A 110,234-nucleotide genomic window follows, 5' to 3' on the forward strand; every position below is an offset into this window, starting at 1 on the left:
GATGCGCCGCGAACAGCAGCACGGCATGACAGACCGGCTTGGGCACGGCGTCTGAGGTAGCGCCGTATCCCGCGACATATTCAATGCGCAGCGGCGATCGATGCTGGCCGGGGCGCGGCCAGGCTGCAGCCACCGCCACCCGAAACCTGCCATCGTCCTCGAACAACTCGATCGAGGCCTCGGGCACCGCTTCCCAACTTCCGGCCGAGGTGAAAACCTCGACACGGGCCACACTGGACACGGGCGCTAGAAACAGCTCGACCGACTGCCCCCGCGCAGGCACTGCTTGAAAGGTCTCGCGCCAGGTCTGGCTGACCAGCGCCCGCCCAAGTTCGCCATCAGCACCGTCGAACTGCGCGATCGCCGTATCGAGGCAATGCTGCAGAAACTCATCATCGTCGCCCGGCTCCACGCGCAAATGCGCCTGCAACTTGGCGAGATCCACCGGCGCAACCGCAGGCGGGCTGATAAGGGTCAGGGCCATGGGGCGATCCTCCGGAGGTCTGCACCGCAGCAGCGCTCAGCTGCCGCGGCTTGGTTCAAGCTTTCGATTTGCGTGCAGGCTTGGCTGCGGCCCTGGTGGCCTCGGTGGCCCTGGTGGCCTCGGTGGCCTCGGTGGCCTCGGTGGCCTCGGTGGCCTCGGTGGCCTCGGTGGCCTCGGTGGCCTCGGTGGCCTCGGTGGCCTCGGTGGCCTCGGTGGCCTCGGTGGCCTCGGTGGCCTCGGTGGCCTCGGTGGCCTCGGTGGCCTCGGTGGCCTCGGTGGCCTCGGTGGCCTCGGTGGCCTCGGAACGAGGTGCGGGCGGCTGCGCCTCTGCGTCAACCAGTTCCGCATACTGCGCGCGGAGCAGGTCGCGTCCCAGCTCGTCGGCGACGGTGGGCGTCTGGCCCACGGTGAAACTGCCGAAGGGACCGGCGCAATTGGTCGTGATCTTGATCTTCATGGGAAGTCCTCGGGAAAGAGAAACACAAAGGCGGCCCCCGAGGGGACCGCCGCAACCGGGCTGGATCAGGCCGCAGCCATCTGCAGGGTTTTGATCGCCTTGGTTTGCGCGGGGGCACCGTCGATCCGGTGGACACCCATGATGCCGAGGTTGGGGAAGAACTTTTCGCGCGCCACGCCAATGAGCGGGCTTCCCACCTTGCGGACGTAGTATTCCGAGAAGTCCCCGAAGGCGATCGGCTTGGCCCCGGCCGAGATCTGCGCCATCGCCTGGTTGAAGGAGACCGGCTTGTTGTTCAGCGTGGCCGGCACACCCTTGGTCACGTCGCCATCCGACCAGATGTAGCGCCCGTTCGTGTCCTTCAGCTTGCGAAGCGCCTTCACGGTCTGGTCATGCATCTGGAAGCGCACTTTCGGGCCGCCACGGTAGGCAGGATCCACCGAATGCTCCAGGTCCATAATCTCATCAAAGGTCAGAGCAGTGGCCGCCGCAGCGGTGTGCCCAACCGGCGCGCCGGTGACAAAGCCCAGCGGTTCATTGGTGCCGGTGCCGACCGTCAGCCACTTGTTCCCCTTGCGACCAAGGCGCTCGCCGATCAGCTTGGCCAGCAGAGCTTCGAAGCCGAAAGAGGAATCCTGCGCCAGCTCAAAGGACCATTTGATCCAGGGCGTCACCAGCCCATAGGCCAGCAGAGACGTCTTGGCGAGGACGATATCGCCGGAATTGTCATCCACGCCTTCGTCGCCCTCGGTATGGGGGTTCGCTTCCTCGTCCGTGTCATCGACCTTGGGCAGATCAAAGGGGGCGCCGTTGGACAGGTTGATCTCAGTCGCGATATTACCATCCATCATCGGGCCATGCGCCGCGGCGGCAATGTTGATCGCATTGGCCAAGGTGGTCGGCACGAGGAAACCACCCGTCGCCCCCGAGCCGGTCGATTGGGCCCGCTCTTCGCGATACCCCGCACGCAGGGCATCGCGCGCCTCCTTGCTCAGCTCGGACAGGTCGGCACCAGAGGCAAGGTACTGGCGGAAAGCTTCCCGGTATTCGTCGCTGACGTTCTCGCCGGGGGAATGGCTGCGATCTTCCTGCCCGGGGCGGCGCTCTTCACGCTCTTCGCGCTCACGCTGTTCGCGACGCTGTTCCTCTTCCTGCTTGGCCTTCCAGGCGCGTTCTCCGCGATCGGCCTCTTTCACCAGGTCATCGTACTGGTCCATCATCGCATCGAACTTCTCGTTCGCTGCACGCGCCTCATCCTTCGGCGTCTTTTCAGTGATGCCATCCCGGATGCCGGTGGCCTCGGTCAGCAGCTTCTGCGCCTTCTCGCGCAGCTCCTTGATCTTCGACATATCAAACCCTTTCGGTTGTCTGGAAACTGCGCTTGCCCAAGGCGCGAATTTGCTGGGCGGGCCGGTCAGGCCAGGCCGGACAGACGCGCGCGCATCTGCATCTGGCGGCGATAGAAATCACTGTCGCCGCCCAAGGCCGCGGTTTTTGACCGCAGCCCGATTTCGGTGCCGTCATAGGCAGGGTCCGTCACGATCGAGACATCGAACAGCTGAACCGAATGGATCGTGCGCAGGGCAAAATCCCCGGTCTCGTCCCAGGTCTCTTTGTCGGCAATGAAGGCAAAGCTCATCTTGGACATGTCGCCCCGCTTCATCTTCGGCAGGATCCGCTGCACGTCCGGATCAGACGGGTCCAGCGCAGTATCCACCCGCAGGCCGCGCTGATCCTCCGCCAGCTTCAGCGTGCCGGACGAGGTGCGCGCCAGCGGCAATCCTTCATGGTCGACCAGAAAGGTGACGTCATCACCGCGGGACAGCGCCTCGGCAAAGGCACCACGCTCGATCACCTCCGCCCAGCCCCAGCGGTCCAGCGGACCGATCTCCGCCCGCTCTCCGAAGACCGCCGCATAGCCGGTGACATTGATCAAATCGCTCCCTGTGTCAGCGTCGCGCAGCTCAATGGGCGCGACGGCGCAGAAACGCACCTCGCGTTGCGGGTCGCTCATGGCGGCCTCCTCTCAGTCTGTGTCGGTTTCCTGTCCCGCCGCGCCCTCATCGGGATCGGCATCATTTTCAGGTGCGGCACCCGCCGCGCCTTTGGCAAAGGCCTTGCCAGCCAGTTCGATCGGGACCGTCGCACCCTGCACCAGCAGCGTATCGCCGCCCGGCAGCGGCGCCCGGTTCTCCAGCGCGCGGCCTTCGTTCGGGGTCATCAGGCCGTTCTGGATCGCCTTCACGATCGCCTCGATGCGGGTCTTGAAGTCGCCGCGCATGATCCCGTCGAGGTTCAGCTTGACGTAACGCTTCGAGCCACGCCCGAAGATCTTCAGCGTGAGCTCCTGCTCGAACTTCTTCACCCAGCGCCGCAACGTGTGCTTCACCAGGTGCAAATCTTGATGCTCGATGTTGTTGTAATTGCCCTTGCTCAGCTCCTGCAGAAACACCGGAGGCAACTGGTAGATCCGGGCCATCTGCCCAACCGCGAAGATCTGAACCGGCGTCAGCTGCATTTTCTCCGGATCATCGCCGAGACGCACAAGATCGTGACCGGAGGGCAGCGGCAGAACCGGCTTGCCTTCCTCTGCCGACCGGCGGGTGACCTTCATCAGGTCCGCCGCCGCCCGCATCATTTCCTTGGCCGCCGTGAACGGGCCTTTCAGCACGTAGGGGGGAACACCGTTCTTGCCGAACACGGTCAGCGCGTAGCGGTTGGCGTTCAACCCCTGCCGGATCGCGCTGGCGCAGGTCATCACCGGGTTGTGGTGCCCCACGTGATCCGGCTTCAGCAAAAACGCGATATCGATCACGTCCTTGCCCTCATAGGTCTTCACCTTCCCCGAAGGCTCCCGGTAGTCGTAAAACAGCCGCCCCTTCACCTTCCGCACGGTGGTGCGGTCGTATTCCATCGGAAACAGGTTCACCGCCTTACCCCCGCGCCGCTCGACATAGGTGTAGGCCCGCCCGGGCCCGAACACTTCCGCAAAGAAGGTCTCCCGCCAGGCAAAGCTGGTTGTGCTGTCATTGACCGCCGCGCCCAGCACATCGGCCACGCCACCGCTCACCTTCTTGTCGCCGCCCGGCTCGCCGGTCTTCTCGAACACCTCGACCGGCAATCCCGCCATGGCCGCCGACAGGAAGTTGATCGCAGCCCAGACGCCGGGCAGCGACAGCGCCTCTTTCATGGTGACACCTTCGGTCACCTCTCCGCTCAGCACTTCCGCGATCGTGGCCTCGCCGCTGTCCACGACCACCTGCGCCCGGTCTTCCACGGGTGCCGCTGCCTGCGCCGCCGTGCCGCGCCGGAAAATTCCCGTCAGTCCCAAAGTGTGTCCTCCAGCGAGTAATCATCATCCGCCCAGGGTGATTGTTCCGGCTGCCCGCGTTCCCGGCACAGCGCCATCCCGACGGACATACCGAGCGACACCATGCCGTCGATCCGCCCGTGCGCCTTTTCCTTGTCGAACATCCGGTGCCCCGTCCGGTTCTCGGCGTAGGTCACGGAGGCCGCCATACTGTCCAGAAGCGCGTTCTTCGCGACGGTCAGTCGGCCGTCATAGATCGCGTTTTCCAGCTTGTTGATCGAGTCGGGCATCCACAGGTAGATCTCGACCTCCTGCCCCGGGTTGGTCGGATCCGGCACCTTTTCAAGCACCCGTTTCTGAAACCCCTGCGGATGAACCTCGGTCGGCAGCACCAGCCCCTTTTCCGTCAGGCTGTCCTTCAGACGCTCCAGCCCGTACTGGTCGCAGGCAATCACCTCAGGCTGGTAGCGCGAGTTCAGATCCGCTAGCGCATCCGCCAGCCATGGATACTTCAACCGCTCACCCGGTACCGCCTCGATGAACTTCCTGTCGACCCACAGCTCATAGGGCGCCTGATCCCGAGCCGAGCGATCCAGCAGCGTATCCTTCGGCGTCCAGAACCATGTTTTCGAAACCAGCTTTTCCGCGTCCTTGGTGGCGTCCAGCACCCAGGTCAGCGTCAGCGCGGTAAAGTCCCGTACTTGACTAAGGTCGAGACCGCCAAAGCAGGGATAGCCCGCCTTGGTCAGCGCCTCCGGGTCCACATCACCGTGACAGGCGGTCCAGGCGTCGCGCTTGATCGCCGCCTTGACCGATTGCGTCCACTGGCAAAAGTGAAGCCGCGCGATGCCATTGCGCTTGCCCGGCATCATCTTCGCCTGTTTCACCACCTCGCGCAGGTAGTCTTCCTCGATGGTCTCCCCCAGAAGCGGGTTCACCTTTGGCCAGCAACTCGGGTCATTCTCCCAATCGTCGCCCTCATCCAGCGAGCAGATGAAGGCAAAGGTGCTGTCATCCTCCTGCACGCCGGTCACCACGTTTACGCCGTGCTGATGCTCTTCCCAGCAAATCGACTTCTTGTCGGTGCCGGAGTTCGTCGCCATGCACAAAAGCGGCTGCTTGCGGAACTTGAAACCCCGTTCCAGCATATCGATCACGTCCCGGTTCGGATGCTCATGCACCTCGTCCGTCAGCGCACAATGTGGCCGCGGGCCAGACTGCGCTTTTTCGGCCGACAGCGGTTTAAACTTCCGCTTGTCCCCACCGCGCCCGACATAGGTCATCTGCCAGACCGGGTTTTCGCCTTGCTGTGACACCCGACGCTTCAGGACCGGCGACTGATCGACCATCGCCACCGCGTCCTGAAACAGGATGCCCGCCTGGTCCTTCTTGGCCGCAGCCGCATAGACCTCCGCTCGCGGCTCCCCATCCGCCACCAGCATATAAAGGCCGATGCCGCCGAGCATCGGCGACTTGCCGTTGCCCTTGCCCTCTTCGTCATAGAAGCGCTTGAACCGGCGCAGCCAGGCACGGTGCGTGTCGCTGTACTTTTTCCACCCGAACAGCGAGCCGATGCGAAACGCCTGGCTCGGGTGCAGGTGAAACGGCTTGCCCTCGAACTGCCCCCCGTTCAGCCGCAGCACTTCGGGAAAGAAGTTGATCGCCCGCTTCGCGGCCGCCAGATCCCATTTCATGCCGCGATTCGGTCCCTCGACCAGATCGCGCAGATGCCGCGCCGCCGCCGCCCGGACATATGGCCCCGCCACGATCTTCCCGGCCACCACGTCCTGCGCCCAGGCTGTCACCGGATCATCCTCGTAGGAGACCGGTTCAACCGCGTCGGTCACGTCAGATAGCTCTCCGGCCCGTTCGAGTCTGGGAAGTTGAACCCCATCTGCCCACCGCCCGACAGCCCCCGCTCCGCCGCAGGCGTCATACCGAAGTCATTGGCCAGCGCCCGGATCTGCCGGAAGGTCTCATTGAGTTGGGCAACCTCCGGGCGCGCCTTCAGCTGCTTGCCGTTGCGGGTCTCGCTCTCGTAGGTCTCGCCGGTTTCTTCCAGCTCGAGGGTCAACCGCTCATGCCGAACCACCGCGGCACAGAGTTGGCGAAACATGAACACATTGTGCGGCTTCAGCCGATCAACGGTTGGGTGGCACAGCGGCAGCGCCAGTCGATCGAAGGTCCAGCGCAGCTCACCCGTCAGCCCTTCTGGCCGCAGCTCCTCCAATCGGAGCCGGGCGCGCTCATCAAGGTTGTGCAGCTGCCCCCCGTCTTCGGTTAGCGGCACAACCTTTTCATCTGCTGGTTTCCGCCCCCGCATGACCCTACCTAACTCCTTCTCCAGTGTGGCTTTTTCTATCCAATTTCCACTTTGCGCACAGAAAGGTTCCCCCTCCGGTTTCCACCCGAAGCGGATTTTCTTGCGCCCCTCCCCCTCCCGTTCGGAACGGGTCGGCAACCCTACTCATTGGCCGGATGCATCGGATCCAGTGGCCAGCCGTCGTCGCCACGCTCTTCCGAATAACCCCGCGCCTCCAGCCGCTGCTTGTTCTGATCGTGGTCATCCGGGCAGAGCGTCTGCAGATTGCCCGGATCCAGAAACAGCGCCTTGTCCCCGCGATGCGGCACCAGGTGATCCACCACCAGGAAGTGCCGTCTCGGATTGGGCTGTTCCGCACCCGCCGAGGTCAGCGTGCCGTCATTCACGATACCGCGCCGCAGACATGCCCGGCACAGCGGTTCCTTCTCAAGGTGCTGAGGCCGCAAACGCCGCCGCCAGGCCGAGAGGTTGTAGAGGTGGTGGTATTCACTACGGGCCGTCATACGCGAACCCCCAAAGCAAAAGCGCCCAGCAGTTTCCTGCGGGCGCAATTTGTGATGATGCATATTCATTGGCACGCAGTCGGACTAAGCGTCAAGCCCCTTTTATATTCTCCACAGGCAACGCGATCCCCTGTTCGGAAATCTTGGCCAAGCAAACTACCGATTGCAAAGAGACGAAAGTAAGGATGAAGAACAGGATAGGCGGGAGCACCTCCAGAAGCCACACCAACAAATAGTCGCCCTTTGCCAAAGCCTTCGCTCTCTTGGAGTAATACAAAGCCTCCCTTCTATACTCTTTTTGAACCCGGCTTATTTCCTCATCTCCTTGCACGTAAGTTTTTGTTATTCTGTGATCTCTTGACTGCAGCGCCAACAGTGTCGCTTCATACTGTTCATCTCGTTGCTTTTCGAAAAAATAGTAGGTGTCTTTCCCAATGTTTGGCATGGCTTTAACTAAAAAGATAACCAGAAAAAGCCAGCTCAAAGCACCAAACATCCATTGCAGCTCATCCTTTGAGACTTTTACCTTTATTCCCAAAACTAATGCATCACTAAAGTTCACAGAACATTGATCCAGCAAGATGTAAGAAACGGACACAAAAATGAGGGCGCGACCGGAAGATTTGTGGTCAGAATGATCGAGAATTTGCAAGATTTTGGCCCTTTCACCCGCCATGGCTGAGTACAATGCTTCCAGTCTATAGCTACCAGCTCGCGTTCAGTCCAATCATCCGGTCCAACGCAGCCCCAAGCGCCAGCCCCAACGCCTTGATGTGCTTGCCAGATGCCCGCTGCCCCTCGCCCACCCAGCCGCAGGCCTCGAGCACCTCGGACAGCGTCCGGTCTTCGATGCAAACCATATCGACCAGCTGAAGGTCGCTGATCAGTCGACGGCGGTTCCGATCGGAGGGGCGCACCCGTCGCACCTGCATTGCATAACCCGAGCCGACACGGCGGCGCAGGCGTTCAATCTCTTCCCGGTCGCGCAAAACCGCATCCATGAATGCACCGCCCTGCCCGCTGCCTCCCGACCGCACCGCTTCGATCGAGGAGCATTGCAGACCTGCGCAAGCATGTCGTTCAACAAGATCGCGGTAGTGACGGCCCATAGCCACCTGCCCCGGTGTGAATGGCGCAGGCCGCTTGCGACGGGCAGCGCTAGCCGCCATCACGTCAAACGTGTCAGCGCAACGCATGGCTGACCTGCCGCGATACCCCGATGGCGCCGCTTGGAACTCATCTTCCCCTGTCGGATAGAGGCTGACCGGCTGGAACACTTGAAACGGGCCGCGGGCCGGAGCCTCAGGGATTTCATCCCCGCAAACGCTCGGCACTTGGCCGCGCGCTTTCACCGCCTCAATACGTGCTGCCTCTTCCTCGGCCCGCGCTGCACGCGCGGCAAGGTACGCCGCCACTGGTTTCAGATCCGCGCCTCCGTCCGGCGCGACGATTACCACATGTTCAGTCATGCGCAGCCACCGCCTCAACGATCCGTTTACAGCGATCAAGCGCCGCGTTTCGCCTTGCCCGAAACTCCCTCTCAGTGTCCGCAACGATAGAGCCGCGGGCCGCCTGTTCGTCTTGCTTCAGCAGCCGTTGCCGCGCCTCGGCCGCCCGCTCGCGAATTCCGCGCAGGTCAAATTCCTTCGGCCAGCAGCGGTTCTTGCGCAAAAAGGACAGCAGCTCCGGCGCCCAGTCTTCCGCCATTGCTGCCCGCCCGATCGCACTGGCAAACACGGCCCGCATCAACGGTGACGCGCTGTCTGCGGGCGGCTGGATCTCCGCCGCCCAGGTCAAGAGTTTCGCTGCGATCGGAAAGCGGTTGCCATCACGACCGCCCGGGCGAGCGGCCGCCTGTTCGGCCAGCGCATCCAGGTTCATCTCGCTCATGTAGGAAAGCCGCCCACACAGATCGTCAATCATTGCTTCAAACTGCGCCGCAGTGACGCCAGTGGGCCGCGCCAGACCCAACCGCTGCAGCGGCTCGACCAGGCGTTGCCTGACCCGGCGCTCCGCCTCGGCCTGCTCTCTACTGCTCATCGCCCATTTCCCCTCTTTCTCAGCAACTACACGTTTTCCTCAAACACTCACCTCGCGGCGGCCCCAGTAAGGTGTTCTGTATTCTTCTGTTTTTTATTGTCCTGTCCTGTAGGGCAATTTCACCGAAAGACCTGAAATCGTACTGAAATCAGGTGAAATCATTTCACTTCATTTCAGATGGATTTCACTTCCGCGCAGCACTGATCGGCGTCACGTCCCCGGTGTAGCCAAGCACCTCGACCATCGCCGCCCGCACGTTGTCCGGCGTGATGTACAACTCCGAGTGCTCGAAGTGCTCCGCCAGCGCCGTGATCGCGCGATCATCCTTGATGATGTGATCGGGCACGCCCATCTCCGCCATCTTCTTGCGGATCTTGTGCTTCTTGAGCGCCAGCCGCCCCGCCTCGCGCGCGGCATCCCGCCCCCGCTTGCGCTTGTACATGTCCTGGACGATCTCCTCGATCAGACCGGGATGCCCGAGGCGCTCCTCCGCCTCACCCGAGCGCGGGTCCTCGACGAGGACCGTCACCCAGCCATGCAACACAGTCTCGCGGACCTCCTGCCATTCGCTGACAGACCGGAACCGGGCCATGTCGGCCAGTTCCAGGTCATCCGTCGGCAGCGTGCCCGCCGGATCCTGCCGGATCGCCTCCGACCACAGGATCAACGCGGTGCCGATATCCGCCCGCCTGCCGGTCATGACGCATTTGCTCAGGAACCGCGACGACAGGAACTTGTGCCCGTAAAAGGGAAACCAGTCGTGCGAGGACAAGGTTTCCCCGCGCTGCAATGGCCAGGTATCAGGCGTCCGCCCGTCCAGACCGTCAACCATGTCTTTCACAGCCCTACCTCCAGATCATTCGGCCCGCCTCCGTCCAGAACGAAAACCGGCTTGTTCATTTCCAATGCCAAGAAGGCCGACTGCCAGACCCCCGCGGATCGCTGCCAGCCCGGTAGAGTCGGCACGACGACCAGGTCCGCATGGCGCACCGGTCCGGTCGGATCCTCAACGGCAAGACCGGCCTCCGAGGCCATGAAAGCCGGAGACAGCGGCAGGATACCGACCTGCGCCAGCATCCCCATCCAGGTAACGGCGAGGTCTGCGGCCAACACCGGCCCGCCGTCGAACCCCGCAAAAGGCGAGGCGAGGCAGGCAAGCTTGCCCGCAGCGCGGGAAGCCACATCAGCCAGCAAAGCCCCCTCGTGCAGCAAGGCAGCGCCTTCAGCGCGTTCGCGCAAACGCTGCCAGTTGTGCGGGCCCGAGAAATCAAGCATGCACCACCTCCGCCAAAAAAGGGGCGCGCGGCAGCGAGGCCACCGCGCGCCCAAGGTCCACAGGGAGGTGATTGGGGGCCACTAGCAGGCGCGCCTGCCCCCGGTCGGCGCTCAGGCAAAGGGACATGGCGGCCCCGCCTGCAGTGTTGGGAATGATTGCCCACGAAACGCTCATGCCGCCCGCTCCAGCGCTTTGCCGAAAAACGCGGGAGCGCCGGGATCCGTCAGCATCACCAGCAGCGCGATATGGCTTGCAGGCGAGGTCACTGCGCCCCACCAGTTCAATGCCGTCTGGAAACTCACGTCACAGAACAGCGCCACCTCGCGCGGACTGCGGAAACGTGCGCGGAAGTAGGCCGACCAAAGATCTGGCGCGGTGGCCTTTAGCGCGTATGGGTCAAACTTATTTGACCAAGACTCTGCGACCGCGTCAGCTGCATGCTGCGGACATGAGACATCATTGTTTACGATCAGAGTCAGGCGAGGACGGCTCATGCGGCAACCTCGCCATTCTCTGGCGGAGGATTGGAGGCAATATAACGGCGGATCTTGTCGACGGTATGGAGCGTCGGACTAGAATGCCCTTCGCTCCAAGCCTGCCACTGGCTCCAATTCGCGCCGATAGCTTGGCGCAGCACATGCTGCGGGCTCCGCCCGACAGCCTCGGCATAAGCCGCCATCTCTTCCAGAAATTGTTCCACGCCCCCTTCTGGGGTTTTTTTACCCCAAAGGTCAAGGGTATTTTTACTCCATGCACTATCACCTCAACTGGGGTAATTTACCCCTCATGCAACAAACGTTCAGAGACGCATTCATTGCGGCAATACAAACAACAGGCAAATCAATGCGTCAGGTCGCTCGCGACGCAGGTGTGTCCTATGAACAGCTGAAAAACCTCGCCCAAGGCAAGGCCAAGTCGACCAACGTTGATGACGCTGTACGCATAGCCGCCTCTTTCGGAACGACCCTTGAAGGTTTTTTGCAGGGCCAAACGGAGGCTCCGCCAGTTCCAACCATAGCAATAGCGGGGAAGGTCGGCGCGGGCGCACAGGTTCCGGTATTCGACGCTTATGAAAAAGGCGGGGGACCTCAGGTGAAATGTCCACCTGGTCTGTCGCCGCACGGCATCGTCGCCGTCGAAGTAGAAGGCGACAGTATGGAGCCCGTCTATTCAGCCGGAGATCTTCTATTCTACACTCGCAATGGGCACGATGCAGTTGCTTCTGAGGACGTCGGCCACCGCTGCGTGTGCGAGGATGAGGACGGTATGGGTTGGGTGAAGCAAGTGAAGGCCGGAGACGAACCCGGCCTGTTTCACTTGATCAGTTTAAATCCTGGAGCAAATAACATTTGGAACGTTCGCCTAAAATGGGCTGCACGTGTGAGACTGCATTGGCCCGCTGACCTAGCACAAAAGATCTAGCAAAAGCACCACGTAGGGCTTCTCACTCAATCTTCACGGATAGAAAAATCCGCCTTCGACGCTAACGGATAAAGCCCACTCATTACACGCGGGCGGCGCGCATGTATAGAAAGGGCTAGCGTCATTTCATACTCATAATACCGACCTGCCAATAGTAGAGAACCTGAACGAGACAAACACACTTGAATTAGGAGACCTCGACCAACCGCAAAATTGTATGCCCCCGCAGCACCCATTATCTTGCCATGCGGGCAGCCTATCTTAACGAGAAAGTATTTTACTTATTGCCGCGCCAATGGATGGATCTACTCCCCCCTCATCTTTGACCATGCCATCTGTACTTGGCCTAAAGAGCGACGCATATACGATGGCTCTCTGAGAATGAATTTCGTCGCTCGCTTCACCCGTTGCTACTAGACTAATATACGCTTCTGCAAACGCTCTCCTCTCGCGAGCGTCAAGCTCTAAATGGCGCTCTGATAAAAACTCCTTCATTTGCAGTCGAATATACCAAAGGGCGAGAGTAACCAATGTCAAAACAACAAGGATTGGGAGGAATTCGAAGACTCCTCCCATACTGCACTCCACAGCTAAGCTCTTGGCATCGCAGCCGGGTTTGCTATAGAAGGCAAGCAACAAGTCTTTTCGATATATAATAAAAGCGCAAATTGCCACCAAGCTCACACCTAAAATTACAAGAGACGATACAAACCGGGAGAAGGCGGCACTCTTCCTTCTGCTATGCTCTGCTTCTTTTTCCTCCCAAAGCTTGACAGGCTCTTTGAACACAGCTTGTTGCTCTAGTGCTTCTGTAGCAGCATGAACTCTAGATTCAAAACGAGTTTCAATTTCCTCCATCCAGCCCCCAATTTGAGCCCGGATATGGGAGGCACTCTCCATCAACTCATCAAGGGATCTTTTTTGCTCTCCAATAGTTTTACGCTGCTCTGAAATGGCCACATCCAATAGCCGCAACTCCCTTCTTGCATCATTCAAATCCCCCGCACCAAGCCCATTTCCAATTTTCCCATCACCTAAACCTTCTCCAAAAGACTCAACACCTTCAGATGCAAGAAAGTTTATAGATGGAAACTTATAGAGCGAAAATCCTGCTATATGGTGCGGCGATTGTCTCCAGTGCTCCGCATCAGTGCAGGCAATTTCAAAAAGCCACGACCGAGGAAAATAGTTCCCCTTCAGCTCGGCATCGTACCAGTTTACAAAAACCTTCCATTCAGATTCAGAAAAGATAGCCTTCACATGCGACCAAATGTACTCAAATGGATTATCACCATCCGACCAAAGAGGATCGCGCATAACATCCTCACCTGAATCAAGTCGGTTAAAATCCCGCTTAACCTCCGCCCAAATGTCAGCCGCGTTTTTCTCGACAGCAGCCACAGCAGCTCTGACCGCAGATGCTGCCGCAGCCGCGGCGGCGGAGGCATCTATCGCGTTGGCGATCCTCTCGAGGTCGACCCCAGCGGCGGCGGCGGCCGCGCAACTTGCTGCTCTTGCAGCGGCATTAACAGGGCCTTTGGTGTCTACAGCCAAAGTCGCAATATCATTGTCTGCTTCGGCGGAAGCGTCGGAGAGGGTAGCTAGCATGTCAACTGGTGGCCGGTTGGCAACTGCCGACGATAGAATCAATGCACGTATAACGGGCAATGCAGTCAAACCACGCTGCTTTGCAATCGCGCTCTCGTGCGTCCACTCCCACCAAACAGGCAAAACGCGCATGGCAGCGCGCGAAGCGATCGCCGCACTCCAATAACGCGGCTTATCCCTAAGAAACATTTCAAGAACATCAGTATTTTCAAATATTTTGGGAGAGTTCATCAAGCTATCCTGGCTTCTGCGTCAACGGCATTCAAACCCTCCACACGCCGAAGTCAACTTTAGAAGAGCTACAACCCGAGCGGTCGCATAGCCAGAGCTTACCCCCCTGCAGCAGTGCACCTCAACAACCGCTTCGAAACCTTGGCTTACAACGCACCGTCGATGCAGAAATTTTTCGCTGACACAAAATCCAAACGACATCTTCGAACTGGGTTCGATCGCTTTCGCCGACCGCTAACTCGGCTGCGCACTGCTATGTGAAACTTGACAGAATGGGGTATATTTACTCTTTTTCGGTTGACGGGGTATTTTTACCCATGTACTAATTTATCCGTCAACCGATGGAGGATTGAATGCAAGACATCACCAACGCTGCGCGCCAGATCGTCGGATCGCCCGAAGACTATCTGGACGATACGAGCTTGTTCACCCAAGCCTGGGCCACCATGAAGGCCGCCCGCGGCCAGGGGTTCGACCCTGCTCGCCTGCGCGCAGCGCACTTGATCGACCGGCCCGAACCCGCCCCGGAACCGACCGACCAGACCCTTACCCGTGTCGGCGCAAAGGTGCGCGCACTCATCGCGGAGAAAAACATTCCGGTGCCGCAGCGCAATGCAGCCTGACCGGATACCGGCCCACACCTGTCCAACCACCTGCGCAAATGCATGTAGCAGCGTCCGGACCCACCTGCGGGCCCCACCCCAACTGAAATAGCCGAGAAGCGGCGCGTGATGGAGGATTGACGCGCCGCTTTTCTTTGAGGTTTCGCGCCCGTCTTGCGGCGCGGATCAACGCGGGCGGCGCAATCCTCCAATCCATCCGCCGCCCGCGACCACCCAAGGACAGGACACCGATGCCGTCGACACCCCAGCAAATCTACTCCGCCGCCCGCGCCCTGAGCGCCCGCTGCCGGTTTGGCCAAGCAATGCTGCTGCAAAAGTTGGGCGGAAAGCTTACGCCGGAAAGCACCGATCCGAGCGACCGGTTCGACTTCTCGGCGACACGCTGGCACCTCTCCTTGCTCGGCCTCTCGGCCTCAGGGAACGACATGCCATCAGCGCTGGATGCCTGGCTTCGCGCCGCCCGTATTCACTACACCCTCGACGGCACTCGGCGCGCAACCGATGGCCGACCAGACTGCCCATACAACGGCGCAGCCACTGCCCCTACCTTGCCGCGGCGACTTGAAAACGAGGCTGAGGCGACGAGGTCGATATGAACATGCGGGCTCGGCCACCCGCACCGCCGGGGCGCGGCATGAAGGCCACCACTCACACAACTGCGCCGCGCCCCAGACAAGAACTGCCCCCCGCTCATCTCCTCGACCAAGGGGCATCGACGGAAACCAAGAGCATCATCACAATGAAGCCTCTCCGCGTTCTCATTGGCTGCGAAACCTCCGGCACCGTGCGTCGCGCGTTCCTCGATCGTGGCTACGACGCATGGTCTTGTGACCTGCTGCCCTCCGACGACCGTAGCAACCGTCACATGCAGTGCGACATCCGTGACGTGCTTGGCATGGGCTGGGATTTGCTGGCCGTCATGCACCCACCCTGCACCCGACTTTGCAACAGCGGCGTACGCTGGCTCAGCAAGGCACCCAAAGGCCGACGCCTAGCCGACATGTGGGCAGAGTTGGATGAAGGCACCGCGCTGTTCTCTGCCTGCTGGAATGCCCCCATCCCGCGGGTTGCCGTTGAAAACCCGGTAATGCACCGACACGCGAAGGAGCGGATCCAGAACTACCGCCCCGCGGCGCAACATGTGCAGCCATGGTGGTTTGGCGACCCTGCCTTCAAATCCACCGGCTTATACCTCCGCGGCCTCCCCCCTCTGAAGCCCACGAACCGCCTCACGCCGCCCGCTAAAGGATCCCAAGAGCACAAGAAATGGTCCGCCATCCACCGCGCCAGCCCCGGTCCTGACCGGTGGAAGATGCGCAGCAAGACCTTTCCAGGAATTGCCGCAGCGATGGCCAAACAATGGGGCGCGTATGCCACCGAACAGGAGCGAGCAGCATGAACACCTTTTGGCTCCTCACCGCCAAATATGAAGGAAACCCGCTTGTCCCAGTCGATGCACTCCGCAACGACTACTTTAATGGAATGAGCCGTGAAGTATTCCTACGCAAGATCGAAAGCGGCGAGATCCCCCTGCCTCTCACGCGCCTGGGCGAAGGTCAGAAAGCACCCCGCTGCGTTCACATCTCGGACTTGGCCAAGTATTTTGACGACTGCGCAGAACAGGCGAGGGAAGAACTGAAGCGGAAGTTTTGAGGGCAAGGAATACCCAGGGTTATTCCCCAAAGTATGCCTCATCAAAATCCGTCAGCAAAAATTACTTATTTACAGCAACTTACCGTGCAGTAAATCCAATAACAAATCGCCACGAAAGATGGCCCGCATGTACGCCCGCAGGCGCAACCAGTCAAGCTGTAGCAGCTGCGCCGTGCGTCATACGACCGTTACCGGATCGTCACCTGCCGGTCACGCCCCGGGGTTAGGGTCCGGCAAAATTCAGGAGCCGGGAGCCGAAAATGGCCTTGATCCGCATTAATGCCCGCGGGCAGACAGCCGAGCTGCACGGCTCTCCCGCACCGCTCGAGAGCCTGCTGCAGCGCGCTACAACGGGTGACGGGCCGGTGATCGTGATGATTCACGGCTACAACTATCGCCCCGGCGGCCGCAGCAACTGCCCCCACCGCCACCTGCTCTCGCTCGAGCCTGCGCATCTGCCTTGGCGCGCGCCCTCCTGGCCGCGCCAGCTGGGCTTCGGGCTCGGACATGCCGACGAAGGCCTTGGCATTGCCTTTGGCTGGAACGCCTGCGGCACCCTGCGACAGGCCCAGGCCAGCGCGGCCCGCGCCGGGCAGGCCCTGGCGCAGGTCTGCGCCCTGCTGCACCGGCAGGATCCGCGGCGGCCGGTGCATGTGATCGGGCATTCGCTGGGGATCGAGGTCGCCCTGGAAATGCTGCACCATCTGCCGCAGGGCGCCATCGGCCGCATCATCTCTCTGTTCGGGGCCAGTTTTCAAAGCCGCACCGCAACCGCCCTGGACACGCCCGCCGGGCGCTCGGCCGAGTTCATCAACATCACCAGCCGCGAGAACGACCCGTTCGATTTTCTGTTCGAACGGCTGACCCGGCTGCCGACGCGCGGCGACCACGCCATCGGCCATGGTCTCAACGCGGCCAATGCCGTCACGCTGCCGCTGGACGACGCGGACACGCTGAACCATCTGCGCACGCTGGGCTATGCCATCGCCCAGCCACAACATCGGATCTGCCACTGGTCGTCCTTCACGCGCCCCGGCACGCTGCGGTTTTACCGCCACCTGCTGCGCCAACCGCAGGAGACGCCCCTGCAACGCCTGCGCCCGGCCTGCCCGCCGCGCTCGGCACGCCGCTGGTCACGCCTGTTTGCCCTGCGCCCCTTCGCCGCCCCCTTGCCCGCCTGGCATCAGCTGTGATCCTCTGGGCGCACGGCAACGAGCAGGAGCGCCCAGATGCAGTCAGCCATTCAACTCTATTACTGGCCCACCCCCAACGGCTGGAAGATCTCCGTCGCGCTGGAGGAAATGGGCCTGCCCTATGACACCACGCTGATCGATATCACCAAGGGCGACCAGTTCGCACCCGCGTTCCTGGCGCTGTCGCCCAACAACAAGATGCCCGCGATCACCGACCCGGACGGCCCCGACGGCCGCCCGGTGTCACTGTTCGAAAGCGGCGCGATCCTGATGTATCTCGCCCGCAAGACCGGGCGTTTCTACGGCAGCGACGACCGTACGCGGCTGGCGGTGGAGCAATGGCTGATGTGGCAGATGGGCGGGCTCGGGCCGATGGCGGGCCAGGCGCATCATTTCCTGAAATACGCGCCCGAGCCGCTGCCCTATGCCCAGGACCGCTACCGAGACGAGGTGGCGCGGCTGTACGGCGTGCTGGACCGGCAGCTGGCGGACAATGAATATGTCGCCGGGCCGGACATCACCATTGCCGACATGGCAATTTGGCCCTGGGCCTCTTTGTGGGAGGGCCAGCAGCAGACCCTCGACGACAAGCCGAACATGGCGCGCTGGCTGGAGCAGATGTGGTCCCGCCCCGGTGTCATCGCCGGGCGGGCGCTGCATGCCGATCTGCGCGGTGATCGCTCCGACACCAGGGCGCAGCAGGTGCTGTTCGGCAAGTGACGGATTTGGGGCATCGCCCCCGCCTGCGGCACGCGCTGGCGCAGCCCGCCGCAGGCGGGCTGCCATGCCCAAGGCCTGTGGCCTCATCCCCGATGAGGCCAGGGCGCGGGAGCGCTCCCCTTTTGCGGGTTACTCCGCCGGACCGGTGTTTTCCTCGTCCTCGTCCGGCCCGTATTTCTGAAACAGCGGCCCCTGGAACATGAAGAAGCCGAACATCGCAATCGGCAGGCCGAAAGTCTTGAAATAGACCCAGGCCTCTTCGCTCTGGAAGCGCCAGATCAGCTCATTCGCCACCGCCAGCGCAAAGAAGAAGGCGCAGAGGCGGCGGGTCAGGATCATCCAGCCTTCCTGCTCCAGCGGCATCACCTCTTCCATCACCACCTTCAGCCAGCTTTGGCCGCGCAACAGCCCGATGCCCAGAAGGCCGCCGAACAACAGATACAGCATCGTCGGCTTCATCTTGATGAAACGGTCGTCGTTGAACCAAACCGACATGCCGCCGAACAGGACCACCAGCACCAGCGTCGCAAACTGCATCCGCGACAGATGCCCGGTCAGCTTCCACAGCGCCAGCGTTGAGGCCACCATCAGCGGGATGAAAGCGGCGGTGATGACGATGAAGCCCTTGTACTCCTCGCCGCCGATCAAAAAGATCTCGTCCTTGAGCTTCAGGTAGCCAACGAAGAACAGCACAACCGGACCGAATTCCAGTATCATCTTCAGCGTCGGGTTGATCTTCTTTTCAGCCATCTGGCGTCCTGTCCTGTGTCTGTTGCGGCGGCGGCGCTCAGCCGCCCATTTCCACTATCACGGCGCCCAGCGCGATCAAAGCCATCAGCGCAATCCGGCGCGGCCCGACGGTCTCCTTCAGCACCAGCCAGCCGATCAGGGCGGCAAACACGGTGGAGGTCTCGCGCAGCACCGCCGCCTCGCCCACCTTGTCCAGCCGCGTCGCCAGCATCACCGAGCCGAAAGAGGCAAAGGCCACCAGCCCGCCGAAGAAGCCCTTGACCAGAAGCGGCCCCGGCACCGGCGGCGCAGCCATGCCCCGCCAGCGGACCAGCGCGATGACGGGAAACACCAGCCCGTCGATCATGAAGAACCAGGCAAGGAAGGTGAAAGGATCGGCCGTGGCGCGGATGCCATAGGCGTCATAGGTGGTGTAAAGCGCCACGAACAGCCCGGTGATCACCGCCAGCACCAGCGCAATCCCCAACGTGTCGCGCGCCGCGGTCAGGAAGATGAAGTTGTAGACCGCCAGCCCGAAGATCCCCGCCAGAAGCACGCCGACGCCCAGCCACTGGGTACCGGTAAAGGTCTCGCCGAACAGCCAGTAGGCACCGATCACCGTGAACAGCGGCCCGGTGCCGCGCACCACGGGATACACCACCGTATAGGCGCCCTTGGTATAGGCTAGCGCCTGGAACAGCTTGTACAGCAGATGGATCACAAAGGCGCCGAGGAAGATCACCCACATATGCGGTTCCGGCCAGGGCACCACGAACAGCGCAAATGGGGCTGCCATCAGGCAATAGAAGAAATCGATCGCCCCGCGCGACAGCCATGGATCGTGCCGCCCCTTCTGCAGCGCGCCGAAGACCGCATGTAGGAAGGCCGCCGACAGCGCCAGGATCAGGGCCATCTGATGCCCGGCCTCGGTGCCCTCGAGGGAGATCAGCCAATCGCTCAAATCAAATACCTTTGTTCACGCCGCATCAGCCGGGTGTTTTCCTTTCCGGTTGTCCGGAGGAATTGTCCGGCAAGAAGTGAGCCGGGTCAGGACTTCTCCAACCCGGTCAGGGCGGCGGCAAATTCCTCGGGGTCGAAGGGTGCCAGATCGTCAATCTGCTCGCCCACGCCGATGGCGTGGATCGGCAGGCCGAATTTATCCGCCAGCGCCACCAGCACGCCGCCCTTGGCGGTGCCGTCCAGCTTGGTCATCACCAGCCCCGAGACATCGGCCAGCTGGCGGAAGGTACCGACCTGGCTCAGCGCGTTCTGGCCGGTGGTGGCGTCCAGCACCAACAGGGTGTTGTGCGGCGCGGTCTCGTCCTTCTTGCGGATCACGCGGACGATCTTGGCCAGCTCCTCCATCAGGTCGGTGCGGTTCTGCAGACGGCCTGCGGTGTCGATCATCAGCAGATCCGCGCCCTCTTCCTGCGCCTTGGTCATGGCATCGAATGCCAACGAGGCCGGATCGGACCCTTCCGGCGCGGTCAGCACCGGCACACCCGCGCGCTCGCCCCAGACCTGCAATTGTTCCACCGCGGCGGCGCGGAAGGTGTCGCCCGCGGCGATCACCACCTTCTTGCCCGCGCCCTTGAACTGGCTGGCCAGCTTGCCGATGGTCGTGGTCTTGCCCGAGCCATTAACCCCCACCACCAGCACCACCTGCGGGCGCTTGGCGTAGATCGGCAGCGGCTTGGCGACGGGTTCCATGATGCGGGCGACTTCCTGCGCCAGCAGTTCCTTGATCTCGCGGCTGGACACCCGTTTGCCCATGCGCCCCTCGGCCAGGTTGGCGGTGACGCGCAGCGCCGTGTCCACCCCCATGTCGGCGGCGATCAGCAACTCTTCCAGCTGCTCCAGCATGTCGTCATCCAGCGCCCGGCGCGGCTCATCCGCCGTGCCGCGCCCCATCAGGCGGCCCAGCAGGCCCGGCGACTTCTTCTCCGGCTCCGGTGCAGGCGCGGGTTTTGCAGCAGGCGCCGGTGCCGGGGCAGGCGCAGGTTTCGTCTCCGGCTCGGGCTGCGGTTCGGGCGCGAGATCCGGCACCGGTGCCGGGGCGGGTTGTTCCGGGCTGACCGCAGGCGATTGCGCCAGCGTTTCGGCCACCTGATCCGCGGCGCTGTCCGCGCCTTCCTCGACGATGGCGTCCAGCCCCTGCTCCAGCTTGGACGAGGATTTGAACAGCCGGTCTTTCAGCTTTGAGAAAAACGCCATCGGTGTCTGCGCTCCGGGATTGCTACGGGGTCTGACATCCACCTAATGCGGATTTCCGCCGAGTGCAAAGCGCAAGGCGGGCCGGGATCGCGAAAATGCCACCGACACGGCCGCCGCGCGCCGCTTTGGCGACATTGCCCTTGGTCCCGCGCCCTGCCCTCTGGCACAGTGGGCCCATGCGTTTTCCTTCGCTGATTCCCCTGCTTGCCGCGCTGGTGCTGCCCGCGTCCCCTGCCCCCGCGGCCGAACCACTGGGCGCCGAGGCTTTTGATCGCTACACTCAGGGGCGCACGCTCTATTACGGCTTTGGCGGCGATCTCTACGGGGTCGAACGCTACCTGCCGGGGCGGCGGGTGATCTGGTCCTTCCTCGACGGCCGCTGTCAGGAAGGCCGCTGGTACGAGGAGGCAGGCCAGATCTGTTTCATCTATGAAAACCGCCCCGACCCGCAATGCTGGCGGTTTGAGCTGGGCCCACGCGGGCTGACCGCGCAGTTTGAAAACGACCCTGCCGCGACCGAGCTGTACGAGGCCGAGGACATAGGCGAGGACATGCTGTGCCTTGGCCCCGACGTCGGCGTCTGAGGCAGACACCGGCGCCGTGAGTATTTCAGACCAGTAAGAAGTCGGCCCTGGGCCGTGTCAGAACAGCGAGCCCTGATCGCCGCGGTCGCCGCCCGACGGTTTGTCCGACGCAGTGGCCGCGCCCGGTTGCGCCGCGTCCCTCGTCACGTCCAGCGTGCCATCGGCAAACTCGACCTGCAGCGGGCCTGCCGCAGCGGCCGCCGCCGCCCGGGTCGTCACCACGTCGCCGCCCGCGCGCACCACCGCATAGCCGCGCCCAAGCGTTGCCTTGTAGCTGAGGATCTCAAGCTGCCGCCCACTGGCCGCAAGGCTCTGGCGCTGACGGTCGATGCGCGCGGCCTGCGCCGCATCCAGCCGCTGCGCCAGCCGCGCCAGCGCGTCCTTCTGCGCCGCCATCTCGCGCTGGATCGGGCGCAGGTTGAGGCGCGAAGACAGGTTCTGCAGCCGGTTGCGCCGCCCCTCGACCAGCTGGCGCAGGGTGGCGGGGCGCAGGGACGCCGCGGTTTCGCTCAGATGCACCCGGCGGCGCTGCACGCCGGAGATCAGCGCGCCGGGCAGCCGGTCGGAAATCCGGTCCAGCCGCTGACGCGGGGTTTCCAGCAAGGTATCGGGCTTGGGCAGTGCACGCGCCAAGTCGTTCAGCCGCTGGCGGCGCAACTGCACTGCCTGCCCCGCCGCCCGCGTCAGCCGCGCGCCCTGGTTTTCCGCCCAGGCCATCAGCTCCAGCCGCACCGGCACCGCCAGCTCGGCCGCCGCCGTCGGCGTCGGCGCCCGGCGATCCGAGACAAAGTCGATCAGAGTCGTGTCCGTCTCATGCCCCACCGCCGAGATCAGCGGGATCTGGCTGGCCGCCGCGGCGCGGGCGACGATCTCCTCGTTGAAGCCCCACAGATCCTCGATCGAGCCGCCGCCGCGGGCCACGATGATCAGATCGGGCCGCGGCAGCGCACCACCCGGTGTCAGCCGGTTGAAGCCCTCGATGGCGCGGGCCACCTCGGGCGCGCAGGTCTTCCCCTGCACCGCCACCGGCCAGACCAGCACCTTGCGCGGAAAACGATCGCGCAGGCGGTGCAGGATATCGCGGATCACCGCGCCGGAGGGCGAGGTCACCACGCCGATGATATGCGGCAGGTAAGGCAGCGGTTTCTTGCGCTCCGGCGCAAACAGCCCCTCGGCCTCCAGCTGCTTCTTGCGTTTCTCCAGGAGCGCCATCAGCGCGCCTTGGCCAGCAACCGCGACCTCATCGACGTTCATGTTGTATTTCGACTGCGCGCCAAAGGCCGTCAGCCGACCGGTGACAACCACCTCCAGCCCCTCTTCCGGCACCACCGAGAGGCCGCTGATCTGCCCCTTCCAGGTGGTGCAAGCCAGCACCGAGCGGTCGTCCTTGATGTCGTAGTAAAGATGCCCGGAGCGCGCCTTGAACACGCGGCCCACCTCGCCGCGCACGCGAATGCGGCCAAAGGTGCCCTCCAGCGTGCGCTTCACCTCGCCCGAGATCTCGGAAACGGTGAACTCCGGGGCGTTCTGGCCTGGGATCGGGTCGTCAAACAGGTCGGACATCGGGGGGCTGCTCTCCTGCGGCCTTTGGCCGGTCTTGTTTTGAAGTCGCGCGCAGCATAGAACGCGCGGCAAGCAAGGCAAGCCCCGGGTGGCACCGCGGGGCACAGGGCTCAGGCAGATCGGAGAATGCGCCAATGAACATCCTTATCCTCGGCAGCGGCGGGCGTGAACATGCACTGGCCTGGGCGGTGATGCAGAACCCCAAATGCGACAAGCTGATCGTGGCCCCGGGCAACGCAGGCATCGCGCAGATCGCCGACTGCGCCGCGCTGGACATCGAGAACGGCACCGCGGTGGTGAGCTTTGCCGAGGAAAACGCCATCGATTTCGTCATCATCGGCCCCGAGGCGCCGCTGGCTGCAGGTGTGGCTGACCGGCTGCGCGCCGCGGGCCTTCTGGTGTTCGGCCCGTCCGAGGCCGCCGCCAGGCTGGAAGCCTCCAAAAGCTTCACCAAGGAAGTCTGCGACGCGGCCGGTGCCCCCACCGCCGCCTATGGCCATTTCACCGATGCCGAAGCCGCCAAGGCGCATGTGCGCCAGCATGGCGCGCCCACCGTGGTCAAGGCCGACGGTCTGGCAGCCGGCAAGGGCGTCATCATCGCGATGACCGAAGAGGAAGCCATCGCCGCCATCGACGACATGTTCGGCGGTGCCTTCGGCGGCGCTGGTGCCGAGGTGGTGATCGAGGAATTCATGGAAGGCGAGGAAGCGTCCCTGTTCGTGCTGGTCGACGGCGAGGACGTGCTGGCGATCGGCTCGGCCCAAGACCACAAGCGCGTCGGCGAAGGCGACACCGGCCCCAACACCGGCGGCATGGGCGCCTATTCCCCCGCGCCGGTGCTGAGCGCCGAGATCGAGGCGAAAGCGATGGAAGAGATCGTGAAGCCGACCATGCGGGTGATGGCCGAGCGCGGCATGCCCTATCAGGGCGTGCTCTATGCCGGTCTGATGATCAAGGACGGCCAGCCGCGGCTGGTGGAATACAACGTCCGCTTTGGCGACCCGGAATGTCAGGTGCTGATGATGCGACTGGGCGCGCAGGCGCTGGACCTGATGCACGCCGCTGCCGAAGGCCGCCTGGCGGACGCGCAGGTGAACTGGGCCGACGATCACGCGATCACCGTGGTTCTGGCCGCCCAGGGCTATCCGGGCGGTTACGAGAAAGGCACCGAGATCAAGGGGCTGGACGCGCTGCCCGAGGACAGCAGCAACATGGTGTTCCACGCGGGCACCAAATCCGAGGACGGCAAGATCCTGGCCGTCGGCGGCCGCGTTCTGAACGTCACCGCCCGCGGCGACACCCTGCAGGAGGCCCGCGATCGCGCCTATGCGATGATCGACGAAATCGACTGGCCGCAGGGGTTCCACCGTCGCGACATCGGCTGGCGCGCCCTGTAACCGCGCGCACAACGCGCCCTCCCGCTCCCCTGTAGCTGCCTCGGCACGGGGCCACAGACACAGGTGCGGGAGGCACGCAATCCACGGCACATCCCCGTCATGGCGACCGGGAACCGGTCAGGTCAGGGCCTGGCCGTGCCGCCCGTCAAGCGCGGGCGCGCCCCGGTCATTTTGGTTTCCATGGGTGTTGCCGTTGATCGGCATCCTGCCCGGCCGGATCAGAACAGGTTCAGTTCACTCATCATCAGGAAGCGGCGACGGAACTGGTCCATCAGGTCCGGCTCCAGATAATCCGCCGGATGGCTGGTGCCAAAGGCCGAATAGGAGCGTTCCTTCAGTTCGCTCAGCTGCCGTTCGATATCCAGCTGGGCAAAGCTGGAGGGCAACGCCAGCGCCGTCTCGAAGACCGTGCGCAGCGGCGGCGATCCCATGATGTTGTACCAATGGGCGTCTTCGCTGCCGCCGGCATCCACGACGCCCTGCATCTCACGCTCGAACGCCAGCGCCAGCCGCATGTTGGAATCCGATTCGCCAATCTGGATTTCGAACTGCCGATCCTGGTAAAGTTCCACCAGTTCCGCCGCAAAGCCCTCGGGATAGGTCAGCCCGGTCTCGCCTTTGTTGAAGGCAAAAGCCTCGGCCATCGCCCGCAGCCCCTTGTCGTAATGCAGGTTGACGAAGGAGATCTCGTCCGACAGGTCGGAATCCAACGCCTTGATCACCGTATTGAAATCGTCTTCGCGGCGGCTTTGTCCGAACAGGTCCAGCGTCGCGGCAAAAAGATCCAGGTCAAAGACCACGTCGCGGGCCTGACTCAGGTCCGCCGCCTTGTCGCCGATCTCCTGCACGAAGATGTCCATCTTGTTCACGTATTCCGGCCAGCCGTTCTGGAAAGCGTCGGCGAAATCGCGATAGGCCACGTTATCGGGCTGGTTGACGAAGGAATTCGGGTCGTCCAGATCGGACTCCAGCACCTGCCGCAGGTAATCCTCTCCGCGATCACTCAGGTAGAACAGGTCCAGCGAGTGGGCCAGCAGGTCCGGGTTGTGCAGCAGCTGGTCCGGGCTGGTGAAGGTGTTGATGTCCGGCCAGCCAAAGCCGAAGGCCGCCGAGGCCGTGCGATAGCGCGTGTCCTCCAGCTGGTTCACGAAGGAATTCGGATCGGTGGTGTCCGAATTGAACACCCGCAACAGGAAATCCGGGTGCGTCCGCTCCAGATCGAAGGTCTCGACCACCGCCGCCAGCAGTTTTTCATCCGCCAGCAGGTCCTCGGCACTGGCCAGCCCGTCGGGGTGCTTGCCATATTCCGCCAGCAGCGACTGGATGCTGTTGTCATATTCCGGCGGCGCGGCAAAATTGAACTGGGCGGCGAAATCCGCGAACTTCGGATTGCTCAGCTTGTTTGCAAAGGAGTCGGGATCACTCAGGTCCGATTCCAGAACCTTCTGCAGGAAGAACTGGTTGTTCTCCATCCCCTCCAGCCCGACGTTCGCCAGCGCCTTGCGCAGCAATGTGCCGTTGGACAGCAGGTCATCCGGCGTGTTGATCCCCACGAACTCGGCCCCGGCGCGCGCGCTTGGCAATTGCGGCCCGTCCGCGCTGCCAAAACCGAAGGTGGTCGCCAGCGCCTGGTACCGGGTGTCATTCAACCGGTTCACAAAGGACTTCGGATCGTTGACGTCGGATTCCAGCACCTGCTTAAGATAGGCACGGTTGCCGATGTCCTCGTCGAGACCAAAGGCCCCGAGGGTCACCTTCAACAGGTTGTAGTCATCCAGCAGCTGATCGGCATTCTCGATCGTGGTGATCCGCTGGGTGAAATCCTCCACCTCGCGGGTCATCACAGGGGACTTTTCGAAAACGTCCTGCTGTTGCTCTCGGGTCCGCTGCAGGAAGGTCCATCCGCTGATCCCCGTGCCCAGCACATAGGGTGTAAAGCTCACGCGCAATCTCCTGTGATTCCGGTCCCTGCCCAAAAGGCCGCCGGGGTCTGATCCGCGATCACGCTACGCGAAGGTGGTGAAGAAATCGCAAACGGCCGCCCACGCTCGGGCGGCCGCAGAGGTCACGGCGGGCTCCCGCCGCGCCGCCCCATCCAGGGATGGGCGCTGCCCGTTGGGCCCGGCGCCGCGCCACGGCGCGGCGCGGCAGCGCGTCATTGGCAGCGCAGCGCCTGCCGCAGGCCGATGTCCGGCTGCAGCGGCCCCAAGTCGCGGCGCCTGAGTTCGCCATTCCGCAGGCGCAAAGCCTTGATCCGCCGCCAGTCACCGCCAGGCACCACCAGCTCCGGCCCCAGGCCGCAGTCGCGGAGGCCCGAGGTGATCCCGGCATCGCCAATGCGGTGATTGCTGTATCCGGCACGGCTGGCCACCTCAGTCAGCGCACCGTTCCGGAACCGCCAGACGCGGAGGATCCTTGCCAGGTGCGGACGGTCGACATAGGCGATCTCCACCTCGCCGTCGCCATCCAGATCCGCCGCGCCGATCACCGCCAGCCAGCGATGCGGTCGACCGATCGGCGGGGTCTCGGCGACCACCGCTATCCTGCTGCCCCCGGGATGGTCCGGCGTGGACACCTCATCCCAGATACGCAGGGCAGCGCCTTGACCGACATAGGAAATGACCGTGATGACCTCGGCCGTGCCATCGCCGTCCAGGTCCACCAGCCGCGGGGCGGTGTCCTCATAGACGGCGCGCTCCGGCGTTGATCGGATCCGGCGCCCGTCGCGCAGCCGGATCTCCAGCCCGGCGTATTCACCGCCAGGCAGCACCCCGTGACCGTAGGCGCGCGTGGGCTCCACGTAGCGCGCCGAGGCGATCTCTGCCGCAACCTCCGCCGCAGGCGACAGCCCGGCCAGCCACAGGCACAACAGCCCCCGCGCGCGGCGGGTGAAGCGGGGCCGCAGGCACGACGCCAGACGCCGCGCCGCCGCCCCCGCGGGCATCAGATCTGCTTTTCGGGCATATGCACGACCAGCCCGTCCAGATCGTCCGTCACCTTGATCTGGCAGGTCAACCGCGAGCGCGCCGGGTCCGGCTCAAAGGCGAAATCCAGCATGTCCTCTTCCATGTCATCCTTGGCGGGCAGCTTTTCCACCCAGTCCGGCGCGATGTAGACATGGCAGGTCGAGCAGGCGCAGGCGCCGCCGCAATCGGCTTCGATGCCGGGGATGTTGTTGTCGCGCGCGCCTTCCATCACGGTCAGCCCGTTGGCCACATCCACCACATGTTCGGTGCCGTTGTGCTCGATGTAAGTGATCTTTGCCATTTCCAGCTCTCTTCCCTTTTCCGGTACTTGCAGGACTGTGTAGCCAAGCCCCCGCAGCGGTGCCAGCCCCAATTGCGCCACCAGCCGTCGCTGCTGGACCTGCGGCGCCAGATGTTCTACAAATGTTCCAGACCTTCCCGCCACAGGCCACCGCCATGCCCGCCCCCACGTCTCCCCCTGCGTCGCCCCCCATGTCCACACTCATGTCCGCCCCCGCGTCCGCACAGCCCCCCGCGCCGCCCTCTGCTGCAGGGGACCCCTGGCCGCGCCCGCCCTCAGCCCTGCCCGCCGCCCGGCTGGGCGAGCCGCCCGAGGGCGCCCGCGTCACGGTGGCGGGCCTGGTGATCCTGCGCCAGCGTCCCGGCACCGCCAAGGGGGTGATCTTCGTCACGCTTGAGGACGAAACCGGCGTCGTCAACGTGATCGTCTGGCGCAAGATCTACGAGGCGTTCCGCCGGGCGGTGATCTCGGGGCGGCTCCTGCGCGTCACCGGACGGCTGCAGCGGGCCCATTCCGTCACCCATGTGATCGCCGAAGTGGTCGAGGATATCTCGCCGATGCTGGATCTTTTGCTGGCGGAACAGGGCCGCCAGGACGATCCTGCCTTTGCGCCCCCCACGGATGTGGGCTAATCTGCCGCCAAATCAACAGCGCCCCGCGCGGGCCGAGGCATTCAGGGCATGACCGCATCCGTATTCACCAGCACCCGTCGAGGCCGGGCCGCGGCGCTGCTGGCGGCGTTGGCCTTGCTGGCCGCCTGCGTGCAGCCCCCGCGGGGCGATGACGTCGCACGCGGCGGTCGCTACGCACCACCCGGCGCGCCCGCGGACAGCTGCTGGAGCCGTTATACCACCCCCGCCGTGATCGAGACCGTCACCCGGCAGGTGCAAATCGCACCCGCGCAGCTGGACAGCAACGGCAAGGTCCTGCGTCCCGCCAGCTTTCGCACCGAGTCCAGCCAGCAGATCGTCAGCCCGCGCCGCGAGCACTGGATCGAGATCCCCTGCCCCGAGAGGATGACCCCCGCGTTCATTCGCACCCTCCAGCGCGCCCTGGGGGCACGCGGCCTTTACCGCGGCCCGATCCATGGCCGCATGGACCACGCCACCCGGCTTGCCGTGCAGCGCTACCAGGCCCCGCTGGGCGTTGACAGCGGCACCCTGACGCTGGCATCCGCGCGCAAGCTGGGCCTGGTGGCTGTGGCGGGTTGACCGCAGTCAAGACAGCGCGAAACATGTGCGGTTTTCCGCCGAGGCCTGCTCTGCTATGGTTAGCGCAAACCGCACGCCCCGCCTCCAAGGTGTGCCCGCCCCAGAGGGATGGAACCGACACATGCTGAAGACCCGCCTGCCCGACACCGGCTTTCTGTCCGGCGCGTCCGGCCCGCTCAGGCGCATGCTGGAAAGCCAGGCCAGCGAAATCCGCCTGTCCCAGGGCGAGGTGCTGTTCGAACAGGGGGACCCGGGGGATGCGCTCTATGCGATTGTCGAGGGGGCGCTGGAATTCTCGGTGCTGTCCGCCTCCGGGCGCAAGCTGTCGCTGGACATGATGCGCCCCGGTGCGGTGTTCGGAGAGATCACCCTGTTCGACCCGGGCGAGCGCACCGCAACCGCCATTGCCACCGAAGCCAGCCTCGTGCTGCGCCTGCGAAGCGGTGATGTGCTGGAACAGATCCGTCGACACCCCGACCTCGCCGCGGATCTGCTGCGACTGGCCGGTCAGCGCATGCGGTGGATGAACAACCAGCTCAATGAACAAGTGTTCCTGCCGATGCCGGTGCGCCTTGCACGCAAGCTGGCGTATCTCGCGCCCGAGGGCAGCGACGGGCGGATTTCGCTCTCACAGGCAGAGCTGGCGGAATTCGTCGGCGCCACCCGCGAAGCCGTGTCCAAAACCCTGGCGACCTGGAAACGCAACGGGCTGATCAGCGTCAGCCGCGGCGGTGTGCAGATCCTGGACCGCAACGCCCTGGCCGTTCTGGCGGAACCGGAATCGATCTGACCACCGCGCGCCTCCGATTTTTTTGTAAATTCCCAACAATTTCACCTGTTCTGTAATCCCGGTTACAGAAGCCCCCGGCCCGCGCGGCCATAACAACAGACATCGGCAGCCATTATCCGTTCCATCCCAATGGCTGCCGCCCCCAAAAGAGCCATGTGCCCGCCAGCACATGGCTCTTTCTCATTCTCGCTTGGCTCTCAGGATGCTTTGCCCGACGACCGCCAAGGGGTGCCAATGCGCCCGCAGGCCCGGGCTGCACGGGCCGCAAAACGAAAAGGCCGGGCACACCGCCCGGCCGTCTCGTGATTGTCAGTCAGGGCCAAAAGGCCGCGATCAGTCTTCCAGGTTCAGCGCCACGAAGCGCGGCTCACCGGCCCGGCGCACCAGCAGCAACAGCGACTTGCGACCGGCTTCACGCGCCTCGGCGACACGGTCTTCCAGCTCTGAAATGGCGGTCACCTTCTGCTGCCCCGCCTCGGTGATCACGTCACCGGCGCGCAGCCCTTTCTCCCAGGCTTCCGAGGCTTCGTCCACCGACAGGATCGCCAGCCCCTGCACGTCGTCGCCCACGTTCAGCTCGGCGCGCATCTGGTCATTGAGGACACCCACGGTGAGGCCCAGAAGCTCGGTTTCCGACACATCGGGCATCATATCGCGGCTGGGACGCGAGCTGCCCCGTTCAGCGTCTTCACGACGACCCAGGGTCACCCGCAGGGTCTCGGTCTTGCCTTCCCGGTAGACCACCACCCGCACGGTCTTGCCGACCTCGGCATTGCCGACCTGGCGGACCAGGGCGCGGGTATCCTGCACATCCACACCGTCAAAGCTGACGATGACATCCCCGGCCAGAACACCGGCGTCCTTGGCCGGACCTTCCGGCACATCGGTGACCAGCGCGCCGCGCGCCTTCTCAAGCCCGATCGCCTCGGCCAGGTCGCCGTCCACGTCCTGGATCTTCACACCCAGCCAGCCGCGACGGGTCTCGCCATACTCCTTCAGCTGTTCGACCACCTTGACGACCACGTTGGACGCCATCGAGAAGCCGATGCCGATCGAGCCGCCGTTGGGCGACAGAATCGCGGTGTTCACCCCGACCACGTCACCGTCCATGTTGAACAGCGGCCCGCCGGAGTTGCCCCGGTTGATCGCCGCGTCGGTCTGGATGTAGTCGTCGTAGGAGCCCGAGAGCTCACGGTTGCGGGCGGACACGATGCCCGCGGACAGCGAGAAGCCCTGCCCCAGCGGGTTGCCCATCGCAACGACCCAGTCGCCCACGCGGGCCGTGTCGCTGTCGCCGAACTTGACGAATTTCAGCGGACCGGGTGCCTCGACCTTCAGCAGCGCGATGTCGGTGTTGGGATCGGTGCCGATCACCTTGGCCGGCAGCAGCCCCTGCGGCTGGCCCTTGCCGGGGAAGAACTCGATCTCGATCTCGTCGGCCCCCTCGATCACGTGGTTGTTGGTGACGATATAGCCATCCTCGGAAATCACGAATCCCGATCCCAGCGCAGAGGAGCGCCGCGGCCGTCCGCCGTTTCCGTTACGGTCCTGAAATTCCCGGAAGAAATCCTCGAACGGAGAGCCCTCGGGGACAATCCCCTGCGGTCCGGTGCGGCCCTCCACGACGGTGGTGGTGGTGATGTTGACAACGGCCGGGCTGACCCTGTCGGCCAGCGGCGCCAGGCTCTCGGGACGGGCCAGCGCGGTCACCGCCTGCATCAGCAGAACCGCCATGCTGAGAACCGCAAGCGCAGCCAGGCGCAGTACCGCACCCCCGCCGCTTGCCTTGCCGGAAATTGCAATTGCCTGTGGCTGCACGGAATTTCTCCTTGTCATTTCTCGTTCTTCTGTCCCGCCCGCACCCGGGCCTTTCAGCCCCGGTCCCGCAGGAGTCGCGTGCGACCAATGTAAGAACTTACGCCCGACCCGCAACAAATGTTGCAGCTGATCAAGCTCCTGTGAGCAGATTTCCTGCCGCCACCCCGTCAGGACACCCGGCAGGACGCCGGGCGCAGCTGCTCAGACGCCGAGGCGAAAGGCCAGCCAGACCAGCACAAGCCCCAGCGCCAGCGCCGCCAGCCCGGCGTTGCGGCGCTGCTCCTCGCTCAAGCTGCGCAGCATCTCCAGGAGGCGCTCCACAAGCGAAGGGGCCAGTGCGTACACCAGCCCCTCTGCAATCAACACCAGCCCGAGGGCCAGGAGGATGAAGGCCATTACTCGCCTTCCGTCTGACCGTCCGACAGCCGGTTCGACGGCGCGTTGGACCGGCCAGCCGCCTTGCCATCCGAGGACTTCAGGTAGTTGAAGAACTCGTTGTTCGGCGACAGCACCAGCGACGAATTGCCCTCCTGAAGCGAGGCCGCATAGGCATTCAGCGAGCGATAGAACTCGAAGAATTCCGCGTCCCGACCATAGGCTTCCGCAAAGATCGCGTTGCGCTCGGCGTCGGCTTCACCGCGGATGATCTCGGCTTCGCGCTGCGCTTCGGATACCAGCTCGACCACGGTCCGGTCGGCCTGGGCACGCACCCGCTGCGCCGCCTCTTCACCGCGGGCGATCTCGTCCGCCGCTTCCCGCTCACGCTCGGCGCGCATCCGGGCAAAGGTGGCTTCGAGGTTGGCCTGCGGCAGGTCTGTGCGCTTCAGCCGCACGTCGATCACTTCGAGGCCCAGCGCACGGGCTTCGGCGATCGCGCCGTTGCGGATGCGCAGCATCAGCGTCGCCCGGTCCGAGGACAGGATGTCATCGGAGCTGACGGTACCGAGGATGGCGCGGGTCTGCGACCGCAGGATCGAATCCAGACGGGTTTCCGCCGTGGCGATCCCGCCGGCACCCACCGCCTTACGGAACTGCTCCACGTCCGCGATGCGGTAGCGGGCAAAGGCGTCGACCACCAGGCGGCGGTCATCTTCAGGGGTGATTTCCAGCGGCCCGACTTCGCGGCTCAGGATACGGTCGTCATAGGTGACGACGTTCTGGATCAGCGGGATCTTGAAGGCCAGACCCGGCTCTTCCTTGACCGACTTGATCTGGCCGAACTGCAGCACCAGCGCCTTTTCGCGCTCATCGACGATGAAAATCGACGACAGGCCGGCAATCACCGCAACCACGAGGATCGGCAGAATGAGAGTGGTGTTCCGCATCAGTTGCCCTCCTGAGACTTGCGCAGCTCATTCAGCGGCAGATAGGGGACGACCCCCTGGCCCTGACCGCTGCCGGTTTCATCGAGAATGATCTTGTCGACCCGGCCCAGAACCTTTTCCATGGTTTCCAGGTACAGGCGCTTGCGGGTCACTTCCGGCGCTTTCAGGTATTCTTCCAGAACCGCGGTAAAGCGGCTGGCCTCACCCTGGGCCTGGTTCACGACCTGTGCCCGGTAGGCTTCGGCTTCTTCGAGGGTCTGCGCAGCTTCACCACGCGCGCCCGCCAGCTTGCGGTTTGCATAGGCATCCGCCTGCTTCTCCAGACGGTCCCGCTCCTGGCCGGCCGACTGAACTTCGCGGAAGGCGTCTTTCACCGGCTCCGGCGGATCGGCCTGGTCGAAGTTCACACGGATGATGTTCACGCCACTGTCATAGCTGTCGAGGGTGGTCTGGATCAGCTCGCCCAGACGCTCGGCAATGATGCCGCGGTCCCGGTTCAGGATCGGCGCCAGTTCGGACTGCGCCACGATTTCCCGCATCGCCGATTCCGACACCGCCTGAATGGTCTGCTTGGGGTCACGCAGGTTGAACAGGTATTTCGCCGGATCGTTGATGTTCCAGACAACCTGGAAATCCACGTCGATGATGTTTTCATCCCCGGTCAGCATCAGCCCCGCGTCACCGCCGCGAGACCCCGCCCCGATGTGTTCGGTCTGTTCCACCTGCACCGGGATCACCTCGTAGGTGACCAGCGGCCAGGGCGCGATGTTCAGGCCCGGCTCACCCGTGGCCGAGTATTTGCCGAGGAACAGTTCAACCGACTGTTCTTCCGGCTTGACGGTGTAGAAACTGGCAAATCCCCACAGCACCACGGCTGCGGCTGCTGCCAGCCCCAGGGTGCCCTTGGTGAACAGGGGCGCACCGCCGCCTGCGCCGCCGCCGCGACCACCGCGACCGCCACCGGCACCACCGCGACCGCCCATCAGGACGCGCAGCTGCTCCTGGCCTTTCTTGACCAGTTCGTCGATCTCGGGAATCTGGGGATCATCCGGCTTGCGGCCACCGCCGCCGTTGTTCCCACCGTTGTTGCCCCGGTTGCCTCCTCCGCCACCAGAGGAGCCACCGCCCCCCCATGGGCCACCGCTATTGCCAGCCATCTGTCTCCTATCCGTTTACTGCCGCCCGCGGGCGGCATGGGTGTTCATCTGCTTGCCGAGGCGCCCTCAGGTGGTGCGCACCGGCGTTTTCAAGGTTACCAACTCTTCCGACATTGTCGGGTGCACCGCAACAGTGCGGTCGAAATCTTCCTTGGTCGCGCCCATCTTTACCGCGATTCCGGCCAGCTGGATCATCTCGCCGGCAGCGGGTGCGACGATATGGCAGCCCAGCACCTTGCGGGTTGCCTTGCTGACCACCAGCTTCATCAGCACCTTCTGGGCACGGCCCGCAAAGCTCTGCTGCATCGGCTTGAAAGAGGTCGAATAGACCTCGATCGGCTCCTGCTTGGCGGCGTCCTCTTCGCTGAGACCGATGGTGCCCATTTCCGGCTGGGTGAAGATCGCCGTCGGGATCAGCTCGTGGTCGGGGCTGGTCGGATTGCCCTTGAACACGGTCTCGACAAAGGCCATGCCTTCGCGGATCGCAACCGGCGTCAGCGCCACCCGGTCGGTCACATCGCCCACCGCATAGACCGAAGGCACCGTGGTCTGGCTGTACTGGTCGACGACGATCTCGCCGCCCTTGCCGCGCTCCACGCCCAGTTCCTCAAGGCCGAGATTGTCGGCATTGGGCGCACGGCCGGTGGCATACATCACCTGGTCGAACATATGCTCTTCGCCATTGGTGTCGGTGACGCGGATCTTGTCGCCGTCACGGCGCATCTCGGTGACATTGACGTTCACCCGCAGATCGACGCCCGCCTCGCGCATGCCGTCGGCGATCACGCCGCGGGCCTCTTCGTCAAAGCCGCGCAGGATCTGCTCGCCACGGTAGAACTGGGTGGTCTTGACGCCCAGCCCGTTCAGGATACCGGCAAATTCGCTGGCGATATAGCCGCCGCCGACGATCAGGATGCTTTCCGGCAGCTTTTCAAGGTTGAAGATCTCGTTCGAGGTGATCGCCAGTTCAGAGCCCGGGAACTCCGGCACCGTGGGCCAGCCGCCGGTGGCGATCAGGATGTGCTTGGCGGTCTTGCGGGTGCCGTCGGCCAGTTCCACCGTATGGGCGTCGGCCAGCCTGGCACGGCTGTCAAAGCTCTCGACGCCGCTGTTTGTCAGCAGGTTGCGATAGATGCCTTCCAGCCGGTCCAGCTCCGCGTGCAGCTTGCCCTTGAAGGCGTCCCAGTCAAAATCGCCCGGCTTGATGTCCCAGCCATAGGCCTGCGCGTCCTCGACCATGCCGGAATATTCCGAAGCAAACACCATCAGCTTCTTCGGCACGCAGCCGCGGATCACGCAGGTGCCGCCATAGCGGTCTTCCTCGGCCAGCGCCACCTTGACGCCTTCCTGTGCTGCGACGCGGGCCGCGCGCACCCCGCCGGAACCGCCACCGATGACAAACAGATCGTAATCAAAGCTCATGAAGTTCTGCCCTTTGCAAGTCCTGTGCAGGTGTATCCCATAACGGACCACCAAACGCCATATGCCCAAGTGGGCGTTATTGCGCCGCATTCAACCTTTTGGCGCGGATTTGCACGGGGTTGTGAGGCGAAAGCCCCCGCCGCGCCGAGAGCCGCGGCCACCCGAGTGCGAAACCGAAGTCCGCGCCCAGTTCCTGCCCTCGGGCGCGGACAGGCGCGGACAGGCACGGCCCGGCCTGCCGACCGGGCGACGCCGTCACACCAAGGCACATCCTACTCCGCCAGATCGGTGAACAGGTTGTCTTCCTCGGCGAACTCAAGCCGGTCCTTCTCCACCGTGCCCTCGTTGATGTCGCGCACCTCGACGTGGCCGTCGCCATAGCCGATCACCACGGTGTCGCAGATATCGATGAACAGCCCGTTCTCGATCACCCCGGGGATCTGGTTCAGCACCAGCGCCAGCTGGCGCGGATGGCCGATCCGCTTGAGATGCAGATCGAGGATATAGTTGCCCTCGTCGGTCACGAAGGGCGCGTCGCCGTTCATCCGCAGGGTCGTCATCCGCCCCATCACGTCCATCGACACCAGCGTCTCCTCGATCAGCGCCTGGCTGCTTTGCCAGCCGAACGGCAGCACCTCCACCGGCAAAGGGAAGGCGCCCAGCCGCTGCACCGACTTGCTGGCATCCGCGATCACCACCATCTGGTCCGAGGCGGTGGCGACGATCTTCTCTTGCAGATGCGCGCCGCCGCCGCCCTTGATCAGGTTCAGGTCGGCGTCGAACTCGTCGGCGCCGTCGATGGTGATGTCCAGCCACTTGGCCTCATCCAGCGACACCACGTCGATGCCCACGTCCCGCGCCAGCGCCGCGGTCCGGCTGGAGGTCGGCACCGCGGTGATCCGCAGCCCCTCCTCGCGCACCATCTCGCCCAGGCAGCGCACCAGCCAGGCGGCAGTGGACCCGGTCCCCAGCCCGACCCGCATGCCGTCATCGACCATCGCCGCCGCCCGCTTGGCCGCTACGAATTTCGCCTTGTCGATCGGTGACAGTTCTCCGCCCATCGGCCTTGCTCCCCGGCTGTTTTCCTCGGCCGCGTTATACCGGCTTTGCCCGCAACAGGCGAGAGCCCGCATGCGCGAGGCGGATCGTTTCCGTCCCGCCGCGCCCCTGCAGGCAGACACTGGCACTGGCCGGACAGACGATGTATCAGGAAAGGCGGGTTTCCGATCGGAAACGCCGGAAATGAACACACGCGCGCTCCTTTTGCGGCCTAATGCTGAACCAGGAGCAAGCCCAACAACCGGCCCGACACGCATGACCGCCACCTATCGCCTGCACTATGCCCCCGACAACGCCTCGCTGGTGATCCGGCTGGTGCTGGAGGAAATGGGCCAGCCCTATGACACGGTGCTGGTGGACCGCCGCGCGCGGGCACAGGACAGCGCTGCCTATCGGGCGCTGAACCCCGGCGGGCTGATTCCGGTGCTGGAAACCCCGGACGGGCCGCTGTTCGAGACCGCCGCGATCCTCTTGTGGCTGGCCGACCGCCACGGCGTCATGGCGCCCTCCGCCGCCAGCCCCGCGCGCGCTGCTTTCCTGAAATGGCTGTTCTTCGCCTCCAACACGCTGCACGCCGATCTGCGCATGCTGTTCTATCCCGACAAGTATATCGGGGCCGAGCCCGCCCACCAGGCCCAGCTGCAGGCGACGCTGCGCCAGCGCCTGCGCCAGCACCTGACCAGCCTGGAGCGCGCCGCGGCCGACCGCCCTGCCTGGCTTGGTGCGCTGCAACCCTCGGTCCTGGATTACTACCTGGCCTGCCAGCTGCGCTGGATGGCGCTCTATCCGGTTGACAGTGATCGCAGCTGGTTCGATCCTGCCGCCTATCCCATGTTGCAACGGCTTTGCTCCGGGCTGGAAAGCCGCCCTGCCGTTGTCGCCGCGCAAGAGGCCGAAGGTCTCGGGGCGCACCCGTTCACAAATCCCGTTCATGCCAATCCCCCAGAAGGATCAGCCACCTAATGTTCCTCTCCGTCTTCGACATGTTCAAGGTCGGCATCGGCCCCTCGTCCTCGCATACCATGGGCCCGATGGTGGCCGCCGCGCGCTTTCTCGACATGATGCGCGCCTCGCCGTTCGAATTCCACGGCCTGCGCGCCTCGCTGCACGGCTCGCTCGCCTTTACCGGCGTCGGCCATGCCACCGACCGCGCCACCATCCTCGGCCTCGGCGGCTTCACCCCCGAGGATTACGACGACGAGAAGGCCGAAGCCTTCCTTGCCGAGCTGGCCAAGACCCACCAGATGCAGCCCGAAGGGCTGGGGCCGCTGCGTTTCGACCCCAAGGCGGACATGATCTTTGATTACGACCAGGCTCTGCCCGGCCACGCCAACGGCATGATCCTGATGGCCACCGACGCCCAGGGCGACGTGATCCTGCGGCAGGTGTTCTATTCCATCGGCGGCGGCTTCGTGGTCACCGAGGAGGAACTGGCCGCCGGCAAGGCCACCGATGAGGGCGCCCCGGTCCCCTACCCGTTCAAGACCGCCGCCGAGATGCTGGAGATGGCCAAGGCCAGCGGCAAATCGATCGCCGAGATGAAGCGCGCCAACGAGATCGCCCGCGGCTGCCCGGAAAGCCTGTCCAAGGGCACCGCCCGCATCTGGCAGGTGATGAACGACTGCATCAACCGCGGCCTGTCGCGTGACGGCATCCTGCCCGGCGGGCTCAACGTGCGCCGCCGCGCCAAGGGCATCTACGAGGCGCTGCTGGCCGAGCGCGGCATGAACCAGCCCGCACCGCACACCATCAACGACTGGATGAGCGTCTATGCGATGGCGGTGAACGAGGAAAACGCCGCCGGCGGCCAGGTTGTCACCGCGCCGACCAATGGTGCCGCGGGCACGCTGCCGGCCGTGATCCGCTACTACCTCGATCACGTGCCGGGCGCCTCGGAAAGCCATGTCGAGGACTTCCTGCTGACCGCCGCCGCCATCGCGGGCCTCGTGAAGTACAACGCGTCGATCTCCGGCGCCGAGGCCGGTTGCCAGGCCGAGGTCGGCTCGGCCGCTGCCATGTCCGCCGCAGGTCTCTGCGCGGTGATGGGCGGCACCCCGGAACAGGTTGAAAACGCGGCTGAAATCGCGCTGGAGCATCACCTCGGTATGACCTGCGATCCGGTCAAGGGCCTGGTGCAGGTGCCCTGCATCGAGCGCAACGGCCTGGCCGCGATCAAGGCCGTCTCGGCCGCCTCCCTCGCGCTGCGCGGCGATGGCCAGCATTTCGTGCCGCTGGATTCGGTGATCGAGACCATGCGCCAGACCGGCGAGGACATGCACGAGAAATACAAGGAAACCTCGCTCGGCGGCCTCGCCGTGAACGTGCCGAACTGCTGACCCCGGGCGCACCGACTGCACGCCCCCCCCAAGGCGCGCGTCGGCCCCCCCCTGCGCGGGGCGTGCGGCTGCCCCCGTCCGCATGGGCCACGAACTTTCGGCCTGCGCCCTCAACCTTCCCTTGCATCCCCCGGCAGGCGGGCCTAGCGTCGCGCCATGACACAGGACCGCCCCCTCCTCGGCATCGCCCTGATGCTGGGTTTCTGCGTGACCATCCCGGTCTGCGACGCCATCGCCAAGCTGCTTGGCGACCATATTCCCGTGGGGCAGATCGTCTTCGCCCGCTTTGCCTTTCAGGCGGCCCTGCTGCTGCCGCTGGCACTTCTGCTGGGTAACAGCCTGCGGCTGCCACGCCATGTGCTGCCCTACCTGCTGCTGCGCACGCTGTTGCAGATGGGCGGGGTCGCGGCGATGTTCACCGCGTTTCGCTTTCTGCCGCTGGCAGACGCGGTGGCGATTGCCTTCGTGATGCCCTTCATCATGCTGCTGCTCGGCAAATTCGTGCTCGGCGAGGAGGTCGGGCTGCGGCGCCTGGGGGCCTGCGTCGTCGGCTTCACCGGCACCCTCCTGGTGATCCAGCCCAGCTTTGCCGCGGTTGGCCTGCACGCGCTGTGGCCGGTGCTGGTCGCGCTGATCTTTGCCCTGTTCATGCTGGTCACCCGCAAGATCGCCAAACACACCGAGCCGGTGTCGCTGCAGGCGGTCTCCGGCCTGCTGGCAACCGTGCTGATGCTGCCGCTCCTGTGGTATGGCGATGTCACCAGCCTTGCCGGGCTGACCCTGGACATGCCCCCGGCCCACACCTGGAACCTGCTGATCGCCACCGGGGTCATGGGCACGCTGGCGCATCTCCTGATGACCTGGAGCCTGCGCTATGCCCCCACGTCGACGCTGGCCTCGATGCAGTACCTGGAAATCCCGGTTGCGGTGTTTGTCGGCTGGTGGATCTTCGGCGACCTGCCGAACGCGCTGGCCTCCCTGGGCATCCTGCTGACCGTCGCCGCCGGGCTTTACGCGGTGATGCGCGAACACAAGGCCGCGCGCAGCCTGCGCCGGATCACCCCTGCGAGCGATCCCGTCTGATCTGCCCCAGCACATCCGCCAACAGCCGCTGCGGCAGGATCACCAGCAACCCCTCGCCCTCAGGCTCCAGCCGGATCGCCCCCAGCGCCCGGTTCGAGGTGCCGATCCGCCCCATCGGGGACATCTCCAGCCCGTCGATCGGCCACTCCAACCCCTCCGAGCGCCCCCGCACCCGCTGCATCGGAAACAGTGACACCACCTCGCCCGCCTCGGTCGGCAAGGCGACCGGATGGGTCAGGTGAAAGATGACCTCCTGCGCGCCGAGCAGAACGCAGGGCGTGGCATGCCGCTGCACCAGCGTGTTGAAGGCCGCCAGCTGGTGATCCACCCGCTTGCCGAGAAACCCCACGGCGATCACCGCCGGGGCCGAGACCGAGCGCAGCGCCTTGTCGAAATCGGTGCTCTCCTGCTCGGCCACCTCGTGCAGGCAGCCTGGCGGCAGCTGTTCCCGCAACGCTGCGGGCAGGGAATCAAGGTCGCCAATCACCGCCTCCGGCATCCGCCCCGCCGCCAGCACCGCCGCCGCGCCGCCATCCGCCGCCGCCAGTCGCGGTGCCAGAGCCAGCGCCGCCTCCAGCGCCCCCGGCATCACCTCGCCGCCCCCGACGAGGGTAACTGGTTCCGATGCGTCAACAATTCTCGCTGTCATGGGCGGTATTCCTGGCAGTTTTGGAAACAGGTCACAATGTGAACACAAAATGATACGATCTATTGCACGAATTCGAGCAAAATTGGTCCTTCCAGCCCATATGGTGAATGGAAGCAACTGTGGCGAAGACGAGCGAGCTGATGGTACAAAACAACAAAGTCCTGACCGTCTCCTATGGAACCTTTTCCTGCACATTGGAAGGGTTCGAGGATTCCTTCGGCACGATGAAGGCCATCGCCGAGTATTTCCGCGACCTGGCCTCTGAAGACCGGTACTTCGGTGCCGAGCCGCCGCAGCCGGATGCCGACATGCTCGCCCGCATTGCCCAGCGCGAGATCGCCCGCCAGGTCGAGGCGCGCACCAGCGAGGGTGGCATCCACCTGCGCGCCGCGGCGCTTTCTGCCGCCCCGGCGGAACCGCCGACGCAAACCGCCCCTCCCGCCGGCCCCCAGGCGGATACCACGGCGCAGCCCTCTCCCGCCGCCTATCTGGCCACCGAACGCCCGGCGCAGACCCTGCCGACGGCCGCGCAGGCCGAGCCGCAAGCTGAACCTGCCGCCGCGGCTGAAACCGCCCCGGAAGCCGCCGTCGTGGCCGAAGAGGTCGAGGACTGGAGCCTGACCGAAGCCGAAGCCGAAGCCGAAGCCGAAGCCGAAGCCGAAGCCGAAGCCGAAGCCGAAGCCGAAGCCGAAGCCGAAGCCGAAGCCGAAGACACGATCGCCGCTGTGCTCGCCAGTGCAAGCGCCTCCGACGCGCCGGAAGAAACCCGCCCGTCGGGCGCAACTGCCGCACAGCCCGAGCCCGAGGACACCCCGGCCCCGGACAGCATCGCCGCCAAGCTGCAGCGGATCCGCGCCGTGGTCGCTCGCGCCCCGGAACCGGAAGAGGAATTCTCCGAGGACGAACACGCCGACGACGTACTGGAAAACGCGGCCGCCGACATCTCCAGCGCGATGCAGGACGGCGACGAGTCCGACGCGCCCGATTTCGACGACGAAAGCGACGACGAGATCGCCCGCGCGCTGGACCGACTCGACATCGAAGCCGAGGCCGACAGCGCAGCGCCGTCCGAGGCAGAGGCCGACGCGGAAGAGGCCACCGAGACGGAATCGCAGCCCGCGCCCGCCGCCCAACCCCGCATCCGCGTCGCCAAGGTAAAGCGCGCCGATTTCGAGAAAGCCGTCGCCGCCGGTCAGCTGGAAGAAACAGCCGACAGCGACGACGAGCAGGCCGACCACGCCGCGCCCGAGGCCCCCGCCGAACTCTCCGAAGAGGATGAGGCCGACCTGATGCGGGAACTGGCCGAGGTCGAAGCGGAGATTCTCGCCGCCGGGCAGGAGCCCGAGGAGGAGACGGCACCGGACACCCCGGTCGAGACCGCGTTTGCCCCTGCGCCGCACGCGGAAACCCCGCCCGCCGCGCCTGCGACGGACCTGCCCGACAGCGATGTATCGCGGCTGATGGCCGCCGCGGACGAGCGGCTCGAAGAACCCGAATCAGCCTCCACGCGGGAGGCCTACAGCCATCTGCGCGCCGCCGCTGCCGCGGCCAAGAACGGCGAGACCGACGGCTCCGGCGATGACGAGGCCCAGCCCTACCGCGAGGATCTGGCCAGCGTGGTGCGCCCGCGCCGCCCGGAAACCCGTGCCAAGCCCCGCGACGCCGGTGGCGATCGCCCGCGCATCGCGGTGAGCCGCCCGGCGCCGCTGAAACTCGTGGCCGAGCAGCGCATCGACGAAACCAGCCAGCCACAGCAGCCGGTGCGCCCGCGCCGGGTGTCCGCGGCAATTCTCGAAGAGCCCTCCCCCGACGCCACCGGCAGCAGCTTTGCCGATTACGCCGAGGAGCGCGGCGCGGTGGAACTGCATGAATTGCTCGAAGCCGCCGCCGCCTATCTCAGCTTCGTCGAGGGGCGAGACCATTTCTCCCGTCCGCAGCTGATGAACAAGGTCCGCAGCAGCGGTGCCGGCGACTTCAACCGCGAGGACGGGCTGCGCAGCTTTGGCCAGCTCCTGCGCGAAGGCAAGATCGAACGGTCCGGCAACGGCAAGTTCACCGCCTCCGGCGAGATCGGCTTCCAGCCCGGCAAACGCGCCGCGGGCTGAACCTCCGAACAGGAATCAAAAAAGGCGGCCTCCGGGGCCGCCTTTTTCAATTCAGCACAACGCGCTGCCGCTTCATCTTTCCCCAAAATACTCCGGGGTGAATTGGCCCGCAGGGCCAAGAGGGGCAGCGCCCCTCTACCAGGCAAACCTGCGGGGCAGAGCCCCTCCGCTTACTCGCCGTCCGCGTCCGGGTCCGCCTGTCCGACGCCGCGGAAGACAAACTTGAACGGCAGCACCCAGACGATGCCCAGCGCCACATAGACCACCAGCTCCAGCCACAGCGGCGGCCGGTCCAGCCAGTTCATCACCGTGACCGCGGCCACGATGTAAACCGGCATGCCCACCAGCAGGATCACCAGCGCCCAGCGCCGCCGCGCCTTGTAGCTCAGGCCTTGCTTCTCTGCCATCAGTCGGCAAACGGGTCGGTCACCAGGATGGTGTCGTCCCGCTCCGGGCTGGTGGAGAGCAGCGCCACCGGGCATTCGATCAGCTCTTCCACCCGCTTCACATACTTGATCGCGTTGGCCGGCAGGTCGTTCCAGCTGCGCGCGCCTTCGGTGGATTCGCTCCAGCCCGGCATTTCCTCGTAGATCGGCTTGCAGCGGGCCTGCTGGTCGGCAGCGGTGGGCAGGTAGTCCAGCCGCTCACCATCCAGCTCATAGCCGGTGCAGATCTTCAGGGTTTCAAAGCCGTCCAGCACGTCCAGCTTGGTCAGGCAGATGCCCTTGATGCCCGAGGTCGCGCAGGTCTGGCGCACCAGCGCGGCATCGAACCAGCCGCAGCGGCGCTGGCGGCCGGTGGTGGTGCCGAACTCATGGCCACGGGTGCCCAGACGCTCGCCATCGGCATCGGGCTTGCCCTCGGCGTCCAGCAGCTCGGTCGGGAACGGACCTTCGCCGACGCGGGTGGTGTAGGCCTTGACGATGCCCAGCACGTAATCGATCGAGCCCGGCCCGATGCCCACGCCGGTCGCGGCCTGCCCCGCAATCACGTTGGACGAGGTCACGAAGGGATAGGTGCCGAAATCGATGTCCAGCAACGCGCCCTGCGCGCCTTCGAACAGGATCCGCTTGCCCGCCTTGCGCTTTTCGTTCAGCACCTTCCAGACCGGTGCCGCGTAGGGCAGGATCTTCGGTGCGATCTCTTTCAGCTGGGCAATCAGCGCATCGCGGTCGATTGCCTCGACGCCGAGGCCCTTGCGCAGCGGATCATGGTGCTGCAACGCGCGGTCAACGCGGGCGATCAGCGTCGCCTCATCGGCCAGGTCCGCGACGCGGATGGCGCGGCGGCCGACCTTGTCCTCATAGGCCGGGCCGATGCCACGGCCGGTGGTGCCGATCTTGGTGCCCTTGCTTGCCGCTTCCTCGCGCGCGCGGTCCAGCTCGCCGTGCAGCGGCAGGATCAGCGGGGTGTTTTCCGCGATCATCAGCGTCTCCGGCGTGATCTCCACGCCCTGGGCGCGCACGGTCTCGATCTCTTTCAGCAGGTGCCAGGGGTCCAGCACCACGCCGTTGCCGATGACCGACAGCTTGCCACCGCGCACCACGCCCGAGGGCAGCGCGTGCAGCTTGTAGACCTTTCCGTCAATGACCAGCGTGTGGCCGGCGTTATGGCCGCCCTGAAAGCGTGCGATCACATCCGCGCGCTCGCTCAGCCAGTCCACGATCTTGCCTTTACCTTCGTCGCCCCACTGGGCGCCGACTACGACGACATTGGCCATATCCGGTCCTTTACAGTCTTTGGTTCAAACCCACGCTCATATAGCGATGCTGCGCAGGCAGGGGAACCGGTTTTTCGCCGCAGGGGGCAGTGTTTCACCGCAACGCGTGCCGCCCCACGTCCGTAATCAAGCCGCAGGCGCCGGGCGAGCGCCTGCCCGCCCCACCGGGCTGGCGCTTTGGTACAGGTATCGCTTCACTGCGGCCTAATACGGATTTTGCTGACATAATCTGCCCGACACGACCCAATCAGCGCCACCCCGCGGTCAGGCGCTCGCCCTCATTGTACCGTCTCCAAGCGGGTGTTGCGCAACCACCGTACGCCCGCTTCACGCAATCCTCATACCGACCTGCCAGACTGCCCCTGATCGCGATCCCCCGCCATGATCCTTGCGCAAGGGTCATGATACGTGGCGCAGGCATCTGTGCGGCTGCCTGCGCATCACCCGGAGACCGGCCCCGATAAAAAGGGGGTCGTTCAGGAAGTCCTGTCCGAGCCTCCCCCGCGGGGGAGCGTCCATCCTCCACCCGGCGGCGCCGCCCCCTTTATCAGGGTATAGCGCAGAACCAGAGCAACAACGCTGAAACACCCGCCCCGGCGCCCGGCCGCGGCGGCCAGGGCTGCCGGGGTCACTCCGACAGATGCACCGGCGCGCCATGCGGCGTGGTCAGATAGGCCTCCTCCCAGCGCTTGCGCATCTGCTCGGCCTCGGCCGGGGCCACCGCGCCGTCTTCCGCCAGGTAGCTCTCCAGCGTTTCCAGCCAGGCGCGAAAGTAATCCTCGCCGCCGTCCAGATCACGGTTCAGCCCGTGCCGCTTCAAGGTGGCCGAGAACCGCTGCACCCAGTCGGCCCAGCTGAACCGCCCGGCCTCGTTCAGATGCACCGTCAGGGCAAAGACCTGCGCGTGCCAGGGTTCGGCAAAGACCGGCTCCGGCGCGGAAACCTCGGCACAGCTGCTCATAGCGGCTCCAGGTAGCTTTGCCACAGATCCAGCACCACCTCGTCATCGGGGTGTTCGGGATGCGCCCACAGCTGGCTCGCGGCAAAGCGAACGGCATAAAGCGGCTCCGGTGCCTCGCCCAGCCCGTGGGCATTGCTGTCGGGCAGCACATGGCTGCCGTGCAGCCGCAGGATCTGGCCGCAGGCCCCGGCCGCGTAGCGCGGCAGCCGGGTGTGGCCGCCCGGCTTCAGCACATTCTCGGCAGGTCGCCGCGTGCGCACCGCCTGCCCGGGGGAAAACCGCGGTGCCGGGCCGCCATCGCGGGCCGCCGGGCCGCCCCTGGCCAGTGCCGCCGCGACGTCTTGTGCCTGCAGCGCCCGCCCGGCCAGCGCGTGCAGCTCGGCCGTGCCCTTGCCCTGCAGGTCGGCCTCGCTCAGCACGCCGGTTTCCACCAGCAGGTCGGCCAGCGCGGCGATCCATTTCTCGTAATAGGAAAAACGGCTGTAGTCCCCGGGCGACAGCCGCTCGCGCGCGTGACGCGAGACGTCGATGTTCCACTGGCCCAACGCGCCGCAGGCCAGCGTCACCGCCAGCGCGCGACCGTGCCAGTCCTGCGCAAAGACCGGCGCGTCCGCGGCCTCTGGCCTTACCGGCCCGTCGCCGAATCGCCCGCCCATGTCATGCACCCGAGTCATGGCTGCGCCTGCCCCGGCACCACCGGCAGGGCGGTTCCGATCATGCTGTCACGGCTGACCAGCGCCGCCAGCGCCGCCTCGTCCAGGCCCTCGGTGCCTTTGGGCCGCATCGGCAGGACCAGATAGCGGACCTCGGCCGTCGAATCCCAGACCCGCACCGCGGTTTCCGGCGGCAAGGTGACACCGAATTCCGCCAGCACCTTGCGCGGCTCGCGCACCGCACGGGCGCGGTAGGCGTCGGATTTGTACCAGCCGGGCGGGATCCCCAGCAAAGGCCACGGGTAGCAGCTGCACAGGGTGCAGACTATCATGTTGTGGCGCTGGGGCGTGTTCTCCACCACCACCATATGCTCCCCCTGCCGCCCGTAGTAGCCAAGCTCCGCCAGCACCGGGTCGGCATCCGCCAGAAGTGCGGCCTTGAACCCGGGATCGCGCCAGGCCCGCGCCACCACCCGCGCCCCGTTCTGCGGGCCGATGCGGTTCTGGTAGGTGTCGATGATCTCCTCCAGCGCGGCGGGATCGACCAAGCCTTTTGCGGTCAGAATCGTCTCCAGCGCTTTCACCCGCAGGGCGGGGTCCGGGGGCAGATGGGCGTGCGGGTGGTCAGGCAAGTCATGCGGCATAAGGGCAGACTGCGCCGCCCCGCGCGCCCTGTCCAGCGCCCTTTGATGATAGGAGAAATCAAGATCCGTGATGCAGCTTGGCCATTGCCGGCATCGCAGGCAAACTGAGCCCTTGCCCCCCCGGCCAATCTTCCCTATTTACCGCCCGATACTCAGCCAACCGCCGCAGGGACCCATGGAAAACGTTGTTCTCATCATCCATCTTCTTCTGGCTCTCGGCCTGATTGCCATTGTCCTGCTGCAACGCTCCGAGGGCGGCGGTCTGGGCATGGGCGGCGGCGGCGGCGGGGCGATCTCCGGCCGGGCCGCGGCAACCGCGCTCAGCAAGCTGACCTGGCTGCTGGCCATTGCCTTTGTCGGCACCTCGATCACCCTGACGGTGCTGGCCGCACAGAAATCCGCGGGCTCCTCGGTCGCCGACCGGCTGACCGTTCCGCAGGCCGAAGGCCAGGCTCCGGCAGCTCCGCCTGCTCTGGGCAGCGATCTTCTGCCGCCGAGCGAAGGCGACAACGCACCGCTGGTGCCAAGCCTGGACTAAACCACTATACCTTGACGGGTTTTCGGGAACTGCAACAGCATCTTGCGGTTCCCTTGCGCATGATGCGCGAATCCTCTATATATGAAGTCCCGTGATGCTGCGGTTTTTCGGATGATTCCGATCACCGCCGGGCAGCTGAAATCTGACTTCTCACGGGGGCAGCCGAACACATATGGCGCGTTTTATCTTCATCACTGGCGGTGTTGTTTCATCACTGGGCAAAGGTCTGGCTTCGGCGGCACTGGGGGCACTTCTGCAGGCTCGCGGCTATTCCGTTCGCCTGCGCAAGCTGGACCCCTATCTGAACGTCGATCCCGGCACCATGAGCCCGTTCGAGCACGGCGAGGTTTTCGTCACCGACGACGGCGCCGAAACCGACCTCGACCTCGGCCACTACGAGCGCTTCACCGGGGTGCCTGCCCGCAAGACCGACTCGATCTCCTCGGGCCGGATCTACACCAACGTGCTGGAGAAGGAGCGCCGCGGCGACTACCTCGGCAAGACCATCCAGGTCATTCCGCACGTCACCAACGAGATCAAGGACTTCATCTCGATCGGCGAGGATGAGGTCGACTTCATGCTCTGCGAGATCGGCGGCACCGTCGGCGACATCGAGGGCCTGCCCTTCTTCGAGGCGATCCGCCAGTTCGCCCAGGACAAGCCGCGCGGGCAGTGCATCTTCATGCACCTGACCTTGCTGCCCTACATCAAGGCCAGCGGCGAGCTGAAGACCAAGCCGACCCAGCACTCGGTGAAGGAGCTGCGCTCGATCGGCCTTGCCCCCGACATCCTGGTCTGCCGCTCCGAAGGGCCGATCCCGAAGAAAGAGCGCGAGAAGCTGGCGCTGTTCTGCAACGTCCGCCCCGATTCGGTGATCGCCGCGCAGGACCTGAAATCGATCTACGAAGCGCCGCTGGCCTACCACCGCGAGGGCATGGACCAGGCCGTTCTGGACGCTTTTGGCATTGCCCCTGCCCCCAAGCCGAACCTGGCGCGCTGGGAAGATGTGGCTGACCGCATCTACAACCCCGAGGGCGAGGTGAAGGTGGCCATCGTCGGCAAGTACACCCAGCTGGAAGATGCCTATAAATCCATCGCCGAGGCGCTCACCCACGGCGGCATGTCGAACCGGGTGAAGGTCAAGATCGAATGGGTCGACGCCGAGCTGTTCGACAAGGACGACGCCGCGCCCTACCTGCAGGGCTATCACGCGATCCTGGTGCCCGGCGGCTTTGGCGAGCGCGGCACCGAGGGCAAGATCAAGGCGGCGCAATACGCGCGCGAAAACAACGTGCCCTACCTCGGCATCTGCCTTGGCATGCAGATGGCGGTGATCGAAGCCGCCCGCAACGTCGCAGGCATCGCCGAAGCCGGTTCGGAAGAATTCGATCACGAGGCCGGCAAGAAGCGGTTCGAGCCGGTGGTCTATCACCTCAAGGAATGGGTGCAGGGCAACCACAAGGTCAGCCGCACCGCCGATGACGACAAGGGCGGCACCATGCGCCTGGGCGCCTATGACGCGACGCTGAGCGAAGGCTCGCTGGTGTCGCGCGTCTATGGCAGCACCCATATCGAGGAACGCCACCGCCACCGCTACGAGGTGGACATCAAGTATCGCGAGAAACTGGAGGCCTGCGGGCTGCATTTCTCGGGCATGTCGCCTGACGGCCGCCTGCCGGAGATCGTCGAATGGAAGGACCACCCCTGGTTCATCGGCGTGCAGTTCCACCCCGAGCTGAAGTCCAAACCCTTTGCGCCGCACCCGTTGTTCGACGACTTCGTGCGCGCAGCCAAGGAAGCCTCGCGGCTGGTCTAAGCGCTGGCGGGCGGCGGCGCTCCCGCCCGTCGACGGCGCCATCCGGGATGGCGCCTTGCCAGTTGGGCCCGGCGCCGCTTCGCGGCGCTGGGAGAAACAGGAAAAAGGCGGGCCATCGGCCCGCCTTTTGCATTTTGGTTTCCCGAACCAGGTATCCGATCCACGCTCCCCACCGGCATCCGTCCCCCTCCGGCATCCGTCGCCACGTCCGTTGATGCGGGGGATAGGGCGTGTCCCTTGCGCGCGAGGCCGCCTCGGCCCGGTCTGCGACCGGGACCCAGCACGCGATAACAGGATCAGAAGCCGTGCATCCGCTTGGCCCATTGATAGGCCACCACCAGCCCCTTCATGCGCGGCAGCATCACCAGCGAGGCGACCACCGTGACCACCGACAGGATCAGCGCCAGCGTCCAGGGATCCGGTCGCAGCTGCACGTAGACAATGTGCAGAACGAAGCCCAGAATATGGCCAACCACCAGGATGGTCAGATAGGCCGGCCCATCGTCCGCGCGCTGGTGATGCAGCTCCTCGCCACATTCGCTGCAGCCGTCATTCACCTTCAGGTAGCTGTGCAGCAGCTTCCCCTGCCCGCAGGCGGGACAGCGCAACCGCAGCCCGTTCACAAGCGCAGGCTTCATCGCCCGCACGTCCTGTTCCATCAGATCGGTGCCACTCATTTGCGCGTCTCCTTGGCTTTACAGCCTGATACCGTGATTCCGTCATTGCATGCAATCAATATGCAGTCATTTATCTTGCATAGATTGTCGCAGTTTGGCATTGAACCAGTCAATTCCGAAACAAAGTGACCAGCTGACGGGAGATGAGGCAGATGGACGACTGGAGCCCGGAACGGCTGGCAGAGGCGCTGAACGGCGGCAGACCGCGCTATCTGGAGATAGCCGAGGCGATCGGTGCGGATATCGACGCGGGCGTGCTGTCACCGGGCGACCGCCTGCCGCCACAGCGGCGGGTGGCGCAGCAGCTGGGGGTGGATTTCTCGACCGTGGCGCGGGGTTACGCCGAAGCGGTGCGGCGCGGCTATATCGAGACCTTCGTCGGCCGCGGCACGTTTGTCAAAGCCCCGCAGCCGCAGCCCCTGCGCCCCGATCCGCGCCGGGCGCGGGAAGAAGACCCGATGATGAACATGCCCCCCGAGCCGGAGGATCCGGCGCTTGTTGCCCGGATGCAGGCGGGTCTGGCGCATGTCTCGGCCAACCTGCTGCCCCTGCTGCGCTACCAGTCGGTCACCGGCAGCCCGCAGGACCGCGAGGTGCTGTGCGACTGGCTGCAAGCCAACGGCCTGCCCTGCGCGCCGGAGCGGCTGGCGCTGACCCCCGGCGCCCATGCGGCGCTGTACGCAATCCTGACGGTGTTGTGCGAACCCGGCTCGGTCGTGCTGTGCGAGGATGTCACCTACCCGGGCTTGCGGGCGATCGCGGCACAGCTGGGCGTGCAACTGGTCGGCCTGCCCGGCGACGAAGACGGGATCGATCCGCAGGCGCTGGAGGCCGCGATCCGCAGCCATTGGCCCGCGGCGCTCTATCTCAATCCGACGCTGCACAATCCCACCACCCGCACCATGCCCCTCACACGCCGCCAGCAAGTGGCCGCGGTGCTGGCCGAGCATGACCTGCCGCTGGTCGAGGACGACGCCTACTGCCTGGTGGCGCCCCCGCCGCCAACGCCGATCAGCACGCTGGTGCCGGAGCTGGGCTGGCACATCGCCGGCCTGTCCAAATGCCTGGGCGCGGGGCTGCGACTGGCCTGCACCACGGTGCCGCAGCAAAGCCAGATGGGCCGGTTCAGCCAAGCCCTGCGGGCCCTGCACGTGATGGTCTCGCCGCTGACTCTGGCCCTGCTGACACGTTGGATCGAGGATGGCACCGCCGCGGAGCTGCAGACCCACTTGCGTGAGGCCGCGCGCGCGCGGCAGGCCCTGGCGGCGGAGATCCTGTCGCCGGGAGCCCCGCAAGGGGTGGCGACACGGAGCGATCCGCTGGCCTTCAACCTGTGGCTATCGCTGCCGCCGGGCACCAGCCGCGCCGAGGTGATGGGCCGGATGGCCACGCGCCAGATCGGCATTCTGCCCAGCGATGCCTTCACCGTCAGCGGCCCGCCCCCCGAGGCGCTGCGGGTCTGCCTTGGCGGGCCGATCCCGCTGCCCGCCCTGCGGGCCGACCTGCTGGCCCTGCAGGACGCGCTGAGCCGCAAAGACTGGCTGGGCTGAGCCGCGCGCAGCGGCGCGGGCCGCGCGTGCGCAACGGCGGCGACCCGTCGGCAAGCGCCCGCAAAAGCTTCACCCGTTAGCGCAATCGACCCGTTGTTTTCGCACCATTTCGCGGTATAGACAGCCCGACGACAGATATTTCCAACAAGAGTGACGCATCATGGCAAAAGACGCTTCCACCCAGCAGGCTCAATTCGACCGCATTGCCACCGGCAAAGGGTTCATCGCGGCACTGGACCAGTCCGGCGGCTCCACCCCGAAGGCGCTGAAGCTGTACGGTGTGAACGAAGACGCCTACTCGAACGATGACGAGATGTTTGCCGAGATCCACAAGATGCGCACCCGCATCATCACCTCGCCGAGCTTCACCCAGGAGCGGATCCTCGGCGCGATCCTGTTCGAAAAGACCATGGATGGCGACATCAAGGGCAAGCCGACCGCGCAATACCTGTGGGAAGACTGCGGCGTGGTGCCGTTCCTGAAGGTCGACAAGGGTCTGGCCGACGCCGAAAACGGCGTGCAGATGATGAAGCCGATGCCGGACCTCGACGCGCTGCTGGCGCGCGCCAACGACAAGGGTATCTTCGGCACCAAGATGCGCTCCGTCATCAAGGAAGCCAATGCCGAGGGCATCAAGGCGGTCGTCGCCCAGCAGTTCGAAGTGGGCAAGCAGATCGCCGCAGCCGGGCTGGTGCCGATCATCGAGCCGGAGGTGGACATCCACTCGGCCACCAAGGCCGAGGCCGAGGACATCCTGAAGGCAGAGATCGCCGCGCAGCTGGATGCCCTGCCGGCAGACACCAAGGTGGCGCTGAAGCTGACCATCCCGACCAAGCCGGGCCTGTATGACGATCTGGCCGATCACGCCAATGTGGTGCGGGTCGTGGCCCTGTCGGGCGGCTACAGCACCGACGAGGCCTGCGAGAAGCTGGCGCAGAACCCGAAGATGATCGCCTCCTTCAGCCGGGCGCTGACCGAAGGTCTGAACGTGTCGATGACCGATGCCGAATATGATGCGGCGCTGGATGCCAACATCGGCAAGATCTACGCGGCCTCGCTGTAAGCCGCAGCCACGCCAGGTTGATTTTGAGGGGGCCGCACCATCGGGTGCGGCCCTTTTTTTTTCGTGCCGATTGTTGCGCCTTAGGCCCCGCGGACCCGTCATGCGCCTTGTTGGTCGGCGGGTTGGACTGGGTCAATCTTCGGGGCGTCGCGCCAGACAGACCGCGAGGATCAGGCCCGCACCGCTGAGGAACGGCGGCCAGAAGTGACGCAGCCCGGCGGCGCTGAACCAGCTTTCGGATTGCGGCGAGGCGGTCGGGGCCAGGCTGCTGGCCACCTGCTGCCAGAACAGCACCGAGGCCAGGCATATCATCACGCCGCAGACCGCCAGCAGCCAGCGGGCGGAGCTAGGCACACCGGCCCCGCCACGCTGCCAACCTGCGCGCGGTGCAAGCGCTGCGGGGCAGCCGGATCACGCCGCCTCGGTCAGGGAGGGGCGCAGGCCGGTGCAGCTGACCCTGTTCTCATTTGCTGCCAAATATTTCTGGGCCGACTCGCGATCTCCAAAGCTCAGCGCCTCGTCGTAGAAATAGGTGATCCGGTCGCCGCTGCGCGACAGCAGCGCGCCACTTTCAAATGCAATGAACCACTTTTTCCGCACCAGATACATCAGCCTCAATCCTTCTTTTCACGCCCGATCCTGAGGTCCATGACCGCGGTCGGGTTCGCATTGCCTTGTGACCGGCTCGCCCCGACGCAAGAGGCGACGGCCTGCCCTACCGTCTTGACGCCAGACCTAGATCTGGGCGCATGCTGGCAGAGCTTGGCCAGATTTTGCGCTATTTCCTTGCCAAAAGGTTAACAAGCTCCCACCCTCCTTGCACTGCGGCAGCATTCTGCCGGCGGCGGGCGGTTTCCTGCCGGCCTCGGCGGGATGTGGAAAAATCTGGCAAGAATTTGCGTCAAATTGATGCCATACGCCTTTTCGCTTGCCAGCCCGAATTGCCGTGCCGCAGCCGCGACTCTACGGGCGGCCGTCAGCGCGGTTGACCGGGATCAGGAGAACCGTGGCGGGCGTTTTTGCAGCTGGGCAGCGACCGCTTCCATCTGGTCTGGCTGCCCGATCAGCGCCAGTTGCTCGCGGCTCTCGGCGAGCAGCACCTCGGACTGGCTGGCACCGCTTTCGGCAAGGCCGATCAGGCGTTTGGCCGCGCGGATGGCGGAGGGGCTCTGCCCCGCGACCTGTGCCGCCAGGGCCTGCGCACGCGCCAGCGGGTCGGCAGCCACTTCGGTGACCAGGCCGCAGTCCTGGGCCTCGTCGGCCGCGATCACCTCGGCCGTGTAGGTCAGGCGGCGCAGCATGTCAGAGCGCAGCAGCCGCGGCAGCAACACCATGCCGCCCATGTCCGGGATCAGCCCCCATTTCATCTCCATCACCGAGAAACGGCTGTCGGGGTGGGCAATGCGGATGTCGGCCCCGAGCGCGAGCTGCAGCCCGCCTCCGAAACAGGCGCCGTGGATCGCGGCGATCACCGGGACCGGCAGCCGCCGCCAGACCATGGCCACCTCCTGAAACCGGTTGGCGTCGTGATGGCTGCGTTGCATCACCTCCTGCGTCAGATCGCGCTGCGCGAGGGTTGCAAAACTGGCCATGTCGAGGCCGGCGCAGAAGCTCTTGCCCGCCCCCGAGAGCACCACCGCGCGGGCCTCCGTTTCCGCGAGCTGCTGCCCGGCCGCCACGATTTCGTTGATCATCGCGTCATCCAGCGCGTTGTGCTTGTCGGCACGGCTCAGGGTGACATGGGCGACGTGGTCCTTGTGGTCGATGGTGACGCGCGGCATGGGCGGGGCTCCGATGTTGCTGATGACGGCAGCCTGCCCCGGACACGCCGCACAGGCCAGCGCAACGTGGCGGCAGCCCGAGGCTTGCCCCGGCCCCGGCCTTGCGGTTATCTGCCGCCATGACTGGACCCCGTTACACCCCGCTTGTGCAATCGCTGCCCGCCACCGTGCCCTTTGTCGGCCCTGAAACCCAGGAACGCACGCGCGGCACGCCGTTTGCCGCCCGGCTGGGCGCGAATGAGAACATCTTTGGCCCCTCGCCGCGCGCGGTGGAGGCGATGGCGCAGGCCGCGGCCGAGATCTGGAAATACGGCGACGCCGAGAACCACGACCTGCGCCGCGCGCTGGCCGCCGAGCATGGCGTGGCGATGGAGAACATCGTGGTCGGCGAAGGCATCGACGGGCTGCTGGGCTACCTGGTGCGGCTTCTGGTGGCGCCGGGCGATGCGGTGGTGACGTCTGAGGGCGCCTATCCCACCTTCAACTACCATGTGGCGGGTTTTGGAGGCGTGCTGCACAAGGTGCCCTACCGCGAGGACCACGAGGACATCGCGGCGCTGCTTGCCCGCGCTGCCGAAGTGGATGCCAAGATCGTCTACCTGGCCAACCCCGACAATCCGATGGGCAGCTGGCACCGCGGTGCCGATATTGCCGCCGCGCTGGACGGGCTGCCCGAGGGCTGCCTGCTGCTGCTGGACGAGGCCTATGTGGAATGCGCGCCCGAGGGCACCGCGGCGCCGATCCGCGCGGATGACGCGCGGGTGATCCGCATGCGGACCTTCTCCAAGGCCTATGCGATGGCGGGGGCGCGGGTCGGCTATGCGCTGGGGCACCCGGACCTGATTGCCGCCTTCCACAAGGTGCGCAACCATTTCGGCATGAACCGCGCCGCGCAGGCCGGGGCGCTGGCGGCGGTGCAGGACCGCGCGTGGCTGGCGCATGTGGTCGCGCAGATCGACGGCGCACGACGGCGCCTCGGCGAGATTGCCGCCGCGAACGGGCTGACGGCGCTGCCATCCGCAACCAATTTCGTTGCCATCGACTGCGGCGCCGACGGGGCCTTTGCCAAGCGGGTGCTGGAGGCGCTGGTGGCCCGCGGGGTCTTTGTGCGGATGCCGCTGGCGGAGCCGCAAAACCGCTGCATCCGTGTCAGTTGCGGACCGGAGGCCGAGATGGCCGCCTTTGCCGAGGCGCTGCCTGCCGCGCTGGCGATCGCCCGGGGCGGCTGAAACCTGCCCAGTCGCCGGTGCTCACGCGATCTTTTACCGGACTTTCCCCGCTTCCGGGCTACCCTTGTCAGGGTATCACCGGGAGAATTGTCATGCGTGACCCTGACCTGCCGGACGGCATTCCGGACATGTTTGCTGCGACCATTACCTTTGCCGGCATCAACCTGATGTGGATCTTCTTCGTGCTGTGGGTGCTGTACGGTCTGGTGCCCGTGCTGGTGCTGGCAGTGCTGATCAACCACCTCATCACCAGGCTGGAAATCCGCCTGAACGGGCACAAGGGGCAACGGGGGCAAAAGGGGCATAACGCCTGACTGCTGCCTGACCGGGGCCTGAAACGGGCGCCCCTACCCGCCCCGCGGCGCGCGCCGTTGCGAGCCAGGTGCCTCAGCGTGAGCCTCAGCTTGCCGCGAGCACCGCGGCCGCGCGCGCCAAGGCGTTCTGGCCGTGGGGGATGTCCAGCGCCTTCAGGCCGACGTCGATGCCGCCCAGCAACCCCATGATCATATGCCCGTTGACATGGCCCATGTGGCCAAGCCGGAAGAACCCGTGCCACTCGGGGCTGTCCGGTGGCGCCATGCCGAGGCCGATGCCCAGCGTCAGCCCCAGGTTCTGCTCCAGCCAGGTGCGCAGACGGGTGCCATTTGGGGCAGCCATATGCAGCGCGGTCACCGCGTTCGAGCGCAAGCCCGGATCCGGCACGTTCATCCGCAGCGGACCATCCTCGCCCCAGGCCTCGCAGGCGGCCCAGATGGCGCGGGCCAGGTGGGCGTGGCGGGCCCAGACGTTCTCCACCCCTTCGGCATGAATCAGGTCCAGCGCGGCGCGCAAGCCGTAAAGGTGATGGGTGGGCGCGGTGCCCCCGAAGAACTGGTAGAACATCTCCGGGTTGGCGCGCGGGCTCCAGTCCCAGTAGCGGCTGATGCGCGGCAGCGCGGCACGGGCCGCGGCGGCGCGGTCATTGAAGAACACGAAGCTCATCCCCGCGGGCACCATCAGCCCCTTCTGGCAGGCCGCGACCATCACGTCGACGCCCCACTCGTCCATCTCGAACCTGTCGCACCCCAAGGAGGCGATGCAGTCGGCCATCAGCAGCGCCGGGTGGCCCGCCGCGTCCAGCAGGCGGCGCAGCGCCACCACGTCGTTGCGGATCGAGCTGGAGGTGTCCACATGCACCCCCAGAACCGCCTTGATGCGGTGCGCCCGGTCGGCCTCCAGCACCTCGGCGATGCGGGCGTGGTCCCAGGGTGCGGCGGTGCCGAAATCGAGGATCTCCACCTCCAGTCCCAGCGCCTCGGCCATTTCCGACCAGCCGATGGCAAAGCGCCCGGAGGCGGGCACCAGCACCCGGTCGCCCGGCTGCAGGGTGTTGTGCAGCGCCGCTTCCCAGGCACCGTGGCCGTTGGCAATGTAGATCGCGACATGGTGCCGGGTGCGAGCCACCCGGCGCAGGTCGGGGATCAGGGTTTCGGTCATCTCGACCAGCTCACCCGCGTAGATGTTGGGCGAGGCCCGGTGCATCGCCTGCAGGACCTGGTCCGGCACCACCGAGGGGCCGGGAATGGCCAGGTAGGATCGCCCGGCCGACAGGTTGACGGATGACTTCATGGCTGCTGCTCCCTGTGCTGCGGCGGGCGGGCAGCCGGGCCGCAGGTGATTTTGCCCGCCAGAGTAGTCATCCGGATCGCGGGGTCAATCGCCGAGGATGACGCCGCGCCATGCCCCTGCGCCGACCCGGCCTTTGATGCCAATGGCTTGCACCACGGCCCTCAGCTGCTTAAATGGCGCAACCCCCGCCGGGACGAACACCATCAGAAGAGGCCCGAGATGACCCCAACGAACCGCCGGACCTTGCCCCTGCGACGGACCCTGACGCGATGAGCCAGCCGCATAAATCCTCGCGCGAGCTGTTCGGCTGGCTGTGGCGCGGCTATCTGCGCCATTACATCGGTCTTCTGGGCATCGCGGTGGTCTTCATGTTGATCGAGGGCGCGACGATGGGCGCGCTGGGATACATGATGCAGCCGATGTTCGACCTTGTCTTCGTCGATGGCAATTCCGACGCGCTGGTCTGGGTCAGCCTGGCGTTCCTGGCGATCTTCACCCTGCGCGGGGTGTCCAGCGTCACCCAGAAGGTGCTGCTGAGCAAGGTCTCGCAGACCTCTGCGGCGCATCTGCGCAAGGACATGCTGGCGCGGCTGATCCGGCAGGATCCGGCGTTTCACCAGCAGCACCCGCCGGGGCTGCTCCTGCAGCGGGTGCAAAGCGACGTCGGCGCCATCGGGGCGGTTTGGCAGGCGGTGATCACCGGCGCGGGCCGCGATCTGGTCGCGCTGGTGGCGGTGCTCGGCGTGGCGTTCAGCATCGACTGGCGCTGGACCCTGATCCTGCTGATCGGGGTGCCGGTGCTGCTGCTGCCGATCGCCACGATCCAGCGCTACGTGCGCAAGAAGGCATCGAAAGCGCGGGATCTGGGGGCGGATCTGGCGACGCGGCTGGACGAGATCTTCCACGGCATCGTGCCGGTGAAGCTGAACCGGCTGGAAGACTACCAGGTGGGGCGTTTCACCGAACGCACCGATGAATTTGTTAAATCCGAGGTGAAGGCGGCTTTCGGCACCTCCTCGATCTCCGGGATGACCGACATCATGGCCGGCGTCGGCTTCATGGCGGTGCTGTTGTATGGCGGCAACGAGATCATCGAAGGCGAAAAGACCGTCGGCCAGTTCATGAGCTTTTTCACCTCGATCGGCCTGTCCTTCGAGCCGATGCGGCGGCTGGCGAATATCTCCGGTGTCTGGCAGAACGCGGCCGCGGCGCTGGAGCGCATCAAAGAGCTGCTCGACGCACCGATCCTGTTGCAGGAGCCCGAACACCCCAAACCGGCCCCCGAGGGGCTGCCCGACATCCGGCTGCAGGGGGTGGACCTCAGCTATGGCGACGCCCGGATCCTGCGCGACCTCTCGCTGGAGGCGGAGGCGGGCAAGACCACCGCGCTGGTCGGTGCCTCCGGGGCGGGAAAATCGACCATTTTCAACCTGCTGACGCGGATGGTGGACCCGCAGGCAGGCTCCGTCACCGTCGGCGGCGTCCAGGTGAACGAGTTGAGCACGGCCGATCTGCGCAGCCTGTTCTCGGTGGTCACGCAGGACGCGATGCTGTTCGACGAGACCCTGCGTGAAAACATCGTTCTGGGGCGCACCGACGTCAGTGACGAGGAGTTGCAGGCGGCGCTCGAAGCCTCGCATGTGGCGGACTTCCTGCCCAAGCTGGAACATGGGCTGGATACACGGGTGGGACCGCGTGGTTCGGCCCTGTCGGGCGGTCAGCGGCAGCGGGTGGTGATTGCCCGGGCCCTGTTGCGCAACACGCCGATCCTGCTGCTGGATGAGGCGACCTCGGCGCTGGACGCGCAGTCGGAGAAGGTGGTGCAGGCGGCGCTGGACAGGCTGGCGGGCGGGCGCACCACGCTGGTGATCGCGCATCGGCTGTCGACCATCCGCAACGCCGACAAGATCGTGGTGATGGACCGCGGCCGGGTGGTGGACCAGGGCAGCCACGAGGAGCTGCTGGCGCGCGGCGGCATTTATGCCGATCTCTACCGGCTGCAGTTCCAGGACGGCAAGGCCGTGGTCGACACCACCGCCATCACGGCGCAGACCGAGCATCTGACCAAAGGCCGCAGCGGCTCACGCGAGCGCTGGTTCCGCCGCTTTGCCCGCAAGCTGTTCGGCTGACGCCCGGCGGTGCATCGGGCCGGTTGCAGGCCGCGCCCTTCCCGCGGGAGGGGCGCGCGGAACGGGTTATTTGCTGTAGGACTTTGCGAGACGCTCGGGCGTGGCGCCGAGGAAATACCGCGCCAGCGTCCACAGGTTGCGCCCGCCGCGCCGCAGCCATCCGGCCCGCTGGTAGCGCACGGGACTGGTCAGCGCCGTCGAGGGCAAGGCGGTCAGCCCCTTGAGGCGGCGCGCCAGCGCCACGTCCTCCATCAGCGGCTGGTCGGGGTAGCCGCCCGCGGCCACATAGGTATCGCGGCGGATCAGCAGACCCTGATCGCCATAGGGCAGGCCGAACAGGCGCGAACGCAGGTTGGCCCAGCCCGCCACCAGCGCAGGCATCACCCCGGACGCACGGAAGCGCAGGCGGAAATAAGCGGGCAGCCCCTGCCCCGTCTCCAGATGCTGCGCCACCGCGTCGGCCCAGCCCGGCGCCAGCCGGGTGTCGGCGTGCAGCACCAACAGCCACTCGCCGCGCGCCTCGGCGCAGGCCCGGCGCAGCTGACCGCCGCGCGACGGCGCACCGCTGATCCATTCGGCCCCGGCAGCCTGGGCAATGGCGCGGGTTTCATCCTGCGAACCGCCATCGGAGATGATCAACTCGCAGATCAGCCCGGCGCTCAGCCCCTCCATCAGGTGCTCGAGGCAGGCGGGCAGCTCTGCCCCCGCGTTCAGGGTGGGGATCACGATGCTGACCGGCGCGGGCATGAACGCCTCCTGTGCGGTTTTGCGGTTTTCTTCCGCCGCACTTCCTATATCACTGTGCGGCAAAGTTAAACGCCCCGGCCAACGGACCGGTTCCAGCGGAGACACAAGCATGAGCAACCGTCGCATTCTGCGCCTGAGCGGCGCTGACACACGCAGCTTCCTGCAAGGGCTGGTCACCAGCAACGTGGACCGTCTGAAGGACGGCCTGGTCTATACCGCTTTGCTGACCCCGCAGGGCAAATACCTCGCGGATTTCTTCCTCGCCGCGGATGGCGATTCCGTCCTGCTCGACGTGGAGGCCAGCCTGGCCGAGGGGCTGATGAAACGCCTGACCATGTATCGGCTGCGCGCCGATGTGCAGGTGGAGATGACCGATCTGCAGGTGCGGCGCGGCACCGGCCCGGCACCGGAAGGCGCGCTGACCGACCCCCGCCACCCGGACATGGGCTGGCGGCTGTATGGCCCCGAAGGCGGCGATGACGGCAGCGACTGGGACGCCATCCGGGTGGCCCACTGCATCCCCGAAAGCGGCATTGAACTGGGGCCCGACACCTACATCCTGGAAGCCGGGTTCGAGCGCCTCGGCGGCGTCGATTTCCGCAAAGGGTGCTATGTCGGCCAGGAGGTCACCGCCCGCATGAAGCACAAGACCACCCTGCGCAAGGGGCTGCGGGTCGTGGAGGTCGCAGGCGCCGCCCCGGTGGGCACCGAGATCACCGCAAACGGCAAGAGCGTCGGCACGCTCTACACCCAGTCCGGCGGTCGCGGCATTGCCTATCTCCGTCTTGATCGGGCCACCGGCGACATGCAGGCCGGTGAGGCGCGCGTCACCTGGCACCCCGAGGCGGAGGCCGACGACAAGGGCTGAAGCCCGCTCTGCGCGCATGGCTGGCCGTGTTCACCGGCGGTTCATGCGCGCGCCGTAGGGTGCAGGCGAGTGCTGTACACCCAAAGGACTTCCCATGCGCCTGATCGCCGCCGTCGCGCTGACCGCGATACCCGCCTGCCCTGCCCTCGCCACCGACTGGAGCCACAAGGACTGGCGCGTTTCCGTCGCCGTGCATGAAACGACCGAGGACCGCCACCTCACCTGCCGCGCCAGTACCGGCGGCGACGGCGATCCGGTGCTGGCGCTGTCGGTCTACTCCGGCGATGTCGGCCCGCCCTACAGCTATCCCATGGCCCAGGTGATCGAACGCGCGCCGCGCGGTTACGGAACCGCGATGCAGCAGGGCCAGCCGGTCGATTTCCTGTTCGACTTCGATCGCGGCTTTGCCATCACCGCCACCGCCTCTGCCGGTTTTGACTCCGAAGGGATCGCCACCGCCGAAACCCAGCTGCGCCCGCAGGACCATCTGCCAATGCTGCAGGCAATGAAGCAGGGCCGCTGGGTGGAGATCTGGGCGGGCAACGACATGCTGTATGAGGCATCTCTCAGCGGCTTTACCGCCGCCTACGGCAAAATGATGGACGCCTGCGGGTTTGACCTCGCGCTGCCGCCAAGGTGATCGGGCAGGGTTTGCGCAAGAGCTTTCCGAGCTGATGCGCGCAGGACCGGTCTGAAGGATCCCGGCTGCCAGTCCACAGCCAAAAAGGTCCACAATCAAAAAGGCCCACCATCAAAAAAGCCGCCCCGAGGGAGGGCGGCTTTCTGTTTTCCGGGTCGTCCTGGATCAGGCGCGTTCGGAATATTCCATGGTCTCGGTGTTGACGACGATCATCTCGTCCTGCCCGACGAAGGGCGGCACCATGACCTTGACGCCGTTGTCCAGAATCGCGGGCTTGAAGGAGTTCGCGGCGGTCTGGCCTTTGACGACCGGCTCGGTCTCGACAACCTTGCAGGTCACCTTCTGCGGCAGGGTCGCGTTCAGCGCTTCGGATTCGTAGAATTCCACCACGATGGTCATGCCATCCTGCAGGAACGGGCGACGCTCGCCCAGAAGATCCGCGGGCAGCTCGATCTGCTCGTAGGTTTCGGTGTCCATGAACACCAGCATGCCGTCGGTCTCATAGAGGAACTGCTGGTCTTTCTGCTCGAGGCGCACGCGCTCGACCTTGTCGGCGGAGCGGAAGCGCTCGTTCAGCTTGGAGCCGTTGCGCAGGTTGCGCATTTCGACCTGGGCAAAGGCGCCGCCCTTGCCGGGCTTGACGTGATCGACCTTCACCGCTGCCCACAAACCGCCATTATGTTCCAGGACGTTACCAGGACGGATTTCATTGCCGTTGATCTTGGGCATGGGAAAATGCCTTTCAGATGGTTGATGATAATTTGCAAGACCCTATATCTGGCAGGCTGATCGCTGGCAAGACAAGGATATGGTGTGTAGAAAGGATGAAAAAGCTATGCGCAAATTGCATGAATGCTATGCATCTGCGCTCTATCCGAATCGTCACAATTCCGCCATAAGCAGCGCTACGCCGAAAATTGCAATAGCAAGAACAACAAGGGATACGAGATGCGAGATTTCGTAGACGGCACCGCTTACAATAACGAGCAAGGCAACCGCGCCCGCAAACTCTTTGCCGCTGTTGTCCTGGCCGCACTGGATGATGCCATCGCCGACGACAAGAAATATGGTAATGGCCCCGAACAGATCGCCCGCTGGGCGCGCTCGCGCGATGGTCGCGAAGTGCTGTCCTGCGCCGGTATCGACCCGAACGAGCGGGTTGTGGAAGGTCTGATGGACTTTGTCGGTCGTGGGGTGCGGACCTCGGTCGCGCTGTCGCGCGAGGAAAGCGAGCGTCGCAACGCCGCCCAAGCAGAAGCCGCCTGACGGCCCCTGCCTGTCTGATAGATCTATCAGATGAAAAACGCGCCCCAGAGATGGGGCGTGTTTTCTTTTGCGCGCCCCACCTCGGGCCGCGCGCCTTTGTGCCCCCCCCGTGACAATCTGACCAGACGGCAACACGTCGTGCCGGGGCCAAACCACGGCGGTTCCGGCGTACGCCCCATGGACGGCGGCGGCTAAACTGCTATCCATGGCGGCAACAACAGGCGCAACCAGGGAGCAGCGGATGGCGCGTTCAATCATGATCCAGGGCACCGGCAGCAATGTCGGGAAATCCCTGCTGGTGGCCGGGCTGGCGCGGGCCTATGTGCGGCGTGGTTTGCGGGTGGCACCGTTCAAGCCGCAGAACATGTCCAACAACGCCGCCGTGACGCCCGAGGGCGGCGAGATCGGTCGCGCCCAGGCGCTGCAGGCGCGGGCGGCCAGACGCGCGCCGCATACCGACATGAACCCGGTGTTGCTGAAACCGGAGACCGACACCGGCGCGCAGGTGATCGTGCAGGGCAAGCGCCGCGGCACCCAGGGCGCCGGATCGTTCCTGCGTGACAAGTCCGGCCTGCTGGAGGCGGCGCTGGAAAGCTACCACCGGCTGGCGGCAGACGCCGACCTGGTGCTGATCGAGGGCGCGGGCTCCCCGGCGGAAACGAACCTGCGCAAGACCGACATTGCCAACATGGGCTTTGCCTGCGCCGCGGAGGTCCCGGTGGTGATCGCTGGCGACATTCACCGCGGCGGGGTGATCGCGCAGATCGTCGGCACCCATGCGGTGCTGGAGCCGCAGGACCTGGAGCGCGTTGTCGGCTTCCTGGTCAACCGCTTCCGTGGTGACCTCAGCCTGTTTGACGGCGGCCGCGACGACATTGCCGCGCGCACCGGCTGGCCCTGCCTGGGGGTGGTGCCCTGGTTCTGGGATGCCTGGAAGCTGCCGGCCGAGGACATGATGGACATTGCCTCGCATCGGGGCGGTGCCTGCAAGGTCGTGGTGCCGCAGCTGGAGCGGATGGCGAATTTCGACGACCTCGACCCGCTGGCCGCCGAGCCCGAGGTCACGGTCGAGATCGTGCCGCCGGGTCGCGCCCTGCCCGGCGACGCCGACCTGATCATCCTGCCCGGCAGCAAGTCGACCATCGGCGACCTTGGCTACCTGCGCCGCCAGGGCTGGGACATCGACATCCTGGCCCATTACCGCCGCGGCGGCCATGTGCTGGGCCTGTGCGGCGGCTACCAGATGCTGGGCAAGACGATCGACGATCCCGAAGGGGTCGACGGCCGCCCGGGAAAGGTCGAGGGGCTGGGCCTGCTGGATGTTCACACCGTGATGGCCAATGACAAGCGGGTCACGCTGACCGAGGCGGTGACCCGGGACAGCGGGCTGCCAGTCAGCGGCTATGAGATCCACATGGGCCGCACCGAAGGCCCGGATTGCGCGCGCGCCTGGCTGACGATCGGGGAGCGCCCTGAAGGCGCTGCCTCTGCCGATGGGCGGGTGAAAGGCTCCTACCTGCACGGGCTGTTCTCGTCAGACCGGTTCCGCGCCAGTGTTCTGGAGAGCTTGGGATACGCCAGCCAGCCGGGATATGACGATGGTGTCGAAGCAACGCTGGATGCGCTTGCCGACCACCTGGAGCGGTACATGGATCTGGATCAGCTGCTGACACTGGCGCAGCCGGTGGTGCGCTGAGGCCAGGCTGAGCACCCCTGCCCCGCACCTCTGCTGCGAGCGCGCAATCAGGGGAGGTCCGGTGATGGCGCCAGGGCTGGAACCGCCCTGAGACTGCACCGAATTCCCCTGTCCCGCACATTGGGCAACTCGTTGATCAGAGCAGGTCGTGCGCGGCCAGAGCGCGATGGATTTCGCGGCGCACCAGCTTGCGCACATTGCGAGTGATCCGCTCACCCAATGCGCCCTGCAGCTCCTCTCGCACGATGCTGGCGACGAGTTCCCGCAGGCCGTCCTCGTCAAGGTAGGCCTCACCGTTGGCCTCTGCTTCGGCGGCCAGCGCATCCATCGCAGCCTCGGTCGCCGCAGATGCGGTCAGGGCCTCGATCTCATCGCTCTCGGCGCTCTGCGTTGCCGGCGCTTCCTCGCGCGCCTCGGCCGATGCCGCGGGTTGCGCCGGTTGCTCCGCCGCCCTGGCGGGCTGCACCGCTGCGGCCAGTTCCGCCGACTGCGGCGCAACGGACGACAGGGGTTTCTCGCGCACGGGCTCGTCACGCCATACGATCACATCCGGCCCGATCGAGGCAAAGGGCCCCTCGGTCTTGCTGTCGGGTTCCCAAACCGGTTCGGGCGCGCCGGCCACCTGGCCCTGACTGCGCGCCTCCATCTCGGCGATCTTGCGCACGACGGAGGCGGCACGATGGGCCACGGATTCGGTTTGGGCAGCGCCCTCGGACCGGGCAGCAGTCTCGGGCGCTTCGGCGGTTGCGGCCTCTGGCGCAGGATCGGCTGTCGCGGGCTGTTCGGCAGCCGCATGTGTGCCGTTGAATTCGGAAACTTCGGACGGATCCTCCGGACACGGCTCTGCCGGGAGCCCTCCGCCCTCGGGGGCCTCCTCGTGCTCGGCGGCATCGGCAGCCGCGGCAAACAAGGTGGCACCCGGACGGCCCCAGGGCGCTTGCGCCTCGCTCGTCTCGGCGGCATCGGCCTGCGCGACGGAGGCGGCGTCAGCCTCGGATCGCAGGGCAGCGGCGACATCCTCGCTCGCGGCGGCCTGATCCGTGGTGGTCTGATCGGAATAGAGACGTCGGTGATGGAAGGCCAGTGGTGGCTCGGCAGCGAAGTCTTCCGGCGCCGGGGCGGATAGGTCCGGGTCCGGGATCTCCGCAAATGTCGCGGAAGCGGTATCTGCGGCGGATTGGGCCGCCGAGGCGACCGGGGCAGCCGCGGGCGCGGCGCCGTCCTGATCCTGATGATCCTCGGTCGTCGCAGGGCCGTCCTGCACCCGCAGGGCTGGTGTCAGGACAAGCCGCGCCGCGGGATGCGGCGCAGCCTCATCACTGCGGGTATCTTCGCTCACCAGACGGCGGATCGAGGACAGAACATCTTCAATCTCGGCGTGGGTAACTGGGTCGGACATTTTTGATAACCACTCTTGCCTCTTACGGTAGAGTGTAGCGACCTTCCCTGTTCCACACAACAGATAGGATGAATTGTCAGTTACGCCCCAAGGCCTTGAGCACCCGGTCCAGATCCTTGCCGCGCTTGCTCAGCGGGACGGGGGCGTCCTTGACCAGGTTGTAATAGAGCGTGGGATCGTAGACCTCGACCGCAAGGCCGAGGTGTTCCGCGGTCAGCAGCCCCTGCGCCTGCAACAGCTGGTAGGCGGCGATGGCCTGGTTGGCCCGGGCATTGACCTGCTCGGTCTGCGCATCGAGGTAATCTTGCTCGGCCTGCAACACGTCCAGAGTGGTCCGTGCGCCCAGCGTCGCTTCCTCGCGGATACCATCAAAGGCGACCTTGGAGGCGCGCACGCGCTCGGCCGAGGAGATCAGGCTGACGCGGGCTGTCTCGACATTGTAATAGGCGGCGCTGACGCTTTGCTGGACCACCCGCTGCGTGTTGATGAGCAGGCCGCGCTGCGCATCCGCATTGGCAATCGCACGCCGCCGCACGGCCGAGTTGCGCCCGCCAGCGTAGAGCTCCTGCCCGAGGGTGACACCGATACTGGAGCTATTGCCCGAACTGTTACTGCCATGGGTGTCATCGCTGACGCCGACCTGCGCCTGCAGGCTAACCCGCGGCCCCATGTCGGCGGTGGCGGCGGCCACCTGGTAATCGCGGGCCTTGACCACATGCTGCTGGGACAGCAGGTCCGGGTGGTTGCGAATGGCGACCGCCTGCGCGCTCTGCAAGGAGGCGACGGTGCGCGGCAACGGCGGCTGCCCTGCGATCACGCCGGGGTCGCGGCCCACGACTTCCCTGTAGGTCGCCTTGGCGGTCAGCAACACGCCTTCGGCATTGGTGAGATTGGCGCGCGCACCGGCAACCCGGCTTTCGGCAAGCGCCACATCCGTGCGGGTGACCTCGCCGACGTCGAAACGGTCGCGCGCGGCCTTCAGCTCCTCGCCCAGCAGGCGCAGGTTGTTGCGGCGCAACCGGACATTCTCTTGTGCCTGCAGCACGTCGACATAGGCCTGAACTGCGCGCAGCAGCACCGATTGCTCAACGCTGAGCAGGGCCTGGCGGGTGGCCAGAACCGTTTCCTGCGCCGCCAGCTTGTTCAGGCGGCTGGCCCCACCATCATAGAGAAGCTGAGTCAGTTGCAGCCCGGTGGACAGGGTATTCTGTGTCCGGTCCTGGCGGAACTCGCTGTAGCTGTTGGTGGCGGAGACGGTCCATTCGATCACCGGTCGCAGCCGCGACACCGCAATCGCCACATCCTCGTCGGCGGCCCGCAGCAGGGCCCGGTTCTGCTCCAGCAGGCCACTGGTCTTGTAGGCGCCAATCAACGCATCGGACAGGTTGTCGGCCGCGGCCTTCAGCGGCATCAACGCCGTGGCGGCGACCCCGCCGGCAAACACAAAAGCCTTGAATACACTCGCAGAAAACTTCATTCGCATAGGTTGCCTTGCTCGTTTGCCGCGCCGCCAGTCGCGGTGATTTACCTCTTGAGCAGCGGCCGCCGACAACGATCCGGCGCCCGGCTCATCCATCTTGGCACACGGCCACCCCCAAGAACCGTGGCGACCATCCGGGGATGGTCTAGAGCGCGAATTCCCGCGCCGCCGCAAACCCCGGCAGGACCGGAGCATTTGCGTTGAATTCAAACCGCCAGGAAATCTGGTCGCCGGATTTGTATCCGATCTTCACTTCTCCCAGCGCGCCGCGCACCAGCAGCGCCGCAATCCGGCCGCCGTCCTTGAGCTGGTCGAGCAGCGCGGGCGGCAGGTCCTCGACGCCACCCTGCACGAGGATGACGTCATAGGGGCCATGTTCCGCCGCGCCTTCGGCCAGCGGCCCGGTGTGCACGATGGCATTGTCGGCCCCCGCATCCGAGAGCAGCGTCTGCGCGTCCGCCGCGAGGTCCTCGTCTTCCTCGACGCCGATCACCATCTGGGCGATGCGCGCGGCAACTGCGGTGGAGTAGCCCAGCCCACAGGCAACATCGAGCACCAGCTCGTCGTTCTGCAGGTCCACCGCATCCAGCATCTTGGCCAGCGTGCGCGGCTCCAGCAGGACGCGACCGCCGCCAAGCGGCACGTTCTGATCGGCGTAGGCGGCCTCGACCTGGGAATCGGGCACGAACTGCTCGCGGGGAACGTCCAGCATGGCGGCGATGATCGGGTATTTGGTGACATCCGACGGTCGGATCTGGGTATCCACCATCATGCGGCGGCGCTCAGTGAAATCTGGCATCTGCTAAACTCATGTGTTCAGTCGGTCAGGCCGGTTGTGACATATCCCGCCCGGCACGGCAACGGTGGCGTTGGCGCGAACAATTAAAGTCGTGCAGTGCTGCCATGAGGCAACTGCCGATGATGGTCGGGCACTCCCGTCCGGGCCCGGTCAAACCCTCTGCGAGCCACAGGTTCCCTCTGCGAGCCACAGGTCCTGTCGCGCAGAAGGGATACCGGATGCCGCATCAATATCTGGCTCACCACGGGCCAGACCGGCAACACGTCACGCTCCCTCCTCGCCGCCCCATGCGACCGCCGACGAGAGGGCCTGCCCTGACGTCTTGCCCACGCCGGGGCTGCCTGCGGGGCGCTAGGGGGCGCAGGATTTGCAGAACGGCGTGTGCGGGCTTTGATCCAGAAGATCCGCGCCGATTTCGTCGCCGCAAATCTGGCAGAAGCCGTCGGAGCCTTCACGCAGCCGCGCCCGCGCCGCTTCGACCTGCCGCAAGTCCTCCGCTCGGACCGCGCCGGTCGCGGTCGGCCCCGCCACCGCGACCGGATCCGGCCAGGCCGAGGCCATGGCCAGCCCCTGCCGCGAATGCGGTGCGTCCGGCTGACTGCGGGCACTCTCGGCCATGGCGCCGGACACGGCATCGGACAGCCGCGCGTTCTGCGCCCCAAGCGTTTGTTTCCTCGCAGTAAAATCCATAGGCTCAACCTCCGCCTTCCCTTGCCACCGGACAGGCCGGGGCCGACCTGGCACCGGCAGCGCCGACCCAAGCCTCTATTGCATTTACAGGATAGCACTCATCCAGAGGTTGCACAAGTTTCCCCTCTGGCCACTGCAAGTGGCGGCGGCTTTTCGCATGCGCCGAAACCGCTGGCCTGAAGAGGGGGTGCTTGTTAGAAACTCTGTCAGATTATCAATCCATTACACTCCAAACCAAGGGGCGAGGGAAATGTTCCGAATTATTGTGATAGGGCTGGCCGTCTGGGGGCTGACCGCCTGCGAAACCGCCAAGGGCGCCGGGCGCGACATCCAGAAAGCCGGGCAAGCGATCAGCGGCGCGGCGCAGGACGTACAGAACACCATGTAAGCCTGGGCGGCGCGCCGACAGGGCACCGCCGACACCCGCGAGCCAGCCTTGCGCCCCCGGCGCGCCCCACCGCCCGACCACCGCCCGAGCGGAAGCACGCGCACGCCCGCGCGCGTATTATGCCGCGCGGCGCACGTGGCGGCTTGACCAAACCCCGAATCCAAATCATATGCCTGAGCATGACTGATCTCGCCAAAATCCGTAATTTCTCCATCGTGGCCCATATCGACCACGGGAAATCCACCCTCGCCGACCGGCTCATCCAGGAGACCGGCACGGTGCAGGACCGTGACATGAAGGAGCAGCTGCTCGACTCGATGGATATCGAGCGCGAGCGCGGGATCACCATCAAGGCCAACACCGTGCGCATCGATTATGTCGCGAATGACGGTGAAACCTATGTGTTGAACCTGATCGACACCCCCGGCCACGTCGACTTTGCCTATGAGGTCTCCCGCTCGATGCGCGCGGTTGAAGGCTCGCTCCTGGTGGTCGACTCGACGCAAGGGGTCGAAGCGCAGACATTGGCGAATGTCTATCAGGCGATCGAAGCGGATCACGAGATCGTGCCGGTGCTGAACAAGATCGACCTGCCTGCGTCGGACTGCGACCGGGTGGCGGAGCAGATCGAGGACGTGATCGGCATCGACGCGTCGGGCGCGATCCAGGTTTCGGCCAAGACCGGCCAGGGCATCCGCGAGACGCTGGAAGCCATCGTCACGCAGCTGCCCGCCCCCAAGGGCGAGCGCGACGCGCCGCTGAAAGCAATGCTGGTGGACAGCTGGTACGACGCCTACCTGGGCGTGATCGTTCTGGTCCGCATCATGGACGGCGTACTGAAAAAGGGCATGCGGGTGAAGTTCATGTCGAACAACACCCTGCACCACGTCGACCGCATCGGCGTGTTCCGCCCCGCCATGCAGGTGGTGGACGAGCTTGGGCCCGGCGAAATCGGCTTCCTCACAGCCTCGATCAAGCAGGTGCGCGACACCCGCGTCGGCGACACCATCACCAACGACCGCAACGGCTGCGAAAAGGCGCTGCCGGGCTTCAAGCCGGCCCAGCCGGTGGTGTTCTGCGGTCTGTTCCCGGTCGATTCCGCCGAGTTCGAGGACCTGCGCGACGCCATCGACAAGCTGGCGCTGAACGACGCGTCCTTCAGCTTCGAGATGGAAACCTCGGCCGCGCTTGGCTTCGGCTTCCGCTGCGGCTTCCTCGGCCTCTTGCACCTCGAGGTGATCCGCGACCGGATCGAGCGCGAATACAACATCGAGCTGATCACCACCGCGCCGAGCGTGATCTATCACGTCTACATGAAAGACGGCGAGATGATCGAGCTGCACAACCCTGCCGACATGCCCGACATGTCCAAGGTCGACCACATGGAGGAGCCGCGCATCAAGGCGACCATCATGGTGCCGGACGAATACCTGGGCGATGTGCTGAAACTGTGCCAGGACCGTCGCGGCATCCAGGAAGACCTGACCTATGCCGGCAGCCGCGCCATGGCGGTCTATGACCTGCCGCTGAACGAGGTGGTGTTCGACTTCTACGACCGGCTGAAATCGGTGACCAAGGGCTATGCCTCCTTTGACTACCAGATGACCGGCTACCGCCAGGACAACCTGGTGAAGATGTCGATCCTGGTGAACGACGAGCCGGTGGACGCGCTGTCGACCATGGTCCACCGCGACCGCGCCGAGATGCGTGGCCGGGCGATGTGCGAGAAGCTGAAGGACCTGATCCCGCGCCACATGTTCAAGATCCCGATCCAGGCTGCCATCGGCGGCAAGGTGATCGCCCGCGAGACCCTCTCGGCGCTGCGCAAGGACGTGACCGCCAAATGCTACGGTGGCGACGCCACCCGGAAGCGGAAACTGCTGGACAAGCAGAAGGCGGGCAAGAAGAAGATGCGCCAGTTCGGCAAGGTGGACATCCCGCAGGAGGCGTTCATTTCCGCCCTCAAAATGGACAACTGAGGCTGGCCATTTTCGCGGGACGGCATAGTTCTGCAACGCTACGCCTATAAAAACGCTTGCAAAACGGGGCTTCGGCTCCGTTTTCTGTTTTCTGCTAATGCTGCCACCCCACCCGTTCCACCTTCACAGACCGGCGCGCGCCCCGCGCGCACGTCCGGCGTTTCGCCTGCTCCTCTGGGCTTTAATGCCCCCATGCGCCACTCTCCGCCCATCCGCAGCCAGGCCACCACTCCGCTGCTGAAAACGCAGCCGTTCCATGCTATCCTTCCCCCGTTCATCTGGGGAGGATAACACCATGAAACACCTGACTTTGGCCGCTGCGATCACCCTTTTGGCGTCGCCGCTTCTGGCCGGGCAGTGCCCCGCCGATATTGCCGCCATCGACGCCGCGCTGGCCGCCGGGACAGAGCTGTCGGAGGAAGACCTGGCAAAGGTCCAGGACCTGCGCGACGAGGGGCAGAGCCTGCATGACAGCGGCGACCATGATGCCTCGGTCGCGATCCTGGCCGAAGCCAAGGGGCTGCTGGGACTCGAATAGGCGCCTTCAGGCATCGCCCCTTTCAAAAACGCCCGGCGGCAAACCGGGCGTTTGATCTCCGCTCTGCGGCTCCGGCGTTGAGCGGTTCAGGCGCTGCTCTGGACCCCTGTCGCGGCGGTGCGCATCCCGCTGCCGTCCTTGACCTTTGTGCGCCCTGCGGCAGCGCTGCCCGCCCATAGTCCGCCGCAGCCCCCGGCCCGATCCCGCCGATGCAGCGCCAGCCGCTGCAATTTCCGGAAAAATCCGCTATACTGCCCCCATTCCGCGGCTCACGCGGCCCCTTGCGGGTGACGAACCAAGCACAGGAGGACAACCGGAATGGACGCAATCAAAGCCAGTGAATACGCCCGTGCGCTCTACTCGGCGCATGGCGACAAGGCCGAGGCCGAGGCCGCACAGAAGATGCGCCAATGCGCCGAAGCCGGGCGCGATAGCGAAGCCAAAGACTGGAAAGCCGTGCGCCAGGCCGTGCGCGCGATGCGCGGGCCAAACCAGGCCTGAGGCCGACCAGGAACCGTAACGTCCGGGGTGGCGGGCCGCGCTGTGGCGGAGGCTTGCCGCCCCTCTCTCACCCCAGGTCACCGTGATTGAAACGAAGCCGCGCTTGCGGCATACTGCGCTGCAATTGCGGGCAGCAAGCCCGCGCCGCATGAACGGGGCACGAGCAGATGAAACACTTCCTGACCGCCGCAGCTTGCGCTGCATTTCTGGCCGGGCTGATGCCCGTAGAATCGCAGGCTGGCACGATTGAACGCGCCTGTCGCCAATCCGACCGGACCGCCGCCTCGCCGCGGCTGTGCCGCTGCATTCAGCAGGTCGCCGATCAGAGCCTGACCCGCAGCGAGCAGCGCACCGTCGCCAAATTTTTCGCCGACCCGCACCGGGCGCAGGTGGTGCGCCAGTCCGACCGTCGCAGCGACGAACGGCTGTGGCTGCGCTACAAGGCTTTTGGTGAAAACGCCGCCCGCAGCTGCGGCTGAGCCTGCGATCACCTCCCCAGACCGCCCGGCATGACCGCTGGCGACGCGGGCTGCAGGCTGTCTGCACGGCAGCCGACACCGCCCCCGGCGGCTTTGCGACATTTTGCACGTCAACGCCCGCCCTCTTGACCGGCATGCTGCAACGCGGAACAAACGGGTCCAAGCGATTTGGAGTGTTTGCATGTTGATGAAGGGCGTGACCCTGCGCGGGCTGGAGGTGTTCGAAGCCCTGGCCAAGACCGGTTCGGTGGCACAGGCGGCCGAGTTGACGGGCCTGAGCCAGCCTGCGGTCAGCCAGCAGATGCGCAATCTGGAAAAGGCGCTGGACAGCGAGTTGATCGACCATGGCCGCCGCCCGATGGTGCTGACGGCCGCCGGTCGCAGCTTCCTGACCCGAACCGAGGCGGTGCTGGCCGAACTGCGGCTGGCCCAGAGCGAGCTGACGGTGATGGATCTCAGCCACCTGCAGGCGCTGTCGATCGGGCTGATCGACGATTTCGACAATGATCTGACACCGCGGCTGGCCACCATCCTGGCCGACAGCCTGACCGGGTGCAGGCTGAAGATGATCACGGCCTCCAGCCATGACATCGTGCGGGCGCTGGAAGCGCGCGATCTGCATATCGCCATTGCTGCGACCTCGGGCAACCTGCACGAAGGCATGGTGGAATATCCGCTGGTGCGCGATCCCTTCATCCTGGTGGTGCCGCGCGGCGTGGTACGGGGGGGCGCTGACGCCGCCGCCCAGCTCGACGGTCTGCCGCTGCTGCGCTACGCGCGCGAGCAGCTGATCTCGCAGCAGATCGAGGCGCTGCTGGCGCGTCAGGCGCTGACCTTCGAAAACCGGTTCGAGGTGGGATCCCACCTGGCGCTGATGGCGATGGTGGCGCGGCGCATCGGCTGGGCGATCACGACCCCGCTGGGCTACATGCGCGCCGGTCGCTTCCACGACCAGATCGACGCGCTGCCATTGCCCTTTGGCGAGATGTCCCGCACCATCTCCCTCTTTACCGCCGCCGATTGGTCGGACCGGGTGCCCCGTGACGTGGCCGAGACGGTGCGTCGGCTGGTGCAGAGCCAGATGATCGATCCGGCGGTCCAGCAGCTGCCGTTTCTTGCCAGCGGGTTTCGGACCATCAGCGCCTGAGGCGCCCTGCCCCTAGCGCTGCGCCGTGCCGATCGCCTCCTGCAGCCCCTTGGCCGCAGCCTCGATCAGGTCGAGGCACCCATCGAAGTCGCGCGTGTAATAGGGGTCCGGCACGTGGTCCATACCGCTTTGCGGCGCGTAATCGGTAAACAGACGCAAGGGCGTCTGGTTCCCCCTGGGGCGCAGGGCCTCGATCTTGTCGATGTTGCCCTGGTCCATCGCGATGAGCAGTTCGAAAGCGTCGAAATCCGCCGGGGTCACCTGCCGCGCCCGCAGATCGCTGATGTCCAGCCCGCGCGCCCGCGCCGCCGCCTGCATCGGCCCATAGGGCGGCTCCCCCACATGCCAGTCCGAGGTGCCCGCGCTGTCGGTTTGGACCTCGGGACAAAGCGCGCGAAACACGCCTTCGGCCGCCGGAGAGCGACAGATGTTTCCTAGGCAGACAAACAGAATACGGGTAGGCATGGGGCGGATCTCCTGTGGATGGGAGCAGTGATAAGGGGTTCAGGCGCAATGGAAAAGAGCATGCAGAAGATCGTGATCCTGACTGGTGCGGGGATTTCGGCCGAAAGCGGGCTGGGAACGTTTCGCGACGAGGGGGGCCTCTGGGCGCAGCACAGGATCGAGGACGTCGCGACACCCGAGGGGTTTGCCCGCGACCCGGCGCTGGTGCATGGTTTCTACAATGCGCGCCGCGCGCAGGCAGCGGCGGCCGAGCCCAATCCGGCGCACCGCGCGCTGGCGCGGCTGCAGGCGGAGCATCCCGGCGAGGTGGTGCTGATCACCCAAAATGTCGATGCCCTGCACGAGGCGGGCGGCGCTGACCCGGTTCTGCATATGCACGGCACGCTGGCAGGCGCGCTCTGCGCCGCTTGCGATCACCGCTGGGCGGCACCGGCGCAGATGCACCCCGGCCAGCCCTGCCCCGCCTGTGCCGCCCCGGCGGGCCGCCCTGACGTGGTCTGGTTCGGCGAGATGCCCTATCACATGGAGGAGATCTACGCGCATCTGGCCGAGGCGGATCTGTTTGCCGCCATCGGCACCTCGGGCGAGGTCTACCCGGCGGCCGCCTTCGTGGACGAGGCCCAAGCGGTGGGCGCACATACGGTGGAGCTGAACCTCGCCCCCTCTGCCACGACCTCGCGCTTTGCCGAGCGCCGCTATGGCCCCGCCAGCGAGACCGTGCCTGCCTGGGTGGCGGAGCTGCTCGCCTAGCACCAGGCGGCAAAAAGCCCGCCGCAAGGGCGGGCTTTGGGCGCGAAGGAGGGCTGCAGCGCAGCCTGACGCCGCGCCCGCCCTGCCCCCGTGGATCAGTTGGACTGGCCGGAGTGGTCGTGGTCCTTGTCATGGCCGTGATCGTGGCCGTCACCGTGATCGTGGTCATCGGGCTTGCGCTCCAGGTCGACGGGCACCTCGATCTCGATCTCGCCGGCCTGTTCGAACACCAGCGTCAGCTTGACCACATCGCCGTGGTTCAGCGCGCGGGTCAACCCCATGAACATCACGTGGTCGCCACCGCGCTGCAGCCGATGGGTGGCGCCCGCGGGCACGGCAAAGCCTTTCTCGACGTGCATCATCTTCATCACGCCGTCACCGCTTTCCTTGTGGGTGTGCAGTTCGACCCGCGCCGCCACATCGGAGCGCACGGCGACCAGGCGGTCATCCTGCGCCGTGTGGTTGGTGATTTCCAGAAAGGCCGCACCGGCCTTGGCCACGGGCGAGGACACCCGCGCGTATTGGTCGTGCACCATGATCTTGGCAGCGTGGTCAGCCAGCGCAGAGGTGGCCAGAACAGCGGCAGCGGAAGCCGCAAAGAGTACGGATTTCAGGGACAAGGCATGTCTCCTCATAGGTCGGAATTTGGCAATGGTGTCAGTGGGAAAGCGGCCGCAGCCTCAGCCCGCCGCGGGCGGCGCGCGGGCACTGGCGTGCAGCCGCGGGGCCGCGCCCTGCAGAACCGGGGCGTCCATCGCCACGCCTGTCGCCGCATAGCCGCCGGGCACCGGCAGCACCGTGGGCGGCACCACCGCATCCAGCACATGCGTCACGCAGTCGGGGCAGTAATGCGGTGCCGGGACCGGCTGGCCCTCGGCATCGGTGTAGACGACCACCGCCCCCGTGCCGGTGCAGATCACCATTGTTCCGGTGGCATCGCGACCGCCTCCAGCCGCGGCCGCGCTGTGGGCCGTCAGGGCGACGGCCAGGGCCAGGAACAGGCCGAGATATCTGCGCAATACGGATGTCATCGCGGCATGATATGCCCGCGCAATACCCGGCCTGCAAGGGGGCGCAGGCGGCAGGCGCCGCGCAAAACCGCCGCAGGCCGCAGCAACGCAAACACCGCGCGAAGGTTGCCCTTCGCGCGGTGCTGCAATTCCGTGATCCGCGTGGGATAAGCGCCAGTGATCAGGCCGCGGCGGCCTGTGCCTTGGCGATCTCTTTTTTCACTTTCAGCGCGTTTGCCGACAGCTCTTCGTCCTTGGCTTTGGCCAGGAAGGCGTCCAGACCACCACGGTGGTCAACGGAGCGCAGAGCAGCTGCGGAGATGCGCAGCTTGATGCCACGGCCCAGAACTTCGGACTGCAGGGTCACGTCGTTCAGGTTGGGCAGAAAGCGGCGTTTGGTTTTGTTGTTGGCGTGGCTGACATTGTTGCCAGTCATCGGGCCTTTTCCGGTCAGTTCGCAACGGCGCGACATATCATCATCCTTCGTTTCTGTAAGCCCGGAGCAGATCCGGGCCAAATCACAAGGGGCGCGGCCATTGGCTGCGCCCGAAAACTGGTCCGCTGCTCATACGCTCAACCGGCAACAGCGTCAAGTGATTCAACTCAGCTTTCTTGCCCGGCTTATGCCCCGGTTTCCGCGGCCTGTGCAAGACGCTTCAGCGCGGCATCCGCCGCCGCCGCCAGCTGCGGCCTGCCGTGCTGCCGGGCGATGCGGGCAAGCTTCTGCCAGTAGCTGGGCGAGTGGCGACGGCGGCTGCGGTGCATTGCCAGCACGCGGGCGGGCGTCAGCGGCCCCTCGCGTAGGAGTGTTTGCAGATCCCAGAAGCTGCCCCCCTCGCGAATGACCTGGCTGGCGGGGTGACCTGCGCAGGACAGGCGGCACAGCTTCAGGTCAGGAAACACCGCCTGGATGAACAGCGCATGGCTGAGGTCCATCTTCCGGAAGGGATCGAACAGCACCACCCCCTGCACCCCGTGACGGCCAAAGCGGACGAGATCGCCCAGCTCGGCGTCAAAGCCCGCGGCCTCCTTGCGGCGGCGGTCGTTGGGAACCGCGCCGGGGGCGATGGTGAACTGTGGCGACACCGCGATCAGCCGCTTGAGGTGCAGCGCCTTGGAGAACCGCAGCGCGCCGTAGCCGCCCATGGAAAACCCCATCGCCGAGACGTCCTCGAACCCTCTGGTCAGGGCCTTGAGACTGCGCGACAGCGGCTTGGTCTCGGCGTTGATGTACCAGTCGTTGTGCCGCGGCTGGATGTGCAGATGGGCGTAGCCGTGCCGCGTCATGTTGCGGACCGGGCCGCGGTCTTCGAACTCCCCGGCCACGGCGACGCGCTGGCGGAAGGTGACGAACAGGCGCTTGCTGCCCGGGTTGAACAGCGAGGCGCGCAGGTGCTCGCCGTCAAAGACGCGGGTTTCCTGCATGCGCGTTCAGCCCTGCAGGTGCTGCTGCAACATCTGCTGCGCCGCCGCCGCCGGGGTCAGCGCGCCCGTGGCCACCTGCCCGGACAGATCCGCCATCGCCGCCTGCGCCTCAGGGGTGTGCAGCCGGGCCAGCAGTGCCTGGCGCACCTCCTGGTCGAACCAGTAGCAGGCCTGCGCCTCGCGCCGTTTCTGCCAGTGGCCGTTCTCGCGCCGCCAGTCGATCAGCGCCTGCATCTCGGTCCAGGCCTGATCCAGCCCATGCTCCTCGACCGCGGAGACCATCAGCGCCTTGGGAAAGCCCTCGGGGTCCTGCGGGCGTTTGCGCAGGAGCCGCAGCGCGCCGGCGTAATCCGCGCAGGTGCGGCTGGCGACCGGTTTCAGCGCGCCGTCGGCCTTGTTCACCAGGATCAGGTCGGCCATCTCCATGATGCCGCGCTTCACGCCCTGCAGCTCGTCGCCGCCTGCGGGCGCCAACAGCAGCACGAACAGGTCGGACATCTCCGCCACCACGGTTTCCGACTGCCCCACCCCGACGGTTTCAATCAGCACCACGTCAAAGCCTGCCGCCTCGCACAGGGCCACCGCCTCGCGCGAGCGGCGGGCGACGCCGCCGAGGTGGCTTTGGCTGGGGGACGGGCGGATGAAGGCGTTCTTCTCGCGGCTGAGCCGCTCCATCCGGGTCTTGTCACCGAGGATCGAGCCGCCGGACCGGGTCGAGCTGGGATCAACCGCCAGCACCGCCACCCGCAGCCCCATGCCGATCAGCATCATGCCGAAGCTTTCGATGAAGGTGGATTTGCCCACGCCGGGCGTGCCCGACAGGCCGATGCGCAGCGCCTGGCGTTTGTGCTCGGCCAGTGCGGACAGCAGCGCGCCTGCCTGCGCGCGGTGGTCTTCGCGGCCGCTTTCCACCAGGGTGATGGCACGGGCCAGGGCGCGGCGGTCGCCCGCCAGGATCTTGGGTGTCAGCTGTTCGATGTCCATCTGGGCCTTCCTGTCGTCTTGCCGCGGACCTTGGCGCATGGGGGGCGGCAATGTCCAGTGGTTGCGGGGTCTGTTCCGCCCGGCGGCGCCGCCGGGCAGCGCCCGTCTGCCCCCATGGGCGAGCGCTTCGCTTCCGCCCGCGGACGGGAGATGCCCTCAGTGTCTTGTCCGCAAGAACTTTACCGCCGCATGCGCTAGACCTCCCTCGCCGCTTTGGCGATAAGGCAGACATGACCAGATTGCCGATCGAAGACGCCCTTCCCGAATTGCTGGACGCGCTGCGCGTGCGCGGCCGGGCCGTGCTGCAGGCACCGCCCGGCGCGGGCAAGACCACCCGCGTGCCGCTGGCGATGCTGGAGGCCGGGCTGACGCAGGGCCGCATCGTGATGCTGGAGCCGCGTCGGCTGGCCGCCCGCGCCGCCGCCGAACGGATGGCTGAGACGCTGGGCGAGAAGCCGGGCGAGACCGTCGGCTACCGGGTGCGCGGCGATGCCAAGGTGTCGAAATCCACCCGCATCGAGGTGGTGACCGAGGGCATCCTGACCCGGATGCTGCAATCGGACCCGGACCTGCCCGGCGTCGGCGCGGTGATCTTTGACGAATTCCACGAACGCTCGCTGAACGCGGATCTGGGTCTGGCGCTATGCCTTGAGGTGGCCGGGGCACTGCGTGACGACCTGATCCTGGTGGCGATGTCGGCCACGCTGGACGCAGGCCCGGTGGCGGCGCTGATGGACGCCCCCATGGTGACCTCCGAGGGGCGCAGCTACCCGGTCGAGACCCGCTGGCTGGAGCGCCCGCTGCCCGCGCAAGCACGGCGCGTGGATGCGCTGGTCGATCTTGTCGCACAGGCCGAGCGCGACACCAAATCCACCGGCGGCGGCATTCTGGTGTTCCTGCCCGGCGAGGGCGAGATCCGCCGCGCCGCCGGGGCGCTGGCCAAGCGCCTGCCGGGCCATTGCCACATCCGGCCCCTGTTCGGCGCCCTGCCCTTTGCCGAGCAGCGCGCCGCGATCCAGCCCGAAACGAATGGCCGCAAGGTGGTGCTGGCGACCTCGATCGCCGAAACCTCGCTGACCATTCAGGACATCCGGGTGGTGGTGGACATGGGCCAGGCGCGCCGGGCGCGGTTCGATCCGGGCTCCGGCATGTCGCGGCTGGTGACCGAAAAGGTGACCCGCGCCGAGGCGACCCAGCGCCAGGGCCGCGCGGGCCGGGTGGCGGAGGGCATCTGCTACCGGCTGTGGACCAAGGGCGAGGAAGGCGCGCTGCTGGGTTTCCCGCCTGCCGAGATCGAGAGCGCCGACCTGACCGCGCTGGCGCTGGAGCTGGCGCTGTGGGGAGCGGCGCCCGACGATCTGATGTTCCTCACGCCGCCGCCTGCAGGGGCGCTGGCGGAGGCGCAGACGCTGCTGGCAATGCTGGGCGCGCTGGATGCGCAGGGGCGCATCACCAAGCACGGCAAGGCGCTGGCAGCGCTGCCGCTACATCCGCGGCTGGGCCATATGCTGCTGCAGGCCGGGCCAGATGCAGCGCCGCTGGCCGCCCTGCTGGGAGAACGCGACCCCTTGCGCGGCGCGCCCTCGGATCTGCTGCTGCGGCTGAAGGCGCTGAAGGACCCCAAGGGGTTTGAAAGCCGCCAACCCTATCAGCTGAACCGTGCGGTGGTAGAACGGATCAAGGCCGAGGCGCGGCGATTGCGGCCGCAGGCCGGGCGCTCGGAAGCCGGGTTGTCACCGGCCGCGATGGCCGCCCTCGCCTATCCCGATCGCATTGGCCAGCGGCGCAAGGGCGGCACCCCGCGCTATGTGCTGTCGGGTGGCAAGGGCGCGGTGCTGGACGGCGGCGACACGCTGGCGGCGGCCCCCTTCCTCGTGGCGCTGGACACCGACGGCAACCCGCGCGAGGCCCGGATCCGCATGGCGGCGCAGATCACGCTGTCGGAAATACGGGCGCTGTTTTCCGACCAGATCAGCTGGGTCGATGTCTGCGAGTGGTCGAAACGCGAGCGCAGAGTGGTGGCCCGCCAGCAGGAGCGGCTGGGGGCCCTCGTGCTGGACGACCGGATCTGGAAGGATGTGCCCCCTGAAGCCGTGGCAAAGGCCATGCTGGACGGGGTGCGCGACCTTGGCCTGCGGCTGACCGGCGCCGCGGCGCGACTGGCGGCCCGGGTGGAGCTGCTGCGCGCAGATGGCCATGACCTGCCGGATTTCTCGATCCCCGGACTGACCGAAACGCTGGAAGACTGGCTGCTGCCGATGCTCGGCGGGGTAAAATCCGCCGAGGACTGGAAGCGCTTTGATGTACTGCCTGCGCTGCGCGCCGCGCTCAGCTGGGAGCAGACGCAGCTTTTGGACCACGAGGCACCGGGCAGTTTCATCACCCCGCTGGGCCACAAGGTGCCGATCGATTATGCCGGCGAGGTGCCGGAGGTCTCCCTGCGCCTGCAGGAGCTGTTCGGCGTCACCCGTCACCCCACGGTGGGCGGGGTTGCGCTGAAGGTCACGCTGCTATCCCCTGCCCGTCGCCCGATCCAGATCACCCGTGATCTGCCGGGTTTCTGGGCCGGCTCCTATGCCGATGTGCGCAAGGACATGCGCGCGCAGTACCCCAAGCACCCCTGGCCCGAGGACCCGACGCAAGCGGACCCCACCCTGCGCGCCAAACGGCGGACCTAGCGCCCCGAGACGCTCCGAGACGCCCGGGGTCGGTACAACCGCAAGCGCAGCATCAAAACCGCCGCAAGCCCTGGGCGCGGGATGGCTGACGGCGGCGCGCCGCCTGCTGCGTGCTTGCAAAGCTGCGGGCACCCTCCTACTTTGTCGGCAATCCGAACAAGACACGGGGTAACCCGATCACAAAGGCTGAGCAGACATGACCCGCACCTTGACCCGCGCCTGGGAAGAAATCGTGAAACCACTTTTAAGACGGCCGAACCGGCTGCAGGTTGCCGCGCTGTGCTATCGCACCGGCGAGTCCGGCAAGGAAGTGCTCATGATCACCAGCCGTGGCACTGGCCGCTGGATCATTCCGAAGGGCTGGCCGATTGATGGCAAGAACGGCCCGGATTCAGCCCTTCAGGAAGCCTGGGAAGAGGCCGGAGTGCGCAAGGCACGGGTCTCCGAACGCCCGATCGGCGAATACAACTACATGAAACGCCACGACAACGGCACCGACGAGCCGGTGACGACGCTGATCTTCGCCGCCGAGGTCGAGGAACTGGAAGACAGCTACCCCGAGGCCGCAGAGCGCAACCGCCAATGGATGAGCCCGCAAGAGGCTGCAACCCTGGTGCATGAACCCCAATTGCAGGACGTGCTGCGCCAATTGTAACATTTTTGTAACAGCTTCATGTCAGGCGCTTGCAACCCGGCAGGTGCCTCGCTAGGCGCGTGCCGAGACCTCAGAATCAGGAATGTCGAGAATGAGCGATGCACCGCAGCGCAGCCAATGGAAAACCCTGGACAAGGATCTGAACCGGATCTCCCAGGTTGAGCTGGCGACCAGCTATGTCTCCCGCCCCCTGGTGGCACCGGGGATTGCGCTGGCCTTCATCGTGCTGGCGGGCCTGGGCGCCGGCGTGTTCTTTGGCGGCTCGGCCATGAGCATGGTGGTGATCGCCGCCGCCGCATTCGGCGCCTATATGGCGATCAACATCGGCGCCAATGACGTGGCCAACAACATGGGCCCCGCGGTGGGCGCCAATGCGCTGACCATGGGCGGCGCCATCGTCATTGCCGCCATCGCCGAAAGCGCGGGCGCGCTGCTGGCGGGCGGCGACGTGGTCTCGACGATTTCCAAGGGCATCATCGATCCGACGGCCGTGGCCAATGAGACGATCTTCATCTGGGCGATGATGGCGGCGCTGATCTCCTCGGCGCTGTGGGTGAACCTGGCAACCTGGGTCGGGGCTCCGGTCTCGACCACCCATTCGGTGGTCGGCGGTGTCCTTGGCGCGGGTGTCGCGGCGGCGGGCGTGTCGGTGGTGAACTGGCCGACCATGGCCAAGATCGCCGCCAGCTGGGTAATCTCGCCGGTGTTGGGCGGCGTCATCGCGGCGCTGTTCCTCGCCTTCATCAAGGCCAAGATCATCTACCAGGAAGACAAGATCGCCGCCGCGCGCCGCTGGGTGCCGGTGCTGGTCGGCATCATGGCCGGCGCCTTTGCCGCCTATCTGGCGCTGAAGGGGCTGAAGCGGATCATCAAGATCGACCTGCAGACCGCCCTGCTGATCGGTGCTGCCGCCGGGGCCTTGTCCTACGTGATCACCGCACCGCTGATCAAACGCCAGTCCGAGGGCATGGAGAACCGCAACAAGTCGCTGAAAGCGCTGTTCGGCCTGCCGCTGGTGATCTCCGCGGGCCTGTTGTCCTTTGCCCATGGCGCCAATGATGTCGCCAACGCGGTCGGCCCCCTGGCGGCCATCGTGCATGCCACCGAATTCGGCGATTTCGCCTCCAAGGTGGCGATCCCGACCTGGGTGATGGTGATCGGCGCCTTTGGCATCTCCTTTGGCCTGTTTCTGTTCGGCCCCAAGCTGATCCGCATGGTCGGCAGCCAGATCACCAAGCTGAACCCGATGCGCGCCTACTGCGTGTCGCTGTCGGCGGCGATCACCGTGATCGTGGCCAGCTGGCTGGGGCTGCCGGTGTCCTCGACCCATATCGCGGTTGGCGCGGTGTTCGGGGTCGGTTTCTTCCGCGAGTGGCACATGGAGCGCCGCCTGAAGAAATCCGCCGCCAGCCGCCCGCCGGAAAAGCGCATCGCCCCGGAGGAGCGCCGCCGTCGCAAGCTGGTGCGCCGCAGCCATTTCATGACCATCGTGGCCGCCTGGGTCATCACCGTCCCGGCCGCTGCCCTCCTGTCCGCGTTGATCTACCTGCTGCTGAACACAATCACGGGCTAAGCCCTACCGACCACACCCGCGCGCCATCCGGTCGACACAACGGATGGCGCGTTGCATTTTCCGGGCCACGGCGCCTTTCGCCCCTGCCCGATCAGCGCGCTGAGCTTGCAGCCTTCCTCACAGGTTCCTACCCCGATTTCCCTGTTTCCCCACCGCCTGAAACCAAGAAACCTGCCGCGGATCCCGCGACAGGTTCGATGATCTGGGCGAGACACGGCGCCCCGCCCCCGGTGCGAGGTCCAGCCGCGACAGCACCCGGACCTCGCTGCAAGATGTTTCCGATCGCTCAGCCGCAGGCCTTGGTCAGGGCCTGGTCGAGGTCGCGGATCAGGTCGTCCGCGTCTTCGATACCGATCGAGACACGCACCACGTTCGGCCCGGCTCCAGCGGCTTCCTGCTGCTCAGGCGTCAACTGCCGGTGGGTGGTCGAGGCGGAGTGGATGATCAGCGACCGGGTGTCACCGAGGTTGGCCACATGGCTGAAGATCTCCAGCGCGTCGACCAGCTTGACGCAGGCCTCGTAGCCGCCCTTGACCGCAAAGGTGAACAGACCGCCGGTGCCCTTGGGGTAGCAGCTCTTGGCGCGTTCGTGGTAGGGCGACGACGGCAGACCGGCGTAGGTCACGTAATCGACACGATCGTCCTGCTCCAGCCATTCGGCCACCTTCACCGCGTTCTCGCAGTGGCGCTGCATGCGCAAGGACAGCGTCTCGATCCCCATCAGGGTGTAATGCGCCGCCTGCGGGTTCATCGTCATGCCCAGATCGCGCAGCCCGATGGCGATGCCGTGGAAGGTGAAGGCCAGCGGGCCGAAGGTCTCGTGGAACTTGAGCCCGTGATAGGCCGGTTCGGGCTGCGACAGCGACGGGAACTTGTCACTCGCGGACCAGTCGAACTTGCCGGAGTCGACGATGCAGCCGCCGGTCACGGTGCCGTTGCCGGTGAGGTACTTGGTGGTGGAATGCACCACCAGCGTCGCGCCCTGTTCGATCGGGCGGCAGAGATAGGGCGTGGCCGAGGTGTTGTCGACGATCAGCGGCAGGCCCGCCGCATCCGCCACATCGGCCAGCGCGCGGATGTCGGTGACATAGCCGCCGGGGTTGGCGATGGATTCGCAGAACACCGCGCGGGTGTTTTCGTCGATCGCCGCTTTCACCGCCTCCAGATCGTCGGTGTCGACGAATTTGGCGGACCAGCCGAAGCGCTTGATGGTCTGGCTGAACTGGGTGACGGTGCCGCCATAAAGCCGGGTCGAGGCGACCACGTTGCAGCCTGGGCTCATCAGCGCGAACAGCGCCATGATCTGCGCCGCATGGCCAGACGAACAGCAGACCGCCCCGACGCCGCCTTCCAGCGTCGCCAGGCGTTCCTGCAGCACGGCAACCGTGGGGTTGGTCAGGCGCGAGTAGATGTAGCCGACCTCCTGCAGGTTGAACAAAGCGGCGGCATGTTCCGCGTCGCGGAACACATATGCGGTGCTTTGATAGATCGGCGTCTGCCGCGCACCGGTGGCCGGGTCAGGCTTGGCGCCGGCATGGATCTGCAAGGTGTCAAAACCGTAGCTCGGAGCGTCGGTCATCGTTCAGTCTCCCTTAGACGTTGTTCTGTCGCGCGCACCTCAGCATGGCCGGGGCCGGAACGCAATCGCGCGAATGTCGCGCCAGAGCGCAAAGCGCCCCCGCAGCCGCATGGACCAGCCCGTCGTCCCTCGCCGCCCCACCGCGCGCAGCGCGGTGCCACCCCCAACTGCAAGGCTGCGCCGCAGGCGCTGCTGGCGCAGGCGGGAGCCCCGCCGCCCCGGTAGCCGCAAAACGCGCGCGCCCGCGGCAGGTCGACCGACGCTAACGCATCCAGAAGCCTTCGGATTTGATCCGGTTGCGGATCGCCTGCTCGCGGCGCGGCAGGTTGTCCTGATCGAACAGCGCCCGCACCTTCTCGCCCCGGCGCTGGTAGACCATCCGCTTGATCGGCTCGTACTGCTTCAGCACCTTCTTGAGGCGGTTGGGGGCGGTGATTTCGTGCAGCAGCGCCACCACCCGGTCGCTTTCCCGCGCATACAACAGCGGGAACACTCTGTAGTGGCAGCTGACCTCCCCATCCAGATACCCCGCAGGCAGCGCGTCCCGTCCGCCCCCCAATTCATGGATGACCAGCGGCAGCACGATCTGGTCCAGCCAGGGGTCAAGGCTCTGGCCAATCAGCTCAGCCGGGGGATCATCCCGCACCGATTGCGCGTAGCGCAGGAACCGCGTGCCAAAGGCCCGCGGACAGGCCCCATAGAAGTATCCCGCGTTGAAATAGAGGTAGCGCTTCCAGAACTCGTCCGGCTGGCTGAGATCAAGACTGCTGGCGAAATCGAGCCCGAAGCGATCATAGAGCGAGCGCCAGATGCCGTCGTATCCCGGACCATACAGCGTCGGTTTCGGCCAGCTGCCCTCGACCCGCAAGGACGCCGACGGACGGGAGAAATCAAAAGGCACATCCGCCAATTCGCCGGTGATGAGCGTATCGGTGTCGAAGAATACAAAAGGCTCGCCTTCCGGCATCACCTGCAGGGCTTCGATCTTGTTGCCATAGGGATAGGCGCTGCCGAACACCTGGCTGTCGAACGGGACCATGCGCGCGCCCAGCTCTTCCAGGGCGGCAAGCACGTCCGGGTTGCGGATGCGCGGATCCCTCTGCCACAGTGGGCCGGGCTGAGGCACCGCAACATAGAGCTGACCGGAGAAGCCCGGCGCACAGTGCCGCAAGGACGCCGCGAACAGCACCGCCTCGTACTGCAACCGGCCCGCCTGGCCGACAATCAGGATGTTGAAGGGGGCATCTGCCATGGTTTTCCCCGTGTTCCGTCCCGCCCGCACGGGTAGTTTTGCTTGGTGAAACAGCTAAGCGCCAAAGCCGGTCCATGCAACCGTCGCGCTTGAAAATCGGGCGCGCGGCAGAGTTTAGCGCATTGCAGGAGACAGACCATGCTCGACATGATCCTGGCCATTCTGGCCACCACCGCGCAGACCGGCGATCCGGCCGCTGCCGTGCACGCATCCGGCGGAGCGCCTGTGGCCCAGGCGTCGGCTGCACAGTCGCCCGCGCCATCGCCCCTGATTGCCGAGCCACAGGACGCGACCGGCCGCTTCACCACCGCGCTGGAAGTGAGGCCGATCCTGGCCGCCACCCGGAGCAACTGGATCCATGTGCGGGAATTCCAGGGGCAGGATCTGCTCTATGTCACCCATCTGTGGTCCTGGCGCTGCGGCCTTGCGCAGATCCGGCTGAGCGTCAACGAAGAAGAGCCGGAAGTCTGGCCCCTGCCCGCCTGCCACCTGGACGAAGGTTTTCCCAACATGATCAAGGCCGAGGACGGCATGCCCTATCGCGAGTACCCGCTCGGAAGCGTTCAGGCGGTGACGGTCGAGCTTACCTACGATGACCTTGGCACGGAAACGCTCACCTTCGGGCGCGACGGGCAACCCCGCCCCTGACGGCTCTGACGCCCCTGGCTGGGCAAAGTCCTTCGCAGAAAACGAGATGTGAAACGCGTCAGTATCATCCTCGCGACCTGCCCGGACGGAGGCGAAAATGTTTCTGCGCATGCGCACGTTAGCGGCTTGACGGTACCGACGCGGTCTAGTACCAGTCCCGCACGCGATCCGCAGATCACCTTGGCAGTTTTGCTCCTTGGTGCGTTGATTTGGAGCGCGGCGTGAAGAGTGCCCCTATAGCTCAGCTGGTAGAGCAACTGATTTGTAATCAGTAGGTCCGCGGTTCGAGTCCGTGTGGGGGCACCATAGACACAAAAATTAGCTTTATAATTCGGCACTTTATTGGGTTTGGTTGAAATTTAGCAGGTTGCTGAAGAAGTCGGCTCTCGACGCGGCCTGAGGAGCATGATTCACCCTCAGCACAATTTCGGCGGGGCTTGGTGATGCGCGGGACGGACGAAGCGAGCGGATCGCTTTGTCCATCCCTATATTTATGGGCCAGTTCGAAGTAGAGTTTCGGGCACCGGCGGGCGCATGTTGAGGGCTTGATGCGGGCGGGTGTGGTTGCAACGCCTGAGCCAGCAATCAATGACGATCTGCGCCTGTTTGGTTGTTGTGAACCATTCAGCAATAAGAACCTCGTGGCGGAGCGTTCCATTGAAACGTTCATTGTATCCGTTCTCCCAAGGTGATCCCGGATAAATCCGGATCGGGTTCACGCCGACCTTCTCGAGCCAGCTCTGGGTCGCCTGGGACGCAAACTCCGGGCCGTTGTCGCTGCGGATGAACTCAGGCTTCCCGTGGCGAAGAAACAGGCCGTAGAGCACCTCCGGGTTCAGACTGCCACCGCGAGCACCTGGCGCGTGTATTCATTCAGCACTGTCAGCATCTTGTAGCCGTGGCCGTTGCTGAGCCTGTCGTGAACGAAATCAACACTCCAGACATGGTTGGGGTGTGTCGGCCGGAGCCGAATGATGGAGCTGTCCTTATGGTAGAGGCGCCGCTTCCTCTTATACCGCCGCGGAAGCTGCAGCCCTTCCTCGCGCCAGAGGCGCTCAACCTTCTTGTGGTTGACCTGCCAGCCCTCGATTCGCAGCAGTTCGGCTATCTTGCGGTAGCCGTACCGACCATAGTTCTTGGCCAGGCGGATCACGGCAAGCCGCAGGTCGTAATAGTTCCTTTCGACGGCCTGATACTGCATGGAGCTGCGTGCGAGGCCGACCACCTTGCAGGTCCGGCGTTCTGAAGTGGCAAGCTTCTGGCGCGTGTGAATGACGGCCTGACGAAGCTGGCTCGTCGTCAGGCCTTCGGCTTGAGGTAACTCAGGCTTTCCTTGAAGATCAGCTTGTCCAGCTCAAGCTCCGCCACAATTTTCTTCAGCCGGCCGTTCTCTTTTTCGAGGCTGCGCAGCTCCGAAAGCTGAGACCTGCCCATGCCACCGAACCGGCGCCGCACCCAGAGCTTCGAGCGAGGCGTCGAAAGCGGGCACCAATCCGCGGATCTTCTTACCCTCGAAATCCGAGGGATCATTCAGGAAATCGCCCTGAGATGTGAATACGCTGGTGTTGGTTTGAAACAACCAGACGACATTCTCAACACCCTTTTGGCGCAGCTTGTCTTCCAGAAAGTCGGCGGCTTCCGGGCCGTCCCAGTTGCGCCAGATCGCCATGTCGGAAAAGGCATACGGAGCTGTGGTCACCGTCATGATCGGCAGGGTCTTACCCCATTGGAACTGCACCGAAAAAGCGCACTCGATATCGCCTTTGGCGGTTGAGGTGATATTCTCTTTAGCCCCAACCAGACTATTGGCACCAAAGATCTGAACGTCGATCTCGCCATTTGACAACGTCTCGACTTCCTCGGCCCAGCGGTCGATCACCTCCGCAACGGCATGGGACGGCGGCAGCTGGTGGCTGCAGCGCACTTCCTTGGTGCCCGCCGAGGCGGCGGTGCCGGTAGCGGCAATGCTGGCGGCGGCAAGCGCCGGGATCAGATGTTTCATGGGTTCCCTCCCTAGGACCTTGGACTATAGGGCGCCTCAGGCGGCCCAATGGATCAGTGGCGGCGGCCCGGACCGGGCCAGCGCCCCATGCAGCTCCTCCGCGGGCATCTCCTCCTCAAGGATACCGCGGATCGCTGTCACAGCTTTCAAGTCGATGCCTGTGGCAAAGCCCATCCGCTCGCACAGGAAGACCAGGTCTTCAAAGACCGCATTGCCGGTGGCCCCCGGTGCAAACGGGCAGCCGCCAAGACCGCCCAGCGAGCCGTCCAGCACCCGTGCGCCCGCATCCAGGGCCGCTGCAGCGTTTGCGAGAGCCAGGCCGCGGGTGTCATGCAGATGCACGGTCACCGGTACATCCCCGCACAGGTTGACCAGCGCGGAAGTTAGAGCGCCCACTTGGCGCGGACCGGCAAATCCAACGGTATCGGCAATACCGATGATATCCGCCCCAGCGTTCAGGCAGTCTTCAGCGAGACGCAAGACTTCGGCTTGCGGCACGTCGCCGGCGATCGAGCAGCCGAAAGCCATCGCAATCCCTGCATTCACTAGCGGTCGGCCAGAGCTTTGATCGGCAAGTTCCCGTGTCCGGCGCACGAGGTTTACCGCTTCGGCGCGAGAGCGGCGCATATTGGCCCGGCTGTGCTCCTCGGTGGCGGAAACCACGTTGACGATCTCATGCACCGGTGTCTGCACCGCATCCTCGGCTCCGCGCTCATTCAGGGCCAGCGCCGATGCAAAGGCGCCCAGATCCGCTGTGGCGCCGATCAAGGCCCGGATATCAGCGAACTGCGGCACACGGGAGGCTGGCAGGAAAGAGCCAACCTCGAAATGGCGCACTCCGGCAGCATATTCCGCATGCAGCCACTTGAGCTTGGCCTCTGTGGGCGGAAACCGGCGGACCAGTTGCAGCCCGTCACGCAAACCCACCTCGCGCAGAGTCACGCGGTTTTTCGGATAGAGCGTTTCGGCCTCCATCACATAGCCTCACGGTTGACCCGGCCCGCGGCCGCGTGAATGTCTTCCACCGTGAGCCCAAGGCTGCCTAGGATTTCCGCCGTGTCCGCTCCGATCTGAGGTAAATCTGTATTTGCAGCGACTGCTGGAGCGCCATCTACCTCAAACGGCAGACCCGGCGCCCGAAAGCTGCCGCCTTCGGGAAGCGCCGACGCGAACAACCCGCCGGGCCGGTTCACATGGGAATCGTCAAACATCTGTGCCGGCCGCGCAATGGGCGAGAACGGGATGCCTTCCCGTTCCAGCACTTCGGCCAAGGGCACAAAGGACTGCTGTGCCACCGCGTGTTCGATGATGGGCAAGGTCCAGTCACGGGCGGCGATCTGGTCCGGTCGGTTCTGCAGCCGAGGATCTGCCTTCAACTCCTCAAGCCCCAGCACTTCACAGAGCTTGGTCCATTGGCCTTCCGTCACAGCGCCGAGGAAGATCTGCTGCCCGTCACCGGTTCTGAAGAAATCATAGACCGGCACGCTCCGGCATAGGCGGTGCCTCGGTGCCCTTGATGTCGAACTGGGCCATATGCTGGGCGACCAGCAGCAGGCAGTTCTCGAACAAGCCGATCCTGATCGCATACCCTTGGCCATCCTGCCGGCGCTGCAGCAGCGCACCCAGCACCGAGAAAGCACCGAAAAGTCCTCCCATGATGTCATTGGCCGAGGAACCGATCCGCAGCGGCCGCCCGGTGGGGCCAGTCATGTAGGCCATGCCGGTCATCATCTGCACCACCTCGTCCATCGCGGTGCGATTTTGGTAAGGGCCGTGCAGGAACCCCTTGCAGGAGGCCACGATCAGCCGGGGGAAACGCTCGCGCAGGACATCCGGAGCAAACCCCATGGCTGCGAGAGAGCTGTCGCGGAAGTTCTCGACGAAGACATCCGCGGTTTCCAGCAGCTGTTCCAACGCAAACCTGCCTTCCGCTTTTTTAAGGTCCAGGGTGACGGATTTCTTGCCCCTGTTGAAGGTTGGAAAGAACCCGCGTCCCATTCCTGTAAGATTGCGGGTTTTGTCACCTTGCGGCGGTTCAATCTTGATCACTTCAGCGCCGAGGAACGCCAAGAACATGCCGCAGGACGGCCCCATGATCATGTGGCTCATCTCGATAACGCGCAGGCCCTCAAGCGGGGCAAATCCGGTGCCGGTCATAGGTGTCCTCCTTACCTCACCTTGAAGCGTAGGATTGAAGCCGGCATGTGAAAATCATAATGTTTAGATCAAGCCATTCTAAAAACCAGAAGCCATGGATTCCCGCCAACTCCGCTACTTCGCTGCCATCTACGAACAGGGCTCACTGGCACAGGCCGCCGGGCATCTGAATGTTGCGGCCTCCGCGCTCAGCCACCATCTCGCCAACCTTGAGGCGGAACTAGGCGCGCAACTCTTTCTGCGGCGCCCCCGCGGTTTGTCGCCGACGGCGGCAGGCGCAAGGCTTTACGAACACGCCCGGGCGATTCTAAGGGCGCTGGACGCCGCAGGCGACGACATCAGAGGGGAATCCCAGGAGGTGGCTGGAGAGGTTTCCGTCGGCATGGCGCATTCTGCGGTTAAGGCCATTGGCCTGCCGCTAATAGAAAGTGTGCTGCGGGACTATCCGAAACTAAAGCTATCGCTGTCCGAAAGCCTGTCCGGCTCCACCCTGATGCACCTGATGACCTCGGAGGTGGACGTGGCGGTGGTCTACAATCCACCGCAGGATAAAGCGCTCAGGCTTCAGCCGGTGCTGGAAGAGCGTATGCTTTGCGTCGGCCGCCCGGAGCTGATCGGTGACACGGATGCGCCCATATCCTTTGAGGAACTCCTGGAGCTTCCGATCATCCTGCTGCGTCAGGGGCTATCGGCTCGCGCCTTGATGGATGACCTGAACCTCCTGAAGAAACTGGAGTCACGTGCGCGCCTGAATCTCAATTCAGTAAATGCTATCGCGGGCTCTCTCAGTGCTGGCCTGGGCTGCACGATCGGGACCTCTCTGTTCATGCGCGAACAGCTGCTAGCTGGCGAACTGCATTCCCGGCCCTTGATAGATCCGGAACTGCGCCGGACGCTTTACATCTGTGAGTTAGCAGACCGCCCTGCAACCTTTGCTCAGGAGAGAGTGCGCAGCCTGATCCTGCAGATGATTTATGCAGCCATCAGCGATGGCACTTGGGAGGCAGAACCAGCCAAATGATGAAGTTCAGGTGTCACGACGGCCTATACTTAGCCATCGCACCCTGCGCGGAGTGTGACCGGAACCAGCCCGAAGCGGACCCGAAGAGTGGGTCTTCTCGCACCTTCGGCAACCACAGATGGGCGGGGAACCGAACCTTCGCCGCACTTGCATAGACGATGTCTCAACATGAGGGATACAGGTTTCCTTAGGGGGATATACTGGGTAAAACAGAAGAGTTCATTTGCTGTGTTTGAAGTCCGCTGCTTTGGCGCGCATCTTGTTTCGAACAGCATCGAATAAACTAACGCTAGTCTTATCAAAATCTCGGCTCTATTTTGAATAATAGAAACCGGCTTCAGTATGCGGATGAAGTTGTGAAATTAAATTTCGGAATATTTAATACCAGCAAAGTCAATTTGGATAAAATGCGATTTTCGGCTTCGATCTTGATGCGTTCACATGAGAAAATGTGGAGCGAGGCCTTTCGAGCTCAGTCTGCTGTCGGGCTACCTTCGAACTTACAGCACGATACGAGCCGTGTGTTTGGTTGGTCGAATATCTTAGGTCAGTACATTGATGGGGAAATGGTTCGCACATTAGGGTGTATTGAGGAGCCCGAGAATGATGCCGAACGAATCGAAATAAATACTCGTTGCCAAAACTATTGGAAGCGATACCATAAAAGAGAAACTGAACAGTATGTCGGCGACCTCTTAAAAAGATTTAACCAAGACTCAACTGAGGGAATTCACTTTTTTCGCGGAGAAGCTGTTTTTGCCAAGAAAAGAAACCTCGCGGCGCAAGTATATCCAAACTTCTTCGGAGATGATTCTGAGATAGTAGATAAAGATGGTTTGGTTTTTTACAAAGACCTGATTTCGCAAGCTGTCGAGCTCATGCCAGGAGTTTATCACGAAAAGAAGAACGACCTAATACTTGTAGCTCATAGATTTTTTCGGCGCAGCCAATTTTACAAGAACTCTCTAAACTCCGATTTCATCGAAAAATTTTGCAAAACAGCCAATCAGCACCCGGAACTTAACGCAAGGATTAGGCTTGATCCAGACCTTCTTGGGCACCCTGATACTGTCAAGAAAGCCATTGAGCTTGAATACTGGCACGGGCCGAAATTTAGCGATGATATCAGCAAAATCCCTGACGGTGTAGCTGAACACAAGGCAGATGATTGCACTCGACGGTTTGAAGCTGTGGATAGGACACAAATTTGGTGGAAGGCCCCTGAAACCCGTTGGGTCAACGGTTCTAAAAACAGCTATCGGACATTCGAAATTGAGGAGTTGGTTGAAGATACGTCTCCGGGTTTTGAAGGTAATTATTTCTGCTGCCGGTACGCACATGCGGAGTACTCTTCTGAAGCTGACGCAATCACTCACTTTGACGGAGCAATTCGAGCGTATGCGGAAGAAGCCTTCATGGAAAGAATCGACAGAAAAATTGACCGTGCTGGCAAGCAATCTGACTATACAAAATTGTTTCGGTTCGATGGAGAACTATCGATATCTAGATGGAAGAGCCTGTTAAGTTGCTTCTATCGAGGCAACTATCTAGTGCCTGAGTACTTAGGGGCGCCTTCAAGGGAAGAACAGGCTGCGAGTCAGGGAAAATCGCTTAGCGCCGAAATGAACGAGGCAAATTTATGGGCCTTCATTGCCCTACGTCGCGGTGAAATGGAGCAAAGAACAACGCTCTACTCTAAGACTGCTCAGATCAATGAACAGAAACTGCCGTATGTTGAGGTTGGTACTGGCGCAGTGGCGAAGTATCTCAAGAACATGTACTGTGACATTTCGCCGGTTGGTTTCCGAGACAAAATCTTGAATCTTTCCCCCATTTGCATTTCAGACTGTGACAAAACAGTTGTCTTCTTTGAGGAAATAATCAATGGCCTAGCTGAAGCAATGAGGGAAGACATTGAAAACAACTTGATTACAAGTGCTGCCATTCCCCTTGCGTGGAAAGTTGATGATTTCGTAATTTGCCTTACGATTGCAGGAAACGCATCTGAGGTGCTAAAGATAATGGGCGAGTTGCCAACATCGGTAGAGCTGAATAAGAAGCCTTCAGATTGGATTGATCAGCTGGCAAAGCTCATAGTGGAAATTGCCCCGATTGAGAACGCGGTTGTCAACTGGGAAGGCGTGGAAGAAGGGTTTCTAAATATTTCGCGTGAGGAGGAATTAGAATTTTTTTGTCCGAAGGATTCAGAAATTGGGCGCGCAATGCAAGCGAGCTCACAATTTCCTACCTGAGCGCATTTCTTTAGCGAAGTGCGTTCGTTCGCGCGAGCAAAGACTAGGAGGGCAACTGTCAATACGGCATCGCAGAAAGAGATGGACGACGAGTGTCGGCTATGGGCCGGTCGGGCCAGAAGCCGTGTCCGATCACCCCGACTTTGCAAAGGTCGCTTTCTGCGCTACTCCGACCTTCGAGCGGGGCGCAGCATCGTCCTGGTCAACTGTGCAGCCCTGGAGGTCTGCTCTCAGGAAAACTGGCTGGTTCCTTCGCGCTTGCAGCGAGGAAGTCGCCGCGCTTCGTACAAACGTCCGAATTGGGCTGCCTGCGGTCAGCTGTGATAGCGACGGTAACTGTCCGAGCCGTTGATGACTCCGCTGCGCCGCCGCAAGGCCGCTCCGAGCCCAACCTCCCAATTGCTGCGCGATGCCCAATGTCTGCTATAGTAAGGTATGCAATTAAGAGCTTGAGCCGCCAGTCGAGGGCACACAATTACCTTGGTTTTGGGATCGTTGAGCGGGTATCCTTAACACAGAAAGCGATGGAGCATAGTGATTGCAAATGCTTGACCGTGACACACAGCCAAAGTCCGTCGGCGTTGTAGGCGACGGTGACGATGTCGCCATCATCGAAACCATCGAAGATGTTTTCAAAGTCGCGATTACGGGCGAGGACGCCGAGAGCATTCGGACGTTGGAAGATGCACATTCGGTGATTTGTTCCAAACTACCGAACGAGGAAAATGAGCAAACAAAGTGCCTGACGGCCATGGCGTACTACAGATTGAATCGTGCAATGCAGGACCATGGAAAGGCTTGGCCGTCCGAACGCGTCGAAGCACCTGAAGCAATGCGCCCACGAGCGTTTCAGCAGCAATTGGAGGAAGCAAGCGGATTGCAACTTCCGTTCCTAACGACCTCAAGCGCTTGGGTTAACATGCTCGGCTGGTCAATCCTCGGGACGTGGGCAGCCGGGCCAATCTTGTTTTTCGACTCATTTTCAATTGCCGTTGGAATCCTAGTCTTCGCTTTGAACATCGCGATCTGGCGGTACGCAACAAGTATCGATCAGCGCGTCTGGATATTTAGAGGGACGCTTGCTGACCTCTCACGGCAGGCTTCAAAGGAAAACATCGGCCAACTTGTATCCGAAGGTGGTAAGTGGAAGGGAGCTGATGTTTGGGCGGTAATGACGAAGATCATTTCTGATGAAACAGGCTTTCCTGCTGAAAAAATGCAACCCGCTATGACATTCATCGACTAATTAGCTTTTGTCTCCAGCAAGGTCTTTCAGTCTTGCGTTTTTGAGGTCTCCGGGTTGCTAACCCTTTTTTCCGCTATGCCCCAATGTAACAGCATGATTTGCACAACAGGTGACATCTATACTTAGATGCATCAAACGAAACTCCACAGCGGACGTTCACAGCTGAGTCTTGAACGGCAGCTTCGTCCCGCATCTCTTCCGTTCGATGATGGTTGGTGGCTGCACATGCGGCGAAGGTCTCCTCCTTTCATTGCTCGTGCAGCATGGGATCGCCTCCCGGCTGGCAGATCCCAAGACTTTGCAAAGGTCGCAATCTGCGCTTTGCTGACATCTGCACCGAACGCCGCATCGCCCTGGTCAGCAGTGCAGACCCGAAGGTCGCTTCCGGGAAATCTGGCAGGTTACCCCCTGATAGCGACTAGACGGGACATGCCTTGTCCCACCTGAACTTCAAGCTGCCGCAGCTTAGAATCAATCTCTTCGGGCTTCGGTCGCTTGTTCGCCATTCGTGGTTCTACATTTTCTAAACATAACGGTGGACCAATTCAATTGGGGAGGCTCAGGCTTAGAAACGGAAAACGCTCACGTCCGTGGTCCGGCCTTGGGGGCAAGTCCACATCAGCCGGGAAAATCCAGCTTTCGGAGTTTCAGAGTTGGAGAACAGAGCAAGAAGACCGGGCTGTAACAAGGCGACTGAGGCCAAGTCATGGAGCACCGGTCATAAAGCAAAACAACCAATAGCGTCGCCTACAGTGATGTCAACATTCCCGATCAGGAAGGGTGCGACGCTTTTTTGGCCTTTCGCCGTTTCGAAGAGAAACGCTATGCAGGTAGGTCGAGGAGGGACGTATATTGAAAGAGCCCCGGGGCCCAGAAGGTGCGCTAGATATGGGGAGGCATGACTGTGCCGAACTTTTTGAGCTGACTGTTTGGCGGTAGCAGAACTGGTAGGGGTACTGAGTTCCGCTGCGGGGCGCTACAAAAGGAAGCGCAGCGGCTGAGACAGTAGAGGCAGGGGTCGCTATCCCAAATCTTCCAGCCAAGGCGTACTTCAAAGCGCTAGATCTTCTCTCCCGGGGTATTTCTGATTGCAACTACCGGACCGCTGCCGCCGCGGCGCACGCCGGATTGCCGTAACAGCGGTTTCAGACAACAGGCAGAGCGGGCTTGTTCAGGCGAACCGAACTCGTCAGCAGGCAAAGGGAAATCGCAACCTAAGCAATTGTTTCAAACGAAACCACGGGCCGCGCCGCGCCCGATGGTCATTAAATTCGTGTCGTAATGGTCAGAACCCCCCAAAATGGTCACGTTTTCGCGGGTCGTACAAGAACTGGCGGAAGCAATGCTCCGCCAGCTCAACAATTTCAAAAAAGCGGCCAGAACTGAGGGCCGAAGGTGCATTCATTTACCCCTTGACACCCCTTGCGCAGACTTATGCTTTCGTTTGCGCATTCATTTGCTTTCTCTGACTACTACTTGTCGAACCCGTGAATTATTGGCCATCAGCGGCTTCCCCTAGGATGTAAGTTATTGAAAAATAACGATCGCATTCACCAAAATAGACCCTGAGGCCGTAATCTGTCCATTTCACCCAGAGAAAATGGCCATCGAAAGTTCGTAAAAAAATGCCGCCAGAAGGCGGCATGGTCTGAATTTCCGGGAGTGGTCAGGTTCTGAGGGTCATCCCATCAGGAAATATGAGTCTTGGGAAAGGCCTGGCGGAGGGGATTCGAGCAGCGCCTTGATCTCCTCCGGGTCGACAACCACTGCCGCGAATCCGTGTGCTCCGGTCACCCGGAAGACCTGCTTCAGATGCCCGAGGAACATCAGTTCGAGGATAACCTTCACCCGCGCCCGGGATTTTTCGGCTGATTTGGAGAGATGGACGAAACCCTCGGGCGCCTCGTCGATGGTCGGAAAACTCGTCTCCAGAAAACGAAGGATCGGCTTCACGCCCCGGCCATCTACGGCCTTGCCGATCTTGCTTGCGAGGGCGCGGTGATCCTGCACACGTTGCAGTTGTCCGATCTCGATAAGAAGCGCGATCAGCGGGCGGGAGGCCCCGAGCAAGTCCGGCAGGCGCATGACCGGAACAGCATGCTTTACAACGTCGATCAGATCGCGCGCGGCGGTGTAGTCGACCACGAGCCGGTTGCGCCCCTGCTCCGCCTCTGCCGGGCTCAACAGCCCCGCCACCTGCAGGACGTTGCGCAGCGTTCTGGCGTCGAGACCTTCGGCCTTTGCGATCGATGCCACGCTACAGAGGTGAGGATCAGTAACCGGCTTGCCCAAAAGCATGTGCCCCTTGCTGAGCGGGGTGGTCTCGAGGATCACATCCCTGAGCATGTCGCGGATGGGCCCAGGGTCCTTAGAAAGCCGGCTTCCCGACAGCCAGGCATGCAACATGCCAAAGGCCGCGCGCGGCGCGGCTCTTTTCCCTCTGGATGCCGTGACGCGCGCCATGAGATACTCGCGGATCGCCGCATCGCCCTCGGCGACGATTGACCAACCCGCTCGCCCGGCCGCATCCCACATATCCGCATTCATGTCCGAGGCTTTCAGCTTCGGACCAAAGGCCTCGAGGGCGCCCAGCATCTCGGTCGCGCGCACCGCCTGATCGATATCCTGAGCGTCCAGCCATGCGGGCCCGGGGTAGCCCTCCAGACGCGCCACCGCGTAGGCTTGCAGCGGCGAGACCACGCGGACGCCATCCGGCACCTGCCGCTCGGCATCGATCAAGGTAGTCATGGCCTGCAGCTCATGTGCGATGTCGTCCCATTTCCCCGACCGCAGATCGCGGAGCCTGACTCCGTGGACCGGACAGGTCCGTACCGGAGCCAACCGCCAGATGAGCCGGTGACGCAGCGCGGCACCGGGCAAACGCGCCCCGCTGAGATCATCTTCCAGGCAGGCAGGACAGATCCGTGTCACAGGACCGCTCGTGAATTCGGCTGCGAACTCCAGCCCCCGCAATTGGTAGCGCCGCCCACCAACTGCGCTGATCGTATTGCGCAGCACCGCTGCGGGATCGTGCCCCGCCCTCTCGCACAGCCGCAGAACCGCGCGCTCGTCGCCCCGCACGAGGTCCACGAGGGGAATGCCGAGATCCTTCAGGAATGCGAGAGCGCGTCCGCGGGTGTGGAAGGCGGCCTGCCGCGCTGCCCAGGACAGAGGGGTCTCATCATCGGCAAACGGCAGCATGGGGAAAAGCGCGCTCATGAGACCGCCCTCACTGCTTTTTCCGACGAGGATGATCCTCCTCGACCTCATCGGGTTTCAGGAGCCAGTAGTGGTCGGCGTAGAAAACATTCTCGGCAGCTGTGCAGGCCTCGTTCATCGCGTAGGCCGCCGCGAAATGTCCGATATCCAGTTCCTCATCACCGCGCCCGATGGCGATTTCCATGGCCTGCAGCAACAGCTCGAGGGCCCGTCCGAACCGATAGCGTGCCCCATGGAAGATGCGTCCGATCAGATCCGCTTCGATCGGCGCCCCGAGCCCCACCCGCTGGCAGTATTGCGTAATGACATCGCGGAAGCTGTCGCCATCGACCTGCTCGACGAGATCGGGCAGCACCATCGCGGTGAACCTGCGCTGCACCTGCGGATCCGTACGAATGACCTTTGCGAGGTCTTCCGTGCCAGACAGGACCACGATGACGGCATCGTCACCCTGCATCAGAGATTTCAGCGCCCGAAGGATCAGCTTGCGGTCCGCGCAGAAGAGGTCCTGCGCCTCGTCGATCCAGAGCACCGAGATCCCGAGAAGCTGCAAGCGGTGACGCAAGTCCTGCCAGAGCGACCAGGCCTCCTTGCGCGGGTTCGCATCGGGGTAGCCACTCTCCGCCAGCAGAGCGAGCGTCATACTCTTGAACGTCGCTGGGCTCGGCACCGAACATCCGAGATAGCGCGGCTGCCCGTACTCGCCCTCCTGCAACACCGTGAGCTTGGACAGCGTGCGCTCCAACAGGTGGGACTTGCCGCTTCCCGGCCCCCCGATCAGCATGACCCCACGGGTTTCCCCGGTCCGGGTGAAGCGCTTGACGACAGGGGTCAGATCCCCCTGTTCGTCCGTGGCAAGAAGGCGCGTCATGTGCATTGCCGCCTCGGCATCACGCGCAGAGCCGATATGAAGGCTGCGGACACGTTCCAGAGCACTCTTTGCGGTATCAGCTTGTGCCATGATCAGTCCTCCTCGATGGTCATGTTGGATTTGGGCGAGGTGGGCGTGGCGCCGCGCCCTTTGGTGGCCCGCTTTGCGGGTTTGCCGGGCGTCACCGGCGTGCTGGGTTTCTGAGCCGCCACGGTCATCTCGGAGGAGTCCGGGATCTCCATGCCGAGACCGTCTTTCGCCTGGCGCAACTCCTTGCGCTCAACGAACTCGATGCCGGCCAGAAGCTTCTTCTCTTCCTTCGCGCAGCGTTTCTCGGACCAGTCCTCAAGGTTGAGACCGGCCGCGGCCATCGCGGCTTCGTTGCGCGCTCTGATCGCCGTGATGGCGTCACGGACGGCGACGTTGTCGAGGCGGTTCGACTTCGGGTTCGCGTCGCGGACATGACGCACAGCCGTCAGCCAGGTCTGGGCTGCTACGCCCCGCAGTGCCGGGTCAAGCGCAGGCACCTCGTACCATTTCTTGCCCCACTTGACCGAGATGGCGCCAATGTCCTTGGGATGCCAGCGCACGGAAACCTTTTCCGGGTCCTCGCGGCGCAGATAGGTTTGCATCGCCTCGGATTGGTAGCGCACGCCCAGAACGGTGATGCCGGTCTTGTCCAGGCGATACTCGCGCTGCTGGCCGAAGCACAGCCGCATCATCTCCGCGTCCGGCGGCGGCGTCACGCCACGAAGCTTGGACAGGCGACGCCAAGCCTTCACAGGGGTTTCTCCGCCCAGCCCGTGATGGGGCGTATTGTGGTAGATGTCGATCACCCAACGCAGCAGCGCGAAGGTAAAGTCATCCAAAGTAAGCGCGGCGCGCTTTTCGGGATCTGCATCGCCCTTTTCCATGATGCTGGAGAACGTGTGGCCAGAGAGACGCGGCGCGAAGTCGCTCCCGAAGCTGTTGAAGACGCGCTCAATCGTTCCGCGGTTTTCCGGCACCCCATTCATCGCCATCTCCCACATCACGCCGAGATCCTCAGCCGCCATGCGAAAACGCATCGACTTGAAGGCAGAGCCGCCATCGAAGACGATCAGCTCGGGAGTGCCATGCATGTCCCAGGGAGTCAGTGCCCCGACCGCGTCCGCCCACGCCCCCTTGTTCGTCGTGATCATCTGCAAGAGTTGCACCGCAGCCTCGGAGTTCGCCGAACGGCTCAGGACCATGCCAACGATGCAGCGCGTGGCACAGCAGATCGCTGCGGTCAGCGTCCAGCGATCCTGGGCTTTGGCCTTGTAGCGGGGATTTTTGTCGTCACCTTCGATGTAGAGGCCGAGTTGCCGCTTCTCGTCATCGCTGAGCATGCCATAGATGTTCGTACTCTTGAGCAGGGTCGAGACGTCCACCGTCCATTCGTCGATCTCGACGCGTTCCAACGGGCGGGTCACGCCGAGACCATTCAGAACGGGCCGGAACTTCTTGCGGGCGGCAGCCTCACCATTGCGGGCAACTTCCACGCGAAACGGGTCCAGTGCCCGGATCGCCCGGCGCACCGTCTCGCGGCTCGGTGCGCGGAGATGATCGTCCTTGTCAGTGTATTGTTCGTTGCGTGCATGGATGGCCAGCGCGACATTCTCATAGATCTGCTGCATTGTCGGCCTATCGGGCGACAGATAACCTTGGACTTCCCTGCGCATGATGGCAGCCGCTTCCGGCTTGACCCGCGTTCCCCGCCAGCCACGCCGATCCATATTGTCCAGATGGCCGGGCAGCCTCAGGTCACGGAGATCTGCGAGCCAGCGGCGCAGCGTGCGCGGGCTCGGAACCTCGCCCATGTTCTCAGAGGGCAGGATATCCAGCGCACCAGAGGGCATGTGCGGCTTCGCCAATTGCGTCGCACGACCGACCAGCGTGTCCATCGATGCGGCAATGGAGGCATCAGTGAACTTCATCAGCTTTTCGCGGTGCATGTCGAGCGCGGCCTGACAATAGGCATCCTTGCGCACGAAACGCCGAAGAGGCCGCACGGACAGCGCCCCAAGCGCCACGCCTTCCGTCAGTTGCCGTTTCCGCGCGGCCTCCGGATTGAAGTAGTCACGTTCGACGCGGATGCGGCCCAAGTGACCGAGATCGGCAAGCTCTTCATGGGAGAACTGCCGCGCAAGGCCCTCATGGTCATCATGCGTCATGACGAACCCCTTCTCGGTTTCCATGTGGAGCCGGAAGGCCATACCGTCGATGGTGACACGGTCGAAGCGGCCAAAGGCATAGCGGGAATTTTCGGAGGTGAAGGAGAGATCCATTTCGAAGTCCTTTTCAGATGTTTGGCGCTGCACAAGGCAGCAGGAGAGAGTGCGGTCGCCGAACGGCACCGCCTGGAAGAGTGATGGGTTGAGTGATTGCGGGTTGCAGTGCGGACGGCATCTTCGGCCGTCCTGAACTCAGTCGTCGGCCGTTGCGGCTAGATCAGAGGCGACCTGCAGCCCCTTCTGGCTCCGGAAAGCCGTGCCTCCGTCGAGGATCAACAGGGCCGGAACAACAGGCGCCCCCAACCATGCAGCGCCAGCGTCGTCGTGCGCGACACGATCAACAGGTGCGGAATGGACCCGTTTGGAGCCCTTGCGGCGCCGCGTAACCAGACCGGCGCTCCGCGAAGGAGAGGCAGTCATGCGCAGACCTCCTTCGCCTTGAACACCAAGCTGCTGTGGTCGATACGCTCATAGCTCACCATCTGGAGGTGCCCGGACCGGATCAGTCGAACGAGCGCACGGAACCCCATCCCATCAAGGCCGGTCTGCTCGACCAGGCTTTCGATCGTGGCCACACCGGCCATCCGGCCGACGACATCCCGAGCCACGGGATCGCCGAAGCAGTCCGGCCGCCGCACGGAAAGGAAGAGCTTCGCGTTGAAGAACTCGACGGGGCAGACATCCCGCTCCGTGAACAGACGGAAGTCGTCCAGAACACCTTGCGCGACGGCCTGCTCCTTGATGCGGGCCAGCTGCGCCAGATAGGCGTCCTTCACCCGCCCCAGGGGACGCACGGCATAGCCGATGACGGTCCCGTTGTGCTCAGTGGCGACAAGGTCGATGTAGTGCTTGTGAATTTTGCCGTCTTCGTCGAACCAGTCGAAAAGGACTTGTTCAACAAGCTCCTGCACTTCGGGCCGCGCCGCCAGCAGCAGGGCAGCTTGCGCCTCGAGATGGCTCTCAACCCCGGTGCGAATGCCAGGGCCGGAGCCCAGGACGATACCGCCGGTGAAGTGTTGGGTCGAACCCACCTGGGTGGCACGGTCGCCGCGGCTGAGTTCGGGCAGGCGGACGCCGCCGCCGATGGAAAGGTCAGACATGATTTCTCCTGCCCCGAGAGCATGGCTGCCTCGGGCTGTGTTTATCTTTGAAGATTGCGGAGAGCTGTCCTTGTCCTGGCAATAGCGGCATGCTAACTGGCAGGTGCTACACAGGGACCGGGCCCTCGCACGGTTCAAATTGGCGCTATGCGCCTATTTCTGGTTTCTGGTTTTTGAGCCTCTTTGGACAGTGTTTTCCGATGAGCGCCTGCCACCTGCTTGGATCTGAGAATTCAGGACCAAGTCAGGGCATCAGCCGCATATTCTGGAAATGCCCATAAGAGTTGTTTGGGCCCGGTGTCCAGACTGCCAGTTTTGCGGAGAATGGCTCGCATTTTCTTCGTTAATCCTGGCCTCAAGAGCGGGGAACAGTTTCACTCCGATTTCGTCCTGGACTAAGGGATTTTGTGAAAAGAGGACGCGAGCTCCTTTAAGAACACTCGGAACACTAGCTTTTTCTACTGCTACCTGAAATGCCGGGTACATTTTCATCTGGATAAGCCTGTGGATATCAAGGAGCGCCGCTCGAAACGGCTGAATGGTCAATAGGAATTCGGTGAATTCGCGAATCGATTCCCGCAATGTAAAGCGTCAAAAACAGGAAACCGCCGCCGCTTGTCACTCCGCGGCATCCCCGCTCGCAAGCGAGGCAAGCCTGTTAAACAGCTTATGGGACACGCAGACCCTCCTTTCCCACTCCGGCTCAGCAATTTCCGCAGAAGACTTTCCGAACCAAACTTTGAGGTCTCCCTCTGAGGACACGTGTGAAAATACCGCGTGCGGCCCATTCGTGCTGATCTCGACCGAAACCCTGGCGGGACCAAAGCCATCCGCCTCCGTATTGAAGCCATACTCGAGCCAATGCCCGCAGAACGCTCCGAAGGTGCGCGCCATTTCAAGGCCATCAACAGGCAGACGGTTGAGAGCATCAAGCATCTCGCTGCGTCCCTCTGCCCGACCAGCGACCTCCCACTGAATGTGGTCATCAAGGAAGAGGCTGCCCTGTGCGACCCGCAGCTGAGAAAGCTCCTTCACAGCTTCCGGCGCATCTTTGGTTTCAACATTCATGACCAATGCCAAGGTCAGGTGAAAGATATCTTCGCCAGTCATGTGCGCCGCCGCCCGCCCGCGCCCCCCAGGGCTGCGCAGACCGGCACGGGCCATGGCGCGCGTCATGGCATCAACCTTATTGGGATTCAGATCAAAGTACTCCGCAAGAGCACGGACCATTTCACCTTTTGTCGCCATAGGAGATGCCCTCAAGAACTGCCGATGAGGAGTTGATAGCCCATGAACAGGTCACGCGTCAAGTTTACGGTAAAACTTTTTCCGAAAATAAATTGGGAAATGATCCGAGGCCTGTAGCCCCTGTAGACTGGACACTCTGACAGAGGGAGCAGGCAAGAGACGTCACGCTTAAAAGAGTGCGCCACCCACCAATTGCACCTTAAGGGTGTGTCGGTACGCCCCATAGGAATACTGTACCCCTAAAAGGAATACCTCGGGATACTCCAATTTAACAGATTGAAATAACTCGATAATCGCGCCTCCGCGAGCACACATCACTCGTGAAATTTCCAACCAGCTGGTTAACTGAGTTCCTCACTGCTGCATGGTAAACATTGGCCTCTCGAGTAGCCGCGAAGTTGGTAGGTGAAATCAAAAACACGCGCGCCGCAGTATGCGTAAAGCGGCGCGCTAAACTTGCTCCAAAGAGGACTACGTGAGCGGCAGCTCCTCCTTCAGCGCCCTGTACAAGCTGACTATCATCAGAAGGATGACAATGGAGAAGGGCAGTGCGGCGGCGATCGACGCCGTTTGCAACGCTACAAGACCTCCAACAACCAACAGCACGCTGGCGACAACCCCCTCGGTAACGCCCCAGAAGACGCGGACCAGATGCGGCGGGTGCTGGCTGCCCATCGCAAGCATGGTGCAGATCACCAAGGTGCCTGAGTCCGACGAGGTGATGAAGTAAGAGGCAATCAGGAAGGTAACGATTGCCGCGAAGGCAGTGCCCCAGATGCCAACGTCCATGCCTTCAAGCGTCGCATAAAGCGCCAGGGTCGGGCTTTCGTTCACGGCTTCGATGATACCGCCGGCACCCTGCAATTCGATACTGACCGCGTTGCCACCGAACATCGCCAGCAGGAACATGGTCACTAGCGGCGGAATGATCAGCAAGGACACAACAAACTCGCGCAGGGTTCGCCCCTTGGACACACGGGCGATGAACAGGCCGACAAACGGCGACCAGGCGATCCACCAGCCCCAATAGAAGACAGTCCACCAACCCTGCCAGTCGCGCCCGGCCTCTTCATCCACCCACATCCCCATTGGCACAAAGTTCTGCACATAGTTACCGAGAAGATTGACGTATTGGCCGAGCAGATAGACCGTCGGTCCCGCAAAAAGGAAGAAGGCAAGGATCGCGAAGGTCAGCCACATATTCAATTCGCTGATAATGCGGATGCCTTTGGACACACCCGAGACGGCCGAGAGTGTAGCAATGCCGGTCACTACAGCTATCAGAATGATCTGATTGGTTGTCGAATTGGCGATTCCAGTAAGCAGGTTTAGACCCGCGTTCATTTGCTGGACACCCAGCCCCAGAGTGGTGGCAACCCCAAAAATTGTGCCGAAGATGGCCAGCAGGTCAACGGCATGCCCCCAGAACCCGTAGATCCGGTCGCCGATCAGCGGATACAGGGTGGACCGCATCGAAAGCGGTAACCCTTTGCGGTAGGCGAAAAAGGCCAGAGACAAAGCAACAATCACGTAGACCGCCCAGCCGTGGACACCCCAGTGAAAGGCTGTAATCAACATTGCCGTGCTGGCGGCCAGCGCTGAGTTCGCCTCGGTTCCGGCCATTTCGATGAACGGATTGCCCTGCAGGTGGTACATCGGCTCAGCGATACTCCAGAACAGCACGCCATTGCCCATGCCTGCGCTGAACAGCATGGCAAACCACGAGAAGTTGCCAAATTCCGGCCGGTCGCTGTCCTTGCCCAGCCGGATGTGGCCGTAGCGGCTGAAGGCCAGCCAGATGCTGAACAGCAAGAAGATGCTGATGATCAGAATGTAATACCAGCTAAGGGTGCTGGTGATCCAAAGCTTGATCCCGTCGAACACGCCCGAGGCGAATTCGACATTGGCGACCGTGAAGAGCACAAAGGCGATGACCATGAGTTTCGAGGCGATGCTCATCCGAGCATGGACGCCTTTCAACAGGCCGGTTCTGGCGACGGCGTTATAAGGGTAATGGCCGTCAAAGCCCTGTTCGAGTGACATTGTTTCTCCCTGTCTTTGTGTTTGGGCCGGACCTGAGTGGACCAGCCATGACCCGGCCTTCCGTGCCGCCAGCAGGCAATAGGTGTTCAGCCTGAGACCTTAGTGGAGCATCGGGTAGGCAGGGAATGAGAACCGCAAATACTTGGATGAAGGAAATTTATGGTGCGCTGCTGTGGAGCGACCAGGACTTTCGGAAACTGTGCGGTGAACGCTCAAACTTGCGCTTGAATTGCCTAGAGAAATACGAGGCACTTTCAAAACCCGAGGCCATGGCGACCTCCCGGACACTTAGGTCGGTTTCATTCAGCAACGAAAAGGCCCGGTCCAGCCGCAGGCTGAAGTAAAACTTCCACGGCGATTGCCCGACGTACTTCTGAAACAGGCGCTCAAGCTGGCGGCGGGAAACAGCCAAAGTTTCGGCAATTCCATCAATGTCCAGCGGCTCTTCCAGGTTGGCCTGCATCAGGCGAACGGCGCGGATTAAATTTTGATTGCGACAGCCAAGCATTGGTGACACTGGCGTTATCTGTCTCGACATGCCCGCTCCCGGGCGTTTGTGCAGGCACATCTCGGCAACGCAGGACGCTAGATGCGCGCCGCAATGGTCTTCAATGATTTCAAGCATCATGTCAGTAGCAGCATGACCGCCGCCGCATGTGTAGAGTCCCCGGTCTGCTTCATAGAAGTTGCCGGTTGGTTCGAGACAGGGAAACAGCTCGGCAAAGCCAGGGGAATTCTCCCAGTGCAGCGTAAACCTCCGCCCGGTCAGAACACCTGCCGCCGCCAGGGCAAACGCGCCGGTACAGATACTTCCAACACTTACGCCGTGCGCTTTCTGGCGGCTGATCCAGCTGACAACCCGGCTGTCATACGATTGCGCAGGTTCCGTCCCTGCACAGACAAAAAGCGAAGCATTTCGATCAAGTTCCACCAGACCGGTATCCATTTGAATCGGAATGCCATTTGAGCAGCTTACCGGTTGGCCATCCGGGCTGAGCGTATGCCATTCAAACAGCGGCTTCTGTGTCAGCTGATTGGCTATCCGCAACGGCTCGATTGCAGCGCTAAAGGCCAGCATCGTAGTTTTGGGCAGCAAAAGAAAATGGAATTTCTTCGGTGGACCACCGCTGTCGAAACGTACGGTGGCAGCGCCTTTCGGAAGGAAACGGTTGTCTTGCATGAGCGTTTTCCAGGACATTAGAACGGAGGTCTCTGTCCTCGTTTTGATATTTATTGTACCCTGGCACCGCGCCCGTCGGCGCGGTGCCTTGTCACCTCGGAACGGCAAAGGCCAGACGCAAATGGACCCATTTGGCGGCGCCTTCGCTGGTGCGCTGCGGGTCCGGTGTCAGTGAAAGAAGGCCAATAGACCCAGCCAGGACAACCAAACAGATCAGCCCCTTTAGCAGCAATCCGGCCTTTCCTCGCATCCTAGGCCGCACTGCCGACGATGTTATGCTCCGGGCCGTAGGGGAAGCCGGTGATATTCTCGGCACTGTCTTCGCCTACGATCAGAATGTCATGCTCCCGATAGCCGCCTGCGCCCGGCGTACCTTCTGGCAGCATGACCATTGGCTCCATCGACACCACCATGCCGGGCTTCAGCTCAGTATCGATATCTTCGCGGAGCTCGACACCGGCCTCGCGGCCGTAATAGTGGCTTAGCACCCCAAAGCTGTGACCGTAACCGAAGGAGCGGTATTTCAGCAGATCCCACTCCCGGTACATCTCATTCAGCTCCAATGCGATATCCTTGCACTTTGCACCGGGCTTGATCAGCTCCAGCCCGCGCTCATGCACGGCGACGTTCTTTTTCCAGATGTCCAGGCTGGCGTCGTCCACATGGTCGCAGAACAAGGTCCGCTCCAGCGCCGTGTAATAGCCGAAAATCATCGGGAAGGTGTTCAGGCTCAGGATATCGCCGGACTGTACGATACGGTTGGTGACGGGGTTGTGGGCGCCATCAGTGTTGATGCCGGACTGGAACCAGGTCCAGGTGTCCATCAGTTCAACAAAGGGGAAGGAGGACGCAATCTCGCGTATCATCGCATTGGTGCCTGCTATGGCAACTTCATGTTCAGCCACACCAGCCTGCACTGCCTTGGCCACCGCCGCGCCGCCAACATCACAGATCCGCGCACCTTCGCGGATCAGTTTCAGCTCCTCATCGGACTTGATCGTCCGCATCCACATAGAGGGGCCGGACACATCGACGAACTCCACATCCGGCAAGGCATCCTGCAGCGCCTGGCGGTAATCCAGCGACACGTGGTCGAACTCAATTCCGACACGCTTGGCACCCTTGGTCAGGTCCTGTACCGCCCGGTAGAAATTGTCGCGGCGCCAGTCTGTATAGGTGATGTTGTTTCCGAAGCTGCGGCGCCAGGGCTGGCCGCCATCAATGCCTGCGGAAATCGTGGTTGCATTCTTCTGGTCGATCACCATGCCGTACTTGCGCCCGAAGTAGCAGTACAGCCAGCCGGAATAATAGTTGATGCAGTGGTAGGAGGTGAACAGCGCCGCATCGACGTTCTGCTCTGCCATCCAGCCGCGCAGCTCATCCTGGCGGCGTTTCATTTCCTGGTCAGAGAATGGCGAAAAATCCTTCTCGCCATTGTGCCATTCCATGACGTGGAGCATATCTTCAGACATTTTTAATCCTTTCTTCGGGGCGTGTCCCAGTCGGTAGCACCGAAGAAAGATTTCAAAAAATTAATAGATGTGATCCTACTATAAATATTTCAAATTCAAACCCTATCCGGACGTCGGCTTCAATGTCTTGCGGAAGCCCCCGACGCCTCCGGCAATCTGCTCGATCAGTTTGAGCGCCGCTTCACTCTGGCGCACATGTTTGTAGAACAACCCGACATGTATTCGCGCCAGCTGCGGAAATCCGATATCCGGTGTCAGGATACGCATACCCGGGAGCAAGGTCTTAGTTGTAAGGGCAGAAATGCCCCAGCCGCTGGCCACCGCGTTCTGCAGCGCCGAGATGCCGGGGCTTTCAAAGGCGATCCGCCACTTGCGCCCTTCGCCGTTCAGCGCTTCGATCACCCGGTTCCGGTAGACGCAGCCCTCCGGGTGCAGAACTAGCGGTAACGGCTCATCCGGGTTGAAATGGAACTCCTTTGCGCAAACCCATTTGGGACGCTCGGACCAGTAGTGCGAGACATATGGCGCTGGCATTGAGTCTGTGATGGCAATTGTCATATCCAACTCGTCCGCATGCAGCTTACTCAGCAGATCGCGGCTCCAATTGCAGCGGATATCCAGCGTGACGGCCGGGTTTGCAGAGACAAAGTCCGAAATGATCTCCTGAAAAAAACCGATTGCATAGTCAATCGGCAGGCCAACACGCAGCACGCCCTGAATACTGGAACGCGACAACCGGGCCACGGCCCTGTCGTTCAGCCGCAAAATTTCACGGGCAAAACCGATCAGCGCATGGCCATCTTCGGTCAGCGTCAGCTCCTTACCCTTATGCACGATTAGCTTGCAGCCGCTGAGCTCTTCCAAGCGGCGTATTTGCAGGGAAATCGCTGGCTGGGTCCGTCCGAGGGCCTGCCCGGTCTCTGTGTAGTTTCCTAGATCGACTGCCGTCACAAAGGTGCGAAGCAAGTCAGTTTGAAAGTTGGTGAAGCTTCTAGCCATTTGCAATTCTTATTCCATTATTGCTACTATCAATTTCCCACATGTCACCTCCGGAGTCAAAGTAAAGCAAGCCTTAACTTTCCCGGAATGACCCAACCCATGAAGAAAGCTTCTGTTTTTGCCGCCGAGCTGCCTTGGCCGGAGTATAAATCCCGCGTCGCAGGTGGCTGCACCCCCATCTTGATCCCGATCGGATCAATGGAGCAGCATGGGCATCACATGCCCATGCATGTCGATGTACTGCTGCCGACAGAGTTTGCCCGCAGGGTGGCGTCAGAGACCGGCAGCCTTGTCGCCCCACCCTTCACCTATGGCTACAAGTCACACCAGAAATCCGGAGGCGGGAACTTTTTTCCCGGCACTACCAGTCTGGATGGCAGCAGCCTGGTCAACGCACTGAAAGATGTGATCAAGGAGTTCGCCCGCCACGGCAATCGCCGAATCTGCTTGGTAAACGGTCATTTTGAGAACTCCTGGTTCATTGTTGAGGGCATCGATCTGGCCCTCAGAGAACTGCGCTGGGACGGCATTACCGATATGAAAATTGTGGTGCTGTCCTACTGGGATTTTGTCGGCGATGACTCAATCGCCAAGCTCTACCCCGACGGCTTC

Annotated in this window: 111 protein-coding genes, 1 tRNA gene and 1 pseudogene (2 of these 113 running past the window's edge); 43 read left to right on the forward strand and 70 right to left on the reverse strand. The window is 63.8% G+C overall.

Annotation, left to right across the window (positions count from 1 at the left end):
• The 16 genes from ACZ52D_RS02225 to ACZ52D_RS02300 form a co-directional block, all read right to left on the reverse strand.
• Positions 1-484: the 5' portion of a head-tail connector protein gene (locus ACZ52D_RS02225; RefSeq protein ID WP_464442415.1), read on the reverse strand. 101 nt of this gene lie to the left of the window's left edge; the window shows 484 of its 585 coding nt (coding positions 1-484); its start codon is at positions 482-484; its stop codon lies beyond the left edge, outside the window.
• Positions 485-539: 55 nt separating this feature from the next.
• A complete protein-coding gene (locus ACZ52D_RS02230) occupies positions 540-941 on the reverse strand; it encodes a hypothetical protein (protein WP_464442416.1) in 402 nt (133 codons plus the stop codon).
• Between the two features lie 65 nt (positions 942-1,006).
• Positions 1,007-2,290, reverse strand: a complete 1,284-nt coding sequence (locus tag ACZ52D_RS02235) for a phage major capsid protein (protein ID WP_464442417.1) — start codon at positions 2,288-2,290, stop codon at positions 1,007-1,009.
• A gap of 65 nt (positions 2,291-2,355) precedes the next feature.
• Complete coding sequence (locus tag ACZ52D_RS02240) at positions 2,356-2,955, reverse strand: HK97 family phage prohead protease (RefSeq protein WP_464442418.1); 600 nt, start codon at positions 2,953-2,955, stop codon at positions 2,356-2,358.
• 12 nt (positions 2,956-2,967) lie between these two features.
• On the reverse strand, positions 2,968-4,272 hold the full coding sequence (locus ACZ52D_RS02245; RefSeq protein ID WP_464442419.1) for a phage portal protein: 1,305 nt from the start codon (positions 4,270-4,272) through the stop codon (positions 2,968-2,970).
• Entirely contained in the window at positions 4,263-6,098 is a 1,836-nt protein-coding gene (locus tag ACZ52D_RS02250) for a terminase large subunit (RefSeq protein WP_464442420.1), read from the reverse strand. Before ACZ52D_RS02250 ends, ACZ52D_RS02245 begins: the two co-directional genes overlap by 10 nt.
• Positions 6,095-6,541 (reverse strand): P27 family phage terminase small subunit, encoded by a 447-nt coding sequence (locus ACZ52D_RS02255; protein ID WP_464442421.1) that lies wholly within the window; start codon positions 6,539-6,541, stop codon positions 6,095-6,097. Before ACZ52D_RS02255 ends, ACZ52D_RS02250 begins: the two co-directional genes overlap by 4 nt.
• Before the next feature lie 173 nt (positions 6,542-6,714).
• A complete protein-coding gene (locus ACZ52D_RS02260; protein WP_464442422.1) occupies positions 6,715-7,077 on the reverse strand; it encodes an HNH endonuclease signature motif containing protein in 363 nt (120 codons plus the stop codon).
• 91 nt (positions 7,078-7,168) lie between these two features.
• On the reverse strand, positions 7,169-7,753 hold the full coding sequence (locus tag ACZ52D_RS02265; RefSeq protein ID WP_464442423.1) for a hypothetical protein: 585 nt from the start codon (positions 7,751-7,753) through the stop codon (positions 7,169-7,171).
• Positions 7,754-7,781: 28 nt separating this feature from the next.
• On the reverse strand, positions 7,782-8,546 hold the full coding sequence (locus ACZ52D_RS02270; RefSeq protein WP_464442424.1) for a hypothetical protein: 765 nt from the start codon (positions 8,544-8,546) through the stop codon (positions 7,782-7,784).
• Positions 8,539-9,117 carry a hypothetical protein gene (locus tag ACZ52D_RS02275; protein ID WP_464442425.1) on the reverse strand — a complete coding sequence of 193 codons (579 nt, stop codon included), beginning with the start codon at positions 9,115-9,117 and terminating at the stop codon, positions 8,539-8,541. Before ACZ52D_RS02275 ends, ACZ52D_RS02270 begins: the two co-directional genes overlap by 8 nt.
• A gap of 184 nt (positions 9,118-9,301) precedes the next feature.
• A complete protein-coding gene (locus tag ACZ52D_RS02280; RefSeq protein ID WP_464443103.1) occupies positions 9,302-9,949 on the reverse strand; it encodes a hypothetical protein in 648 nt (215 codons plus the stop codon).
• 5 nt (positions 9,950-9,954) lie between these two features.
• A complete protein-coding gene (locus tag ACZ52D_RS02285) occupies positions 9,955-10,392 on the reverse strand; it encodes a DUF1937 family protein (RefSeq protein ID WP_464442426.1) in 438 nt (145 codons plus the stop codon).
• A complete protein-coding gene (locus ACZ52D_RS02290) occupies positions 10,385-10,567 on the reverse strand; it encodes a hypothetical protein (RefSeq protein ID WP_464442427.1) in 183 nt (60 codons plus the stop codon). Before ACZ52D_RS02290 ends, ACZ52D_RS02285 begins: the two co-directional genes overlap by 8 nt.
• Positions 10,564-10,887, reverse strand: coding sequence for a hypothetical protein (locus ACZ52D_RS02295; protein WP_464442428.1), 324 nt, complete (start codon positions 10,885-10,887; stop codon positions 10,564-10,566). The genes ACZ52D_RS02290 and ACZ52D_RS02295 overlap by 4 nt, the downstream gene beginning before the upstream one ends.
• The gene (locus ACZ52D_RS02300) at positions 10,884-11,093 is read right to left on the reverse strand and encodes a hypothetical protein (protein WP_464442429.1); all 210 of its coding nucleotides are present in this window, start codon (positions 11,091-11,093) and stop codon (positions 10,884-10,886) included. The genes ACZ52D_RS02295 and ACZ52D_RS02300 overlap by 4 nt, the downstream gene beginning before the upstream one ends.
• An 86-nt stretch (positions 11,094-11,179) precedes the next feature.
• On the opposite strand from ACZ52D_RS02300, the gene ACZ52D_RS02305 reads away from it, so the two are divergent.
• Positions 11,180-11,815 carry a S24 family peptidase gene (locus ACZ52D_RS02305; protein WP_464443104.1) on the forward strand — a complete coding sequence of 212 codons (636 nt, stop codon included), beginning with the start codon at positions 11,180-11,182 and terminating at the stop codon, positions 11,813-11,815.
• A gap of 261 nt (positions 11,816-12,076) precedes the next feature.
• Here the strand turns inward: ACZ52D_RS02305 and ACZ52D_RS02310 are convergent, their stop codons facing one another.
• Positions 12,077-13,654 carry a DUF6161 domain-containing protein gene (locus ACZ52D_RS02310; protein ID WP_464442430.1) on the reverse strand — a complete coding sequence of 526 codons (1,578 nt, stop codon included), beginning with the start codon at positions 13,652-13,654 and terminating at the stop codon, positions 12,077-12,079.
• Between the two features lie 353 nt (positions 13,655-14,007).
• Here ACZ52D_RS02310 and ACZ52D_RS02315 point away from each other — a divergent pair, with 353 nt between their 5' ends.
• The 5 genes from ACZ52D_RS02315 (at position 14,008) to ACZ52D_RS02335 (ending at position 17,843) form a co-directional block, all read left to right on the forward strand.
• A complete protein-coding gene (locus ACZ52D_RS02315; RefSeq protein ID WP_464442431.1) occupies positions 14,008-14,277 on the forward strand; it encodes a hypothetical protein in 270 nt (89 codons plus the stop codon).
• Between the two features lie 739 nt (positions 14,278-15,016).
• Positions 15,017-15,676, forward strand: coding sequence for a hypothetical protein (locus ACZ52D_RS02320; RefSeq protein ID WP_464443105.1), 660 nt, complete (start codon positions 15,017-15,019; stop codon positions 15,674-15,676).
• Complete coding sequence (locus tag ACZ52D_RS02325) at positions 15,673-15,930, forward strand: pyocin activator PrtN family protein (RefSeq protein WP_464442432.1); 258 nt, start codon at positions 15,673-15,675, stop codon at positions 15,928-15,930. The genes ACZ52D_RS02320 and ACZ52D_RS02325 overlap by 4 nt, the downstream gene beginning before the upstream one ends.
• 260 nt (positions 15,931-16,190) lie before the next feature.
• A complete protein-coding gene (locus tag ACZ52D_RS02330) occupies positions 16,191-17,123 on the forward strand; it encodes a DUF726 domain-containing protein (protein WP_464442433.1) in 933 nt (310 codons plus the stop codon).
• Positions 17,124-17,159: 36 nt separating this feature from the next.
• Positions 17,160-17,843 (forward strand): glutathione S-transferase N-terminal domain-containing protein, encoded by a 684-nt coding sequence (locus ACZ52D_RS02335; protein WP_464442434.1) that lies wholly within the window; start codon positions 17,160-17,162, stop codon positions 17,841-17,843.
• Positions 17,844-17,972: 129 nt separating this feature from the next.
• Here the strand turns inward: ACZ52D_RS02335 and ACZ52D_RS02340 are convergent, their stop codons facing one another.
• From ACZ52D_RS02340 to ftsY, 3 genes are all read right to left on the reverse strand, one after another.
• On the reverse strand, positions 17,973-18,593 hold the full coding sequence (locus tag ACZ52D_RS02340) for an inner membrane-spanning protein YciB (RefSeq protein WP_222454020.1): 621 nt from the start codon (positions 18,591-18,593) through the stop codon (positions 17,973-17,975).
• 37 nt (positions 18,594-18,630) lie between these two features.
• Positions 18,631-19,533 carry an EamA family transporter gene (locus tag ACZ52D_RS02345; RefSeq protein ID WP_369927209.1) on the reverse strand — a complete coding sequence of 301 codons (903 nt, stop codon included), beginning with the start codon at positions 19,531-19,533 and terminating at the stop codon, positions 18,631-18,633.
• A gap of 86 nt (positions 19,534-19,619) precedes the next feature.
• Positions 19,620-20,786, reverse strand: coding sequence for a signal recognition particle-docking protein FtsY (gene ftsY / locus ACZ52D_RS02350; RefSeq protein ID WP_464442435.1), 1,167 nt, complete (start codon positions 20,784-20,786; stop codon positions 19,620-19,622).
• A 176-nt stretch (positions 20,787-20,962) separates the two neighbouring features.
• On the opposite strand from ftsY, the gene ACZ52D_RS02355 reads away from it, so the two are divergent.
• Positions 20,963-21,370: a hypothetical protein gene (locus ACZ52D_RS02355; protein WP_417473392.1), complete on the forward strand. Its 408-nt coding sequence runs from the start codon at positions 20,963-20,965 to the stop codon at positions 21,368-21,370.
• 57 nt (positions 21,371-21,427) lie between these two features.
• On the opposite strand, the gene xseA is transcribed toward ACZ52D_RS02355, so the two are convergent.
• The gene (gene xseA, locus ACZ52D_RS02360; RefSeq protein WP_464442436.1) at positions 21,428-22,933 is read right to left on the reverse strand and encodes an exodeoxyribonuclease VII large subunit; all 1,506 of its coding nucleotides are present in this window, start codon (positions 22,931-22,933) and stop codon (positions 21,428-21,430) included.
• Positions 22,934-23,067: 134 nt separating this feature from the next.
• On the opposite strand from xseA, the gene purD reads away from it, so the two are divergent.
• On the forward strand, positions 23,068-24,330 hold the full coding sequence (gene purD / locus ACZ52D_RS02365) for a phosphoribosylamine--glycine ligase (RefSeq protein WP_464442437.1): 1,263 nt from the start codon (positions 23,068-23,070) through the stop codon (positions 24,328-24,330).
• Positions 24,331-24,548: 218 nt separating this feature from the next.
• Here the strand turns inward: purD and ACZ52D_RS02370 are convergent, their stop codons facing one another.
• The 3 genes from ACZ52D_RS02370 to ACZ52D_RS02380 form a co-directional block, all read right to left on the reverse strand.
• Positions 24,549-26,273, reverse strand: a complete 1,725-nt coding sequence (locus tag ACZ52D_RS02370) for a DUF1217 domain-containing protein (protein ID WP_222454026.1) — start codon at positions 26,271-26,273, stop codon at positions 24,549-24,551.
• Between the two features lie 212 nt (positions 26,274-26,485).
• Positions 26,486-27,274 carry a VCBS repeat-containing protein gene (locus ACZ52D_RS02375; protein ID WP_464442438.1) on the reverse strand — a complete coding sequence of 263 codons (789 nt, stop codon included), beginning with the start codon at positions 27,272-27,274 and terminating at the stop codon, positions 26,486-26,488.
• Entirely contained in the window at positions 27,274-27,597 is a 324-nt protein-coding gene (locus tag ACZ52D_RS02380; protein WP_222454028.1) for a 2Fe-2S iron-sulfur cluster-binding protein, read from the reverse strand. Before ACZ52D_RS02380 ends, ACZ52D_RS02375 begins: the two co-directional genes overlap by 1 nt.
• A 203-nt stretch (positions 27,598-27,800) precedes the next feature.
• On the opposite strand from ACZ52D_RS02380, the gene ACZ52D_RS02385 reads away from it, so the two are divergent.
• From ACZ52D_RS02385 to ACZ52D_RS02395, 3 genes are all read left to right on the forward strand, one after another.
• Positions 27,801-28,229, forward strand: a complete 429-nt coding sequence (locus tag ACZ52D_RS02385; protein WP_464443106.1) for an OB-fold nucleic acid binding domain-containing protein — start codon at positions 27,801-27,803, stop codon at positions 28,227-28,229.
• Positions 28,230-28,277: 48 nt separating this feature from the next.
• Entirely contained in the window at positions 28,278-28,808 is a 531-nt protein-coding gene (locus ACZ52D_RS02390) for a peptidoglycan-binding domain-containing protein (RefSeq protein ID WP_464442439.1), read from the forward strand.
• Between the two features lie 121 nt (positions 28,809-28,929).
• Complete coding sequence (locus ACZ52D_RS02395) at positions 28,930-29,598, forward strand: Crp/Fnr family transcriptional regulator (RefSeq protein ID WP_369927225.1); 669 nt, start codon at positions 28,930-28,932, stop codon at positions 29,596-29,598.
• Between the two features lie 333 nt (positions 29,599-29,931).
• Here ACZ52D_RS02395 and ACZ52D_RS02400 read toward each other — a convergent pair whose 3' ends face one another.
• From ACZ52D_RS02400 to rpiA, 6 genes are all read right to left on the reverse strand, one after another.
• Entirely contained in the window at positions 29,932-31,434 is a 1,503-nt protein-coding gene (locus ACZ52D_RS02400; RefSeq protein WP_464442440.1) for a Do family serine endopeptidase, read from the reverse strand.
• A gap of 183 nt (positions 31,435-31,617) precedes the next feature.
• Complete coding sequence (locus ACZ52D_RS02405; RefSeq protein ID WP_369927228.1) at positions 31,618-31,812, reverse strand: DUF2065 family protein; 195 nt, start codon at positions 31,810-31,812, stop codon at positions 31,618-31,620.
• Positions 31,812-32,741 carry a protease modulator HflC gene (gene hflC / locus ACZ52D_RS02410; RefSeq protein WP_222454034.1) on the reverse strand — a complete coding sequence of 310 codons (930 nt, stop codon included), beginning with the start codon at positions 32,739-32,741 and terminating at the stop codon, positions 31,812-31,814. Before hflC ends, ACZ52D_RS02405 begins: the two co-directional genes overlap by 1 nt.
• Complete coding sequence (gene hflK, locus ACZ52D_RS02415; RefSeq protein ID WP_222454035.1) at positions 32,741-33,898, reverse strand: FtsH protease activity modulator HflK; 1,158 nt, start codon at positions 33,896-33,898, stop codon at positions 32,741-32,743. The genes hflC and hflK overlap by 1 nt, the downstream gene beginning before the upstream one ends.
• A 66-nt stretch (positions 33,899-33,964) precedes the next feature.
• Positions 33,965-35,320 carry a glutathione-disulfide reductase gene (gene gor / locus ACZ52D_RS02420; RefSeq protein WP_464442441.1) on the reverse strand — a complete coding sequence of 452 codons (1,356 nt, stop codon included), beginning with the start codon at positions 35,318-35,320 and terminating at the stop codon, positions 33,965-33,967.
• A gap of 272 nt (positions 35,321-35,592) precedes the next feature.
• Positions 35,593-36,381: a ribose-5-phosphate isomerase RpiA gene (gene rpiA / locus ACZ52D_RS02425; RefSeq protein ID WP_222454037.1), complete on the reverse strand. Its 789-nt coding sequence runs from the start codon at positions 36,379-36,381 to the stop codon at positions 35,593-35,595.
• 253 nt (positions 36,382-36,634) lie between these two features.
• Between rpiA and ACZ52D_RS02430 the strand changes: the two genes are divergently transcribed.
• The 3 genes from ACZ52D_RS02430 to ACZ52D_RS02440 all read left to right on the forward strand — a co-directional run bounded on the left by ACZ52D_RS02430 (position 36,635) and on the right by ACZ52D_RS02440 (position 39,798).
• Entirely contained in the window at positions 36,635-37,342 is a 708-nt protein-coding gene (locus ACZ52D_RS02430) for a glutathione S-transferase family protein (RefSeq protein ID WP_464442442.1), read from the forward strand.
• Positions 37,342-38,715, forward strand: coding sequence for an L-serine ammonia-lyase (locus ACZ52D_RS02435; RefSeq protein WP_222454039.1), 1,374 nt, complete (start codon positions 37,342-37,344; stop codon positions 38,713-38,715). The genes ACZ52D_RS02430 and ACZ52D_RS02435 overlap by 1 nt, the downstream gene beginning before the upstream one ends.
• 156 nt (positions 38,716-38,871) lie before the next feature.
• Entirely contained in the window at positions 38,872-39,798 is a 927-nt protein-coding gene (locus tag ACZ52D_RS02440; protein WP_464442443.1) for a DMT family transporter, read from the forward strand.
• Here ACZ52D_RS02440 and ACZ52D_RS02445 read toward each other — a convergent pair.
• Complete coding sequence (locus ACZ52D_RS02445) at positions 39,773-40,447, reverse strand: thiamine diphosphokinase (protein ID WP_464442444.1); 675 nt, start codon at positions 40,445-40,447, stop codon at positions 39,773-39,775. The two genes, ACZ52D_RS02440 and ACZ52D_RS02445, sit on opposite strands and share 26 nt — an antisense overlap.
• 140 nt (positions 40,448-40,587) lie before the next feature.
• Between ACZ52D_RS02445 and ACZ52D_RS02450 the strand changes: the two genes are divergently transcribed.
• A complete protein-coding gene (locus ACZ52D_RS02450) occupies positions 40,588-42,552 on the forward strand; it encodes a prolipoprotein diacylglyceryl transferase (protein ID WP_464442445.1) in 1,965 nt (654 codons plus the stop codon).
• Between the two features lie 170 nt (positions 42,553-42,722).
• On the opposite strand, the gene ACZ52D_RS02455 is transcribed toward ACZ52D_RS02450, so the two are convergent.
• The 5 genes from ACZ52D_RS02455 to nthA all read right to left on the reverse strand — a co-directional run bounded on the left by ACZ52D_RS02455 (position 42,723) and on the right by nthA (position 46,530).
• Positions 42,723-42,959 carry a DUF2842 domain-containing protein gene (locus ACZ52D_RS02455; protein WP_222454043.1) on the reverse strand — a complete coding sequence of 79 codons (237 nt, stop codon included), beginning with the start codon at positions 42,957-42,959 and terminating at the stop codon, positions 42,723-42,725.
• Positions 42,959-44,272: an adenylosuccinate synthase gene (locus ACZ52D_RS02460; RefSeq protein WP_222454044.1), complete on the reverse strand. Its 1,314-nt coding sequence runs from the start codon at positions 44,270-44,272 to the stop codon at positions 42,959-42,961. Before ACZ52D_RS02460 ends, ACZ52D_RS02455 begins: the two co-directional genes overlap by 1 nt.
• Positions 44,273-44,900: 628 nt before the next feature.
• Positions 44,901-45,233 carry a nitrile hydratase accessory protein gene (locus ACZ52D_RS02465; RefSeq protein ID WP_464442446.1) on the reverse strand — a complete coding sequence of 111 codons (333 nt, stop codon included), beginning with the start codon at positions 45,231-45,233 and terminating at the stop codon, positions 44,901-44,903.
• On the reverse strand, positions 45,230-45,907 hold the full coding sequence (nthB, locus tag ACZ52D_RS02470; RefSeq protein WP_464442447.1) for a nitrile hydratase subunit beta: 678 nt from the start codon (positions 45,905-45,907) through the stop codon (positions 45,230-45,232). Before nthB ends, ACZ52D_RS02465 begins: the two co-directional genes overlap by 4 nt.
• Positions 45,904-46,530 carry a nitrile hydratase subunit alpha gene (gene nthA / locus ACZ52D_RS02475; protein WP_464442448.1) on the reverse strand — a complete coding sequence of 209 codons (627 nt, stop codon included), beginning with the start codon at positions 46,528-46,530 and terminating at the stop codon, positions 45,904-45,906. The genes nthB and nthA overlap by 4 nt, the downstream gene beginning before the upstream one ends.
• 175 nt (positions 46,531-46,705) lie before the next feature.
• On the opposite strand from nthA, the gene secG reads away from it, so the two are divergent.
• On the forward strand, positions 46,706-47,068 hold the full coding sequence (gene secG, locus ACZ52D_RS02480) for a preprotein translocase subunit SecG (RefSeq protein ID WP_464442449.1): 363 nt from the start codon (positions 46,706-46,708) through the stop codon (positions 47,066-47,068).
• A 172-nt stretch (positions 47,069-47,240) separates the two neighbouring features.
• Positions 47,241-48,884 carry a CTP synthase gene (locus ACZ52D_RS02485; protein ID WP_222454049.1) on the forward strand — a complete coding sequence of 548 codons (1,644 nt, stop codon included), beginning with the start codon at positions 47,241-47,243 and terminating at the stop codon, positions 48,882-48,884.
• A gap of 296 nt (positions 48,885-49,180) precedes the next feature.
• Here ACZ52D_RS02485 and ACZ52D_RS02490 read toward each other — a convergent pair whose 3' ends face one another.
• A complete protein-coding gene (locus ACZ52D_RS02490) occupies positions 49,181-49,561 on the reverse strand; it encodes a DUF983 domain-containing protein (RefSeq protein ID WP_222454050.1) in 381 nt (126 codons plus the stop codon).
• A 152-nt stretch (positions 49,562-49,713) separates the two neighbouring features.
• On the opposite strand from ACZ52D_RS02490, the gene ACZ52D_RS02495 reads away from it, so the two are divergent.
• Positions 49,714-51,111 (forward strand): aminotransferase-like domain-containing protein, encoded by a 1,398-nt coding sequence (locus ACZ52D_RS02495; RefSeq protein ID WP_464442450.1) that lies wholly within the window; start codon positions 49,714-49,716, stop codon positions 51,109-51,111.
• 160 nt (positions 51,112-51,271) lie between these two features.
• Complete coding sequence (locus tag ACZ52D_RS02500; protein ID WP_417473363.1) at positions 51,272-52,174, forward strand: fructose bisphosphate aldolase; 903 nt, start codon at positions 51,272-51,274, stop codon at positions 52,172-52,174.
• 132 nt (positions 52,175-52,306) lie between these two features.
• Here ACZ52D_RS02500 and ACZ52D_RS02505 read toward each other — a convergent pair whose 3' ends face one another.
• The 3 genes from ACZ52D_RS02505 to ACZ52D_RS02515 form a co-directional block, all read right to left on the reverse strand.
• Positions 52,307-52,528, reverse strand: a complete 222-nt coding sequence (locus tag ACZ52D_RS02505; RefSeq protein ID WP_464442451.1) for a hypothetical protein — start codon at positions 52,526-52,528, stop codon at positions 52,307-52,309.
• Between the two features lie 57 nt (positions 52,529-52,585).
• Positions 52,586-52,783 (reverse strand): hypothetical protein, encoded by a 198-nt coding sequence (locus ACZ52D_RS02510; RefSeq protein ID WP_222454054.1) that lies wholly within the window; start codon positions 52,781-52,783, stop codon positions 52,586-52,588.
• 386 nt (positions 52,784-53,169) lie between these two features.
• A complete protein-coding gene (locus tag ACZ52D_RS02515) occupies positions 53,170-53,955 on the reverse strand; it encodes a crotonase/enoyl-CoA hydratase family protein (protein ID WP_464442452.1) in 786 nt (261 codons plus the stop codon).
• Positions 53,956-54,074: 119 nt separating this feature from the next.
• Here ACZ52D_RS02515 and ACZ52D_RS02520 point away from each other — a divergent pair, with 119 nt between their 5' ends.
• Together ACZ52D_RS02520 and ACZ52D_RS02525 are read left to right on the forward strand one after the other, a co-directional pair.
• The gene (locus ACZ52D_RS02520; protein WP_464442453.1) at positions 54,075-55,184 is read left to right on the forward strand and encodes a pyridoxal phosphate-dependent aminotransferase; all 1,110 of its coding nucleotides are present in this window, start codon (positions 54,075-54,077) and stop codon (positions 55,182-55,184) included.
• Between the two features lie 92 nt (positions 55,185-55,276).
• Positions 55,277-55,498, forward strand: a complete 222-nt coding sequence (locus ACZ52D_RS02525) for a hypothetical protein (protein ID WP_222454057.1) — start codon at positions 55,277-55,279, stop codon at positions 55,496-55,498.
• 85 nt (positions 55,499-55,583) lie between these two features.
• Here ACZ52D_RS02525 and ACZ52D_RS02530 read toward each other — a convergent pair whose 3' ends face one another.
• A complete protein-coding gene (locus ACZ52D_RS02530; RefSeq protein ID WP_464442454.1) occupies positions 55,584-56,792 on the reverse strand; it encodes a pyridoxal-phosphate-dependent aminotransferase family protein in 1,209 nt (402 codons plus the stop codon).
• Positions 56,793-57,061: 269 nt separating this feature from the next.
• Between ACZ52D_RS02530 and ACZ52D_RS02535 the strand changes: the two genes are divergently transcribed.
• Positions 57,062-58,921: an ABC transporter ATP-binding protein gene (locus ACZ52D_RS02535; RefSeq protein ID WP_464443107.1), complete on the forward strand. Its 1,860-nt coding sequence runs from the start codon at positions 57,062-57,064 to the stop codon at positions 58,919-58,921.
• 66 nt (positions 58,922-58,987) lie between these two features.
• Here the strand turns inward: ACZ52D_RS02535 and ACZ52D_RS02540 are convergent, their stop codons facing one another.
• Positions 58,988-59,668, reverse strand: coding sequence for a TIGR04283 family arsenosugar biosynthesis glycosyltransferase (locus ACZ52D_RS02540; protein WP_464442455.1), 681 nt, complete (start codon positions 59,666-59,668; stop codon positions 58,988-58,990).
• Positions 59,669-59,777: 109 nt separating this feature from the next.
• On the opposite strand from ACZ52D_RS02540, the gene ygfZ reads away from it, so the two are divergent.
• Together ygfZ and ACZ52D_RS02550 are read left to right on the forward strand one after the other, a co-directional pair.
• The gene (gene ygfZ, locus ACZ52D_RS02545) at positions 59,778-60,536 is read left to right on the forward strand and encodes a CAF17-like 4Fe-4S cluster assembly/insertion protein YgfZ (RefSeq protein WP_464442456.1); all 759 of its coding nucleotides are present in this window, start codon (positions 59,778-59,780) and stop codon (positions 60,534-60,536) included.
• A gap of 94 nt (positions 60,537-60,630) precedes the next feature.
• Positions 60,631-61,176, forward strand: a complete 546-nt coding sequence (locus ACZ52D_RS02550) for a hypothetical protein (RefSeq protein WP_464442457.1) — start codon at positions 60,631-60,633, stop codon at positions 61,174-61,176.
• Positions 61,177-61,341: 165 nt separating this feature from the next.
• Here ACZ52D_RS02550 and efp read toward each other — a convergent pair whose 3' ends face one another.
• Positions 61,342-61,905, reverse strand: a complete 564-nt coding sequence (gene efp / locus ACZ52D_RS02555; RefSeq protein WP_222454063.1) for an elongation factor P — start codon at positions 61,903-61,905, stop codon at positions 61,342-61,344.
• 219 nt (positions 61,906-62,124) lie between these two features.
• On the opposite strand from efp, the gene ACZ52D_RS02560 reads away from it, so the two are divergent.
• A complete protein-coding gene (locus ACZ52D_RS02560; protein ID WP_008556013.1) occupies positions 62,125-62,442 on the forward strand; it encodes a DUF6280 family protein in 318 nt (105 codons plus the stop codon).
• Between the two features lie 241 nt (positions 62,443-62,683).
• Positions 62,684-64,138: a cobyric acid synthase gene (locus tag ACZ52D_RS02565; protein WP_464442458.1), complete on the forward strand. Its 1,455-nt coding sequence runs from the start codon at positions 62,684-62,686 to the stop codon at positions 64,136-64,138.
• Between the two features lie 136 nt (positions 64,139-64,274).
• Here ACZ52D_RS02565 and ACZ52D_RS02570 read toward each other — a convergent pair whose 3' ends face one another.
• The 4 genes from ACZ52D_RS02570 to ACZ52D_RS02585 form a co-directional block, all read right to left on the reverse strand.
• A complete protein-coding gene (locus ACZ52D_RS02570; protein WP_464442459.1) occupies positions 64,275-65,537 on the reverse strand; it encodes a hypothetical protein in 1,263 nt (420 codons plus the stop codon).
• Between the two features lie 76 nt (positions 65,538-65,613).
• Positions 65,614-67,020 (reverse strand): TolC family outer membrane protein, encoded by a 1,407-nt coding sequence (locus tag ACZ52D_RS02575; RefSeq protein WP_369927270.1) that lies wholly within the window; start codon positions 67,018-67,020, stop codon positions 65,614-65,616.
• 142 nt (positions 67,021-67,162) lie between these two features.
• Positions 67,163-67,816 (reverse strand): protein-L-isoaspartate O-methyltransferase family protein, encoded by a 654-nt coding sequence (locus ACZ52D_RS02580; protein ID WP_222454067.1) that lies wholly within the window; start codon positions 67,814-67,816, stop codon positions 67,163-67,165.
• 351 nt (positions 67,817-68,167) lie between these two features.
• Positions 68,168-68,506, reverse strand: a complete 339-nt coding sequence (locus ACZ52D_RS02585) for a TraR/DksA family transcriptional regulator (RefSeq protein ID WP_464442460.1) — start codon at positions 68,504-68,506, stop codon at positions 68,168-68,170.
• Positions 68,507-68,756: 250 nt separating this feature from the next.
• Here ACZ52D_RS02585 and ACZ52D_RS02590 point away from each other — a divergent pair, with 250 nt between their 5' ends.
• From ACZ52D_RS02590 to ACZ52D_RS02615, 6 genes are all read left to right on the forward strand, one after another.
• On the forward strand, positions 68,757-68,894 hold the full coding sequence (locus ACZ52D_RS02590; RefSeq protein WP_222454069.1) for an entericidin A/B family lipoprotein: 138 nt from the start codon (positions 68,757-68,759) through the stop codon (positions 68,892-68,894).
• A gap of 179 nt (positions 68,895-69,073) precedes the next feature.
• Complete coding sequence (gene lepA / locus ACZ52D_RS02595) at positions 69,074-70,873, forward strand: translation elongation factor 4 (protein WP_222454070.1); 1,800 nt, start codon at positions 69,074-69,076, stop codon at positions 70,871-70,873.
• A 295-nt stretch (positions 70,874-71,168) separates the two neighbouring features.
• On the forward strand, positions 71,169-71,411 hold the full coding sequence (locus ACZ52D_RS02600) for a hypothetical protein (protein WP_464442461.1): 243 nt from the start codon (positions 71,169-71,171) through the stop codon (positions 71,409-71,411).
• Positions 71,412-71,729: 318 nt separating this feature from the next.
• The gene (locus ACZ52D_RS02605; RefSeq protein WP_222454072.1) at positions 71,730-71,912 is read left to right on the forward strand and encodes a hypothetical protein; all 183 of its coding nucleotides are present in this window, start codon (positions 71,730-71,732) and stop codon (positions 71,910-71,912) included.
• Positions 71,913-72,079: 167 nt separating this feature from the next.
• Positions 72,080-72,391, forward strand: a complete 312-nt coding sequence (locus ACZ52D_RS02610; RefSeq protein ID WP_222454073.1) for a hypothetical protein — start codon at positions 72,080-72,082, stop codon at positions 72,389-72,391.
• Between the two features lie 181 nt (positions 72,392-72,572).
• Positions 72,573-73,538: a LysR family transcriptional regulator gene (locus ACZ52D_RS02615; protein WP_464442462.1), complete on the forward strand. Its 966-nt coding sequence runs from the start codon at positions 72,573-72,575 to the stop codon at positions 73,536-73,538.
• 12 nt (positions 73,539-73,550) lie between these two features.
• On the opposite strand, the gene ACZ52D_RS02620 is transcribed toward ACZ52D_RS02615, so the two are convergent.
• Positions 73,551-74,003: a low molecular weight protein-tyrosine-phosphatase gene (locus ACZ52D_RS02620; protein WP_464442463.1), complete on the reverse strand. Its 453-nt coding sequence runs from the start codon at positions 74,001-74,003 to the stop codon at positions 73,551-73,553.
• A 60-nt stretch (positions 74,004-74,063) separates the two neighbouring features.
• On the opposite strand from ACZ52D_RS02620, the gene ACZ52D_RS02625 reads away from it, so the two are divergent.
• Entirely contained in the window at positions 74,064-74,753 is a 690-nt protein-coding gene (locus ACZ52D_RS02625) for an NAD-dependent deacylase (RefSeq protein WP_464442464.1), read from the forward strand.
• A 95-nt stretch (positions 74,754-74,848) separates the two neighbouring features.
• Here ACZ52D_RS02625 and ACZ52D_RS02630 read toward each other — a convergent pair whose 3' ends face one another.
• The 5 genes from ACZ52D_RS02630 to meaB all read right to left on the reverse strand — a co-directional run bounded on the left by ACZ52D_RS02630 (position 74,849) and on the right by meaB (position 78,172).
• On the reverse strand, positions 74,849-75,373 hold the full coding sequence (locus ACZ52D_RS02630; RefSeq protein ID WP_464442465.1) for a copper chaperone PCu(A)C: 525 nt from the start codon (positions 75,371-75,373) through the stop codon (positions 74,849-74,851).
• A gap of 60 nt (positions 75,374-75,433) precedes the next feature.
• Positions 75,434-75,772, reverse strand: a complete 339-nt coding sequence (locus ACZ52D_RS02635) for a hypothetical protein (protein ID WP_464442466.1) — start codon at positions 75,770-75,772, stop codon at positions 75,434-75,436.
• Between the two features lie 172 nt (positions 75,773-75,944).
• Positions 75,945-76,235, reverse strand: a complete 291-nt coding sequence (gene rpmB / locus ACZ52D_RS02640; RefSeq protein ID WP_222454078.1) for a 50S ribosomal protein L28 — start codon at positions 76,233-76,235, stop codon at positions 75,945-75,947.
• A gap of 149 nt (positions 76,236-76,384) precedes the next feature.
• The gene (locus ACZ52D_RS02645) at positions 76,385-77,188 is read right to left on the reverse strand and encodes an alpha/beta hydrolase (RefSeq protein ID WP_464442467.1); all 804 of its coding nucleotides are present in this window, start codon (positions 77,186-77,188) and stop codon (positions 76,385-76,387) included.
• Between the two features lie 6 nt (positions 77,189-77,194).
• Entirely contained in the window at positions 77,195-78,172 is a 978-nt protein-coding gene (gene meaB, locus ACZ52D_RS02650; RefSeq protein ID WP_369927289.1) for a methylmalonyl Co-A mutase-associated GTPase MeaB, read from the reverse strand.
• Between the two features lie 230 nt (positions 78,173-78,402).
• Between meaB and hrpB the strand changes: the two genes are divergently transcribed.
• The 3 genes from hrpB to ACZ52D_RS02665 all read left to right on the forward strand — a co-directional run bounded on the left by hrpB (position 78,403) and on the right by ACZ52D_RS02665 (position 83,078).
• A complete protein-coding gene (gene hrpB, locus ACZ52D_RS02655) occupies positions 78,403-80,850 on the forward strand; it encodes an ATP-dependent helicase HrpB (RefSeq protein WP_464442468.1) in 2,448 nt (815 codons plus the stop codon).
• A gap of 196 nt (positions 80,851-81,046) precedes the next feature.
• The gene (locus tag ACZ52D_RS02660; RefSeq protein WP_369927292.1) at positions 81,047-81,505 is read left to right on the forward strand and encodes an NUDIX hydrolase; all 459 of its coding nucleotides are present in this window, start codon (positions 81,047-81,049) and stop codon (positions 81,503-81,505) included.
• Positions 81,506-81,596: 91 nt separating this feature from the next.
• Positions 81,597-83,078 (forward strand): inorganic phosphate transporter, encoded by a 1,482-nt coding sequence (locus ACZ52D_RS02665; protein ID WP_222454083.1) that lies wholly within the window; start codon positions 81,597-81,599, stop codon positions 83,076-83,078.
• A 286-nt stretch (positions 83,079-83,364) separates the two neighbouring features.
• Here ACZ52D_RS02665 and ACZ52D_RS02670 read toward each other — a convergent pair whose 3' ends face one another.
• Together ACZ52D_RS02670 and ACZ52D_RS02675 are read right to left on the reverse strand one after the other, a co-directional pair.
• Complete coding sequence (locus ACZ52D_RS02670; protein WP_222454084.1) at positions 83,365-84,657, reverse strand: O-acetylhomoserine aminocarboxypropyltransferase/cysteine synthase family protein; 1,293 nt, start codon at positions 84,655-84,657, stop codon at positions 83,365-83,367.
• A 262-nt stretch (positions 84,658-84,919) separates the two neighbouring features.
• Positions 84,920-85,909: a hypothetical protein gene (locus tag ACZ52D_RS02675; RefSeq protein ID WP_464442469.1), complete on the reverse strand. Its 990-nt coding sequence runs from the start codon at positions 85,907-85,909 to the stop codon at positions 84,920-84,922.
• A 138-nt stretch (positions 85,910-86,047) separates the two neighbouring features.
• On the opposite strand from ACZ52D_RS02675, the gene ACZ52D_RS02680 reads away from it, so the two are divergent.
• Both ACZ52D_RS02680 and ACZ52D_RS02685 read left to right on the forward strand, forming a co-directional pair.
• Positions 86,048-86,557 carry a hypothetical protein gene (locus ACZ52D_RS02680; RefSeq protein WP_464442470.1) on the forward strand — a complete coding sequence of 170 codons (510 nt, stop codon included), beginning with the start codon at positions 86,048-86,050 and terminating at the stop codon, positions 86,555-86,557.
• A gap of 230 nt (positions 86,558-86,787) precedes the next feature.
• Positions 86,788-86,863 (forward strand) — tRNA-Thr (locus tag ACZ52D_RS02685).
• Positions 86,864-87,048: 185 nt separating this feature from the next.
• Here ACZ52D_RS02685 and ACZ52D_RS02690 read toward each other — a convergent pair.
• The 5 genes and pseudogenes from ACZ52D_RS02690 to ACZ52D_RS02710 all read right to left on the reverse strand — a co-directional run bounded on the left by ACZ52D_RS02690 (position 87,049) and on the right by ACZ52D_RS02710 (position 90,716).
• Positions 87,049-87,384 (reverse strand): integrase core domain-containing protein, encoded by a 336-nt coding sequence (locus ACZ52D_RS02690; protein WP_464442471.1) that lies wholly within the window; start codon positions 87,382-87,384, stop codon positions 87,049-87,051.
• An 8-nt stretch (positions 87,385-87,392) separates the two neighbouring features.
• Positions 87,393-87,758: an IS3 family transposase gene (locus ACZ52D_RS02695; RefSeq protein ID WP_464442472.1), complete on the reverse strand. Its 366-nt coding sequence runs from the start codon at positions 87,756-87,758 to the stop codon at positions 87,393-87,395.
• A gap of 153 nt (positions 87,759-87,911) precedes the next feature.
• A complete protein-coding gene (locus ACZ52D_RS02700) occupies positions 87,912-88,559 on the reverse strand; it encodes a type 2 periplasmic-binding domain-containing protein (protein WP_464442473.1) in 648 nt (215 codons plus the stop codon).
• Positions 88,560-88,595: 36 nt separating this feature from the next.
• The gene (locus ACZ52D_RS02705) at positions 88,596-89,534 is read right to left on the reverse strand and encodes a beta/alpha barrel domain-containing protein (protein WP_464442474.1); all 939 of its coding nucleotides are present in this window, start codon (positions 89,532-89,534) and stop codon (positions 88,596-88,598) included.
• Positions 89,534-90,716 (reverse strand): annotated as a pseudogene (locus tag ACZ52D_RS02710) (CaiB/BaiF CoA transferase family protein). Before ACZ52D_RS02710 ends, ACZ52D_RS02705 begins: the two are co-directional and overlap by 1 nt.
• Positions 90,717-90,810: 94 nt before the next feature.
• Between ACZ52D_RS02710 and ACZ52D_RS02715 the strand changes: the two are divergent.
• The 3 genes from ACZ52D_RS02715 (at position 90,811) to ACZ52D_RS02725 (ending at position 95,235) form a co-directional block, all read left to right on the forward strand.
• On the forward strand, positions 90,811-91,737 hold the full coding sequence (locus tag ACZ52D_RS02715; protein ID WP_464442475.1) for a LysR family transcriptional regulator: 927 nt from the start codon (positions 90,811-90,813) through the stop codon (positions 91,735-91,737).
• A 407-nt stretch (positions 91,738-92,144) separates the two neighbouring features.
• The gene (locus ACZ52D_RS02720; RefSeq protein WP_464442476.1) at positions 92,145-93,989 is read left to right on the forward strand and encodes a hypothetical protein; all 1,845 of its coding nucleotides are present in this window, start codon (positions 92,145-92,147) and stop codon (positions 93,987-93,989) included.
• A 544-nt stretch (positions 93,990-94,533) separates the two neighbouring features.
• Positions 94,534-95,235 carry a hypothetical protein gene (locus tag ACZ52D_RS02725; RefSeq protein ID WP_464442477.1) on the forward strand — a complete coding sequence of 234 codons (702 nt, stop codon included), beginning with the start codon at positions 94,534-94,536 and terminating at the stop codon, positions 95,233-95,235.
• 1,680 nt (positions 95,236-96,915) lie between these two features.
• On the opposite strand, the gene ACZ52D_RS02730 is transcribed toward ACZ52D_RS02725, so the two are convergent.
• The 3 genes from ACZ52D_RS02730 to ACZ52D_RS02740 are packed head-to-tail and all read right to left on the reverse strand — an operon-like array spanning position 96,916 to position 101,451.
• Positions 96,916-98,454, reverse strand: a complete 1,539-nt coding sequence (locus tag ACZ52D_RS02730; RefSeq protein WP_411352336.1) for a TniQ family protein — start codon at positions 98,452-98,454, stop codon at positions 96,916-96,918.
• Between the two features lie 10 nt (positions 98,455-98,464).
• The gene (locus tag ACZ52D_RS02735; RefSeq protein WP_464442478.1) at positions 98,465-99,415 is read right to left on the reverse strand and encodes a TniB family NTP-binding protein; all 951 of its coding nucleotides are present in this window, start codon (positions 99,413-99,415) and stop codon (positions 98,465-98,467) included.
• A 2-nt stretch (positions 99,416-99,417) separates the two neighbouring features.
• Positions 99,418-101,451 (reverse strand): Mu transposase C-terminal domain-containing protein, encoded by a 2,034-nt coding sequence (locus ACZ52D_RS02740; protein WP_464442479.1) that lies wholly within the window; start codon positions 101,449-101,451, stop codon positions 99,418-99,420.
• On the opposite strand from ACZ52D_RS02740, the gene ACZ52D_RS02745 reads away from it, so the two are divergent.
• Entirely contained in the window at positions 101,452-101,718 is a 267-nt protein-coding gene (locus ACZ52D_RS02745) for a hypothetical protein (RefSeq protein WP_464442480.1), read from the forward strand.
• A gap of 278 nt (positions 101,719-101,996) precedes the next feature.
• Here the strand turns inward: ACZ52D_RS02745 and ACZ52D_RS02750 are convergent, their stop codons facing one another.
• The 7 genes from ACZ52D_RS02750 to ACZ52D_RS02780 all read right to left on the reverse strand — a co-directional run bounded on the left by ACZ52D_RS02750 (position 101,997) and on the right by ACZ52D_RS02780 (position 109,622).
• A complete protein-coding gene (locus ACZ52D_RS02750; protein WP_464442481.1) occupies positions 101,997-102,680 on the reverse strand; it encodes a hypothetical protein in 684 nt (227 codons plus the stop codon).
• A 252-nt stretch (positions 102,681-102,932) separates the two neighbouring features.
• Positions 102,933-103,262 carry a hypothetical protein gene (locus ACZ52D_RS02755; protein ID WP_464442482.1) on the reverse strand — a complete coding sequence of 110 codons (330 nt, stop codon included), beginning with the start codon at positions 103,260-103,262 and terminating at the stop codon, positions 102,933-102,935.
• Between the two features lie 36 nt (positions 103,263-103,298).
• On the reverse strand, positions 103,299-103,928 hold the full coding sequence (locus ACZ52D_RS02760; protein WP_411352333.1) for a hypothetical protein: 630 nt from the start codon (positions 103,926-103,928) through the stop codon (positions 103,299-103,301).
• Between the two features lie 471 nt (positions 103,929-104,399).
• On the reverse strand, positions 104,400-105,971 hold the full coding sequence (locus ACZ52D_RS02765) for a BCCT family transporter (RefSeq protein ID WP_464442483.1): 1,572 nt from the start codon (positions 105,969-105,971) through the stop codon (positions 104,400-104,402).
• Between the two features lie 157 nt (positions 105,972-106,128).
• Positions 106,129-107,151 (reverse strand): GlxA family transcriptional regulator, encoded by a 1,023-nt coding sequence (locus ACZ52D_RS02770; RefSeq protein WP_464442484.1) that lies wholly within the window; start codon positions 107,149-107,151, stop codon positions 106,129-106,131.
• 251 nt (positions 107,152-107,402) lie between these two features.
• Positions 107,403-108,623, reverse strand: a complete 1,221-nt coding sequence (locus ACZ52D_RS02775) for a M24 family metallopeptidase (RefSeq protein ID WP_464442485.1) — start codon at positions 108,621-108,623, stop codon at positions 107,403-107,405.
• Between the two features lie 102 nt (positions 108,624-108,725).
• Positions 108,726-109,622, reverse strand: coding sequence for a LysR substrate-binding domain-containing protein (locus tag ACZ52D_RS02780; RefSeq protein WP_323777942.1), 897 nt, complete (start codon positions 109,620-109,622; stop codon positions 108,726-108,728).
• A gap of 99 nt (positions 109,623-109,721) precedes the next feature.
• Between ACZ52D_RS02780 and ACZ52D_RS02785 the strand changes: the two genes are divergently transcribed.
• Positions 109,722-110,234, forward strand: the 5' portion of a protein-coding gene (locus ACZ52D_RS02785) for a creatininase (RefSeq protein ID WP_411352330.1). It continues 303 nt past the right edge of the window; only the first 513 of its 816 coding nucleotides appear in the window; its start codon is at positions 109,722-109,724; the stop codon falls past the right edge of the window.

The organism is Leisingera sp. S2M4 (assembly GCF_055398055.1).

What these genes read in the sequence shown, in the direction of transcription:
- ACZ52D_RS02540 (WP_464442455.1), bottom strand. Translation starts at nt 59,668, where the DNA reads ATGCCCGCGCCGGTCAGCATCGTGATCCCCACCCTGAACGCGGGGGCA.
- nthB (WP_464442447.1), bottom strand. Translation starts at nt 45,907, where the DNA reads ATGACTCGGGTGCATGACATGGGCGGGCGATTCGGCGACGGGCCGGTA.
- ACZ52D_RS02645 (WP_464442467.1), bottom strand. Translation starts at nt 77,188, where the DNA reads ATGCAGGAAACCCGCGTCTTTGACGGCGAGCACCTGCGCGCCTCGCTG.
- hflK (WP_222454035.1), bottom strand. Translation starts at nt 33,898, where the DNA reads ATGGCTGGCAATAGCGGTGGCCCATGGGGGGGCGGTGGCTCCTCTGGT.
- ACZ52D_RS02600 (WP_464442461.1), top strand. Translation starts at nt 71,169, where the DNA reads ATGAAACACCTGACTTTGGCCGCTGCGATCACCCTTTTGGCGTCGCCG.
- ACZ52D_RS02320 (WP_464443105.1), top strand. Translation starts at nt 15,017, where the DNA reads ATGAAGCCTCTCCGCGTTCTCATTGGCTGCGAAACCTCCGGCACCGTG.
- ACZ52D_RS02670 (WP_222454084.1), bottom strand. Translation starts at nt 84,657, where the DNA reads ATGACCGACGCTCCGAGCTACGGTTTTGACACCTTGCAGATCCATGCC.
- ACZ52D_RS02715 (WP_464442475.1), top strand. Translation starts at nt 90,811, where the DNA reads ATGGATTCCCGCCAACTCCGCTACTTCGCTGCCATCTACGAACAGGGC.
- ACZ52D_RS02330 (WP_464442433.1), top strand. Translation starts at nt 16,191, where the DNA reads ATGGCCTTGATCCGCATTAATGCCCGCGGGCAGACAGCCGAGCTGCAC.
- ACZ52D_RS02270 (WP_464442424.1), bottom strand. Translation starts at nt 8,546, where the DNA reads ATGACTGAACATGTGGTAATCGTCGCGCCGGACGGAGGCGCGGATCTG.
- ygfZ (WP_464442456.1), top strand. Translation starts at nt 59,778, where the DNA reads ATGAGCAACCGTCGCATTCTGCGCCTGAGCGGCGCTGACACACGCAGC.
- ACZ52D_RS02705 (WP_464442474.1), bottom strand. Translation starts at nt 89,534, where the DNA reads ATGGAGGCCGAAACGCTCTATCCGAAAAACCGCGTGACTCTGCGCGAG.
- ACZ52D_RS02700 (WP_464442473.1), bottom strand. Translation starts at nt 88,559, where the DNA reads ATGAAACATCTGATCCCGGCGCTTGCCGCCGCCAGCATTGCCGCTACC.
- ACZ52D_RS02490 (WP_222454050.1), bottom strand. Translation starts at nt 49,561, where the DNA reads ATGAGTGGCACCGATCTGATGGAACAGGACGTGCGGGCGATGAAGCCT.
- ACZ52D_RS02520 (WP_464442453.1), top strand. Translation starts at nt 54,075, where the DNA reads ATGACTGGACCCCGTTACACCCCGCTTGTGCAATCGCTGCCCGCCACC.
- ACZ52D_RS02770 (WP_464442484.1), bottom strand. Translation starts at nt 107,151, where the DNA reads ATGCAAGACAACCGTTTCCTTCCGAAAGGCGCTGCCACCGTACGTTTC.
- ACZ52D_RS02580 (WP_222454067.1), bottom strand. Translation starts at nt 67,816, where the DNA reads ATGCCAGATTTCACTGAGCGCCGCCGCATGATGGTGGATACCCAGATC.
- purD (WP_464442437.1), top strand. Translation starts at nt 23,068, where the DNA reads ATGAACATCCTTATCCTCGGCAGCGGCGGGCGTGAACATGCACTGGCC.
- ACZ52D_RS02725 (WP_464442477.1), top strand. Translation starts at nt 94,534, where the DNA reads ATGCTTGACCGTGACACACAGCCAAAGTCCGTCGGCGTTGTAGGCGAC.
- ACZ52D_RS02375 (WP_464442438.1), bottom strand. Translation starts at nt 27,274, where the DNA reads ATGCCCGCGGGGGCGGCGGCGCGGCGTCTGGCGTCGTGCCTGCGGCCC.
- ACZ52D_RS02235 (WP_464442417.1), bottom strand. Translation starts at nt 2,290, where the DNA reads ATGTCGAAGATCAAGGAGCTGCGCGAGAAGGCGCAGAAGCTGCTGACC.
- ACZ52D_RS02750 (WP_464442481.1), bottom strand. Translation starts at nt 102,680, where the DNA reads ATGTCTGACCTTTCCATCGGCGGCGGCGTCCGCCTGCCCGAACTCAGC.
- ACZ52D_RS02765 (WP_464442483.1), bottom strand. Translation starts at nt 105,971, where the DNA reads ATGTCACTCGAACAGGGCTTTGACGGCCATTACCCTTATAACGCCGTC.
- ACZ52D_RS02780 (WP_323777942.1), bottom strand. Translation starts at nt 109,622, where the DNA reads ATGGCTAGAAGCTTCACCAACTTTCAAACTGACTTGCTTCGCACCTTT.
- ACZ52D_RS02440 (WP_464442443.1), top strand. Translation starts at nt 38,872, where the DNA reads ATGACACAGGACCGCCCCCTCCTCGGCATCGCCCTGATGCTGGGTTTC.
- ACZ52D_RS02340 (WP_222454020.1), bottom strand. Translation starts at nt 18,593, where the DNA reads ATGGCTGAAAAGAAGATCAACCCGACGCTGAAGATGATACTGGAATTC.
- ACZ52D_RS02510 (WP_222454054.1), bottom strand. Translation starts at nt 52,783, where the DNA reads ATGTATCTGGTGCGGAAAAAGTGGTTCATTGCATTTGAAAGTGGCGCG.
- ACZ52D_RS02465 (WP_464442446.1), bottom strand. Translation starts at nt 45,233, where the DNA reads ATGAGCAGCTGTGCCGAGGTTTCCGCGCCGGAGCCGGTCTTTGCCGAA.
- secG (WP_464442449.1), top strand. Translation starts at nt 46,706, where the DNA reads ATGGAAAACGTTGTTCTCATCATCCATCTTCTTCTGGCTCTCGGCCTG.
- ACZ52D_RS02335 (WP_464442434.1), top strand. Translation starts at nt 17,160, where the DNA reads ATGCAGTCAGCCATTCAACTCTATTACTGGCCCACCCCCAACGGCTGG.
- ACZ52D_RS02260 (WP_464442422.1), bottom strand. Translation starts at nt 7,077, where the DNA reads ATGACGGCCCGTAGTGAATACCACCACCTCTACAACCTCTCGGCCTGG.
- ACZ52D_RS02515 (WP_464442452.1), bottom strand. Translation starts at nt 53,955, where the DNA reads ATGCCGCGCGTCACCATCGACCACAAGGACCACGTCGCCCATGTCACC.
- ACZ52D_RS02445 (WP_464442444.1), bottom strand. Translation starts at nt 40,447, where the DNA reads ATGACAGCGAGAATTGTTGACGCATCGGAACCAGTTACCCTCGTCGGG.
- ACZ52D_RS02525 (WP_222454057.1), top strand. Translation starts at nt 55,277, where the DNA reads ATGCGTGACCCTGACCTGCCGGACGGCATTCCGGACATGTTTGCTGCG.
- ACZ52D_RS02620 (WP_464442463.1), bottom strand. Translation starts at nt 74,003, where the DNA reads ATGCCTACCCGTATTCTGTTTGTCTGCCTAGGAAACATCTGTCGCTCT.
- ACZ52D_RS02590 (WP_222454069.1), top strand. Translation starts at nt 68,757, where the DNA reads ATGTTCCGAATTATTGTGATAGGGCTGGCCGTCTGGGGGCTGACCGCC.
- ACZ52D_RS02460 (WP_222454044.1), bottom strand. Translation starts at nt 44,272, where the DNA reads ATGGCCAATGTCGTCGTAGTCGGCGCCCAGTGGGGCGACGAAGGTAAA.
- rpmB (WP_222454078.1), bottom strand. Translation starts at nt 76,235, where the DNA reads ATGTCGCGCCGTTGCGAACTGACCGGAAAAGGCCCGATGACTGGCAAC.
- ACZ52D_RS02290 (WP_464442427.1), bottom strand. Translation starts at nt 10,567, where the DNA reads ATGAGCGTTTCGTGGGCAATCATTCCCAACACTGCAGGCGGGGCCGCC.
- ACZ52D_RS02285 (WP_464442426.1), bottom strand. Translation starts at nt 10,392, where the DNA reads ATGCTTGATTTCTCGGGCCCGCACAACTGGCAGCGTTTGCGCGAACGC.
- ACZ52D_RS02535 (WP_464443107.1), top strand. Translation starts at nt 57,062, where the DNA reads ATGAGCCAGCCGCATAAATCCTCGCGCGAGCTGTTCGGCTGGCTGTGG.
- ACZ52D_RS02695 (WP_464442472.1), bottom strand. Translation starts at nt 87,758, where the DNA reads ATGCAGTATCAGGCCGTCGAAAGGAACTATTACGACCTGCGGCTTGCC.
- ACZ52D_RS02280 (WP_464443103.1), bottom strand. Translation starts at nt 9,949, where the DNA reads ATGGTTGACGGTCTGGACGGGCGGACGCCTGATACCTGGCCATTGCAG.
- nthA (WP_464442448.1), bottom strand. Translation starts at nt 46,530, where the DNA reads ATGCCGCATGACTTGCCTGACCACCCGCACGCCCATCTGCCCCCGGAC.
- ACZ52D_RS02585 (WP_464442460.1), bottom strand. Translation starts at nt 68,506, where the DNA reads ATGGATTTTACTGCGAGGAAACAAACGCTTGGGGCGCAGAACGCGCGG.
- ACZ52D_RS02450 (WP_464442445.1), top strand. Translation starts at nt 40,588, where the DNA reads ATGGTACAAAACAACAAAGTCCTGACCGTCTCCTATGGAACCTTTTCC.
- lepA (WP_222454070.1), top strand. Translation starts at nt 69,074, where the DNA reads ATGACTGATCTCGCCAAAATCCGTAATTTCTCCATCGTGGCCCATATC.
- ACZ52D_RS02570 (WP_464442459.1), bottom strand. Translation starts at nt 65,537, where the DNA reads ATGTCCGACCCAGTTACCCACGCCGAGATTGAAGATGTTCTGTCCTCG.
- ACZ52D_RS02730 (WP_411352336.1), bottom strand. Translation starts at nt 98,454, where the DNA reads ATGAGCGCGCTTTTCCCCATGCTGCCGTTTGCCGATGATGAGACCCCT.
- ACZ52D_RS02605 (WP_222454072.1), top strand. Translation starts at nt 71,730, where the DNA reads ATGGACGCAATCAAAGCCAGTGAATACGCCCGTGCGCTCTACTCGGCG.
- ACZ52D_RS02295 (WP_464442428.1), bottom strand. Translation starts at nt 10,887, where the DNA reads ATGAGCCGTCCTCGCCTGACTCTGATCGTAAACAATGATGTCTCATGT.
- ACZ52D_RS02530 (WP_464442454.1), bottom strand. Translation starts at nt 56,792, where the DNA reads ATGAAGTCATCCGTCAACCTGTCGGCCGGGCGATCCTACCTGGCCATT.
- ACZ52D_RS02550 (WP_464442457.1), top strand. Translation starts at nt 60,631, where the DNA reads ATGCGCCTGATCGCCGCCGTCGCGCTGACCGCGATACCCGCCTGCCCT.
- ftsY (WP_464442435.1), bottom strand. Translation starts at nt 20,786, where the DNA reads ATGGCGTTTTTCTCAAAGCTGAAAGACCGGCTGTTCAAATCCTCGTCC.
- ACZ52D_RS02310 (WP_464442430.1), bottom strand. Translation starts at nt 13,654, where the DNA reads ATGAACTCTCCCAAAATATTTGAAAATACTGATGTTCTTGAAATGTTT.
- gor (WP_464442441.1), bottom strand. Translation starts at nt 35,320, where the DNA reads ATGAGCTTTGATTACGATCTGTTTGTCATCGGTGGCGGTTCCGGCGGG.
- xseA (WP_464442436.1), bottom strand. Translation starts at nt 22,933, where the DNA reads ATGTCCGACCTGTTTGACGACCCGATCCCAGGCCAGAACGCCCCGGAG.
- ACZ52D_RS02400 (WP_464442440.1), bottom strand. Translation starts at nt 31,434, where the DNA reads ATGACAAGGAGAAATTCCGTGCAGCCACAGGCAATTGCAATTTCCGGC.
- ACZ52D_RS02435 (WP_222454039.1), top strand. Translation starts at nt 37,342, where the DNA reads ATGTTCCTCTCCGTCTTCGACATGTTCAAGGTCGGCATCGGCCCCTCG.
- ACZ52D_RS02315 (WP_464442431.1), top strand. Translation starts at nt 14,008, where the DNA reads ATGCAAGACATCACCAACGCTGCGCGCCAGATCGTCGGATCGCCCGAA.
- ACZ52D_RS02495 (WP_464442450.1), top strand. Translation starts at nt 49,714, where the DNA reads ATGGACGACTGGAGCCCGGAACGGCTGGCAGAGGCGCTGAACGGCGGC.
- ACZ52D_RS02355 (WP_417473392.1), top strand. Translation starts at nt 20,963, where the DNA reads ATGCGTTTTCCTTCGCTGATTCCCCTGCTTGCCGCGCTGGTGCTGCCC.
- ACZ52D_RS02660 (WP_369927292.1), top strand. Translation starts at nt 81,047, where the DNA reads ATGACCCGCACCTTGACCCGCGCCTGGGAAGAAATCGTGAAACCACTT.
- ACZ52D_RS02325 (WP_464442432.1), top strand. Translation starts at nt 15,673, where the DNA reads ATGAACACCTTTTGGCTCCTCACCGCCAAATATGAAGGAAACCCGCTT.
- ACZ52D_RS02775 (WP_464442485.1), bottom strand. Translation starts at nt 108,623, where the DNA reads ATGTCTGAAGATATGCTCCACGTCATGGAATGGCACAATGGCGAGAAG.
- ACZ52D_RS02735 (WP_464442478.1), bottom strand. Translation starts at nt 99,415, where the DNA reads ATGGCACAAGCTGATACCGCAAAGAGTGCTCTGGAACGTGTCCGCAGC.
- ACZ52D_RS02390 (WP_464442439.1), top strand. Translation starts at nt 28,278, where the DNA reads ATGACCGCATCCGTATTCACCAGCACCCGTCGAGGCCGGGCCGCGGCG.
- ACZ52D_RS02565 (WP_464442458.1), top strand. Translation starts at nt 62,684, where the DNA reads ATGGCGCGTTCAATCATGATCCAGGGCACCGGCAGCAATGTCGGGAAA.
- meaB (WP_369927289.1), bottom strand. Translation starts at nt 78,172, where the DNA reads ATGGACATCGAACAGCTGACACCCAAGATCCTGGCGGGCGACCGCCGC.
- ACZ52D_RS02380 (WP_222454028.1), bottom strand. Translation starts at nt 27,597, where the DNA reads ATGGCAAAGATCACTTACATCGAGCACAACGGCACCGAACATGTGGTG.
- ACZ52D_RS02385 (WP_464443106.1), top strand. Translation starts at nt 27,801, where the DNA reads ATGTCCGCCCCCGCGTCCGCACAGCCCCCCGCGCCGCCCTCTGCTGCA.
- ACZ52D_RS02675 (WP_464442469.1), bottom strand. Translation starts at nt 85,909, where the DNA reads ATGGCAGATGCCCCCTTCAACATCCTGATTGTCGGCCAGGCGGGCCGG.
- hrpB (WP_464442468.1), top strand. Translation starts at nt 78,403, where the DNA reads ATGACCAGATTGCCGATCGAAGACGCCCTTCCCGAATTGCTGGACGCG.
- ACZ52D_RS02275 (WP_464442425.1), bottom strand. Translation starts at nt 9,117, where the DNA reads ATGAGCAGTAGAGAGCAGGCCGAGGCGGAGCGCCGGGTCAGGCAACGC.
- ACZ52D_RS02305 (WP_464443104.1), top strand. Translation starts at nt 11,180, where the DNA reads ATGCAACAAACGTTCAGAGACGCATTCATTGCGGCAATACAAACAACA.
- ACZ52D_RS02405 (WP_369927228.1), bottom strand. Translation starts at nt 31,812, where the DNA reads ATGGCCTTCATCCTCCTGGCCCTCGGGCTGGTGTTGATTGCAGAGGGG.
- ACZ52D_RS02485 (WP_222454049.1), top strand. Translation starts at nt 47,241, where the DNA reads ATGGCGCGTTTTATCTTCATCACTGGCGGTGTTGTTTCATCACTGGGC.
- ACZ52D_RS02575 (WP_369927270.1), bottom strand. Translation starts at nt 67,020, where the DNA reads ATGCGAATGAAGTTTTCTGCGAGTGTATTCAAGGCTTTTGTGTTTGCC.
- ACZ52D_RS02720 (WP_464442476.1), top strand. Translation starts at nt 92,145, where the DNA reads ATGCGATTTTCGGCTTCGATCTTGATGCGTTCACATGAGAAAATGTGG.
- ACZ52D_RS02240 (WP_464442418.1), bottom strand. Translation starts at nt 2,955, where the DNA reads ATGAGCGACCCGCAACGCGAGGTGCGTTTCTGCGCCGTCGCGCCCATT.
- ACZ52D_RS02395 (WP_369927225.1), top strand. Translation starts at nt 28,930, where the DNA reads ATGCTGAAGACCCGCCTGCCCGACACCGGCTTTCTGTCCGGCGCGTCC.
- efp (WP_222454063.1), bottom strand. Translation starts at nt 61,905, where the DNA reads ATGCCCAAGATCAACGGCAATGAAATCCGTCCTGGTAACGTCCTGGAA.
- ACZ52D_RS02625 (WP_464442464.1), top strand. Translation starts at nt 74,064, where the DNA reads ATGCAGAAGATCGTGATCCTGACTGGTGCGGGGATTTCGGCCGAAAGC.
- hflC (WP_222454034.1), bottom strand. Translation starts at nt 32,741, where the DNA reads ATGCGGAACACCACTCTCATTCTGCCGATCCTCGTGGTTGCGGTGATT.
- ACZ52D_RS02500 (WP_417473363.1), top strand. Translation starts at nt 51,272, where the DNA reads ATGGCAAAAGACGCTTCCACCCAGCAGGCTCAATTCGACCGCATTGCC.
- ACZ52D_RS02615 (WP_464442462.1), top strand. Translation starts at nt 72,573, where the DNA reads ATGTTGATGAAGGGCGTGACCCTGCGCGGGCTGGAGGTGTTCGAAGCC.
- ACZ52D_RS02430 (WP_464442442.1), top strand. Translation starts at nt 36,635, where the DNA reads ATGACCGCCACCTATCGCCTGCACTATGCCCCCGACAACGCCTCGCTG.
- ACZ52D_RS02680 (WP_464442470.1), top strand. Translation starts at nt 86,048, where the DNA reads ATGCTCGACATGATCCTGGCCATTCTGGCCACCACCGCGCAGACCGGC.
- ACZ52D_RS02760 (WP_411352333.1), bottom strand. Translation starts at nt 103,928, where the DNA reads ATGGCGACAAAAGGTGAAATGGTCCGTGCTCTTGCGGAGTACTTTGAT.
- ACZ52D_RS02455 (WP_222454043.1), bottom strand. Translation starts at nt 42,959, where the DNA reads ATGGCAGAGAAGCAAGGCCTGAGCTACAAGGCGCGGCGGCGCTGGGCG.
- ACZ52D_RS02665 (WP_222454083.1), top strand. Translation starts at nt 81,597, where the DNA reads ATGAGCGATGCACCGCAGCGCAGCCAATGGAAAACCCTGGACAAGGAT.
- ACZ52D_RS02230 (WP_464442416.1), bottom strand. Translation starts at nt 941, where the DNA reads ATGAAGATCAAGATCACGACCAATTGCGCCGGTCCCTTCGGCAGTTTC.
- ACZ52D_RS02265 (WP_464442423.1), bottom strand. Translation starts at nt 7,753, where the DNA reads ATGGCGGGTGAAAGGGCCAAAATCTTGCAAATTCTCGATCATTCTGAC.
- ACZ52D_RS02560 (WP_008556013.1), top strand. Translation starts at nt 62,125, where the DNA reads ATGCGAGATTTCGTAGACGGCACCGCTTACAATAACGAGCAAGGCAAC.
- rpiA (WP_222454037.1), bottom strand. Translation starts at nt 36,381, where the DNA reads ATGGGCGGAGAACTGTCACCGATCGACAAGGCGAAATTCGTAGCGGCC.
- ACZ52D_RS02610 (WP_222454073.1), top strand. Translation starts at nt 72,080, where the DNA reads ATGAAACACTTCCTGACCGCCGCAGCTTGCGCTGCATTTCTGGCCGGG.